Origin of the sequence: Paenibacillus sp. IHB B 3415 (genome assembly GCF_000802655.2) — a bacterium.
Lineage (GTDB): Bacteria > Bacillota > Bacilli > Paenibacillales > Paenibacillaceae > Paenibacillus_AQ > Paenibacillus_AQ phytohabitans.
This window is the reverse complement of sequence record NZ_JUEI01000005.1, coordinates 1-115,343: the sequence shown is the minus strand read 5'-3', so window position 1 is coordinate 115,343 and position 115,343 is coordinate 1. Positions and strand designations below refer to the sequence as shown.

The following is a 115,343-nucleotide window of genomic DNA, read 5'->3' as shown; positions in this document are numbered from 1 at the left end:
CTGAAAGGAAATAACATTAAATACGTTTGCTTCGATTTTCACGCTTTTCACTGGAGGGATTACCTTGGATCAAACCGATTGGCTTATTCTGTCCGAATTATCTAAAAATAGCCGTATCACAATGAGGGAGTTAGGGGAGAAAGTGCATATGACCGGGCAAGCAGCCGCAAGCCGTGTTGCGAAACTGGAGGATAATGGAGTGCTTGAAGGGTATACGATAAAAGTTAATCATTCCAAATTAGGGTGTTTTATTCACGCTTTTATTACACTCTATACAAATACGCATAATCACCAACCGCTGTTGGCCTTTATTAAAATGAAAGAGCCCTTTGTGTTGACTAATTATAAAATTGGCGGGGATGGATGTTATCTTCTGGAGTGCAGATTTCCATCCAATAAACATGTAGATGAATTCTTGGAAGGGGTGAGTGAATATGCGAGCTACAAAGTGTCGATGGTTATTAAAAAGTCATGAGGACTTATGTAGTTGACCAAAAGTTGCCAGAGCATTCATGAAGCGCACCCCTATAGACATTGGAAAAACCCATGGTTATTCCGATAGTGCTAGGGGGTGTGTTTTTGTATGAATAGTAGAGAAAATAAGGGCAGCGCGGACAACAGCCGCATCGACAACTGGCCGGAGGTATTGGCCGTTTTTTGCGATCAAAACATCCATGTCCACGGCAGGCTTTGACGTGCCGACGATGGATCGCAGGCGGGTCGAGATGCTGCAAACGGTCTATTGGGATATGAATCAGCTCCATTCGTATGTGGAGACGCCGGAACATACGAAAATGGTGCCAAGGCCGTGGAGCATTTTGTCATTATAACGGGGTATGATGATTTCGAATACGCCCGACAGGCACTTCGCCTGCAGATTGATGATTATCTGCTCAAGCCTGTGGACCAGAAGGAGCAGTCCGTTCTGCTGCAACGGATTGCAACACAGATCATTGAAGAGAAGGCGAAGAATGTGGCAGAACCCGCAATCTTCCCCGAAGGCGAAAGTGACTCCACCTCCAGCATTAGCCAGTTTGAACAATTTATCAGCAGCAACTATGTTCGGGATCTGTCGCTGGAAGAGGTAGCAGAACACCTCAAATTGCATCCCAACTATCTATGCACGTTACTCAAACGCAAGACTGGTTTAACCTTCGTACATTATTTACGGATGGTGCGCATTGAGAACGCCAAGCTTCTATTGAGTCAAAGTAACGCATATCTCGATGGAACAAATCGCACATAGTGTGGGTTATGAGAATCCGCGTCATTTCTACAAAGTATTCAAGCAGTATGTAGGGGTAACCCCTGGCAGCTACAGGGAGCAAACGGCCGGACAGTCAGCCAAATTTATTAGATCATAGTTAAGGGTTGGTATTTATGTCTATTTCCAATAACAAAGTGTTTTTGTTTCAAGGTGACTCTATCACTGATGGCAATCGCGCACACAATGATGATCCCAATCATATTCTAGGACACAGCTATGCCTATATCCTCGTAGGCAAGCTGGTGAATGAGCTGGCTGAACAGCAGCCGAAGTTCTACAACCGCGGTGTCAGCGGAGACCGGATTTCTGATCTATATGCCCGTTGGAACGAGGATGCCATCTATTTCAGCCGGATGTGCTAAGGATTCTGATCGGAGTCAATGATATCTGGCGAATGATGAAAGGCGAACCCAGCGGCTTAACCGACCGTTTCGAACGGGCCTACCGTCATGTGCTTGAGGAAACCCGTGAGGTACTGCCGCAAGCACAGCTGATCCTGTGCGTGCCGTTTATCCTGAATACAGGAGCTCCGGCGGAAGCAGTTTGGTTCTAACTCATAAATTTGTTTTGACAATCAATTGCTGCAAGTGTTAATATAAATGCATGGAAAGGGTAATCGTTTACCCAATCCTCAACAAAACTCTTTGCCTGACAACTTCCGCTGTTAGAAGTAATAAGAATTGGACTAAGAGGTGATACTTCTGAAAATAACAGTATGAAAATTCTTCTTCCGGTAAGCCTTTACTGTGCTAATTCAGTTGACCAAGAAACTATTATTGTGTTAAGCTTAGCACGTAAGAGTAAACGATTACCCATGGTTAGGAAGATGATAATGAAAAGTACCCAAATCTCTATAAAAGAAATCGCTCGATTAAGCGGAGTTTCGGTAGCTACTGTATCTCGTGTTATTAATAATAACGGCCGCTTCTCGGAAGAGACCAGAGAAAAGGTCATCAAAGTTATCGAAGAAAACCAATATGAGATCAACAGCATTGCGAAGAGCTTGCGTATGAATAAGTCACAGACCATCGGCGTGCTTGTACCGGATATAAGTAATGAGTTTTTTGCAGCTGTAGTCCTGGAAATCGAACGTTTCTTTTTCGAAGAGGGTTACTCAACTATTATATGTAATACCGCAAAAAACGCCGATAAAGAAAAAGAATACTTGAAAACGCTGGACGGAAAAATGGTTGATGGACTTGTATGCATCTCAGGTCAGGAGGAAGTACTAACTAATATCTTGAAGCGTAAAGTGCCTATCGTCTGTATTGACCGCCGCCCCAAGGTCCATAGCAATGTTGCGTTTGTAGAGTCAAATCATTATGAGGGCGGAAGGATGGCAACAGAAGAGCTTATTCGTAAAGGCTGCCGGGATATTCTGGTATTAACGAAGAAAAATAATCTGTCCTCCGTTAATGAACGACTTAGCGGTTATATGGATGCGCTTAAAGAAGCCGGACTACCCGTCCATGAGTACCAGATTGTCTATATTGATACGAAGAAGGATAATCTTGAAGCAGCCAAGCTGGCGATACAGAACCAATTGGATCAAAGAATATCTTTTGACGGAATATTTGCAACTAATGACTGGATGGGCTTGGGGGCGCTGCTTGTTCTCCAGGAGAATGGATATAAGATACCCGAACAGGTCAAGATTGTTGGTTTTGATAATATTCTGATTTCCAAATACTGCAATCCGCCAATGACAACCATTGATCAGGATAGAGTAGTCCTGGCTAATAAAGCTTGCCGGTTTTTGCTAGACATGATCGAAGGAAATGCCTTAGCGAGCGAGCTTCATCAGGTTGTTCCGGTTACTCTAATACAGAGGCATACTACTTAGGAGTTTGCCCAAAATTGAGGTGTACTATAAAGCTGCTTGTATGGGGAAATTGCAAACAGTTTTATAAATTTGAACTTTGAGTAATCGATTACTCAAGAAGGAAAGGTGACCACAATGAGTATATTACTGTGCCCGTCCATGATGTGTGCAAACTTTGAATCTTTAGGGAATGAAGTGGCTTCATTGGACGAAGCGAATATAGATGTATACCATATCGATATTATGGATGGAAGATTTGTACCCAACTTTGGAATGGGGCTCCAAGATCTGGAATTTATCCGCAGTCATACAAGTAAGCTTGTCGATGTCCATTTGATGATTGACAATCCGTCATCCTATATTGATTTATTTTGTGAAAAAGGTGCCGACATCATTTATTTTCACCCCGAAGCGGACACACATCCTACCCGCACGATTGACCGTATCCACGCCCATAATGTAAATGCGGGAATTGCGCTTAATCCGGGGACTTCCATAGCTCATGTAGAACCCCTTCTGGGGCTGGTAGAATATGTGCTGGTGATGACTGTAAATCCCGGATTTGCAGGCCAGAAGTATCTTGCTTATGTGAATGATAAGATCAAAACGTTGAACGAATTTAAGCAGCGTCATCAGCTGGAGTTCATGATTGTTGTCGATGGAGCTATCTCCGAAGATAAAATTGCCGAGTTAATTCCTTTCGGTGTAGAGGGCTATGTGCTGGGCACCTCAACTTTGTTTGGTAAGGAAGAGTCATACAGTTCAATTATTAAGAGATTAAAGTATTAGACTAGGGGGAAACTAAATGAGAATTGCTATTGCCAGTGATCATGTTGGGTTAGAGCTCAAGCCGCTCATATCTGCATACGTGGAGGAATTGGGCCATGAGGTTAGCGATTATGGACCACAGAGCACAGAAAGAACAGATTATCCGAAATACGGCAAGGTGGTTGCCGAGGCTGTAGTCCAAGGAGAAGCTGATGCCGGAATCCTGATTTGCGGTACAGGAGTGGGCATATCCATTTCTGCAAACAAAGTCAAAGGAATTCGTGCGGTAGTATGCAGCGAGCCTTATACTGCACAGTTATCCAAACAGCATAACAATACTAATGTTCTTGCATTCGGCTCTCGGGTCATCGGAAGCGAGCTGGCCAAGATGATCGTCAAATCTTGGCTGGAGGCTGAATTTGAGGGTGGACGGCATGGGGATCGGGTAGCGATGATTGCTGATATTGAAGCACATTATCTTTGCTGAAATTCATATAACTACAACTGAAACGGGAGGAATTATTTATGGTTATGCGTCTGATTGCAAGCACCAAAAGTGAAATTTTGAAAATGAATGCTGCCCAACTAAAAGAATCCATTTTGGCTTCAGAAGGCAGAGTAATTATGGGGCAACACCACGTGATGCTTAATTCCGGTTTGGTAGACGGTACGACAAATACGGAGATACAAGCCGCTTACGGTGCAGATATGGTGATGCTGAACGGTTTTGATGTGGTGAACGAGAAGGCAAATATCGGACTGACAGAAATGAAGCATGGCAAAATGGCTGATAAACCGTACACACTTCAACAAGTAAAGGAGTGGTCTGGTGTTCCGCTTGGTATCTACTTTGAATGCCCGAGCGCGGATGCAGCTGTTGCCGGGGAACGATATGTGGAAGCCAAAGCGGGAAGAGTAGCCTCCAAGGAGAACTTCCTTCGTGCGCTTGAGATCGGAGCTGACTTCATCGTCCTGGGCGGGAACCCATCAGCAGGTACCACATTCGAAAGAATTATCGCAGCAACACAACTGGCGAAAAAAACGCTGGGAAGTGACATGATGATATGCGCAGGCAAATGGGAAGACGGTACCATTGAAAAGGTGCTGGGTGATCCGTTAAGCGAAAGACCCTCCAATGATATTATCAAAGATTTAATCGATGCGGGAGCTGATGTAATTACACTTCCGGCACCAGGGTCGAGACATGGGATTACGATTGAGCATGTAAGACAATGTGTGCAGTTTGTTCATTCCTATAAGCCTGGAACGCTAGCGCTTTCCTTCCTGAACAGCTCGGTTGAAGGAGCGGATACTCACACAATAGCTATGATCGCGCTAATGATGAAGCAGACAGGTGCAGATATCCATGCCATCGGTGATGGTGGATATGCTGGAACCCCGCTGCCAGAGAATGTATATCAATTGGCACTGTCCATTAAGGGAAGAAGACATACGATCAAACGAATGACAGGAAGAAGCCGATAAACACAAGCGGTAAAGGAGCAGACATTATATTCTTACGGGAAGAAGTCTCTCCTTTGTTAATGATGAAAACGCTTCCTAGTATTGTGTTTTCCTTGAGATTATTATTAAGGGGTGTTTATAATGGCAAATGAACAAATGGCGAAGGATATTCTTGCATCGGTAGGTGGGGAAGAGAATGTCGCCAGTCTTATGCATTGTGCAACTCGGCTGCGGTTCAAATTAAAAAACAAAGAACTGGCGAACAAAAACCAGACTCAGAATATCCTCGGTGTTATAACTGTTGTAGAGAGTGGAGGACAGTATCAGGTTGTAATCGGTAATACTGTCGGTGATGTCTACAAAGATATTGTGAAGAACAGCAAGCTTGGGGAAGGCTCCGATAGTGCTTCCCCGGCTCCGGACGGTAACTGGTTTAATAAAGCGGTGGATATAATCTCGGGAATATTCACACCGTTTCTGGGAGCACTTGCTGCCTCCGGGATTTTGAAAGGGCTTTTATTAATGTTCATTGCCCTGGGGTGGATGACCAAGACAGATGGCAATTATTCTATTTTATACGCTGCCGCTGACAGTATATTCTATTTCTTGCCAATTGCTATAGCCGTGACCTCGGCCCGGAAGTTTGGGGCAAATACATTTGTGTCGCTTGCGGTTGGCGGAGCATTAATTTATCCAAATCTTATTACGATGTATAACGACAAGGTCGACGTTTCCTTCTTTGGAATTCCCGTCATCCTGATGAGCTACACGTCATCTGTTATACCAGTTATTATCGCAGTATGGTTAATGTCTTACCTGGAGAAGTTCCTGAACAGATTCATTCACACTAGTGTAAGGAACTTTTTGACTCCTTTAATCTGCCTTGTTGTCATTGTACCCTTAACCCTAATTGCAGTCGGACCGGTTGGAATTAACCTCAGCCTGGCTTTGGCGGATGGATACAAATACTTGTATGAACTTAGTCCAATATTGTCCGGCATTATTGTAGGTACCGGCTGGCAAATCCTAATTATATTTGGTTTGCATTGGGCGTTTGTACCTATCATGTACAATAATATAACGGTTACCGGTTCCGATACCTTGAAGCCTTTGTTCGCACCCTCCAACTTCGCACAGGCTGGAGCCGCTCTGGGAGTTTTCCTCAAGACTAAAAATATGCGGGTCAAGTCGATTGCCGGCCCTGCGGCGGTTACCGGGTTATTCGGAATTACTGAGCCGATTATTTACGGAATTACACTACGTTATCGTAAGCCATTTCTGTGGGCGGCTATAGGGGGAGCCATAGGGGGGGCGATAAGCGGAATTGCTGGTTCAGCTGCTATTGCACCCGGAATTCCAGGGCTTGCCAGCTTGCCACTTTTCTTTGGCCCGGGATTTGCAGGTTTTATCATTGCTATCACTGTGGCTTATATTTTCTCTGCAATCACAACCTATCTGTTTGGATATAACGACAGCATGGAGAAGGAAATGATTACTGTCCCTGAAGAGACTAAAGCATCCCCACCAGACGTATCTACCGGAGAAACCATCGCGAGTCCGATGACTGGCCAAATTAGAGCATTATCCGAGGTCGCCGATGAAGCATTTTCTTCGGAAGCCATGGGTAAGGGGGTAGCAATAGTACCTGCTGAAGGCAAACTATTCTCTCCTGTAAACGGCGTAGTTGCTAATGCGCTGCGCAGCGGTCACGCCATCGGAATCGTATCCGATAACGGAACTGAGCTTCTGATGCATATTGGGATGGATACAGTAAAACTGAAGGGGAAGCACTTTAAGCTGCACATCGCTGAAGGTGACCGGGTTGTTAAGGGGCAATTATTGGTTGAATTTGAGCTGTCGCAAATCAGAGAGCTAGGTTATGATCTCACCACTCCGATTATTGTCACCAATACACCACTATATTCGGAGATAAAAGTTCAACCCAATAAGGAAATACAAACAGGTGCAACTCTCCTCACGGTAATCGCTTAGGGAGTATGCTTCAATCCAAGTTGAGGAGTGGAAGAAATGATTATTGAGCAACTAAGGGAGAAAAATAAAGAACTCGACATTCAGGACGTGTCCAGTAGCGAATTCGCCAATTACGGGAATCTGCTGACAGGAATTAATGTAAATGCAATTACGATTTATGCCAGAGATAAATTCACCATTCCAGCCGAGGGTAACCAGTATGTTGCTTCGGTCGCAGAGCTGGAGGGTTCCGGAACCGTGCGTCGTATCCGTGATGAGGTGTTTGGGGAGCTTCCTGTCCAGATCGGCTTCTGCGCAGGACGGAATACAAAATTGACAGGGGTTGAATATCACCAAGGTAGCGAGGTCGTAATTGCGGTAACGGATTGCATCCATCTTTTGGGCAGAAGACAGGACATACGCGCTAACACGTATGACAGTGGACAGATAAAAGCATTCTACCAGCCTAAAAATACCGCCATCGAGTTGTATTCTACTACACTTCATTATGCGCCGTGTAAGGTTACGGATGAAGGATATCTGACTCTGGTTGTACTTCCCGCTGGAACCAACGCTCCTCTTGACTCCGATGCCAAAGAGAGAAGTAATATATTATTGACTAAAAAGAATAAATTTCTGATGGTGCACGCAACGCAAAAGGAGAAAATAGCTGCCGGAGTCTATCCGGGACTGCTTGGGCATATGGTGCATTTTGAATCTCTGTAAGCTATTTCTATAACAAGAACAGCTGTGGAATAATCCACAGCTGTTCAGGCTGTCGAGACTTTCTCGACAGCCTGAGACCCTTGAAGGGTCTCTTTTATTAGATAAGAATTTATATATTTTGGGGTAAGCGGAGCCTTACACTTTAGAAAAGCTTTATTCGCATGGCAGCACGATTATGAGTACATTTCAACAAATTGCAGGTGCGTTGGGCACAGCGATTGCTGTTAGCAGCATCATAGGGATGCAAAATTATATGAGTAGTGATGGCGCAAACGAACCGCTTGCCTTGATAGCGGGTGTTCAGGGTAGCTTCCTGTTCTCAATGGTGATTGTCGCTATCGGTTTTGTATTATCCTTCTTTATCAAGTCGTCCAGCCCTTGCAAGTAGAAGTTGGGGGTACAAGGGCGGCATGTCGGTTACCATTCCAAGATGAAGGAGAGCAAGAAGAAAATGACCATTCATCATTTAACGTATGCTATTTTTAATTTAGGATTTGTTAAACATTAATGTTGTTATTTGAAAATTACGAACTAATGTTCTATAATAGAAGTAACAATTTGGTTCGGAGATGATTTGAAATGGATTTATAGGAGCTAAAAAAGCTTGCTGATACATTAGACGATAGTGGTAAGCAGGATCTTATCTTCTTTTTGCAATCCCGAACTAAGGGGGCTCGGCTCCCGTTCGAGCAATAGACGAAATTCAAGAGCAGAAACACAAAGATGGGCTTGTTTGTCCGCATTGCAAAACCCATACTGTCGTTCGTTTTGGAAAGTACGCTGTAAAAACACGCGTTGGTGAGGTTCAACGTCAGCGTTACCGCTGTAAATCCTGTCGCCGAACCTTTAATGACCTTACAACCCCCCTCTTCAAAGAACGAGAAGACCTCATATGTGGGTTCGTTCTATTGATTACATGATTGAAGGTTTTTCCCTGAGAAAATGTCGAATCATTTCAAGGTATCGTCGAAATGGAAGAGACCTACTTTCTGTATTCTGAGAAGGGCAAGAGGAATATCACCGAATGCAAGCCACGTAAAGGAGGTGGAAAAGCAAAATATCGTGGCATAAGCAAGGACCAAATGTGTGTCCTCGTTGCCCGTGACCGTCAAAAAATGACTTACTCTGGCGTTCTTGGGCGTGGTCGTATTCAGACAACGAAATTAGATGAGGCGATTGGCGGTCATTTATCGGACTTAAACGTGTTTTGCACGGATTCCTGGCGGGCACTCAGCTCCTATGCGAATGCAAATGGCTTGGCTCATTACCGCTTCAAGTCCGATGGGAAACAGCGTGTAAAGGGCGTGTACCATATTCAAAACGTCAACAGTTACCATAGTCGCTTGAAGAAATGGATGGACCGCTTCAACGGAGTAGCAACTAAGTACCTTACTCATTATTTAGCCTGGTTTCGTTACTTGGACAGTAAGAGTATGAGAGCACAACGTCGAACAAGAAAAATATGTTAGTAAAATCTTGTCTGTTTTCCACAACAATTACAAATTCAAAACTGCGGCAAATAACTTCAGATTTAGCTTAATGGAAGTTAATGTAGCATTAAATTAGGGGGATATGATGATTGAACGAGAACGGGTAATAGAAAACTATTTCGAGTCTTGGATTAACAAAAACAATGTAATTTTAAGAAATACCTTCAACCCAAACATTGTCTATAGTGAATGTTATGGACCTGAATATCACGGAATAGACACAATAGAAAGTTGGTTTGACGATTGGAACAAGCGTGGAACAGTTTTGGTTTGGAATATAAAGCAGTTTATTCATCAAGGCAATTTAACTGCTGTTGAATGGTACTTTAAATGTGATTATGATGCAGAAGTTGTGGAATTTGATGGTGTATCATTAATTGAATTTAATAACGATAACTTGGTTGTGAATTTAAAAGAATTCCAATCTAAAATACCACACTATTATCCATACAAGTAAAAGGTGCATTAGTTTTGAATAAAGGAAACCTAATAAAAAACAGGTTTCCTTTAATTTTGTGTAGTTATCAACATAAAAAATTAACAGAGCCTTCAGTCGTCTCGATTTGCGCGTGCCCCATGATGCTCTTGAGCGTGAAGACATCGCCGCCATTAATAAGTATTTCATGGAAACGTATGTCGAAAGGTATGGCAGGAGTATTGAATGCCTATAATTTTGGCCGATTGGCAATAGCGGGCAATCATCGTGCGAATGCACCAAGTAAATTGTCGACGCTCGCTTCCGATGACGGAAGCAGAGCGGCGATTATTTATATAGGATGACGGTAGGAAGAGGATATTGGGTTTTTACCTAGTTACAAATAGGACAGCCCTTTCGTCTATAATTGTACGAATTTCTGCTAAGTCTACCCTTTGATGCCGGTAAAAGCTACGCCTTTTACAATTTTCTTTTGGCAGATCAGAAACAGCAGCATCGCCGGCAAGGAAGACAGCATGCTGACGGCCATCGGAGTCACATAGTCCACCGTAAAGGAACTCAGCAGGGTAGGGATGCCTACCGGCAAAGTGAATTTGTTCATATCCGTAATAACCAGAAACGGCCAGAGAAAGCTGTTCCAGGATTGCAGGAAGGCCAGAATGCCCAGCGCAAACATGGAGGAGGCACTGATCGGCAGAATGAGCTTGCGGAAGATCATGAACTTGCCCGCTCCCTCAATCTCGGCACTTTCGAGCAATTCATCCGGAATCGCATCCATAAACGTCTTGAGTACAATGACGGTAAACGGCGCCGCCGCTCCGGGAACGATCAGCACAGTCAATGAATTGAGCAGATGCAGATTCTTGGCAACCTGAAACTGGGAGACGGCAATGACCTCTAGAGGAATCAGCAATCCGGCCAGGATAAGAAGATAGATCCATTTGCCGCCGGGCACATTCAGCTTGGACAACGCATAAGCCGTAAGTGAGCAGAGCGTCAGCACCAGTAGCGTATGCAGGCTCGCTACAATCAAGCTGTTGCCCAACCATCGCAGGAGCAGCGTATCTGACAAGATTCCTGACAGAGTGTCCCATGAATAAGGAGGGGCAAACCAGTCGCTGAACGAGAGGATTTGGCTTGCATCCTGTTTGAGGGCGATAATACACATCCAGGCAATCGGCAGCAGAAACAGAAGTGTAGCCAGTATCGCCAGTATAACGGTCCATACCGTTGTTTTCATTGGACTCCTCCTTCGCTTCTTCCCCGCAGCCGAAGCTGGATAAGTGCTAGGGCTAGCAGAATGATGAACAGTGGAATCGACATCGAAACGGCGTAGCCCAGCCGGTCATTCATGAATCCCTGTTCGTAGATATACTGGATAATCGGTTTGGTTGTATTGTTCGGTCCGCCTTTGGTCATGTAGTAGATCTGTGGGAAAATCTTGTAGGACGCAATGATCTGCAGCATAATAATGACGCCCATAATCGGGCGGAGCTGGGGAAGTGTAACGTATATAAACCGCTGAAGGGGGGAAGCACCGTCCAACGCAGCAGCTTCATACAGGCTGTCCGGAATATCCTGCAGCGCAGCGAGAAACAACAGCATATTGGTTCCCACCGTCCACCACAGCGTCACCAGGGTAATGGCTAACCAGGCGGTGGCCGTATTGCCCAGCCAATCTATATTGCTGCCCTGCGGCAGTATATGCACATAGCGGAGCAGTGTATTTACCAAGCCGATGGATGGATTGAAGATATAGGTTCCCAGATAGGAGACTACTGTGACGGACAGCACCGTCGGGAGGAAGAATCCTGTCCGGAAAAATGCTTTCCAGCGCGTGTTCAGATTACAGAGCAGTGCTGTCCCCAGCGCCAGCACTACCATCAACGGTGTAGAAATGATCACAAACAGACTAGAGTGCCCGAGAGAAGACCAAAACATTTCATCTTTCAGCAGATATTGATAATTATGCAGCCCAACGAACGAGATTGGACCGGTAATTCCCCATTTATGCATGCTCATATAGAAGCCGTAGAGAATCGGCCAGAGTGTGAATACCAGATAGACCAGCATAAAAGGCAGGATGTAGATCAAATAGCCGTACCGCCGTTTGGGTTTCAGACTGTTATGCGGCATGTTCCCGTCTCCTTCTTCAATAGCTTAGCTGAAAGTTAAGATCAGCGGTCAATTCTTCATAACCCTGTTCCGGTGTATACTTACCCCTCCAGACCGACTCCATAAGCGGAGATAGTATATTCTCATATACTCCGAAAATATCTTTCTGCGGCTCCACGTATTGAATTTGTTGAGCCACCCTGGTGTATAGGTCACGAAAAGGCATATCCAGATAGGCTTTTGAGGTCCAGATTTTGGTATCGACGGGAACATGTCCTGCTTTGGCCCATTCAAGACCATTTTCATTAAAAAATTTAATAAACTGTGCTGCTCCCGCCTGTTTGCTTGATTCCTTAACATTGGAGGGCACGATCAACACATGAGACCCGCCATAATACAACTCGCGTTCATTCCAGAGATTGGGAATAACCGTGACGCCCAGCGATGGAACCTGATCCATAAATTTGCTCGTCGCCCAGACTCCTGTGATGATGATTGCTGCTCGTCCGCTGACAAAGGTTTGGGTGAAATCTGTATCATCCGGCAGAATATATGGATGGCTGAACAGCTTGCTTTCCATTCCTGCGCTTGTGAAGTAAGCGTCGCGGTTAATTTCGGCGGCGCTGAAATCAGCGTTTAGCAGGCCGGTACCGCCGTTTTGCGCATACCAGGTGTTCCACAAATACCACTGCTCGGCGCTTTTGGAATAGGTGGGCAGCGCCAGCGGATAATGTCCCTTGGGTTGTATCGACGCGATTTTATTCAGAAACGCCAGAAACCCGGCTTCCGAACGCTCAAACACAGGCTGTCCCTCAGGATCTAGTACTCCGGCACGGCCAAGCAGATCCTTGTTGTAGAACATCATTACAGGATGAGTATCAATCGGGCTGCCGTAATAACGTTCGCCTTCCTTCACTAGGGACAGCGCCAAGGGGTTATAGTCCTGCCACGGAATACCCGCTTTTTGGGCGGCGTCGGTCAAATCAAGGGTCAGGTCCTTCGCTCTCAGAAAAGAATAAAAGGAGTTGCGGGCAACTGCCAGCTCGGGACCGGCGCCCGAAGCGATGCCGTTGGCCAGCTTGGCGTTGTAATCATCCCACTTGAACACGGATACCTTCACATGATAGTCCTGGCTCGCGGCATTGAACCGGTCCACGATCTCATTAAAATAGTCTCCGTCGCCCCCGGTGAGCGGATGCCATAGATGTATCACTTCTTTCCCTTTAGCCGCTGGAGTCCCGCTGCCGGCACAGCCAGCCAGCAATGCGATCAGGAACACACCTGCCGCCATAAGCCTAAGCTTTCGTTTCATCCTAACACCCCTTGGCTGTATTATTTAATCCGGTAACGTAGCATATTCCATGACAATGGTTCTAGAGATAATTGCCCAGCTTCTTTTGCCCGTTCCTTCTCGGTAGGCAATACACACCTAGGATCTGCCAGTGTATTCACTGCATAAATATCACTGTTCTCCAGCGCAATATGCTGGATCATATCGAGCTGGCCGAAGGAGCGGAAGTCGCACTGAATATCGAGACGCTCTTTGAGCGACTTGTTGATTGCAAATACAGTTAGCTCGGTTTCATCCTCGTTCAGCACAGCGACGGCATCCAGCAGAGGTACGTCTGTGAAATCCTTGCTGTCATACTTTGGCGACTCTATAACACCCTGGATGGCCGTGCCCCGCCCATATTTTGAAGTATAATAGATCGGATAAAAAATGGTGTTCTTCCACAGCTGCCCATTCTTATCCGTCATAATCGGAGCCAGCACATTAACCAGTTGGGCATATGCCGCAATTTTTACACGGTCGCTGTTGCGCAGCAGCGCAATTAGCATAGCTCCGGCCACAAGCGCATCCTCAAAGTTATAAGGTTCCTCCAGAAGCTTAGGCGCAATCGGCCAGTCCTCACCACGGTCGCGGATGGAGGCCATATCATCCTTTCGGGTATGGTACCAGACATTCCACTCATCCAGAGAGATGTGAATGTCATTCTTGGATTTGTTCTTCACCTTCATATAATCTATTAAACTGCCAATCGATTTGATATAATCATCAAAGGCAAGGGTCTTTGCAAGGAAATTCGCCGTATCCTTCTCCACGTTAAGGTAATACTGGTGCAAGGATAAATAGTCGATAAAGGGATGCGCTTCCTGGATCAGAGTCTGTTCCCACTCGCCAAAAGTTGGATACTCCTGACCCGCGCTGCCGGCGGCAACCACTTTAATGCTGCCATCCTGACGTTTCATCGCTTTGGCCGTTTCCCTTGCAACACGCGCATACTCGAATGGTGTCTGCTGACCTACCTGCCATACCCCATCCAGCTCATTACCTATTGCCCAGGTTTTGATGCGGTGGGGTTTTTTGTAGCCGTGTGAGACACGTAGATCACTGTAATAGGTTCCGGATTCACGGTTGCAATAATCCAGCAAATTAAGTGCATCCAGAATGCCTCTTGTACCTACATTAACTGTCATCATCGCTTCGGCACCGACCTTGTTTAACCAATCCATATATTCATTAGTTCCGATTTGGTTGGTTTCAATACATTTCCAGGCCAGATCCGGCTTGCGTGGGCGCTGATCTCTTGGACCCACTCCATCCTCCCACACATAGGTAGCAACGAAGTTGCCTCCGGGCAGGCGAATCATCGGAACATTAAGCTCATTAACCGCATCGATAACATCCTGACGGAAGCCGTCGCTATCTGCTGTAGGATCTTCCGGATCATAAAGCCCCCCGTAAACACAACGTCCCAGATTCTCCACGAAAGAGCCATAAATCCGGTTGTCAATTTTGGAAATAACATAATCCTTGTCAAATACAAATCTCGCCTTGTTGCTCATTATTCATCCACTCCGTTTCTCTTATTGGGTCTTCAGTCCGTTCTTCAGTTGAATCTCTTGCTGTGCCGTCTTCAGCTTGGGGCTTCTTAGCGTTGCCAGCAGCAGACCAGCCATCAGTTGTACCCCGACAATGAAGAATAGTCCCATTTGAGTGCTGCCGGTGAGGTCAATCAGATATCCGAACAGATAAGGACCAACGAAGCCGCCCAAATTGCCGACACCGTTAATGAGTCCTGTCGCTGCCCCTATCGCCGCCGAGCTGATCACTATAGAGGGAATTGTCCAGAATACGGGACTGAATCCGCCCCAGATCCCTTGGGCAATCAGGATAAAGGCAATGGAAACAAAGGGAGCTCCCCCGGTCAGGGCGGAGATAGCAAGGGCAATACCACAAATAATCAGAATCGAAGCAGCATGCCATTTCCGCTCACCTGTACGGTCCGAGTGGCCGGAGACAAGAAACATAACAAGCAGTCCGAGCAGTGGAGCAATCGTGGACAGGATGCCGACAATGGTGTAGCTGGACCCGGTCACCGAGCTGGCAATGGTTGGCCACCAGATGCTTAGGCCATAGTTAAACATGTTGTTGAGCAGGAACACGGCGGTCAGCAGCCAGACGAACTTGTTCTTGAGCACCAGGCCCATGCCGCCCTTGCTGCCACTCTGATCTGCACTTGCTGCATCGCTGGCAAATTCGGCCTCCAGATATGCTTTCTCCTTCTCACTGAGAAATTTCGCCTGTGCAGGCGTCTCGGCGATGAGCACGATCCAGAAGAATACGCCGATCAATACCGGGATGCCCTGGAATACAAACAGCATCTTCCAGGAGAATGTGTCCACCAGAAAGCCTGAAAGCGGCCCGACAATGAAGTTGGACACGGTAGCACCAATGGACCAGTAGCCGATGGCGCGTGCGCGCTCACGCTGCGGAAACCATTTGCCAATCAGGATCAACGCCGTCGGATACAGCATGCTCTGGCTCAGTCCCAGCAGGAAGCGCATGGTCAGTAGCTGTCCTCCGCTCTGGATGAAGCCCATCGAGATGCATACAAGCCCCCAAGCTACCATAGAGATGGTAATGATCTTCTTGGCACTGACCTTTTGGGCAAGGTGGCCGCCAGGAATCTGGAGTAGAAGATATCCAATGAAGAATATACCTCCTACCAGACCGGAAATCGTCGCCGACAAGTTGAAAGATTGGCTCATCCCGTCGAAAGCGTAGCCAATGTTGTTGCGGCAGATCAGGGCCAGCAGATACATCACGGCCAGCATTGGGATAATTCGGGTAAAGCGTTTGCGGTCGGCCCAGCTTTGGGCAACGGCCTGACCTTGAGTTGAGTTCATTATTTCATCCCTTTCTTTTTGTTTTGTATTTTATATATATCTAAAGTAGTTTAACTATAAATAAAATACAAACGAATTATAAAACAAATCTGTAAGCGGTGTCAACAAGATTTGCTAAATTGACAACGGACAAACAAAAAAAAGCCTGCGTCAGAAAAGCCGCAGACTTGGTATATAATCTTCCATAGCAAAATAATAAATTTTATGGTTCAGTTATCACACGGGCCACAATTCCTTGATCGTAGCGTCCGAAATTCTGGCCATATAGTGTGAGTCCACGCGGATTTTCACCTGTGGGATCAACGCTGAAGCGGAGAACAAACGGCTCCTCCTCGCGGTTGTCTTGAATCTGGTCAATGGTGAGTGCAGAAATTTTGCGCCCATCAATAAAAGAGCCCTCCCGATTAATCCGTAGCAGCTTTAAGAAACCGTACTGGTTTAGATGGGGAGGCCACCAGATCGGATTGCCGCTGTACTTGATGCCGCCAATATCTCCAGGGCTCTGCCAATCGCCTATATCCATTCCATTGAGGGAAAAATGAATATCTGAAGGCCAATCGTTGTTATGATAAGGCGCTTCGGAGCCAATTTCAAATGAAATCTGGATCTCACTTACCGTACGACCTGCAGTATAATTAGGAATCCGGTACTCAAGAAAACCGGTGGTAAACCAAATAATTCCGGCATCAATATGCTTCGGATCGGCAAATACCTGAGGGTTGTCAAATTCCCCTATGATCATTTCCTTGGTTGCCATGCCGCAAGTTGGTGTCACCTGAAAATTGCTGTATTGACCAATTTTAAGATCAGACTCGTACACGTAGTTGTTGCTCTTGTTACCGAATTCAATCAGAACTTTATTCTCAACCAGGAAGCAATTCTTTTGAATTCCATTCTTAGCGTAATTGGAGAAGGTTTGCACCAAGCCAGCCTCTTCCAGTTTCTTGATATGCATGGTGACCGCACCATTACTCAGATTCAAGTATTTGGCCAATTCATTCATATTCATACCATTTCGCTCTGTAAGAACTTCAATAATGCTGATTCTGACCGGAGAATCAAGCGCTTTAAATATTGAAGCTCCTGCAGACAGCTTGTCTATATATACCATCCTTGGCTACTCCTTTCAGTATGGATTGTGATTTTCTATTATAACACTATTTTATATTTATATAAACCACTCAGTCAGGCGGATATGCATACGTTACAAGCAGTGGAGAGGGTTATATGGCGTGGATTAGCAGTATTGCCTATGGCTTATTAGACTCAGGTGGACTTTCGCTCAATCAATTCAAATTCTAAAAGGTGAGGTTTAGGAGCAGGCTGACCCAGCATATCCAGAATGATCAAAAAGGCATTCTCTGCCTGGTCATTTGCGGGATAGTGGATAGTTGTCAGGTCTAACAGATGAGCAAGCTCGGAATTGTCGAATCCCAATATGCCGACGTCAACCGGAGCGGAGAAGCCGGCACGCCGAAGCTCGGTGAGAAGTCCGGCAGCCACATTGTCGTTCGAACAGGCGATAGCATCCGGTCTGTTCGTCTGTTCTATCCACCATCTTGCAACCTCTTCTCCATCAAAAATGCTGAGTTTATAGTGGAAGTCTGGAAAGTCATTGGATTTTATTTGATACTTAGCTGCAAAATCATTATAGGCTCTGATCCGTTCCGGAGTGTTTAATCCTTTTGATGAAAATACGTTCGCGATTCTGCGGTATCCTTTGGCGTAAAGGTACTCAAGTCCTAGCATATAACCCTGATATTGATCCATGAAGACTGAGGGAATCGTATCGCTTACAAGCCGCTGCCAAGTCACAATCGGACCGTACTTGGCATAAGATTCGATTACATTCCATTCGTTGGTTCGAAATAGACAAACCAAGGCATCCAACTGCTTGCTGCGTAGCATTTCAAGCGCTATGAGTTCTTGCTGACGATCTCCGTTTGTAATAAACAACATCACATTGAACCCATGCTTTTGCGCGATGGTGTTAAAAGCTTGGATGAATGATGTGGATAAGGTCGTATACGTCCCAGTCAAAACACCAATAATCCGTGTCATTCCTTTTTTAAGGGACTTGGCACTGGAGTTGGGTACATAATCCAGATGTTCAATGATCTCAAGAATTTTTTGACGTTTGGTTTCACTTACATAAGGATGTTGATTGATGACACGAGAGACGGTTGTTGTGGACACGCCAGCAAGACGCGCGATTTCTTGAATATTGGTCATGGATTCTCACCTCTTCATCAAAGGATAGCATATTCAGTTGATAAGAATCGAATTTTGCTGTCGCTTCAATATGTAGGGAAAGTGGGCTTGACCTGTAATTCATTCCATAAATTATGGTGGAGGAGTAGTAAAAATAACACATACAGGGTAGGGCTGCTGGATGCACGTATTAAAGACGAGATGATTCCCCTTAAGCATGGCATGATCGGACAGGAGACAAACGGAGCGGGCGGCATGTGAAGGCGTTCCGTACCATCCCGGTCGTTCTTGAGATCGTCGAAGACATGAAAGAGCTGTGTCCACAGGCATGGTTACGGAAGCTGTGCTTCGGTACGGGCAGTGGGAGAAAGTCATCGGGTTATGCTCTCCATTGGCACAAAGTTTATGGCCGAAACAAACTGTGCTTCGGTACGGGCAGTGGGAGAAAGTCATCGGGTTATGCTCTCCATTGGCACAAAGTTTATGGCCGAAACGGGGGAGAGCTTACGGCCGAGATTATCGATAAATTGTATGGGCCAGACGCTTAAGAAATAATGATTAGCGATTATGATGGGCATGTAAATCTGGTGCACCTGCTTCTATAGATTTGTTGTGTTTATGGTGTTCAGACTCAACCTGTAGAGTAGAATGATTAGATATCTTTATTTAAATAAAAAGCCTATAGTATGATATTAGATAAGAAAAGGGAGTGATCTAAAATGGAAAACCTTACGCAATATACTGCTCAAAAGCCTAATCACGATTCATGCAGCACCGATGAGCGGAAAAGTCATCATTCTGAAAAGACAAAAAATAATTTAATAAGCCGGCTCAACCGAATTGAAGGTCAAATTCGTGGGCTTAAAGGTCTAATTGATAAAGATGCCTACTGTGACGATGTGCTGAACCAAATTTCTTCGGTCCAATCTGCCTTGAACGGTGTAGGTAAGCTGCTTTTAGAGCACCATATGAAAAGTTGCGTAATCGAACGCATTCAGGATGGAGAAACTGAGGTAATTGACGAACTTCTTGTCACTATTAATAAGCTGATGAAATAAAATGGATTTAGGGATTCGGAAGAATCTCTTTTTATTTTGATTAAATTATAGGGGTGGGGGGTATATTAAAATATATTGACTAATATAGGGTAGGGGGGTATAGTATATTTGCGAAGGGGTCATAGCGATGAACATTTTGGAAGTGTCGGCTTCAGAAGATTGTTGTTTATCCAATGAGGCCCGTAAAAGTCACCACTCACATCCTGTAAAATCAGATCTGGTCATTCGCTTAAATCGCATTGAAGGACAAGTCAGAGGAGTAAAAGACCTCATTAATAAAGATACTTATTGTGATCAGGTTTTAAATCAAATTGCCGCTATTCAGGCTTCACTTAACGGAGTACGAAAAGTTCTTCTGACTGGGCATCTTAAAGAATGTGTGGTGGAACGTATCCAGCAAGGAGATTCCAATGTCGTAGATGAACTGCTGGTGACCATTCAAAAATTGATGAAATAACTAATCATTAAAGGAGAAATGAATCCATGAAAAATGTAACTTTACATGTTGAAGGTATGTCTTGCGGACACTGTGTCAATTCAATTGAAGGAGCATTAAAAACGATTGGAGCTAATGGCAAAGTCGACCTCTCAGGAGGGACGATCACAGTCCTTTATGACGAGAACGAACTGACGGTTGATGCTATTAAAGAAGCTATTGAAGAACAAGGATACGACGTTGTGTGAAAAACATCAGGAGAAAAGAGGTGCCTGAGAATGGAAGCAGGCAAACAGGAAATAGAGCAAACTTCTCTGCAGTTAACCGGTATGACTTGCGCTGCTTGCGCAAACCGGATTGAAAAGGGCTTGGGTAAACTCGAAGGAGTTACAGAAGCGAACGTTAACTTTGCGCTTGAACGGGCGACGGTTACGTACGATCCGAAAAGAGTAAATGTTGCGCAAATGGAACAAAGCATTCAGAAACTAGGATATGATACCGCCAAAGAAATCGTTGATTTCAAGCTGGAGGGAATGACCTGCGCGGCTTGTGCGAACAGAATTGAGAAGGGGCTTGGCAAAATGCCTGGCGTTACCAATGCCTCCGTGAATTTCGCGATGGAAACCGCCCGGGTCGAATATAATGCAGCTGATGTTTCGATCAATGATATGAAGCAGAAAGTTGAAAAACTAGGATATAAAGCAATACCTAAACAAGAAGAGGCCAATCCTTCGGAGTATCGGGAGAAGGCTATTACACAACAAAAGCGAAAGCTGGTAATCTCCGCTATTCTGTCGCTTCCGCTGCTGTGGTCTATGGTGGGTCACTTTTCATTTTTATCATGGATCTGGATGCCGGAGCTTTTCATGAATCCATGGTTCCAATTGGCATTAGCTACACCCGTTCAGTTTTATATTGGCAGACAGTTCTATGTAGGTGCGTTCAAAGCATTGCGAAATAAAAGTGCAAATATGGATGTACTCGTCTCGTTGGGAACTTCTGCTGCATACTTTTATAGCTTGTATCTAACTGTTGAATGGGCATCCATGGGGAGCATGGCTCATCATGGACCATCCATGTACTACGAAACAAGTGCGGTGCTCATAACGCTGGTTCTATTAGGAAAATTGTTTGAATCGCTGGCTAAAGGCCGTACATCTGAAGCGATTAAAACGCTTATGAGCCTCCAAGCCAAAACAGCGCTAGTCATTCGGGATGGACAGGAAATGACGATTCCGGTTCAGAATTTGCTGGTTGGCGATGTTGTAGTGGTGAAACCAGGAGAGAAAATTCCGGTAGATGGAGAAGTAGTGGAGGGAAATTCATCAGTTGATGAGTCCATGCTGACCGGAGAAAGCATCCCAGTTGAGAAAAAAGCCGGAGATAGTGTAATCGGTGCTACTGTCAACAAGAACGGCAGGCTGAAACTAAAAGCGACCAAAGTAGGCAAGGAAACTGCACTTGCTCAAATCATTAAAGTCGTAGAGGAAGCACAAGGCTCAAAAGCCCCTATTCAACGGGTAGCGGATGTCATTTCCGGAATCTTCGTACCGATCGTTGTAGGAATTGCAATTGTTGCGTTTCTCGTCTGGTACTTCTGGGTGACACCCGGTGATTTTGCGAATGCGCTGGAGAAAGGGATTGCGATCTTGGTCATCGCCTGTCCATGTGCATTAGGGCTCGCTACACCGACATCAATTATGGCGGGTTCCGGACGTGCCGCAGAGTTTGGCGTTCTGTTCAAAGGCGGCGAACATTTGGAATCGACTCATAAGATCGATGCGATTATTCTCGACAAAACAGGCACAGTAACAAAGGGTAAACCCGAACTTACGGATGTTATGGTAGAACATATGGACAAGCAAGCCTTTCTTCGCTTGGTAGGTGCTGCTGAGAAAGACTCCGAGCATCCGCTTGCAGAAGCGATCGTTGCCGGAATCAGGGCGAAAGGAATTGAACTTCCACAAACAGAACAATTTGAGGCGATCCCGGGGTTTGGAATCCGGGCTGTCGTAGAGGGCAAAGAAGTTTTGGCGGGTACACGCAAACTGATGGCTAAATATAATGTTTCGTTTGATCAGATGACTGATCCGATGGCACGGCTTGAAGAGGAAGGGAAAACAGCCATGCTGATTGCGGTTGACGGAGTGTATGCAGGTCTTGTAGCTGTAGCTGACACAATTAAAGAAACGTCAAAAGAGGCTGTGATGCGGCTGAAGAAAATGGGTATTGAGGTCATCATGATTACGGGTGACAACGAACGAACCGCACGTGCGATTGCGGGGCAAGTCGGCATTGATCATGTTCGCGCTGAAGTCCTTCCGGAAGGCAAGGCAGAAGAAGTGAAGAAGCTGCAGGCACAGGGTAAGAAAGTGGCGATGGTCGGTGACGGTATCAATGATGCTCCCGCACTGGCGATGGCGGACATAGGCATGGCTATCGGTACCGGTACGGACGTGGCCATGGAGGCTGCCGACGTCACTCTGATGCGCGGCGATCTGATGAGTATTCCGGATGCGATCTACATGAGCCGCAAAACGATGGGGAATATCCGCCAAAACCTATTCTGGGCGTTAGGATACAACACGCTTGGTATTCCAATTGCAGCGATAGGACTGTTGGCTCCATGGGTGGCAGGTGCAGCAATGGCGCTCAGTTCAGTGTCTGTTGTCCTTAACGCTTTGAGGTTACAGCGTGTGAAGTTGAAGCATTGACATTTGGCAAGGAGAGGATTTTTATGGGGGATATTGTGAAGATTGCTGTTAATCCACCTATTCAAGTGGGTGGTTCTCTATTCACGCCATCACAGCTTGCGGCAATCGGCAATTTGACAGGTAAGGAAGCAAAAATTGAATTAACACCCTTCAAACAATTATATATAGAAGTGCCGCTTGAGCAGCGGGAACAGATTACAGAAGAACTGAGACAAGCTGGACTTGAAGTTTATCAGCCAGGCTTTGTGGTAAAAGGATTAATTGCCTGCAATTTCTGTAAGGGAGCAGAAGAGGCGGGATTAGACATGGCGAGAAAAGTAAATGCGGCTATTGCAGGAATCGAAACGCCTACACCTTTGAAGATAGGCTTTGCAGGTTGCGCACTCGGCACCAGTGAACCATTGCTGAAAGATATCGGTATTGTCAAAATGAGGGAAGCATTCGACATATATGTAGGTGGGGAACCAAAGGGGCTTAAATCTTTGGTTGCCAAACGCTTGGTATCCGGAATAACAGAAGATCGGCTTGTACCAGTGATTGAGGCGATTATCGGCTACTATAAGTCGAATGCTAAGGGAAAAGAAAAATTCAGTAAGTTCGTCGATCGAGTTACGCTTGAGAAAATGCAACAAGTTGCCTGTTAAGACAAAAATGTGGCGAAATAGATGAATCGTTATATCACTAATGCTTCATAATAACAAAAATGACCTGGAGAGGATGTTCAACAATGAATAATAATCATATGCATCACCATCATATGCATCACTCGAGTTCTGGTGAATTGCCTAATGGAATAAAAGAAGCCCTAAATCCAAAATTCAAGATCGGAAGTACAGCTACTATGAAAACCGATCATATGGAAGGAATGAATGGGGCCAAAGCAACTATTGTAGGTGCATTCGATACTACCGTTTATATAATTTCATACACACCTACAACTGGCGGAGAAAAAGTATCAAAGCACAAATGGATTGTACACGAAGAAATTAAAGATGCTGGCACCAGACCATATCAGTCCGGAAATGAAGTTGTTGTGGATACGGACCACATGGAAGGTATGCTTGGAGCAAAAGCTGTAATAGATTCAGCTGAACAAAGTACTGTTTATATGGTCGATTTCATTTCGACAACCGATGGCGAACAAGTGAAGAACCATAAATGGGTTACTGAAGGTGAATTACAAAAAATACTGTAAGGTTATATACAAATGGGGGAGAGAGCATGTCAACATATGCACAGACAATAGACCAGGCTGATCCTAAGCGATGGAAAGCACTTGCCTTGTTATGCTTTGCGAATTTCCTTGTAATGATGGATTCCGCTATTATTCAAGTTGCCCTGCCAGCCATTAAAGATTCACTCGGCTACACGGAGGCGAATTTGCAATGGGTAATGAATGCTTTCCTTATCATGTTCGGAGGGCTTTTGCTCCTTGGAGGAAGGCTGGCCGACTTGTTAGGACACCGGCGCATATTTATGTGGGGAGTTTCTATATTAACTATTGCCTCCTTATTTGCCGGTTTGGCCTGGAATGAAATGTCACTCAATTTAGGACGTGCCATTCAAGGTGCAGCTTCAGCCCTAATTGCACCGGCAGCACTTTCCATTATTATGATTTTATTCAGCACTAACAAGAAGGAAATGGGGAAGGCGCTCGCGTTTTGGGGGCTTTCCGGGGCGGCCGGGGGCTCTATTGGTATCGTCCTTGGAGGTGTTCTAACACAATTATTCAGCTGGAGATGGACCCTTTTGTTCTACGTTCCTGTAAGTATTATTATTTTAGTGTTAGCGCCAAAGCTCCTTCAGCATGGTAAGCGTAAAACTGGCCGTATTGATTACGCAGGTGCCATCCTCGTTACAGCAGCATTAGTGTTAATTGTTTATGGTATCGTCACCGCAGAACAAAATGGCTGGCAAGCATCCTCAACTATACTGCCACTGGTATTCGGAGCCGTTTTGTTTATCGGCTTTATCCTTATTCAGGTGTTTAGAAAAGAACCGCTCGTTCCACTGGGCATCTTTAAGACACCAAATTTGGCAGCTGGGAACATTTCGCTTATTTTATTAGCGGCATCTTGGTTTCCTATGATTTATTTTCTAATTCTGTATTTGCAGCAAGTGATGAAATTTGAACCCTTCATGGCCGCGATGGGTATGCTGCCAGCGCCAGTACTGATGGCGATATTTATGATTTTATTGGCTGAAAAGGTAATGGACAAATTGGGTATGAAGTTTACAATGTTCATCGGGTTTATCTTACTCGGAGGTTCTGCTCTCCTGTTATCCCGAAATACTGTGGATGGGAACTATTGGAGCGATGTGTTTATCCCTCTTTTGCTGGCTGCTCTCGGCAATGCGCTTGCTTATCTCCCGGCAACTACAGCGGCTGTGTCAGAGGCTGAAACGGAATCATCCGGTCTTGCATCTGGTTTATACAATACGACGTATCAGGTAGGATCAGCAGTTGGTTTAGCTATCTTGGTTTCTATTGCAGCAGCAACGTCTTCCGGTGCAGGAGGATACACTGTAGCGGCTCTCAATGATGGTTATCAAGAAGCTTTTTTATGGGGCGGAATAGTTGCATTTATAGGTGCCATATTGGCGCTTATGTTTGTTCATTCGGCACCCCATCAAAGGAAACAGTGAGCTATAAGGTCCGAAAATGAGCTTCGTGTCAGCAGTTGACACGAAGCTTTATTTTTTAGCAATTATCTATTTTTTAGAAGCATAGTGCAGCCAACGAAAACGAAGGTTGGCATTCCGAAAGGATTTGAATATAGTTTATGCATAAAAATGGGCTTGACCTGTAATCCATTTCATAAATTAAGGTGAAAGTGTAGATAAAATAACACATACAGGAGGCGTTCTCATTGAATAAAAAATTGAAGATTGTGACCATCGGCGGCGGTTCCAGCTACACACCGGAATTGATCGAAGGGTTTATCAAACGGCATCATGAACTCCCGGTCAGCGAACTATGGCTGGTGGACATAGAGGCTGGTAAAGAAAAGCTTGAAATTGTAGGTGCCATGGCGAAACGGATGATAAAGGCTGCGGGGATCGAATGCGACATTCACCTGACCCTTGATCGAAGACTGGCGCTTGAGAATGCCGACTTCGTGACAACCCAATTCCGGGTAGGGCTGCTGGAAGCGCGAATTAAAGATGAGATGATTCCTCTTAAGCACGGCATGATCGGACAGGAAACGAACGGAGCAGGTGGCATGCTGAAGGCGTTCCGTACCATTCCGGTCGTTCTTGAGATCGTCGAAGATATGAAAGAGCTGTGCCCAGAGGCCTGGCTAATCAACTTCACTAATCCGGCAGGTATGGTTACGGAAGCTGTGCTTCGGTACGGGCAGTGGGAGAAAGTCATCGGGTTATGCAACGTTCCGATCATGGCGGTCAAGAACGAGGCAGCTGTAATCGAGAACCTGGCTAATCAACTTCACTAATCCGGCAGGTATGGTTACGGAAGCTGTGCTTCGGTACGGGCAGTGGGAGAAAGTCATCGGGTTATGCAACGTTCCGATCATGGCGGTCAAGAACGAGGCAGCTGTAATCGAGAAGGAGGAAGAGGACCTCTTCTTCAAATTTGCCGGCATCAACCATCTTCATTGGCATAAAGTTTATGGCCGAAACGGCGAAGAGCTTACGGCCGAAGTTATAGATAAATTGTACGGACCGGACGCCAAGCCGGAGAAATTGGTTGAGAACATTAAAGAAATGCGGTTCTTGCCTGAACAAATCGCCCATTTGGCAATGCTGCCTTGTCCTTATCACCGTTATTACTACATGACCGACAGTATGCTGAAAGAGGAACTGGAAGAGGCAAACGGAGAAGGAACCCGCGGACAGGTCGTCAAGCGCTTGGAAGAGAGTTTGTTTGAACTGTACAAAGATCCAAACCTCGACTATAAGCCCAAGGAACTGGAGAAACGCGGAGGGGCTTATTACAGCGATGCGGCCTGTGAAATCATCAATTCGATTTACAACAATAAAGGCACAAGAATGGTGGTCAATACCCGGAATCGAGGCACGATCAGCGACCTTCCTTACGAGAGTGCCATCGAAGTAACGAGTATTATCACGGCGCATGGGGCGGAGCCGGTCCACTTCGGAGCGTTCCCGCCAGCCCAGCGGGGGCTGCTGCAGTTAATGAAGTCGATGGAAGAGCTCACAGTCGAAGCCGCGGTTACGGGAGATTATGCGACCGCCCTGCAGGCTTTCACATTGAATCCTCTTGTAACGAGCGGAGATGCCGCAAAAATTGTTCTGGATGAGATGCTGGAGGCCCATCGCGAATACCTTCCTCAATTCTATAAGTAAGAATGTTTTAAATATATATTCATTACGAAGGGGCTGTCCCATAAGTTATGAAATGGCTGGGACGGCCCATATTTTTGGAGTTAGATAGCCGGTTGTGCTATCGCCAAAGCGGTACGGCTGAGCATTCCCTTTATGTGGATTTTACAAGAACGAGCCCGGGCAGTTGACTCTCTGGCTCGTTTTGTATTCTGTTCGAAAGTGTATATACGAATTATCTGCAGCGTTCAGATGGAACCACTTTGCCTAAGTGAAAACATTTGTTGGTTCCGGCCGGTCAGATACTGGATGATTAATAAAGGGAATATCGGAAATAATGATGAGTGTATCAACCGTATGGAAATATTCACTCAATAAAAAATATTGAATAATTAACTAATGATAGATATAATTAAAGTGCGAGTTAAGGATAGTGATTGTTTAATTACAAGCTAGACCTGCTTGCACATTTTGATTAACGTTTCTTCGGAACGTTAATTTCATTATGTGCGGGCGGGTCTTTATTTGTATAAAGGAGGGCAGAACATGATTATACGTAAAATTCTTAACAATAACGTGGCAGTAATACGGGATAAATTCGACCAAGAAGTTATTGTGATGGGCAAAGGAATAGCATATCAAAAAAAAAATGGGGATTTGATTGATGAGCAAGTCGTAGAAAAGATTTACTCATTGTCAACTAAGGAATCATTTATTAAACTTCAGGATCTTTTAACAGAGATTCCGATTGAATATTTTAATGTAAGCGACCAAATAATAAATTACGCAAAGTTAACTTTAGGAAAAAAATTGAATGATAGTATGTACATCTCTTTAAGTGATCATATATTTACAGCCGTGAATCGGTTTCGGGATGGCGTTATTTTGAAAAATGCTCTACTTTGGGATATCAAGCGCTTTTACCCTGAAGAATATGAGGTTGGTGTTAAGGCTCTACAATTTATCAGTCAAGATCTAGATATTCAATTCCCTGACGATGAGGCTGGGTTCCTTGCTCTGCATATAGTGAATGCTGAAGATAGAGAAGAGAGCCAAGATATCTACCGTGTAACTAAAATTATTCAAGAAATAAGCAATATTATAAGGCTTTATTTTCAGATTAATTTCGATGAAAAATCAGTTTACTTTTATCGCTTTATTTCACATCTGAAATTTTTTGCCCAAAGATTAGTTAGCGGGAACATGCATGGAAATGAAAGTGATCAGGATCTGCTGGATGTAATTAAGTCAAAGTATAAGAACGCTTTCTTATGCGTTGAAAAAATAGAAAAGTATATCGAAGCTAATTATAATTACAATCTTACAAATGAAGAGAAACTGTATCTGACAGTCCATATCCAAAGAGTAGTTTACAAAACTAATTCATGAAAAAATTCCTTTAAGGGGGTGAGATGTTACACGCAACACAGGATGGTGACATTTAGTTGGCCAGACCCTTCAGGATCTATTTATATAATAGTTATGGAGGAGAAAAAACAATGGGTAAATATCAAAAGTTAGCTGAAGAGATCGTGAACCATGTAGGGGGATCAGAAAACATTAGTGATCTGACACATTGCGTTACGCGATTAAGATTTCATCTGAAAGATGACTCACTGCCAAATGATGAAGTTTTGAAAAAAATAGAGGGTGTAGTTACTGTCATACGCTCCGGTGGTCAGTATCAAGTCGTTATTGGTAATCATGTCTCAGAGGTGTATTCCGAGGTTACACTGTTCACTAAAATTAATCATGGTCAATCGGATCCTTTGGTAGAGACGGTAGTCAAAAAGAAAAAGCCGCTAGATACCCTCATTGATATCATATCAGGTTTGTTTCAGCCAATTCTTGGCATTTTATTAGCGGCCGGAATGCTTAAAGGCCTCAATACGTTGTTAAACGTTTTAGGCGTATACTCTTTAGATAGTGGAACTTATACGCTCATCAATGCTATGGGAGACGCTTTATTTATGTTTCTTCCTGTATTTTTGGGCTATACTTCCGCCAATAAATTTAAAGTTCAGCCCTTCATTGGCATATTGATTGGCTTAGCCATATGTTATCCTGCAATCCAGTTGGATGCTTTGGCTGGCTCCAAAGAGCCACTTTATACCTTGTTCAGTGGTACAGCGTTAAGCTCCCCTGTATATCTGGATCTGTTTGGTATACCGCTAATCAGCATGAACTATACGTCCACCGTGCTTCCAGTCATCATCGTTGTCTACTTTGCTTCTAAAGTACAACGTGTGCTTGATAAAATTGTTCCGGATGTAGTCAAGTTTTTTATGGTACCGATGGTTACGGTATTGGTATCTTTATCTCTGGGATTTTTAATAATAGGCCCTGTAGCAAGCTATGCCTCTGAATTGATTGCGCAAGGAATACTTGTTGCACGGGACGCAAGTCCATTACTTGCAGGTTTTCTGTTAGGGTTTCTATGGCAAGTCATTCTTGTTTTCGGACTCCACTGGGGACTAATTCCTCTTTATATAAACAATATTACGACGCTAGGTTATGACACCATTATGGCCTCTGTCTTTGCGACCTCTTTTTCCCAAATGGCCATTGTGCTTGCAATTATCATCAAAACCAAGGATAAAAATTTGAAAGCATTAGGGATACCTGCGGCTATTTCAGCACTATTTGGCATAACCGAGCCGGTAGTTTACGGAATTACGCTTCCGCGAAAAAAACTCTTTATCATGAGCTGTATTGTTTCCGGGGTTGCAGGAGGATTTTACGGGCTATACAACTTGAGGGAGTTTACTTTCGGAGGATTAGGAATGTTTGAATTTTTTACAATGATTGATCCTAATGATCCTGGAACAGCCAACATTATAATTGCCATTATTGGGGTTGTTTTTGCCATGATCGTTTCATTTATTCTAACATTTGTAATGTTCAAAGATGAAACAGCGGAAGTCGAGACTCCAAAATCCGAACTGAACAAAAGACATGTCATGTCCAGTCCGATGAGCGGTGAGGTTATTTCTATTAAAGAAGTAAAAGATGAAGCATTCTCACAAGAAGTTTTAGGCAGAGGGATTGGAATTCGTCCTTCAACAGGTGAACTGGTTGCCCCATTTGACGGCAAGGTTGTCACACTCTTTCCTACGAAGCATGCTGTTGGACTGGTATCCGATGAGGGAATGGAAGTACTGATTCATATTGGGTTTAACACTGTACGATTAAAAGGAAAACATTTTGAAGCGTTTGTACAGGAAGGTGATACAGTTCAAAAAGGTCAGAGACTGGTTACTTTCAACATTGAAGAAATCGAAAAAGCAGGTTTTTCGGTTGAGACACCAATGATTGTTACGAATACGGATAGTTACCTGGAAATTATCGAGACAAAAGAATCCAAGGTGAATGCAGGTGAAGTTCTGCTGACAGGCCTGCTCTAAGAGCCGATTTACAATTACGCGTGTTTGAAGGAGACGATTTATATGGGTTTTAAAGAAGGTTTTTTATGGGGCGGTGCTACCTCGGCCAATCAGTCTGAAGGTGCTTATAATGTGGATGGCAGAGGACTTGCAAACGTGGATTTGAGCCCTACAGGCGAAGATCGGGAGCGCGTTCTGATGGGGAAACTAAAAATGTTTGATTATGACCAAAACTACTATTATCCGGCTAAAGAAGGCATTGATATGTACCATCACTTTAAAGAAGATATTGCACTGTTTGCCGAAATGGGCTTCAAGGTCTATCGGTTATCGATTGCATGGAGCAGAATTTTCCCTAAAGGTGATGAAACTGAACCGAATGAAGCGGGACTTCAATTCTACGAGGAGTTGTTTAAGGAATGCCGCAAGTTTGACATAGAGCCTCTCGTAACGATTACGCACTTTGATGTTCCCATGCACCTGGTTAAAGAGTATGGTTCTTGGAGAAATAGAAAGCTAGTCTCTTTTTACGAAAGATTATGCACAGTCATTTTTAATCGTTATAAAGGTTTGGTTAAATACTGGATTACCTTCAATGAGATTAATATGGTTCTGGAAGCTCCATTTTTGGCAGCTGGACTATTTATTGAGGAAAATGAGGATGCAGAAGCTGTGAAATATGCAGCAAGTCATCATGAACTGGTGGCCAGTGCTCTGGCGACCAAGATTGCGCATGAAGTAGATCCAGAGAATAAAGTGGGGTGTATGCTGGCAGCCAACGCTCCATATCCGAGAACATGTGATCCGAAAGATATCTGGAGAGCCAAGCAGGTAGAGAACCAGAGTTATTTCTTCATTGATGTTCAAGTAAGAGGCGAGTACCCGGCTTATACCCTCAAAGACCTGGAACGCAAAAATATTGCCCTTCCGTTCGAAGAAGGCGACAGTGAGTTATTGAAACAGCATACTGTAGATTTTATCGGTTTCTCGTATTATTCATCAAGCGTCGTAAGTGCAGATCCTGAATTAACAGACACGATTGGAGGAAATCTGTTTCCAAGCTTGCCTAACCCATATCTGAAAGCTAGTGATTGGGGCTGGCAGATCGATCCGCTTGGACTACGAATTACGCTGAACAACATCTATGATCGCTATCAAAAGCCATTGTTTATTGTGGAAAATGGCCTAGGTGCAGTGGATATTCCTGACGAGAATGGTTATGTTGAAGATGACTATCGAATATCCTACTTAAGCGAGCATATTCGCGCGATGAGGGATGCGGTAGAATACGACGGCGTAGATCTACTGGGTTATACAGTTTGGGGACCTATTGATATTGTAAGTGCAAGTACAGGTGAGATGAAAAAAAGATATGGGTTTATCTATGTTGATCGGGATGACCTTGGTCAAGGTTTATTTAGACGAACCAAAAAGAAATCATTTGAATGGTATAAAAAGGTTATTGCTACTAACGGCAAAGATCTGGATTTTTGATTGGCACTTTAAAGTACTGTTGAAATTGGGTGCCTTAGCTGAATCTGTTCCCTCATGAATGGGTGATTATCAGAGCGATCTGATTCATTCGATGTTAAGTAGTATTTAAACGGCCTCAGTCCTTATATATGGGACCTGAGGCCGTTACCATCTTTTTCGAGTTAATATAAATGTTAGATGAGCATTTTCTGTGAAATTTTGTTATCAGGCTTTTTATTTCTCCATTTCTCTTAGGACGCTTACCAAGTGATCATTTATCACCCATTATTTCTAACGCTAACACAAATCATTTATAAACTTTCGTGTTATTGTATGGGCAAGATGCGCACCGAGACAAACTTGCTACGGCCTATGATTCTTTTGGATCATTTGCGATATGGTTCAAGCCCCAATTTTCCATCTGATAAAGTATGGAATGAAGGCTCTTCCCGGTCTCTGACAAAGAATACTCTACCTTGGGTGGAATTTCAGAATACACCTGTCGGTTAATCAGCCCATCGTTTTCGAGCTCACGCAGCTGGCGAGTGAGTGTGCCTAACACAAATCATTTATAAACTTTCGTGTTATTGTATGGGCAAGATGCGCACCGAGACAAACTTGCTACGGCCTATGATTCTTTTGGATCATTTGCGATATGGTTCAAGCCCCAATTTTCCATCTGATAAAGTATGGAATGAAGGCTCTTCCCGGTCTCTGACAAAGAATACTCTACCTTGGGTGGAATTTCAGAATACACCTGTCGGTTAATCAGCCCATCGTTTTCGAGCTCACGCAGCTGGCGAGTGAGTGTGCGCTGCGTAATATTGGGAAATTCTTTTCTTAATTCATTAAATATCAGGTAGTAACTGGATCGGAATGGTTGATATGTTGATAGTGTTAATCGTGGACACCCGTTAAGAGAATAGGGATAATAAGATTAACGAGGGGGTGCCCACATGAGTGGAACACGGAGGAGCTACAATGAAGAATATAAAAAACAGACCGTAAAGTATATTCAGGAGCAGACCAAGACGGTGGCGGAACTCGCCCTGGAACTGGACATCCCCGCCAAAACCCTGCACCAATGGTTAGGAAGTACCGGTCGTTTCAGAGTGAGCCCATAGCCACCCCAGACAAAGTCAGAGAGCTGGAACGTCAGTTGAAGGAACGCGTGCAAAGGTGAAGCTCGTCGGTTGCTGGGCACATGCAAGGCGGAAATTCGACGAGGCGCTGCGCGCTGCACCGCCGGAAAACCTTGAGCAACCCGGAGTCGGTGGCGGTGCAGGAACGGGCCTTTTGCAATAAACTGTTTGCGCTCTTGAGCGCGGCTGGACCGAAGCTACGCCGAAGAGCGCAAAGCAGCACGTCAAGCCCACAGCCAGCCGGTGGTAGAGGCTTACGGGAAGTGGCTCAAGCAACAACGATTCCGGACGACACCCAAGAGCAAGGCGGGTGAGGCGATCACCTTTAGCTTGAATCAGTGGGAGAAGCTGACGGCGTTTCTGGAAGACGGCCGACTTGAGTTGGACAACAACCGCAGCGAGCGGTCGATCAAGCCGTTTGTGATCGGACGCAAGAACTGGTTGTTCGCCAACACACCACGCGGTGCCAAAGCCAGCGCGACGATCTATAGTTTGATCGAGACTGCGGAGGGAAACGGACTCATTCCGTTCAACTAACTGCAACCTTTTCGAGCAGCTCCCGCAGCTCCCCAGTCCGCTCGATGACGAAGCGCTCGAACCGTTCTTGCCCTGGTCTGATTCGCTTCCAGCCGATTGTCGGATGATCAAGATATAAATTGCATACTCAATGCTCGCTCCCGCCGATAGGAGAAGGCTATTTGACGCTTATATTACTATATTTCCTGAGGTTATTTCCATTTCAACGTATCTCCTATCATTGTTTCCGTTGTAACATTAACTAACAATTTTGTAGTATGCTCGTGCCGTAACCATGTAAATAAGCACGTATACGATGGCAAACACCGTATAAGAAGCAGCCATGCAATACAGGAACCATTGCGTACTGTCCAGCATAACTACGACCATCAATTTCTTCATTAGAGGGAAAGTAAATGCGGCATGAACCCCCGTGGCTATCAACGGCAGAAAAAATACTGTCAAGATTTGAGAACGAATAACCCCTTTAATTTCTTTTAGGCTCAACCCTACCTTACGCATGATGGAATAGCGGTCTTTATCATCGTATGCTTCCGAAATTTGCTTATAGTAGATAATCAGTACGGTCGCCATAAGAAGCAGAATACCCAAATTCATTCCAACGAAAAGGACACCGCTTCGCAGGGCGCGGAATTTCTCGCCGGCAGATACTCTTGTGTCTACCACGGAAACATCTATACCCGCAGCTTCTAATTTGCCAGATAAGATATTTCCAAAGTTCCTTTCTTGCTCATTTCCTGTCTCCTTATCCAAATCAATCCGTGCAGACACGTGGATAGCACCGGCTGATTTACCAATAATGGCTCTCTGCTGCTGTTCGATTTTTTGTAGCATCTCAACATCATTCACTATGATATAATAGATGTCCACAATGGTTGAAACAGTGGATTGGCCTGTTACAAACCCTTTCATATCTTTCATCACTGTGGCTTGATATTGCTCGCCCATGAGAGATAAACTTGTTCCTTCGTATTCCTTTCCAGTTCCGTGAAGATATACCTCATTTGCGTTCAGGCTCACATTTCCCCCGAACAGGCTGTTGTAATTGTTCTGGTCGATAAAATACAGGGAAGATATTTTTGTAGTTTGATTAGAATATATATCCTCTGGTACGTCAAAGCCCCCTTGGACTAATACGGCCGGAAAAGACAGAGAGGTATATGAGGATATACTGTCTATTTCAACCTGAGTTTCAGCGGCGGTTCTTTCTGCCGCCTGCTGTAATTCAGATTTCACTTGCTTCTCCGCCTCCGGAATATCTCCGCTTAACTTTATCTCGGCTATGACATTACTCGGATATTGAGCATGAATGGACTCATCTGATGTTACATACAAAGAAACTGCTATGGAAAGCAGGAGTATGACACCGACGGACATAACACAGATGTTTGCAAGGCCCACAGCGTTCTTTTTCATGCGGTAAATCATCCCTGAAACAGGAATAAAGTGCTTGATCTGATAGTAGTACGTGCTGTTTTTCCGAAGTAATTTCAAAGCGACAATACTCCCTGCGGTAAACAGGAGGTAAGTACCCGCAATAACCAGCAAAACAGCCAGGAAAACCAGTGGCATCCCTGTCATGGGCGACTGTATGGTAAGAGCAAGATAGTAACCGGCACCTAAAAATCCACTACCCAAGACAGCCATGATCCATTTTGTTTTCGGCTCTTTTTCGCCTACATTACCTCCCCTCAAAAGCTCTATGGGGTTTGCCAGGTGTACCTGATAGGTATTGTATCCTAAGAGCAGTAAAAAGAACGTTGCAAAGAGGAGTGACGACCCAATCATGGAAGCAGGAGACAGCTCAAACCCAAGGGAAACGGTTGCGTCCATCATACGGCGAATAACGAGTACACAAACCTTGTTTAATATGATACCCGTGAGCAAACCAACAACAATACTGATGGAGGCAATATACATGGTTTCGTACATGATTAGTTTCTGAATGTGTTTTTTATCCATACCCAGAATATTGTAAACACCGAACTCTTTTTTTCTCCGTTTCATCAGAAAGCTATTCGTATAAAAGAGAAATATAGCAAAGAATATACTTATTACTACATTTCCCAAAGTCAAAATCAGTTGCATATTGTTTCCGCCGGGAATCTGCCCGAGTCCACGGCTCATAGAAAGGGCAAGCATGATATAAGATACCATTACGGAACAAATACAGGAAATGAGAAAGGGCAGATACACCTTGCCGTTTTTTCTGATATTGTCGGCTGCCATTTTTAGATAAAATCTATTGCTCATAGGATATACCTCCTGTCGCAATAACAGACAGTGTATCAGATATTTTTTGGAACATGGCTTCCGAATGTAGATTTCCTCTGTGAAGCTCATGGAACACACAGCCGTCCTTGATAAAGAGGACGCGGTTAGCATGGCTGGCGGCTTTAATGCTGTGCGTTACCATTAAAATTGTTTGTCCTTCCGCATTGATAGCCCCAAAAAGCTCCAAGAGACTGTCTGCCGTCTTAGAATCCAAAGCCCCTGTTGGCTCATCCGCCATAATTAACTGCGGGTTATTAATCAATGCTCTCGCAACTGCCGCCCTTTGTTTCTGACCTCCTGATACTTCGTATGGGTACTTGTTCAGTAGGTTTTGAATACCGAGTTTTTGAGTAATTGGTAGCAACCGGCTTTTCATTTCTGCGGGTTTTCCACCCGACATTACCAGCGGAAGCAAAATATTGTCTTGGAGTGAAAAGGTATCTAACAAATTAAAATCCTGAAAAACAAAGCCAAGGTTTTTACGGCGAAAAGCGGAAATTTCACTTTCAGGAATAGAGACTATGTTTTTACCGTTTAGCAGCACATCACCACCTGTAGGTTTATCCAAAGCAGCAAGGATATTAAGCAACGTACTTTTCCCAGAACCAGATTCCCCCATGATTGCCACGTATTCTCCTTGCTCAACAGAAAAAGATACATTGGACAATGCCTGTACCAGATTTCCTCCAAAACGTGTCGTATAAATCTTTTTTAAGTTATACACTTCTAAAATAGTCATATAGCGCTCTCCTTTGTTCTCTTCTTAACCCTTTGGTTCAACTCAATCAACTTGAATTTTTACCTCTCCTTTGAATTTGTCTCCTTCCACACGGAGCGATTCCCATCCTCCTTTTAGTTCTATGGTGTCGGAGTATTCACCGGTTTTTTGAAGTAACAGAGTAGGTTCCTCATCCCCGGAGTGCCAGGACACTTTTGCCGTCCCACTCTCTATTTTCAGGCTGTAAGTAACTTGAAGGCTATTTCCTTCCTCTCTTTCCAGAGCAGCCCCGCCAAACAAAAGCTCCGAGCCAGAAAAGTTGTTGTATTCTGCCTGATAAGTTCCCACATAATTATCTTTTCCAAACTCACGGTCGCCTTTTATTCTTCGGTCACTGGTAAGTGCATTCTCCCCCGCAGCCCCGGAGAAAAAATTACCCATCCCGTACACGAATTTTTGCATAGGACTATACTCCTCTGTATCTGAAGAGGCGACAGCGCAACCAGACAGCAAACCCAAAATCACCATAAGCGAAAGCATCGCCCCAATCCATTTTGTTTTCTGTTTTATCATAAAAACATTCTCCTTTCTTGTAGCCAATATGAATTACGGTTACAGCATAGCAAAAGAGAGAAATGTCGTTCCACCGATTGGTCTGACATTTCTCTCCTGTTTCTAACAATTTTGTTAGACTGCTATTCAGCTTCTAAGGGAACGCTGTTAAGTCCAATGATCACTTTGGTTCCCTTGCCGGGTTCCGATTCAATCGAAAGACTATGCCCCAGCTTGGATAATATTGTTTTGCAGAGGTAAAGTCCCAGGCCAGTGGCATTCCTGTCCTGTCGCCCCATGTACCCCGTAAAACTTCTTTCACCGACTCTCGGCAAATCCTCCGGGTTGATTCCAATTCCCGTGTCTTCAACTACCAGTGTTTTACTGTTTTCTAAATAAATTGAGATGGAGCCTTCCTTCGTATATTTCAGGGCGTTGGATAAAACCTGTTCCAGTACAAAGCCCAACCATTTGGAATCGGTGAGAACCCGGCAATGAACAGTTTCATAGTACAGGGGCAGCCGCTTCCTGATGAACAGCGGGGCATATTTTTTCACCGCCTCACAAATAATTTCGTTCAACTCCGTTTCTTGAAAACGGTAATCTGTGGATGGGCTCTCCAATCGCAGATATTGCAGTACCAGTTCTACATATTGTTCAATCTTAAATAACTGTACGTTCATTTCTTCGGCTGCTTCACATTCTTCATCTTGAAGAATTAAACGGAGTGCCGCGATGGGAATCTTAATCTGATGAACCCATAGGGTATAGTAGTCAAGGACATTCTGTTCGTTCTGCTGGGCGGAATTCTCCATTTCCTTTAGATTAAAACTCATTTGTTTCAGAAGATTATAATAATCCCTTTCCAGCAGACTCTCCGGGCGTGGCAGCTTCTCCACGTCTAAATGAATTTGCTTTTGGAAAAGAGCCATTTCCGTATGTCGGCTGTGGTATTTGAAAAAATCATAACCGCCCGCAATTCCCCCGAAAATGCAGCATAAAGCCACCCAAAGCCATGTCCTTTCCGTAGGAATTCGATAGAGGAAACCCAGAAAGAAGTTCAATGCTCCAAAAATAATCCAAAGCAGTATACTTTTTTTGTTGTCGTATAAATAAGAAACAAATATCTTCATTGTTCAACCCTCAATTAGATACCCTTCACCTTTTTTGGTAGAAATATAATCCGCAAGCCCAAGCTGTTCCAGCTTTTTTCTCAACCGGTTTATATTCGTATACAAGGCGCTGTCATCTACGAAATTTTCCGTTTCCCATAGGCTCATCATCAATTTGTCCCGTTTTACAATTTTCCCTCTATTCTCCATAAGTTTTTGAAGAATCCGGGCTTCATTCTTTGTTAACTCCTGTTTTTGCCCATCATAGGTTATGGTTGTATTGCTCAGATTGAAGATTAGTCCGTTGTGTTCCATCAGGCTGCCGCTGTCCCCAAAATCATAAGTTCGGCGTAGCATGGCCTGTACCTTTGCCATAAGCACCTGAAAGTCAAAGGGCTTTGTAATATAATCATCACCGCCCATATCGACAGCCCGGACAATATTCATATTATCCGATGCAGAAGATACAAAGATGATAGGGACCTTTGACATTTTCCGTATTTCCCCGCACCAGTAATATCCACTAAAGCAAGGAAGCGAAACGTCCATAAGTATTAGTTGCGGGTCAAAGGCGATAAATTCAGGAAGCACTTTCCGAAAATCCTGAACGATAGCTGCCTCATATCCCCAATTCTCTAAATGCTGCTTGATTTTTTCGGCAATTACCGAATCGTCCTCTATTATAAATATCTTTATCACAATTATTTTCCTTTCTTAATCCTCTCTTCATTAGCGTTCGCTTTTTTTCTACCGTCTATCGACTTTTCTGCATTTTTGGGTATCAGCCACATATGGCTAAACCATATCAGGTGCGGTTTTACTCGCAAAGTTTTTGTACGTGCCGTTCTGAAATTCCCCACTTTTTCGCTGCTTCCGGGGCAGAAGTGTAATCCTTAATTCACCTGTCCTTTATTTTTCGTTCCACTTTATATTATATACGGCAGCCCGAATAATAAGGATATTTATGATTTTATGATTTATTCCGAATGCATTTTACGTTGCACTAGCGACAACCCGTCCAACAGCCAGCGTAACTCGCGGCGTGAGACGGTGACGGTTCTCTCGCGGCCGGTCGGCCATTGATACTTTGGGACTCATTGTCTGGGGAATATTACGGTCCGCTACAACTACAACGGTGACAGTTTGTTGTGGAGCAACGGAAGCGTGAACACCACAAGATACTACGGCGTTAGTGACCAAATCATCGCTGAACTCCAGGTAGTGAATTACACTCTGCAGATGATGTCCAGTTACCTGCTACTCCCTTGCAAGATTTTTCGACAGCTTCGGGATTATTCTTATTCTTACCCTTCAACAACGGAATAGTCCTAAATCACATATCTCGTTTACGGTATACAGTCGCAGCGATTATAATTGCAGCAAAGAGCCAAGCGGATAAAAAGATAGCGCCTTGTATAGGCGTGAGCACACTCATGTCATCGGGCTGGGGAAACCACATAACAAGTCCTGCGGTGTCGGGAAGATACTTCGCCAAAACAGTCTGATCTCGCAGGAGCGGGCCAGCGATGAAGTAATAACCGAGTACGGCAGCAACCGAAGGCAGCGAACGGCGCAGAATGATTCCGACTGCCGCGCTGATCAGTGCAGTCAGGGTGAGGTAGGTGGACACTCCGATCATGACCGGCACAAGATTACCCAGAGCGACAGGTGCGGCGGTACTACCAATAAGGCTTGCGGTCAGCAGAAGCCCAGCAGATGAAACAATTATCGCGGTGGGAATAAGCACGATTGTTAAAGCCAAAAGCGCCGCGACAAGCTGGATACCTCGACGAGGCATTGCAGTCAGGGTCGTGCGGATCTGCCCACCGGTGTATTCAGAACAAGCAGCCAGTATACCGAAAATCATAAACCCGCCCTGGGCGTAGCTAACAGAGGCCAACCCGATATCAAGTATACTTTGTGTGCCCGTTAAGCCCTGCAGTTCTGCGCTGGTGAAGGCGATAGACAAAATGATATTGACAATGAATGTACCAGCAAGGGTAAGCCATGTGAAAGGCAATGACCATAGTTTCGATAGTTCAGCAGATAATACTCGGGTGAATTCCCGGCTACGTGGCCGGATACTCGGCGCACTCATACGTCCCTCCGGCAAAACGCAATGACCGCAGCAGTGAGAAATGCTGCTACCCAAGCAGTCATAATCACGCCAGCCCAAAGTGGGTCGATTCCAACACCTGTATCTTTGATTTTAACAAACATGCGAATTCCGGCCATATCCGGCAGATAGTTCGCTAAAGGTGTGATTTTTGTCAGTAGGTAGGTCACGGTAACAACGGAGGTATTCATAATCAAAATCGCGAGCGGGATGACACCGTTTCGTGTTAGGACGGTGACTCCAAATGCCAATAGTGCGGTGAGTATCCAATAGCATACAACGCCGATCAGTCGAGGAATAGCAGGAATTCCCAGTGCAGGCGCATGTTCGCCAAGAATTATTTGAATCACAGTCATTGTGGCAGCGGTAGTGACTATGGCGAGAAGGGCGCTAGCACTTGCAACGACGGTCGCTTTCGACAACAGAAAACGAAGGCGACTTGGGACTGCAGTTAAGCTGGTAGTGATTTGGCGTCCTCCGGCGGATTCTTCACTCTCAGTGAAATACTCGCTGCTGATCGCGACCACGCCAAGAATAATCGCACCCATGACGCCAAACGCCAACTCCTGATAGCCAATGTCAGCCTCGACCGCAGTCTCAATTCCTCGCGAAATTGAGGAGAGCGCTGAAAAGGAGTTAATTGCGGCAACTACGGGTGAGACAAGTATGCCGACTGCCAAAGCGACCCAGATGGTTGGCAGGGAGATGAGTTTGGAAAGTTCTGCGGAAAATGTCTTCATCGCATGTCCCTTCCATTTCCGGTAGTGAGATTGAAAAACGAATCTTCCAATGTTCTGTGAGAGCCAACGACCTCCGTAAGGGTGCCGTCGGCAACAATCTGCCCTTTATTGATAATGATAACGTCATCTACTGTCTCGGCAGTCTCTCCCATAAGATGGCTCGAAAGCAGCACAGTTCGGCCTGACGCCGCACGTTCACGAAGAAATTTCCTGAGCCAACGGATCCCTTCTGGATCAAGGCCATTGGTAGGTTCGTCCAGAATTAGAATCTCCGGATCTCCAAGCAGTGCGGCTGCAAGCGCAAGTCGGCGCCCCATACCGAGAGAATAGGACCCCACCCGTTTTGAAGCGGCGCTTGTAAGGCCTACAATTTCTAATACCTCGTCCACCCTGAAGCGAGAGAGTCCAGCAGATTGAGCCACCCAGTTCAGGTGAGCCCGTCCTGTTCGCGACCGATGAGCGCCTGAACCCTCGAATACAGCCCCAACAGTTGCGAGAGGAACGAGGAGCTTAGCATAAGGCACTCCGTTGATTAACGCAGTTCCTGATGTAGCTCGATCAAGTCCAAGCAGGATGCGAAGGGTAGAGCTTTTTCCCGCACCGTTTGGTCCCAAAAACCCGGTCACTCGACCAGATTTGGCTTGAAAACTGATGCTATTCAGGATGTTGAGAGAACCACGGCTTTTTGTTAATTGATTGATAGTGAGCAAGCATAACACCCTTTCTTGTTTTGTTATGCTTCTCATCATATCTGGTTCAGTCTAAAATCTGGGATGGCTTTGTCTAAGTTTGGTCTAATTTTTCTATCCACACGCTTGTTCCGTCCGTATCTGATACAAAGCGTGCCTGCAGCTTCATTTCGCTTAGCATATACATTGAAATTCCCAGTCCGATACCGGCACCGCGGTTTGCGGAGGATTGATCCATCCCGGGGCCATGGTCTTTAATCATTAACCTATCCAGTGTGGCGTCCACGGCAATAGCGATATATCGTCCATCTCCAGCATGACGAAGGACATTTTGAAATAAATTGTCCAACACACGGGTCATCCATTGCGGGTCTATCTCCCACGAAAAGGTTGCTTCTTTAGGCATGTCTACGTGAATATGGAAACCGGCATCCTCGAATGCTGGATACCAGGACGCAATAGATGACCTTACAAATCGGACCATATTCGTGCGGGCAGGGTGGTACGGATATTTACCTGATGTAAGCAGTGTGTACGCTAAAAGATCGTCCATTAATTTACCAACATGTGTGATAGTATGGTCAATTGCTTCCAGTGAATCAAAACCTTCCCGGCCAAGGGCTTCTTTGCGCAGTTTTGAGGCGTGTCCACGCAGGGCAGTTAAGGGTGTCCGCAGGTCATGTGATAAATCCGCAATCAATTGTTGTCTGAGTACCCCTTCTTCCTTTTCGCGCAAACGGCTCTCTTCAAGCTGCCTAACCATTTGATTGAATGAAGCCTCCAACTGAGCTATTTCATCCATCCCTGCGGTTCGGGTAGGAACTGGATGTGGGAGATTAACACCTTCTGTGGAGAGAGACATGGCCTTTTGTAGGCGGATGAGCCGTTGACGAAGACGGTGGAAGAATACCCCTGAAATGAAAATAAATACGACAATGATGAGTACGATAAGGATTACTATATCTCGATATTGATTTAATGTATCAATATTCTTTGGATCAGGGGATGGATATACCCCGAAAACCATGACAAGGATCATGAGCGGAAGCAGAACGAGGATTAAAAAATGAACCAGCATGTATTGCCTGAAGAATATTCTCTGTTTCATTGTTTTACCCTGTAGCCGATACCCCGTACTGTCTGGACAATCTCGGGCGCATTAGGATCCTGTTCCAGTTTTACGCTGAGGTGGCGAATATGAACCGAAAGTGTTTTATCTCCATCAATATATGTTTGGCCCCAAACGGCTTCAAAAATCTGTTCTTTTGTAAGAAGCTGGTTTGGATTGCGCAGGAAATACATTAGAATTTGATACTCTTTTCCTGTCAGTATAATTTCTTCCTCGGTGCGCTCGTCTGTCACTGTATGTCGAGACAGGTCTACAATGACATGTTGTCCGAGCTTTATTTGATCTGAGATTTCCAATCCATTGCGGCGAAGCAGAACCTCTACTCGCGCTGCTAGTTCATCGAGGTGAAATGGTTTGGTGACATAATCATCAGCAAACTGAAGCCCCAGCAGTTTGTCATCGACTGCCGCCCGAGCAGACAGCAATAAAATCGGCACTGAGGGTATTATTTTTTTCAAACGCTGGCCAATTGTGAAGCCGTCGAGCCCCGGTAGCATGATGTCAAGGATTACCACATCACACCCATAGATTATTCGTTCTACGTCTTCGCCAGACTGCAACCAGCGAACCTCATAGCCTCGCTGTTCCAACTCACCCTTAACCCATTGGCCAATGTCCTGATTATCTTCAATATATAAAATTTTCTTCGTTTTCATAAACGCACTCCTCGTACAATTCGGTTTATATCGCCCATCACCAAGCTCTTCCACATTTTTTGAGATAGCCGATAAGCGACCAGCTCCAAGGATAACGTAATACAATTATATACGATTATCCGGTTGAGCAAACAGAGAGTACAAAAAGTCAACTCTTAAGTCCACACGTATTGAAATGAGGAGGACTGAACTGGTAATTGAACCGCGTTAAAGACGGAGAGTTAAACACTTTTTATGAATTTATCTTTAACTGGGGCTGGTGCCAAATAATTGGAGTTTATTTGATTCTTTACGAGTGTTTCCGAATATAGCTTTTAACTGAAGCTACATAACTTATTAGAAGCAATACAATTGATAAAATCATACCAGTCGATAATACGATTGTTGGATTAAGACTCATTACGCTGACGAAAACCACTTGCCAATCTACGTTCATTTTCGTTAATACATATCCACCAACTATAGACAGCATGATAGACGCAAATAACAATAATCCACCTTTGGTGCCAAAAGTAATACAAGAATAATGATATAGAGCCAGCAAAGCCAGAGATATAATGATACTTAACAGTACGAATTGAATTCCAAGTATTAGCGGGAAAGTTTGATAAAGTAAAGCATAGACTAACATGATTAAGAAAAGAAAAATCATGTTTACGGCACAGAAAGCCAAACCCAAAAAATACTTTGATAAAACAATTTCTTTTTTTGTGACTGGAAAAGTCAATTGTATTTTATCGAAGTTATACTTTTCATCAAGTTCAACTGTGGCTTGTAATATAAGCGAAACTGACATGAGAATAAGTATAAGGGAGCTGACCACAAATCCGAATCCATTCTTGAAAAAAATCAAGCTTAACAGTATCAGGAAATAATGGAAAAGCAAATTGTTTCTGTTTTTTTTGATGTGAATCATTTCGTAAATATCTTTTAGAATAATCCCCTTCATTGTACTTTGTCTCCTTTCACCATAAATAACATCACATCTTCTAAAGAAGCATTTTCAACCACTAAATCCTGGAATCTTTCCCGTATGGAGTGCTTGTTATTCACTAGAATATTGTATACATAAGATTCTTTTCTATAAGATACAATATCCCCTTCATGCAATGCATCCATCATATTCTTTCCACATTTTACAATTCCGTAATTCTCCCTAATATCCTCATAGCTTTTAACAAATAATAGCTTTCCTTGATGAATAAAACCGATATAATCCGCTATCTTATCCAGATCACTGGTAATATGACTTGACATCAGAATGGTATGCTCTTCCGCTTCGCTGTACTTTCGCAATATATCCAGAATTTCATCTCTGAATATCGGATCCAGTCCGCTTGTTGCTTCATCGAGGATGATGAACTTTGTATGGTGACTGAACGCAATGGCAAACTCTAATTTCATTTTCATTCCTCGTGAGAAAGCTTTGAGTTTTTTATGCTCGGGTAAATTGAATTGTTGAAGATATTCACTAAACTTGAGCATGTCCCAGCGTTTATACATTTTTCTCATGATCTTTCCTATAATCGTCGGTGTAAACTCCAAATCATAGTGTGTCTGATCAAAAATAACTGCGATTTCTTCTTTGATGCTCTTTTCATTCGATTGAAAATCTCTTCCAAAATATTTTAATTCATCATAATCTGAATTCGTGATTCCTAAGATCGATTTTATAAAGGTGGATTTGCCGGCACCATTTTCGCCAATCAGGCCAAATACACTTCCTTGGGGAATTTCCAGCGTCAGTTCACCCAGTTTAAAATCCTTATACGTTTTTGAGATGTTCTTTACCTCAATGGCATTCATTATTCTTTATCCTCCTTATACATTACCCTTATAACTTTAATAATTTCGTCTAAAGAAATACCATTTTCTCTAGCAAGAACACTTGCTTCTTCAAGCATTTCTTCAATTCTCCGCCGATTCTCCTCAACAATAAAATCTTTGTTCTGACTGGAGACAAAGGTTCCTTTTGCAGGAATCGTCTCAATGAAGCCATCACGTTGCAAATTTTCGTAGGCCTTTTGGGTCGTTATAACGCTCACATGCAGATCCTTTGCCAGTTTACGCATGGAAGGAAGAATATCCTCCGGTTTCAATTCTCCTTTCATAATCATCTCTTTAATTTGAGATGTAATTTGTTCATAAATTGGCCTATTACTCGCACTGCTTAAGATAATCTCCATGCTTATCCTCCAACCATTTGAAAATAAACTGTACTTAACTTATAAGTACAGGATATACAGATAGCGTAATTCTGTCAATCCGTGTTTATGAAATTTTAATGGAATTGCTAGTATCTGTTTATTTTTTCAAGAGTGGAATTTTATTTTTCGAGCAGATAATGAGGATAACGACGGTGAAAATATATTAAGAAAGTATAAGGGGGAAAGTTGATTGTTTCCGTATATAGTTATGGGACTTGTACTTGGAACGCTTTATGGAAAATCACGATACAATCTGCTTCTCCCTATTATCTTTCATGTGTTCAATTTCTCCTCTACATAATCCTCTACCATTTGAGCCAAATAACGGTTTTCTTGCAGCAGATCCTGCACCAACTCACCTACAACTATTTTCACCTCCGGCGGCAGCAGCTTGTACGCGAGTCTTCCGGTTTTCGGCATCTGACTGCGCAGCTCAAACAGCCTGTGGGCTAGCCTCTTCACCGCAGCGGGTTCTGGCAAATGATGTTTTGGAAAACGTAGCAGGGAGTCTTCATCCTCATTCTTGAAACGTGCCTGGAATGCTCGAAATGTTTTCGGATTCAGTTGCTTCAGGTAGGCTTCAAATTCTTCAACCATCCGATCGGTCACTTCGGTTATGCCTGTCTTGAATTGATCCCGAGAAGCGCAAAATTCCTTGATCTTATAGGCGAAGGGGTCTTTGATGAGCTGCTTGCGGATACGGTTGGGGACTTCAGGATGGGTGAAATTTTTCATGATCGCCTGATGAGGATGATCTTTCTCGTTGTGGAATGCAGCAGCCCAGCACAGATTTTCTGTCTTAATTCGGTTATGGGTAGCGAGAATGGCGATGTGCTGCTCAATGTATTGCTGCCACTCGGCAAAATCGGTCAGGCCTAATTCCAGTGCCGTTTCGGTGCGGAAAGAGATCACGCTGCGGTACATGTTTTTGCCTTCCTTGGAAATTTTTCGGGCGATACGAGCGACTTCCTGCCAGGATTGAAATACTTGTAATTCGCCGGGCTTAAGCTTGCCGAATAGGCCATGGGACAGGTTTTCGTGGCGCACTGCGCTGGGAGGGGTAGCGATGTGTAAAGCGTATAGGACTTTTTTTGAATTTAAAAGAAGGCTGGAAGAAAGTAAGGAAGATCCATTCATATTTTACCAATGAAGAAGACATTTCGTATCTTTATGTGAGCAGAGTCGAAGTCACTTGTTTGCGGTTGTTTTGATCTTAATCGAGGATGTTTTGTGCCGGAAGTTGTGCTTCCGGCATTTTGGATTTTTAACACATGAATTTAAGCAAGTAAGATTAAATAAACAGATTAAGACTAGATTGATCTGCCTGACCGAGATAGTAGCCAACACCACTAATTTTCACGCCGTCTATAAGTTCTTCTTCAGTTATTCCCATCACATCCATTGACATTGAACAAGCAACCACTTCAACACCCTGTTGAATCGCAGATTGGATTAATTCTTCTAAAGACGAAATATTTTTATCTTTCATGACACTTCGGATCATTTTCGTGCCCAGACCCAGCATGTTCATCTTTGATATAGTCAACTTTTGACTGCCGCGGGGCATCATGGCTCCAAACATGCGCCCAACAAAGCTTTTGGATACAGGGACTTTCTCCGGCTTTCTGATAACGTTTAATCCCCAGAAGGTGAAGAACATGGTCACTTTTTTTCCGCTTGATGCAGCTCCATTAGCAATAATAAAGGACGCTATGGCTTTGTCGAGATCACCACTGAACACAACCATAGAGCTGCCATCCAGGCGGGAAGGTGTCGCTTCCGTTGCAGCCGGACGATTAGTATCAGAGGTTCCTTTTCTTAAAAAAGCTTCAGTTGTTCCCCTATGTGTCTTACCTACTTTAATTAATTGATTGCCTGACATTTGTGCCCAAGCCAGAATATCTTCATAAAAACCGGGATCGGATGCTGTTACGTGCAGCACTTGGCCGTTTTTCAGCTTATCCATCTGTTGCTTGACTTGAATGAGTGGACCGGGGCAGGATAATCCACAAGCATCCAGTTCGAAATCTGCATGTAATGCGTCTTCTTGTTGCTCAACTATTACAGCTGTTTCTTGTCTAACGTCTGCAGGTGTTGGCACCGGCGATGGCGTTGAATTGCTGGAGGGCGTATAATTGGCCATTTTATATGTCTTGTAGCCACCTGTTAAATTCCGAGCATTATACCCCTTTTGCTGTAAAATTCGTGAGGCAGTATAACCTCTTAAACCAACTTGGCAATACACCCAAATCTCCTTACTGGGATCCAATTCACTTAGTCGCGAGCGGAGCTCGTCCACAGGAATAAGTATAGAACCGGGAATGTGGCCATTGTTGTGCTCGATCTCAGAGCGAACATCCACCAGAATGGTATGTTGAGAATCACGGGTTTTTAAGTCTTGGGATACAAACACTTTAGTTCTCCCTGCAAGTATATTCTCCGCAGTATAGCCGGCCATATTAACAGGATCTTTTGCAGACGAAAAGGGTGGAGCGTAGGAAAGCTCAAGCTCGGTCATATCGCTAACTGTTCCACGGAAGTGAATAACGGTTGCTATATCATCAATTCTCTTATCCACTCCGTCAGATCCTACAGCTTGAGCGCCCAGTACAGTACCTGTAGTGTCAAAAAGCAGCTTAATGGTAAGAGGGGTAGCACCTGGATAATATGATGCATGAGAACTTGGATGAACATAAGCTACTTGATAGGGAATCCCCAACCTCTGAAGAGTTTTCTCATTGTTTCCAGTAGTTGCTCCTGTCAAGCCGAACACTTTAATAATAGATGTTCCCTGTGAACCTTTATAAGTCACTCCCAAACCGCATACATTATCTGCAGCAATACGTCCTTGTTTATTGGCAGGGCCAGCTAACGGTATGGCGGTCTTGTTCCCATTAATGAAATCAACGACTTGTATCGCATCACCGACTGCAAATACGCCATCCACATTAGTCTCTAATTTATCATTTACTATGATATGACCCCTGGAAGTAAGTTCTATTCCGCTATCTTTTAAAAAGGAAGTGTCAGGTGTAACCCCGATAGCTAAAATAACCATATCAGTAACTAACGTTGTTCCGCTAGCTAACTCAACCTGTATGCTTTCATTAATTTCGTTAAATGCCTTCGCACTTTCGGAGAAGAGTAGATTGATGCCGTGTTGTTCTAATTCTTGGGTCAACACCTGGGACATTTCGATATCGAAAGGCGCCAGAATCTGAGAATCGGCTTGAACGAGGGTAACATTCAGCCCTATTTCTCTAAGATTTTCCGCCATTTCCACTCCGATGAAACCGCCGCCTATAACAATAGCGGACTTAGAATTCGCTTCGCTTACGCGTTGCTTTATACGATCCGTGTCTGCTATGTTACGTAAAGTGTAGATTTTGGAGCTATCAATGCCGGGTAAAGCAGGACGTATAGGTTTTGCTCCTGGCGCTAAAATAAGGTAATCATAACTTTCGTCGTAAACACCGCGATCATTGCTGTTAACGCGGACTGTTTTGGAAACAGGGTCGATACGGGTCACTTCACTTTTTGTACGAATGTCAAGATTAAAACGCTCGTACATGGCTTCTGGTGTCTGCACAATCAGTTTGGAACGGTCTTTAATTGAACCGCCGATATAGTAGGGTAACCCGCAGTTGGCAAAAGAAATATGTTCATCGCGCTCAAACATCACAATATGTGCTTCCTCATCCAAACGGCGCAGGCGTGCGGCGGCTGAAGCTCCTCCAGCAACTCCTCCGATAATTAGAACCTTTTTACTCATGATTGATCATCCTTCCCGAAGAAAACTTGAATTAATTGTTTCACTCTGACATCAGCAATGGTGTAGTTGACTTCGAGTCCATTACGTTCAGTTTTGACAATGCCGAAGCTCCGAAGTTTTTGTAAATGCTGAGATACTGTGGATTGCGGAAGATCTAAACATTCCTTCATAAATCCAACGTTGCAAGCCCCTTTTTTCAGAAGGCCTTTAACGATACATAATCGAACCGGATGAGCTAAGGCCTTTAGAATGTCAGAAGCCTCATTAAATTGTTCGAAATCATTATCCATACTGAAATTCCCCCTTTGCTTTATATATCGCTATATCGTAATATTACAATATATCAATATATAAGGCAAGTTGAAAAATAATTTATGCTAAATCGGGGTGATTTTTAGACGAATTGATTCAACACAAAGAGTTAGACTTGGAATTGAAAGGATGGATCAGGATTCTCTTAGTGAGAGCCGCTGCTTTAATTCAAAGAAGTGCTTTTTTGTTGCCTTCATGCAAAGCAGCATTAGCAGGCTTCGTAGACGGACTATATTGCAAAACATTAGCCGGGCATCCGTACCAAGAAAGAGTGCCAAACAAACAGCTTAATTGCGTTAACGAACTCGAGTATGTTCATAGATTAGATATATTTTGATTTGGGATCATTATATTCATAGCTCCATTGAGCCATGTTGAGTATTTAAAAAACACGTATGCTTAATTTTAGATATAAAGGAGGCTAGGAAGGAGGAGTAGCGCAAATGGAGAATGTAAATTCAAACTATAATATACTCATCGTGGATGGTGACAGGCAAGTCCGTAAGTTGCTGCGTGTTTATTTTGAACTTGAGAAATATAATATAGAGGAAGCCGAGCAGGGAGCAGAGGCGTTATATAAAGCGCTGAGAACTCGCTATATTATGGTTATATTAAACTGGCAGTTATCCGATACCAGCGGGGAAGAGCTATGCAGGCATTTCAAGCTGATAGGAACCGCCCCGCTAATCATGTTTATAGGCAAAGCGGATGAGAACGAACGGATACAGGGATTTATGGCCGGTGCAGATGATTTTATTGACAGGCCGTTCAGTCCTAGGGAGGTTGTCGGACGAGCCAAGGCAATGATTGGCCGGGTTGCAGGAGTTGTGGTGCCCCAGGGAGCTCAGTCGCATGAAGAGATAACGATATCCTCCATTACTATTAATCCCAGAGCAAGAAGAGTCACCGTGAAAGGGAAAGAAATTCACTTCACTCTAAAGGAATATGAGCTTTTCTATTTTCTGGTCAAGCATGAGGGTGAGGTCTTTTCCAGAGAGAATTTACTGTTAAAGGTATGGGGCGGAGATCATAAGAGATTCGCGGATCATCGTACAGTAGACACTCATATTAAACGGGTAAGACATAAGCTATCGGGCGCATTCTCTGAACGAAACGGAATCATTCAAACCGTATGGGGTTACGGATACATGCTGAGCTTTAAATCGATGTGAACATATCATTAAGGAGGGGAATATGCAAATGACCTATAAACAGATTAAATGGATGATTCTTTTAATTCCTACGTTTACGGTCGGGGTATGGGAATATATCAGGCATCAATTTTTATTACCTTATATTTCTATGGAATTAGGAAACTGCTCACACCGTTGATAGTTTATCTGGTAAGTATGACCCTGCTTAATAAGATGTTTCGTATGCTGGAGCACATTCAAAAGGAGCTTGAGGTGGAACGTAACGCAACGACCGTCCTCGAAGCCAGAGAACAGCTGGCCAAGGAACTACATGACGGAATTGCGCAATCGTTATTTCTGCTCTCCGTCAAAGTAGACCGTCTGGAAGAACATGTGGTGGATAAAGATCGGCACCTCCAGGACGTGCAACAGATCCGTAAAACAGTCCACGAGGTAAACCGGTATGTGCGCCAGGCCATAGCTGATTTAAAGTATGAGCCTATGGAAGATAAATCGATTTTATCTCATGAATCTATGGAGTCTAAGTTGAAAAAAATGGTAGTGGACACTCCTGTGCAATTTAGTGTGAATTGGTCGATACAGGAAAGTATGTTGTCCCCGAAAGAAAAAGTTGAACTGCTTGCCTGTGTTCGGGAGGCTGTCGTCAATATAGAGAAGCATTCAGGGGCTACACACGGCTGGATTGTGGGAGAAGGAGACCCGCACCGGTTCAAGGTTATGATTAAAGATGATGGACGGGGATTTGTAGACAACCTGTTTAAGGACCGTTTCGGATTAAATATCATGAAGGAAAGGGCGGAGGAGATGAATTGGAAAATGGAATTTCGTCGGGATCATTTGTACACTGCAGTAGAATTAACGAAAGAGGGTGAGGGCAAATGAGGCACACGCGTGTACTGGTTGTCGATGATCACATACATGCAAGGGAGGCTATCTGTGATATTTTGTCCCTTGACCCAAGCTTTGAAGTAGTTGGGGTGGTGAGTAATGGACAGGAAGCCATAGAATTCACCGCAGAGTGGCTGCCGGATTTGATCCTGATGGATATCCAGATGCCCGGAATGAACGGGCTTGAGGCTACACAGAAAATCAAACTGATGTTCCCCTATGTGAAAATTGTAATGATAACAGTGTCAGATGACCTGATTCATTTGCTGGAAGCTTTAAAGCGGGGTGCCCAAGGATATCTCTTGAAGAATCTTGCACCTTCAACCTGGATTGAATATTTGCACTCTATAGTCCATGAAGAAGCGCCTTTAAGCCGGGAGGTCGCGTATCAAATTCTGAAGGATGTCTCCTTATCTGCTGTCAAGGAACCGCAGGTAAACTTAACGGCCAGAGAGCAGGATATTTTGAATGGGGTAGCCACGGGCTGGACGAACAAAGAAATAGCTGAGAATTATGGAATTTCGGAATATACGGTGAAGAATCACCTTAAGAATATTCTGCAAAAGCTGCAGGTACAGAATCGCGTTCAGCTTACACGCTATGCACTGGAAAAAGGGCTTATTTCGGACGATTACAATCGTCTGTAGTAAGTCCTTTTTTATGGGTTTAAACAGAAACTCCGATAAGCGTGAAATATTTTTGAAGTGACATATGTCACAATTCATTCATAAAATAGCGTGTTTTCACAAAAAAGACGCACTATAGAAGAAAGTTAGACACATTGCCCCCCTCGTTTGGGCCATACAGAGTTTCGCTAAACTCTTTATACTTGTGAATTAAAGCACAGCAGAGTGAAGGAATAACAAAGCGCTTCTAGAATTTGCTGGGCTTCATTCGCAAAATTGAGGGGGGATGTATTCGTGATGATTGATACAGTGATGTGGAGTAAATGGCTAACAGGAATGACGTTAGCATTTCACACCATTTTTTCTACGATTGGTGTCGGTGTCCCATTGATGATAGCCATTGCCGAATTCGTCGGGATACGGAAGAAAGACCATCATTACACTCTGATGGCCAAAAGATGGTCACGCGGATTTATTATTTCAGTAGCTGTTGGCGTAGTGACCGGAACGGCGATTGCCTTGCAGCTTGCGCTTGTCTGGCCGAAGTTCATGCAGATCGGCGGGAACGTAATCGCCCTTCCCTTATTTATGGAGGTTTTCGCCTTCTTTTTTGAAGCCATTTTCTTGGGGATTTATTTGTACACCTGGGGGCGGTTTCGCAACCCGTATATTCACTTGCTGCTGACGATTCCCATTGTCGCCGGGGCAGGCATGTCCGCAGTATTCATCACGACGGTGAACGGATTTATGAATCAGCCCGGAGGCTTTGTAATGGAAGCCGGACAATTCACGGCAGTTAATCCGCTGGAGGTAATGCTCAATACGGCAACGCCTTCGAAGGTATTCCATGTCTTAACCTCTGCCTACTTGACTGGCGCTGCTTTGCTTGCGGGAATTGCGGCTTACACTATCCTGAGAAGGGGAGTCTCAGCCTACTCCAAGAAAGCCTTGAAGCTGATGATGACCGTTGTTGTGGCGTTCAGTCTGCTGACAAGCCTGGCCGGAGACATGTCAGCCAAGTTTCTGGCGGAGCATCAGCCGGAGAAGCTGGCGGCAGCAGAATGGCACTTCGAAACCGAACGCGGCGCAGACTTGATTCTGCTGGGCTGGCTTAATGCAGAGAACGAGATTCTGGGGGCGATTCACCTTCCGAAAGCGCTAAGCTTCCTGGCGTTTGGAGACTTTAGCGCTGAGGTCACGGGTCTTGAAGAGTTCCCGCCTGACGAACACCCGCCGCTTATTGTCCACTATTTGTTTGATTTTATGGTTCTAAGCGGAATGGTTATATTGGGGATTGGACTGCTGTACTTCCTCTTCCTGTTCTGGAAGAAACGAAATGAACTTAACAAGTGGCTGCTCAGATCCATTGTCTTTAGCACATTTCTGGCCTTCCTGGGCATTGAATTCGGCTGGTTCTATGCAGAGCTTGGCAGGCAGCCTTGGATTGTCCGTGGATATATGCGTGTAGAGGAAGCAGCCACAACATCGCCGAATGTGAGGATTCTCTTTTTCCTCTTCCTCCTTCTTTATGTTGTAATGGGGACTATGTGTGTCATTGTACTTAGACGGCTGTTCCACAATAATCCTCCAGAGGTCGAGCTGAACAAGCTGGCACAAGCATCTATAGAAAAAGGTGAGCAACTATGATCAGCTATGAGCTGGCAGGTATTTCAGTGCTTTGGATCTTTCTGTACGGATACTTAATTGTAGCGTCTATTGATTTCGGGGCCGGATTCTTTGCCTTATATGCCCGCTTGACGAAACAGGATCACCTGATTAACCGGCTGATCTCCCGCTACCTATCGCCAGTCTGGGAGATTACTAATGTATTCTTTGTCTTCTTCTTTGTGGGCATCATCGGATTTTTTCCCGACACGGCTTACTATTATGGCTCTGCGCTGCTTGTTCCCGGAAGCATCGCCGTGATTCTGCTGGCTGTACGCGGCTCCTTCTATGCTTTTCAGAACTATGGCTCGAAGCAGAACATTATATATCTGTTTTTATACGGGGCCACAGGTTTACTGATTCCGGCTTCTTTATCGGTGGCACTGACGCTGTCTGAGGGCGGTTTTATTATAGAGAATAGCGGAACGGTCACATTAGCCTATTGGACGCTTTTGACAAGTCCGTTGTCATGGAGCATTGTAGCACTCGCCATCGTGTCGGTGCTGTTTATCAGCAGCTCGTTCTTGGCCTACTACGCTTCAAGGGCGGAGGATCAGTCCGCGCTCAAGCTGATGCGTACCTACGCCCTGTTTTGGAGCATACCAACGATCATTGCTGCATTTACGGCATTTGTTTTTCTTTCCCAACACAATGAGCGTCATTTTCATAACATGATGGATTTGTGGTGGCTGCTGGGTTCGTCTGTTGCCTTTTTCATGATTGCTACATGGCTGCTGTACTACGGCCGCCTCTACGGATTGGCCTTTATCTTTGTCATGCTCCAGTTTCTCTGTGCCTTTTTTGCATACGGGATAGGGCAGTATCCTTATATCTTGGACCCCTATATTACCATTCAAAGCGGTGCCACGAACGAATCCATGGGGATTGCGCTGGTGGTAGCCTTTATCGGCGGTCTGTGTCTGCTGGTCCCGTCTCTCATTCTGGTCTTCAGATTATTCCTGTTTGATGCGGAGTATGTAAAAGGCAAAAAATAAAGGAGGGGAGTTATCATGAAGAGGAGAACCGGTCTGATCTCAGAGTATATGTCTACACAAAGGAAACGCCGTGCTCTATTAGCAGGCTTCTCGCTTGCACTCGGTGTAGCCATAACATGCCAGGCCGTTCTGCTCGCGGAAGCCGTTGATAAGATTTTTGTAGAACGGGTATCTGTGTCATCGGTGGCTGTTATCCTTGGCCTGTTACTGGCTGTCATGGCTGCGCGTACGCTGCTATCTTATGGCAACGGATTAATCGGCTTGCACATGGCTGCTGATGCCAAGACAACGATGAGGGCCAGAGTGCTGCGGAAGATGACCCAAGCTTCAGTACCCTCGTCACTTCGCGGGCAAACGGGCGGCAAGGTAAGTGTAGCACTGGATGCGGTGGATGAGGCGGACAGTTATTTCAGCCAGTACATGCCAAGAATGATGGAAGCTGCGATCATACCCGTGCTGATATTAATCGTAATCTTTACCCAGCACAGCAATTCCGGATGGATCCTGCTGTGTACCGCACCCTTTATTCCGGTATTCATGATTCTTGTCGGGCTGCAGACCAAGAACAAGGCAGAGGAGAAATTCGCACAGCTCGCCGGGTTCTCCGGGACCTTCCTCGACTCTCTTCAGGGGCTGGTCTCGTTGAAGCTGTTCGGCCTTGCCCGCCGCCAGCAGCAGGAGATCGAACGCAGCAGTCTGGGGTACCGGGATGCGACCATGGGGATTCTGCGGGTTGCCTTTACCAATACGTTCATGCTGGAGTCGATCGTTATGCTGGGCCTTGGCATTATTGCGCTTGAGCTGGCGCTTCAGCTTCTTGTCTTTAAATCTCTTTCCTTTCATACTGCGTTTCTGATCCTGCTGCTGGTGCCTGAGTTCTTCAATCTGCTGAAGAACACGGGCACTGCTTTTCACAGCGGCCGCACCAGCATGGGAGCCCTTCGTAAAGTGGAAGAGATGCTTGCAGAAGCAAAAGAAGAGAGCGCGGCAGCGGATCAGCCGGAAGCATACGAAGGGGGCTTGCACCGGATGCCACCTACTATTGAGCTGAGGAATATCCGGTTTCAATATGCCCCGGGTATGTTCGGGCTGTCAGTGGGTTCACTATCCATACAGCCGGGTGAGCAAATCGCCATTGCCGGCAAAAGCGGGTCCGGCAAAACCACGCTGCTGCATCTCATTGCAGGACTGCTTAAGCCGGCGGTGGGAGAAGTACTGGTGAACGGACGACTGCTGACACAAATAGAGGAGACTTCTTGGTTTGAACATGTCAGTTACATTACTCAGCACCCGTATATTTTTGCCGGTACGTTGGCTGATAATATTGCGCTGGGCGCTGGCAGGAACGTCTCCAGGGCCCAAGTCGTTCAGGCGGCGGAAGCCGCGGGACTTGCTTCTGTGGTGGCTAAGCTGGAACAGGGCTACGATACCCTGGTAGGTGAAGGAGGGCGGGGATTGTCAGGCGGCGAGAAGCAAAGGCTTGCTCTGGCACGTGCCTTCCTGAAGCATCCGTCGGTGATTCTATTTGATGAGCCCACGGTGGGATTGGATCTGCATACCGAACGCGTATTGCAGCGGTCTATAGCTGAACTTGCCGGTCAAGCTACGATGATTACCGTGGCTCACCGCCTGTATACGATCCGCCAAGCCGACCGCATATTGTTTATGGACAAGGGAGAAATACTGGACTGCGGAAGCCATGATGAGCTTCTTGAGCGACTGCCCCAGTATGCTGAAATGGTGAAGGCGGGAAAGGGGAAGCAGCATGAATGAGCTGGCTATTTTGACCAAGGCCATGCTACAGGAACGGAAAGATATTGTTATGGCCATCATTGGAGGATTCATTGCCGGAATAGCGGGGGTATGCCTCTTTGCAACTAGCGGATATCTGATCTCCCAGACAGTATTTGCCCCTCCGCTATATACCTTGATTGTGCTGACGTCTCTCGTGAAAATACTTGGTCTGGTGCGGGCGGCCGCGCGATATGCTGAACGCTTGTATACCCATCGGGCGACGTTTTCGATGCTCAGCCGTTTGCGGACCGCTTTTTTTGCCAAGCTGGTTCCGTTGACTCCGGGAGTACTAAACCAAAAACGAAGCGGAGATCTCCTCTCACGTATCGTAGGCGATATAGAAAGCTTGCAGCACTACTTTCTGCGAGTCGCCTATCCTCCGGTCATTGTCGTTATGGTGTTTTTGGCCACGGTTCTGTTTACTTCTGCCTTCTCCGTCTGGATTGCCTGTTTGTTTGTAATGGGGATGCTGGCAGCGGCATTTGTGGTTCCGGCCATTGTTATGCTTGGACAGAGGAAGAACCAGGGGCGTGTTCGAGAGCAACGCTCGGCGCTTTCCACGGAAGTGACGGAATTACTTTACGGTTTCCGCGATTTAAAGGTGTACGGGCAATTGGAACAACGCGGAAAGCAGCTTGAGTCTGCCTCTGCGGCATTGACGGCTGAACAGCAGGCAGCAGCACGGCATTTGCTGCGCGGGCAATCGCTGCATGTATTTGTAACTTTTCTGATCTCATGGAGCGTGCTGACCCTTGGCGCCCTGCTGATTGTGGAGGGCTCGCTTGCCGGTGTGTTCCTTGCCATGCTGGTCATGATATCTCAGACTGTGTTCGAAGAAGCTGCGGCAATGGCGACACTGCCTGCATATAAGCAGGATAGTGAGCATGCCGCCAAGCGGCTTGAGGAGACCGTTAGGGCAGCTGATCTACTGGCAGAGCAGCCAAGCGGAAAAGTTCCTGCCGATCAGGCCGTGTCCATTGAGCTGAGCGGTGTATCTTTTCAATATGAAGATGAATGGCGTCCGGCACTCAAGGACGTATCTCTCCATATTCCGTCTGGATCTAAGACTGCCATTGTCGGGCCGAGCGGTTCAGGCAAAACAACCATTCTCGAATTGCTGCTTAAGCTGCGTACACCGGCGGAAGGACAGATTCGGTTAAATACAACTTCGATTCAAGATCTGGATGAAGCAGGCCTATGGCAAGCTGCCAATGTGGTACTCCAGAACAGCCATTTCTTCCGGGGAACCCTGCGTGATAATCTGCTGCTGAAGGAGGAAGCTCATTCCGATGAAGCGTTATCGGCAATGCTGAATAAAGTGCAGTTGCCGGATAAGCTTCTGGATGACATGGTTTATGAGAAAGGAGAGAACCTGTCGGAGGGGGAAAAGCAACGCCTGGCCCTGGCCCGTGTAATGCTAAGGACAGGAAGGTTATGGCTTCTGGACGAACCAACCTCTTCACTGGATTACATTACCGAGCAGCAGGTACTCAGGCACTTGCTGGCCCAGGCGGCAGACGATACGCTTATTCTAATCAGCCACCGGCTGACCGGCCTGGAAGCGATGGACCAGATCTTGGTCATGGACCATGGACAAGTTATTGAAGCAGGCAGTTATTCAGATTTAATGAAGCAAAAGGGCTATTTCTATGAAATGAAACAAATTGAGCTGCAAATGATAGAGGGAAGCTGAGGATGCTGAAATGCGCAAATGAAACTTCTGATCAGCGGCGTTTGAGTATGACATAAATCACAAATAAGACACAAATATTTTCGTGGATAGCTACATTGAGCTATAGGCAATGATCTACCTTTTATTTACACTAAAAGCGTATTCATAAAGGGCTCGCGATGGTAGATCCTGCTGGACCTAATGTATGTTATGCTATAGAAATTTCGCGGTACAGTGGGGGGGTGAATAATGTTTATAAACAAAAGGAATCATCTTTTAAGTGTAATTAAAGTTCTACTTTTAATGATGGCGGGCTTGTTATTCATAAGCTTGTACCATTGCAGTACTATCAGTGCAGAGACAACTGCAGATGCGATTCCGCTGCAGCCTATTATCGATGCGGCTCGCAGTGGAGAGGTTATCATGCTGGCTCCGGGAACTTACTCAGGACCGGTTCACATTGACAAGAGGCTTACAATTAACGGAAACAACAACAGGGCCACTCTGCTGAACACGTCTGCGGAGGGACAGATTGCAGTGCTGATCCGTGCAGATGGTATACAGTTGACGAATATGAATATTCAGCAAAATAATGACGGAGAATCGGCTGCTGTGCAAGTTGAGGCCGACAGGGTTACTTTATCGGGTCTGGCGGTTCATACTGCTGGCTTTGGCATTGTACTCCGAGAAGCGAACAGTGGAGTGATTACGAAGAATAAGATCCGCTGGTTTATTCCGAAAGGAGCTGCACCAGGGACAAGAGGCAATGGTATTGATCTCTACAACTCTCATGGCACTGAGATTAAAGAGAACGAAATCGCTTATCTGCGGGATGGCATCTATCTAGAGAACAGCCGCAATACGGTAGTAGATCAGAATAAGCTCTCCTATTTGCGGTATGGTGTACACTGCATGTATATCAATGGATCTAAGATCATCAACAATGTGGGGGAATATAACATCACCGGCGCAATGGTGATGGGCGTGACCGATGTTGTGGTTTCTGGCAACTCTTTTCGCAAGCAGAGCCAGAATGTCCATTCTCAAGGAATCTTACTCTATGATGTGCGTACCTCAAGTATTGTCAACAATGCTGTAGAGGGAAACCGAGTGGGAATCTACGTGCAGCAATCCTCAGACAACATTCTTCAGAACAACCTTGTGCTCAGGAATTATATCGGAATTCAGTTTGAGGATGCGGAAGGCAACCGTTTTCAGCGGAACGGGTTTGTAGCCAATGTCATTGAGGCACAGGCGACCGGAAGCAGAGACAACGAGATGAACGGGAACTATTGGGACTCATTTGAGGGGCTCGATCTTACAGGCGACGGTGTAAGTGATCTTCCATATGCCATAAATCCGTTCTATCAGCAATTGATTTCCAATAATGCAGCCTATCAGCTTTTTTTTCAGTCACCGGGTATGACATTTTTAAGCGATATGTACACAACCGGCAAAAGCCAGTGGTCGACTGATCCGGCGCCGTTAATGCAATTGGCGGCAGGTGCGGCTACGGTGGGGCAAACAGAAGGCGGGCAGGGTACGGTTATGGTAGTGGGCTGGCTGCTGCTGTTTTTATCAGTAATTTCAATCATTTACTTGGGGGTATTGAGGATATGAAAAAATGGAGTGCGATTTTAATAGTGATGCTGGGTTTGCTGGTCCTTTCAGCTTGTGGTGGTGGGAAGAAATATGAACCTTTGGCAATAGACGAAGCCGTTGATATTTGCGTCATTTGCAACATGCAGGTTAAGGACGATGCGTTTGCCACACAATTAACTACAAAAGACGGGAAAAATTATAAGTTTGACGATATCGGCTGCATGAACGAATGGAAGGAAAAGAATGGAACCGAAGATATCGGAATGGATTACGTCCGAGACTACAACGACAAGGAATGGGTTGAATTCAGCAAAGCGAGATATGTATATGATGAGTCTCTGCGCACACCTATGGCCTATGGGGTTATCAGCTTTAAGGACGAGACGGCTGCCGAAGCCTTTGTAAAAGAACAAGGTGTGGGAACGGTTTTGACTGCCTCAGATTTAGCTTCCCATGAATGGAAGCAAAATACGGATATGATGAATATGGATATGAACGGCGGGGAGGGTCATATGGACGAGCATATGTCTGAGGATCAGGAAGGCATGAATACAGACAAAGAGACGGATATGTAATGATAGCAGACATGCTGCAAGTAGCCCGCCGAGAACTAAAAATAGGATTTCGTAATCCCTGGTCTTATTCGTTTTTGGGTCTGTTCTGCACATTCAGCTTAAGCTTACTGCTGATTAATTCACAGAATGTGGTTGAAGGCTATACGGCTGTTACTGGCTCCATGCTTAGCCTTATTCTGTACCTGCTACCGCTCATGACCTTGTTCCTGGGTTCATTCTCGCTAACCTCGGAAAAAGAAGAGGGTAGCTGGCAGCTGTTATCAACCTATCCTATCGGGACGATGTCATTTGTTCTGGGCAAATATATGGGACTTGCCGCGGTGCTGCTCATCATAGTTGCTTTTGGGTATGGGCTCATGGGATTGATCAGCGGGCTTCTCGGCATGGCTTTTGATTCCGCTACCTATTTTCTGTTTTTGGCATTTTCCGTGGGACTTGTATTATTGTTTCTGACGATTGCCTTATTTATCGGATCATTGTCCCGCAACCGTTGGCAAGCCCTGACGATCTCCGTCGCCATATGGTTTTTTGCAGTTATCGGCTGGCCGAGCTTTCTGATCGCCGGTCTGGGCTTGGTGCCCTATCTCTGGGTCAAGCCTTTGCTTGTGGCTTTCACCATTCTTAACCCGGCAGAGCTTGTCCGTCTATTCGTTGTCATTAAGCTGGGCGGAGGTTCAGTACTGGGGCCTGAGTATTATCAGTGGATAGAATGGATTGGGAAATCGGGCGGCTCTCTGCTGTTTATAGGGGTATGTCTCATTTGGATACTTATCTCTATTCTGTTAGTTTATTGGATATGGGAAAGGGGGCGTTCCCGTGGATAACGCTTTAGTAAACGTCAGCGGAATATCCAAGGTCATCAAGAAACAGACCTTAGTGGAGGAGATCAGCTTTCAAATCCCTTCTGGCAGCATCCTTGCCCTATGTGGCGGCAACGGGGCAGGAAAAAGCACGGTTCTGCGCATGATTGCTGGTATTCTACAACCGACAACAGGTGAGATTTCCGTCAATGGTCTTCACTGGAGGGAGTCTCGTAAGAAATTCTCCACACAAATTGGATATATGCCGGACGACTATCAATTCACACAAGGTTTGTCCGCAGAAGAAACACTGACGTTCTGGGCAGCGCTTCGCAAGGTTCCTAAACGGAGAGCCAGAGTCGAAGAAGTCCTTGCCTTGGTGGGCCTTGAGGACAAACGCAACCGTCTGGTAAGCACGTTCTCTAAAGGCATGCGGCAGCGAGTCTTATTTGCCCAAGCGCTGCTGGCTAAGCCGCCGCTCCTGATTATGGATGAGCCGACGAATGGTCTTGACCCTTTCTGGATGAATGAATTTGTAAACCTGCTCCAAAAAATCCGGGAAGAAGGGCACACCGTGATTTTCTCAACACATCAGCTGGAAATTGCAGATAAGGCTGCCGATCAGATTGTTTTTCTGAACGGAGGAAGAAATGCTGGTTCGGGCAAAGCCGAAGCATTCCGCGCAGAGTATGGTTCTTTGTATGCTGCCTTTAAGCATAGTCTGGGGCTGTCATGAGACTGCGCAGAATTGTTGCTTTGCTGCTTGTTGGCGTCATTGCCGCGGCAATCGTCTGGGTATTCATTAATCATTCCAATCAGGCTAGGGTTGAGGGGATTGAAGAAGGAGCTTCCGCTCCAGATTTTAAGGTTATGACGTTGTCTGGCGAGGAGGTCAGCTTGACAGAACACCGTGGGAAAGTAGTGCTGCTCAACTTCTGGGCTTCCTGGTGCAAGCCGTGCATGCAGGAAATGCCGTTGCTGAATGAAATACATCAGTCCTCCAATTCCCAAATAGAAACCTTGTTTATAAATGTTGGAGAATCTAAGGGTACGGTATCTGAATATATGAAAGAACGCCAGTTTTCGTTCCCTGTCGCTATTGACGTTACCGGTAAAATCTCGACGGCCTTTGGAGTTACTGCACTTCCCTCTACCTTCATTATTAATGAAGAGGGAGAGATTGCAAAGATTAGGCTGGGCGAAATCGACGATTTCACCTTGCTGCAGCAATGGCTGGCGGATGCGAAGGGTACACAATAATGCAGTTGCTTCAAAGAGCGCTGTAACAAATATGAAGAGTTTAAAACAGACTATGCCGCTCTTAGGACCAATTTTTAAGGAATATGGAGTTGAAGTTAATAAGATTGAAGATGCTTTGAGTAACATAGCTGAAATGGATAGGCAAACTAATGAGCTTGTTACGATTCCAGACAGATTTAATACTTTTTTTGCTGAGCATGGTTGGATAACATACAGAATGATGGATTTTGATGTTGCGAAGGAGGCTGTGTCAGAAGCTGAGGCAGGGAATTTTAAAGGTGCGTTAGAACTCATACTACAATATTATAACGTTGATACAATACGATTCCAGTTAAAACGTCTAAATTCAATTATAGCATTTAGACCACGAATGGAACTAGCACTTAAAGCATTAATCGACTATGAAGAGAAACGGTATCATGCATGTGTTCCGGTTATACTGGCTTTAACAGACGGCCTCGTAAATGAACTTCATGAAGATCATAAAGGAATTTCGGCAGAATCAACTAAATTAGAAGCTTGGGATTCCATCGCAGCTCATAGCCAGGGCTTAGGGAAGTTGGTAAGAATTACACGTAAAGGCCGTCGCAAAACTACAAAAGAAAAAATTACACTACCGTATCGAAATGGAATTCTGCATGGAACTGACCTGGGTTATGATAATGAAATTGTAGCTGCAAAAACCTGGGCCCTCCTCTTTGCTGTTGGCGAATGGGCTGCAAAGGTTGAAAAAGGCGAGATAATCTCCCCTAAAGACAAGCCGGAGGAGTCACTATTAGATATAATTGAAAAAATACAAGAACTAGATAATTCTAAGAGAGAACTTGAAAGTTGGCAACCTCGCGAGGCAATCTCCCTTAATCCCGATTTATTTAAGGAACATACTCCTGAGTATGTACTAAATAAATTTCTTAATTACTGGATGCAAAAGAATTACGGGAAGATGACTACAATACTACCATATAGGGTTTTTGATTCAAAAACGGCACCTTTAAGGGTACGTGAGCACTTTAAAAGTCAGCTACTGATTTCATACAAATTTATTTCAATTCAAGATATTGCTCTTTCTAACACGACTATCTCTATTAAATTACAAATTGATGAGTTTGGGTGCCAAAAAGAGAAGATTCATGAATTTATAATGATCTGTGAAGATGATCAGAGTCATTCTGTTAGTCCTAAAAAATCCGGAAGTAAGTGGGGAAGTTATACATGGCATGTCTGAATTTCATAGGGGATCTAAAAATTGGTTTACAATTTAGTGGGTTAAACATAAATGAATTATAACGATAGATGTATTCATTGAATTAATATACTTAGTTATGAATAAATACGCAATGGTATGAATATTGTGAATAATATACAAAAAGCATGCATGATTCATAATTGCTCTTTTTATCAGTATAAGTGAAGAATCCTTTAGTAGTATAAAGCGTTTGGTATGCTTCTGTCACTTTTTCTGAAACGTTGATTGTTGAAATAACAAGCATTTCATGTTGAATTTTCTCACTTATTTTGCAATATCACACTGACTGTGAAATTCCATAATTAAATGGAATTGTACCATAATTCGTTGGACAAGAATTCCATAATTAAATGGAAAATGAATATTTATGCATCATATATTTTCACCATATTCATACATCAATAAGCCCAAACCTTTGGGGTTTGGGCGAAGCCTTATTATGTTAAAAAAAGAATTTTTCTGTTGCATTACAATAAAGTTTTGTTCTAAAAAAGCAAGAAACAAACTACGCAAACAGTCCCGATGAGATGTTTAGAGACAATACTGTTATGAAGTAGACATTATAGTTGTGAAGCGGTCTGTAAGAAAAAGTTGGCACAACAACCCAGACATCATGAGCTGTCCTGAGATTTCAGGACGGCTCATTTTTATTTAAGAAAACATCTTCTGCCCCGATCTTCACAATATCTTCAAACCCATCACTTACACTTGGAATTGAGGTGACGAATTTGGCCTTTGAGGAGGATGATCGAAGATAAGGTTCCTCAATGCTCACTTTGAAGGAATCACATGCATGGCTAACACCTCACAATGATTTCAAGAATACTAAGTTATAGTGAGGTTATGAAATGGTAAGGCTGAACTTCAAATTAAAAAATACAATGAATTCAAAAAACAATTTGCATCTGCGCATTAATATTTTTTTCTTTGGCTCTTTTCTTATGTTCTCGGTATTACTTATCCGGTTGGCTACTCTGCAGTTTGTGGATGGTCCGTTATTAGCACAGCAAGAAAGCACCAATGTTGAAAAAAATACGCCCTTGCTTCCTGTACGTGGTACCATTTACGATTCAACCGGGATAACGAAACTCGCTTACTCTGTGCCTGCATATTCTTTATATATTACTTTGTATAAGAACTATAGTGAACCGAACGGAAGTACAGCAAATCCTAACCGAGAAGAGATTGTAGAATTAGCAGAGAAACTGAGTATAGCCTTCGAAAAATATAAGGCTCCAGGGACTGAAGCATTGACTGCTGATGAAATAATCGAGGTCATGGATCTGGAGTATAAACAAGCACTTGGCTATACCCCTAGACTCATCAAGAGTGGTCTATCTAATCAAGAAATTGCCTATTTCATGGAGAATGCAAAGGAATATCCTGGCCTAACTGTAGTGGAGGAAACGGTCAGGAAATACGATTCGGACACCGTGGCCGTCCAAGCTATCGGATACCTGAAGTCTTTCAAGACATCAAAGACCCTAGCTAAATACGAAGAAATAAGTCAATCCAATGCAACCCAGGCAGACCCTGGTCTCATCTATTCAGAACTGGAAGAGGTAGGTGTAGCAGGTCTGGAAATGCAGTATCAGGAGTACCTCCGGGGGAAAAATGGTTATCTGCAAATTCCAATTAACGCCATCAATCTACCAGAAGAGGGTTCTATGGCTACCACACAACCGCCCGTTAAGGGATACGACCTTATTTCAACTCTTAGCAAATCTGTTCAAGTAAAAACCGAACAAGCAATTCTTGATCAACTTGACTGGCTGCAACGTACACCAGTATCGGGGAAACTTCATCCCAACGCCAAGACAGGTTTTGCGGTAGCTATGGAAGTGGACACGGGTAACATTGTGGCGATGGCAAGTATGCCGGATTACGATTCGAATGATGCATGGGACTATGAAAAGATAAAGTATATTTACCGTAATGGAACCGTTGAGTCGTTTCCGCAGAACGATACCGGGCAAAATCCAGAGTCAACGGTGTTATTAGGTTCAACAATCAAGCCGCTAAGTGTTTTAATTGGTCTAAATGAAAAACTGATTACTCCTAATACATCATATATGGATCAAGGTTATGCCGAGTTTGGAGGAGATAATACAAGAGTCCGAAACTCAGGTAGTAAAGCTCTAGGGCTCTTGAAACCTGAAACAGCGATTAAGAACTCCTCCAACGCTTTTATGGTTGATCTAATCGGTGAAAAGTTATGGAAGAAGTATGGGGACGATGCGGTCGACGTGTGGGATAGGTATATGAAGGAATTTGGTTTAGGTGTGGAGACAGGTGTAGATTTGCCTAGAGAATTTAGAGGCTTAATTGAATATAATCAAAAAAATCAGGCTGCGCTTACGAGTCTGGCATTCGCATCTTTTGGACAACAAGGGAAATATACGGCTATGCAGTTGGCTCAATATACAGTGATGCTGGCCAATAAAGGAAAACGAATGGAGCCTCATTTGATAAAGGAGATCCGGGATTCTAATGGGAATATCATTGAGACTACCAAACCCGTAGTATTAAATGAAGTATCGTTTAGTGATAATATATGGAATTTAGTTCATAGGGGAATGTCAACAAATGTAGATGCAGCTTTCCAAGGCTTCACTTATGATTTTGCCAGAAAGACAGGGACATCCCAGCAAACCATTTATAAGGATGGCCAAGCCATTAATGTTGAGAATGGAGTATTCATTGCATTTGCGCCTAGAGAAAATCCAAAACTTGCCGTAGCAGTTGTAGTACCAGAAGGAGGTTATGGTTCGTCAAGTGCAGCACCCATCGCGCGTAAAATTTTTGATGCTTATGATGAAGCGTTCGGACTGACCGGTAAGTAACATAACATGCTCTCATGAAAACCGCGTTTATCGCGGTTTTTTTTTAAGAAAAGATGTTGTAATCATTCCTTCACAATATCTACAAAATGAGGAGTTACCCTTAAAGGGTGCAATTACTAAAAAAACAAAGATGGGTGGGTTCATTTGTCAAAACGGAAAAAGAATCATAACGCTTCGCTTCATTTGATACTGTTGCTTATTGTTATCCTCTCAGTTATCACCATTAATCGTCTCCTTCAGGATCAAAGGCCCCAATTACCACAAAGTGAAGCTTCGCCTATGATTAAAGAAGAGAATTTTGCTGTATACAGCGGATCTACCGTCACGGGCAGCTATACTACGCTAAGTGAAGCTATTTCCAGTGCCGAATTGCTCCAGTTAGCTTCTGTTCGGGAATCCGAAACGGATACATTGCTATGGGATAATTATGAGACCTTTTTGGTGTACCAGAATGAAATCTTAGTTGCTGATTTTATGGAATATCCAGAGGCCGTACAATACGCCAGGAATAATCAGGGGACGAGTGTTTCCCTATCAAGTAGTGAAAAAATAATATGGAATGCGGATAAGCTGCCCAATCAGGTATCTCCGATAGATGCAGTGTTAATCAAGCAAATGCCGGAGTTACCGCGCGGGTGTGAGGTGACCAGTCTTGCCATGCTCCTTAGTCACGCAGGAATTGAAGCGGATAAAATGACCTTAGCCCAGCAAATTCGCAAGGACCCGACAGTGTATAAGCGGGTCAATGGAGTGACTACCTTCGGTAATCCGTATGATGGTTTTGTCGGTGATATGTACTCCTATGACCGTCCGGGATACGGTGTTTACCACGGCCCTGTCAGAGAACTGGCCGAGAATTATCTGCCCGAGCGTATCATTGATATGACGGGCAGCAATTTTGAAGACATGCTGTATGCTCTGGTGCTGGGAAAACCCGTATGGGTTATTGCCAATACCTACTTCACCTCATTACCGGATACGATGTTCGAGCAGTGGGAGACACCAAGCGGCTCTTTGAAGATCACCTATAAAGAACACTCCGTGCTCCTGACGGGCTATGACGAAGAGTATATCTATTTTAATGATCCGCTCGCAGAAGTGAAGGACCGCAAGGTGAAGATAGCCTCGTTCCGTGAAGCCTGGGAACAAATGGGCAGACAAGCAATTACGTATTCATAATGAACAATAAGGGAGTGCATCCGGGTGTTAACCAAAATGATTTGTCAGAATGTATTTAAAGTTTTCCTGTTTTTCAGCTTATGGACGTTGCTTTTTACAGGAATGGCGGCTGTAGTTTCAGCAGCATCGGATTCAGTCGCTGTAAGGGCACCAACGATTTCTCTTCAAGCCAAGTCGGCTATTCTGCTTGATGTGGAGACCGGACAAATCTTATATCAATCCGATGCAGATATCGCTTATCCGCCTGCCAGCATGTCTAAAATGATGACAGAGTATATTGTGCTCACTGAAATCAAGAGCGGCCGGTTAAGCTGGGAGGATCAGGTGACCGTTTCAAAAAGAGCCCAAGATACGGTGGGTTCCAAAGTTTTTCTTGCCGAAGGCGATACGCATACAGTTAGAGAGCTGTTTACGGCAATGGCGGTAGGCTCGGCGAATGATGCTTCGATTGCCCTGGCTGAACATATCGCCGGGAGCGAAGAGGCTTTTGCCATGCGAATGAATGTTACCGCCAAAGAGCTTCAATTAACGAAAGCCCAATTCATTAATGCCACTGGTTTAGGGCGGATGGACATGAGTGAAGAATACCGTCCAGGTGGCGTCGAAGGAGAAACTATCATGTCCGCTCGGGATGCCGCATTTCTGGCGCTCGCCATTCAACGTGAACATCCCGATTTTTTTGAATTCTCCAGTCTTCCATCCTACCAGTTCCGGGCACGGGATACGCAGCCGATCATAAATTATAACTGGATGCTTGAAGGGAACTCCTCAGTGACTTCGCTCCGCAGCTATGCTTATGAGGGACTGGACGGTATGAAAACAGGCTATACCGACCAAGCCGGTTACTGTTTTACGGGTACGGCGGAGCGAGATGGTACAAGGCTTATTAGTGTAGTTATGGGAACGTCATCGGAGTCTATGCGCTTTACTCAAACACGAAAGCTGCTCGATTTCGGATTTAACCAATTTGAACGTAAGGTCGTTCTAACAGAGAAAGCAGAGCTGGAAGGCTTTGAGAGCGCAGAAGTTTACAAAGCCAGAGATCAGGCCGTAAGTCTGGAAACTGCAAAAAGTATCACGCTAATGACTGTTAAAGGAGCAACACCTGAGCCTACGGTTTCAGTGAAATTCCTGGACGAGAACGGTAGAACAGCACCTATTGCGAAGGGAGATGTTCTTGGGACGGCTACCATTACATATAGCAATGGGACGGGACAAGACATTGAAGCTGTAGTGGATCTGCAGGCCACTGATGACGTGGAAAAGGCTGGTTGGTTTACCTTAATGCTGCGGGCAATTGGTCGTTTTTTTAATGATCTAAAAGATTCAGTTATGAATTTATTCTAAAGCAATTGCAGGTTGTGCAAGAGGATTTCTGCTCTCATTTGTGTGAGAAGGGATCCTCTTTTATTTGTGCTGTCCGTGAAGAAATTGTGGAGAATAGGAAGTCAAATTGTAATTTAAACATCACGTTTTACCCACACGCGCTCCCTAAAATAAAGTAGAGAAAACAAGTTTAAGGAGCGTTTATCATGTGCGGGATTACTGCTGTTTATAATCGGAATCAAGTTTCTGTACAAGCCCAAATGCTGAAACAGATGACAGAAATCATTACTCACCGTGGACCCAATGATTCCGGCATGCATTTGGATGGACATGTGGGCCTCGGTTTTAGAAGACTGAGCATCATTGACCTGGAGCACGGAGCTCAGCCGATGCAGAATGAGTCGGGTGAGGTAGCACTTATTTTTAACGGGGAAATTTATAACTATCGGGAGCTGCGGGATTCCTTACAGAACGAAGGGTACCGGTTTCGTACCGAGAGTGATACAGAAGTCATCCTCCGTTTATATGAGGCGGAAGGTGAAAGATTCATCAAACGGCTGCGTGGGATGTTCGGACTGGTCATCTGGGATAAAAAACAGGATTTGTTGTTGGCGGCACGAGATCCGTTCGGAATAAAACCGGTTTATTATTGTGAAACGCCCAGCGGAATTATGATTTCCTCGGAGATCAAAGCTCTCCTTGCTTCGGGTAAAATAGATCGGGAAGTGGATGGACAAGCATACTCTCACTATTTAACCTTCCAATACGTGCCGGAGCCAGCCACCATGTTTAAAGGCATTAACAAATTGATGGCTGGGCATATGCTAACGATTAAACAAGGACAGCTCTCAATCAAGCCCTACTACAAAGCTTCATTTTATTCAGAAGATATCCTTTCCTTTTCGGAGCTAGTGGAAGAAACGCGAGCAGTGCTTATGGAATCTGTCCAAATTCACCGGAATAGTGATGTGCCAAGAGGTGCTTTTCTTTCAGGAGGAATTGATTCTAGTAGCCTCGTAGGAATGCTGCAGCGTTTGGAGCCTACCCGAACATTCTCTGTTGGTTTTGATGTTCCCGGATACAGCGAACTGGATTTAGCCCGTAAAACTGCTGCACACCTGGGTACAGAACACTTTGAAGTATCGGTAAGCGCGCAAAGTTATCTAGAGGCGCTGCCCCGGATGCTTTGGCATATGGACGAACCCGTAGCAGATCCTTCTGCGGCAGGCATTTATTTTGTATCCGAGCTGGCTAGCCAATATGTCAAGGTTGTTTTTTCCGGAGAGGGGGCCGATGAGTTTTTTGGTGGCTACAACATTTACCGCGAGCCCTCATCCCTGAAGATGTTTGACTATATGCCAAGAGGGATGCGAAAGGCTGCCGGAGCGATCTCTAAAGTGATGCCACCTGGTATGAAAGGGAAGAGCTTTCTGGAGAGAGGAAGTCTTCAGCTGCAGGAGCGCTTTTATGGAAACGCGAAGATTTTCCTCGATTCGGAGAAAACGGATATCCTGCCGGAGCTCCTGGGGGAGGCCTTTCTGCCGGCACAAGAGGTTACCCTGCCATTCTATGAAACAGCTGCACATTATGACGATATCACAAAGATGCAGCATATTGACATTCACACCTGGCTGCGTGGAAATATTCTGATGAAAGCGGACAAAATGTCGATGGCACACTCTCTGGAGCTTCGCGTTCCTTTTGTGGATCTCAAGGTGTTCGAGCTGGCTTCCCGTATCCCGAGCAAGTACAAAGTGAATAAATCGTCTACCAAGCTGCTTCTACGGGAAGCGATGAAAGAATTTGTACCGCCAGATGTGCAAAATCGCAAAAAACTGGGTTTTCCGGTACCCATCCGGATTTGGCTTAAAAATGAATGGTATCCGTGGGCAAAAGAGGTCATCGGTTCTGCAGACAATATCCCGTGGCTGAACACCAAGAAAGCGCTAGGCATGCTGGAAGATCATCGTGCCGGCAAAGTGGATGCCAGCCGCAAGTTATGGACCCTGCTGGTATTCATCTTGTGGCACCAAATGTACATTGCCTCTCCAGCACCAGCAATAGCGCTACACTAAACCGGCAAATGATTATAGAAAAAGCGGGATATGTACCGAGAAGGTTGCCCCGGCTCCTTCGATGCTCTCCACGGTGATGTCTCCTTGATGCAAAGTGATAATTTCTTTAGAAATGGCTAGGCCCAGCCCCGTACCACCGGTAGCTCTGGATCTCGATTTCTCGACACGATAGAGCCGTTCCCAAATATGGGGAAGTTCACTGGCAGGAATTCCGATTCCGGTATCTTTAACAATAATAACTGCCTGATTATTCTGAATAATGTCTGTAGATATCGTGATTTCACCTCCTGATGGAGTATACTTTCTAGCATTTTCAAGCAAGTTAATCACGACTTGCTGCAGACGCCGTTCGTCTCCACGCACATAGATTGGTGATGGGGAGGGGTGATAGCTGAGTTGAACTCCATGCTGCTCTATGGAATCTGACATGAGCTCTAAAGCATTTTGCATCACCTTATCCAAGGATGTCCGTTCGATTACTAATTTGAAGGACCCTTGCTCCATATTCGCCAGTTCAAACAAGTCCTGCACGAGCCTCTGCAATTGGGTGCTCTGATTGTACAGCAGTTGTAAATATCGTTCCTGATCGGCCGGATTGTGGACCATGCCGTTCTTCAGCACTTCGGAATAGCCCTTCATGTACGTCAGCGGAGTACGGAGCTCATGGGAGATGTCGGCCAGGAACTGTCTGCGCTGCTGCTCGTACTGCTGGATATTGGAGGACATCCGGTTAATCGCATGAGACAACTGTGCGATTTCGTCAGAACCCCGGGGCTCAAGTTTCCAGTCATAGATGCCTTCAGCAATGCGTTTGGTTATTTTGATCATCCGCAGCAGCGGTTGTACAAGCTTACGGGAGACCAGAAGAATAATAAGTGCTGACAGCACAAGCACGACCGCAGCTACGCCTATAAAGGTACCGTTCAATGTTTTAATTGCGGATTGAATGGGGGCGGTAGGGCTGAACATAAATACTCTGCCTATGGTTCGACCTTCAGAGACAATGTCTGCTTCAGTTACGAAATTAGGTTCGTTTTTCCAATCCGAATTCAATACTGGTCCATGAAAATCACTGCTGGTTCCATGTGCAATGAGTCCTTCTACGTAATCGGCGGAGAACAAGGCAAGTCCTTCCGAAGCGCCGAGGACTGCGTTATCCTGGCCCAGAATCAGTAAATGTTTTTCGGTTTTACTTTCCGTAAGGAGAACATGGTTAATCGTAGTCATATCGAAATGCTCGCTTAGAACAGCAGCATAACTCTGATTGCGGTGGATTTGTTCATTCAGCACATCATCCGTATAGAAACGGATAAATAACATATAAAGTACACTTTCAATGCAGAATAGGAGCACCATAAATAAAAGCACCAGGACAGAACCGAGCTTGAGCGGAATACTGTTCAATTTAATTTTTTTCATTACAAATATATCCTGTTCCCCATATCGTTTTGATTACATCGTGTCCAGCTAAGCCGGCCTGAGAGAGTTTCTCGCGTAAGTTCTTGATATGAGTATCGACGGTCCGGTCATCATTTATGGATCTGGTCTTCCATAGCAACTCGAGGATATCTTCTCTCTGAAAGATTCGTTCTTTATGGCTTAAAAACAGCTTTAATATAGAGTATTCCTTTGGAGTCAGGGCTATCTCTGCCTCTTTATATAGAACTTGATGTGTTTTCAGATTCATCTTTAACTCACGAAAGGTTAGCTCTGATTTGACGGGCAAGACGGAATTTGAAGGGACTGGTTGTAGCGTATGATTCTGCACATAATTCTGTCTGCGAAAGATGGATTCCATGCGGGCGATTAGCTCTTGATGCTCAAAAGGCTTGGTTAAATAGTCATCTGCTCCGATTTTGAGTCCAACGACTTTATCCACCGTTTCCTCACGAGCAGTTAACATAATGATGGGAACGGTTGAAATTTGACGGATCGCCTTGCAAACATCAAAACCATCCATTAGCGGCATCATAAGATCAAGGATAACAAGATCAAAATCTGTAGCAGGAATACGGGATAATGCTTCTTTTCCCCCGGCTACAGCTTCGGTCAGATAGCCTTCGGCGTGCAAATAAAGCTGTAGTAATTCACGCATAGGAGCTTCATCATCAACAATCAATATTTTTTTATGAGTTTTGCGGATAAATACGGACACGTGTGTAAACCTCCTTTTTATTGTATTGTACCCTTCAATTTCGAAGGATTTGTGAAGATGTTTTATGAGAATAACATAATTAATTTGAAAAAGTGAAAGAAATCAAGGAATTGTAATCACATCCCGTTTTCGGACTTCTCTTGACAATAACCCCCCCGGGGGGTTAGTTTCTTAATATGTCTATAATCCAGAGAGCTTAGAAGGGAACGATTGATGTGGCTAAGGCAATAGAAATAGTGGATACCATGCCAAAAGAAAAAATAAAAATCATATTGGCACTCGGTGTACCCGCAATGATTGAAAATCTTCTTCAAACGGTAGTCGGGTTTGTGGATACTTTGTTTGTATCCAAAATAGGACTCACTGAGGTTACGGCAGTGGGTGTTTCTAACACCATTTTGAACGTTTATATCGCCATCTTCCTGGCCATTGGTGTCGGAACATCGTCAATGATTGCTAAGCGGGTGGGTGCCGGGAATATGGCAGAGGCAAAACAAATCGCCCGGCAGTCCACTTGGCTCGCTGTAATCGCCGGTGTTTTATTCGGAATCATTACCCTGTTTTTTGCCGAGCCGTTGCTTCGTATTATGGGAGCCGAACCGGAAGTACTCAGCAGCGGAGTTATCTACTTCCGTATTGTTGCCGTGCCTTCGATTTTTATATCCTTGATGACTGTGCTTGGCAGTATCTTACGTTCGGCCGGGGATACAAAGACTCCGATGAAAGTTGGGATATGGATCAATGTTATCCATATTGCACTTGATTATATTTTAATCTTTGGACTTGCGGGTATTCCGGGTATAGGCATTGCCGGAGCAGCGTTAGCTACAGTTATCGTTCGGATCATTGGCTCCATTGCACTATTCCGGTACATCCGAAAATCGCCATTGTCCTTTTCACTTTTTAAGAAGGACCCCAGCGAATTTACCAAACCGCTTCTCCAATTGTCAGGTCCTGCTGCTGCAGAACGGCTCATCATGCGTCTTGGGCAGGTTTTATACATGGGTCTGATCGTCAGAATTGGAACTGAAGTGTACGCTGCACACACTATTGCCGGTAATATTGAAGTGTTCTCGTATATGCCGGGTTATGGTTTAGCCATTGCAGCCACCACTTTAGTTGGACAATACCTGGGAGCGAACCGGCACCGGGACGCATACCTGTTTGGAATATATACTTCTGCCGTTGCAGTTGTCTTCATGAGCTTGGTTGGTGTTCTGTTGTTTGTATTTGCCCCAGTTGCCGCAGCCTGGTTTACCGGAGAACAATCCGTAATCGATATGGTAACTACTGCCCTGAGAATTGATGCCTTTGCCCAGCCCTTCCTGGCTGTAGGACTCGTCCTAGCTGGTGCCTTACAGGGGGCTGGCGACACTAAAAGCCCAATGTACAGCACCGCCATCGGCATGTGGCTGATCCGGGTCATTGGCGTGTACATCTTAGGAATTCAGTTGAACCTAGGTATTGCCGGTGTTTGGCTTTCAATCGCCATTGACTTAGCCATCCGGGCAGTGTTTTTATTCTATCGGTTCCGGAAAAAGGTGGGTGCTGCCCAAGAGGCTGCAGCCAAATAACATAAGGGGAGGAACAAAAGGAAGATATGCTTATCCGAAAGCTGGCAGCCGGTATGTTCTATTTGGTCTTGCTCAGTCTGATTTTGATCTGGCGGGACGAGCTGATCCCTTGGATGGAGAAACAGGATTCTAGCAACTGGTCTATTATTCTGCTTATTTCTGTAATGCTTGGCATGGTTCCCATCATTCCCTTTGCTTTCGTATCAGGCCTCCTGGGCATTAAGTACGGGCTGTGGGGAGGAAGTGGCATGAGTGTGGCTGCTTCCTCCCTGGCCGCAATCCTCACGTATTGGATCTTTGAGAAGGGAGGCGGGGGGAAACGCAATCAAAGCTCTGCAACCAGATTAGATACTTGGAATGAGCGTATTCGCAATCGTGCTTTTCTGTTTGTCCTGATCGGGAGAATGTTGCCTTTCATCCCTGCTGCACTTATTAACGGGTATGCAGGCTTGCTTAAACTTCCGTTCATCCCATTTGTGACCGCTACGTTAATTGGCAAGATACCCACAATGCTTGTATTTGCCTATGTTGGCGCTTCCGCAGTATCCGGTTCGCAATATTGGCTACCTGTGCTTCTGATCTACGGCAGTTTCTTAGGTGGAATTTACATGATCTACACACGATTATTCCCACAGACTAAAGCAATGAAAAGCTTGGGGAAATAGAAATAGGGCATTTGGATTTCAAGTGGAATTCCAATTTCAAATTTGATAGGAGGAATAAGAAATGAAAACTACGCTCTCCAAAGGGAAATTAAGCCGGTTGCTCAAACTCTCCAATACCAATGGGTATATTGCTGCCACAGCAATTGATCAAAGGGGCTCCTTATCCAAATCATTAAGCAAAGCTCTGGGAAAAGAAGCATCGCACGAACAGGTTACAGAATTCAAGCAATTGGTTTCGGAAGAGCTGACACCGTATTCAACGGCAATCTTGCTGGACCCTGAGTTTGGCTGGCCGGCTGCGGAAGCACGGGATCGAAATTGCGGACTGCTTCTCGCTTATGAGGAAACCGGATATGATGCGATGCAAATGGGCCGCCTGCCCGATTTATTGCCGCAATCCTCTGCATTGCGTTATGTCGAGCAGGGGGTGGATGCGGTCAAAATATTGATGTATTACGACCCGGACGATTTGGAGGAGATTAACGACATAAAGCATGCATTTATTGAACGTGTAGGTGCGGAGTGTGATTCCGTGGATATTCCATTCTTTTTTGAAGCCGTCACGTACAGCGACAAACTTCCAGATGCCGGCAGCGCGGAGTTTGCCAGAGTCAAACCGAATAAAGTAAAGAAGTACATGCAAGAATTTTCTAAACCGCGCTACAAAATTGATGTGCTTAAAGTCGAAGTGCCGGTCAATATGAAGTATGTGGCCGGGACAGCAGCTAACACCGGGTATGAACAAGAGGCGGTATATACTCGAGAAGAAGCGCTGCAGCACTTTCGAGATACAGGTGCAATCTCTCCTATTCCATTCATTTATTTAAGTGCAGGAGTCACAAATGAAGTGTTTTTGGAAACATTGCAGTTTGCCGGAGAGGCAAAGGTTCCCTTCTCAGGAGTCCTCTGCGGCCGAGCTACCTGGCAGGATGGAATTGATATCTACGGAAAGCTTGGGGCGAAAGAGCTTCGCAAATGGCTTCAAGAAGAAGGCAAACAGCGTATGGTTAAACTAGACAGCATATTGCAGCAAGTAACTACGCCGTGGTGGCAATATTACGGAAACCAGAATGCGATGAACTGATCTATTCCGGACATTCAGTTTCGCGAAACAAAGGAAATGGAGTATCAAACCATGCAGACAGCAAATTTCACAACGGTAAAATTTGTGAATTCGAATACCCTGAAGATTATTGCTATATTATCCATGTTCATCGACCATCTTTCCGTGTGGCTGGTTCCATCAGGAACGCCGCTGGATATCTTTTTTCATACCATTGGCAGACTTGCTGCACCCATCATGTGCTATTTAATTGCCGAGGGGTTTTCTCATACCTCTAATCTAAACAAGTATATGAACCGACTCTTCTTGTTCGCTTTGCTGTCTCATTTTCCTTTCGTGCTTTTCTTTGGCTTATCCTGGTGGCAAGGAACCAGTGTAATATGGGATTTGCTCATGGGATTAATCGCACTATCCATTTGTCAAAATTCTAAGTTGCCTTTATGGTCACAGGTGCTTGCAGTTGCGGCATGTTGTCTTTTGGCTTGGACGGCAGATTGGAATTATATTGGAGTGCTATGGGTGGTTTGTTTCGGCATACTCAGGAAACATCTCAGCTTGCAGATGCTTGGCTTTGCGCTGATTGGCACCGTGTTTTATATCCTCCCGGGACTTGCGAATTCAGGTATAAATGCCATTTTTCGTTTTGGGATTTTGCTGGCCATTCCTCTATTCTTACTCTATAACGGAAGCCGGGGTAGAAAGTCGAATGTGATCAAGTGGGGGTTCTATATCTTTTATCCGTTACATTTAGTGGTGCTGTATTTGTTCCGGTATGTTTTATTTGAATAAGTTGTCAAGGAGCGCGCGGATGAACTGGCTTTGGATAAATTATCATAAATCTCTTATGTCTGCTATATTTCTGACAATGGTTGCTTTATTACTAACCTCCTGCACCGGCGGCGGAGGGAATTCAAAGATCGAGGCAGTGAGTAATCAACTTCCAACACCGTCTAATTTTGAGACCCCTCCTGCATCTCCGCAAATTTCCCGTACGGAAGAACCATCGGCCGGGATTCTATATGTTGGCGATTTGGAGCTGCCCGTTGGTGGAGCTACTGGATATGCTTCTATACAGCTGGAGTTGAAAGAGTCTGCCTCTAATGCCTCGCCAACGATCAAAGTAATTGAACCGGGCAGCGCATTTCAGATTCTTAAGGAGAATGGGGCATGGTGGCTGGTGCAGCACGAGGATGCCTCCGGCTGGTTGCCGCATAATTACTGTTTCATCAACCTTCCGGATGTAATCCCGTCCATTATTTATGACAACACGAATACGTATAATTCACAGTTCAAGTCTTCCGGTAAATCTATTCCGGGAATCACCAATCAAGGGCTGTATCCTGGAAAGAGTTATAACAAGCGGCTGGGAAAGGAAGAGTACATCGTCCCTGTGCTGTATGCAATGTCCAAGAAAATATACGCTGCTCAGCGCATGGCATTGGCCGATGGGAACTCGCTGAAAATCTATGAGGGCTTCCGGCCATATACTGTGCAAAAAGAAGTCGCCACCGCGTTAAAAGCCCTTGCTAAGTCCGATCCGACGGTGTTGAAGGGGATTAATACACCTCCTTGGGGCATAACCTGGTTTATTGTCGATGGAGTATCCAATCATCAAATGGGGTATGGCATGGATGTTAGTCTGGTATTGGTCAATTCAGAACAGCAAATAAGCATCGGAGAATACTCTTCCTTACAAATTACCGATTATGTTGAATATGAAATGCCCACACCCATTCATGAACTCAGTGGAGGTTCTGCGATATTTACGTCCGCTGTGACTTCAAAAATCCCGGACGCCTGGCGGAGAGCAACTTATGCCAAGACGATGACCGATGCTGCACTACAGTTGCAATACTATTGCACATTCGCAGACTTAACGCCGCTGGCTTCGGAATGGTGGCATTTTAACGATTTGGAGGCCAGAGATAATTTGTTGGATCAAGGCGGTGATGGGGCATTCATACTTACAGAAAACTATAGCATTGCACCATTTGCCGATTAATTTCATGTTGCTTCTCTGAACAATTGGACAGTCTGGGAAGACAGCGGTACTATTTAGGTATGCCCTGTATCCAGGAGGGAGTGTCCGTAAAGGATTTAATTAAGGAGGCACGTAAATATGTCTGAAGAACATCAGCATGAGCATGGCCATGATCATAAATACCGGAAAGATATTATTAATCGCTTGGCAAAGATTGAGGGGCATATACGATCAGTAAAAGAGATGACCATCAATGGACGCCAATGTCCTGATGTACTACTGCAAATTGCAGCGGTGCAAAAAGCGTTGGACGGAGCTGCGAAGCTTTTGTTAAAAGACCATTTGGAGAACTGTGTAGTAGATGCTGTGCATCATGGCGATGAAGCTCAGGTGATAGCAGAACTAAATGCAGCTATAAATAGTTACATCCGGTGAAGGTTGAAGATGCTCCTTGCTCTGCTTGCAAAGAAGGAGCTTTTTTTATTTATTGACAAGGGGGCAGGCTTTTTTTATACTCAAAATAACCCCCCCGGGGGGATATAAAGAGGAATATGCAATGCCTATGAACATCAAGGAAATTAATTAAACTCAGGAAGAGGCATTTTTTTTGATCGAAATAACCCCCCGGGGGGGATGTGAAAATGAAATGAGGAGGTATTTACAATGCACGAAGGACATCATGGAATATTGGATGAAACTAGAAAAACTTGAAAAAGGGGGATCGCAAAAGCCGCATGCAGGACACGGCCATGATTTCTTGAGGATATGACTCTGGATCGCACCCGCAATGCTGTGAGAGAGCTGATTTGCTTATCGCCTGATGTTGCCTGGGTTAAAAAGAATGGAGGACAAGACAGGAACGTTAACGCCGGGACAGCCGCATGTGGTGGAAATCCGCAGCTTTGGTTCCATTAGCGAGCAGGACGTCTTAAGTATAATGCTCAAATATTAACCAATAAATCAATGGAGTGTGTGATGAGGAGCTTCTCTAAAGACATTGCCGAAAGAATATTAACGAATCAGATTGAAGTGAACATATTATTGCAGCAATACCCTGAATATCAAGCTGAAGTGCTAAAAGAAATAGGGGTACTTAAAAACGAACATGAGTCTCGGTTGATTCATGCGATTATAGGTAAGTATACAGCATCTGCTAAAATGGCCGGGAGCAAAATTCAGAAGAGCAATTTTAATGAAAAAACGATAAATGCATTCTTACCAAATTTAATCAAGGCGCGGATGGCTATATATTTGCTTGAACAATTAAACATTGCGATATCTTCCAAAACAATAAGTAGTAAAGTGCGGTTTAATGTTTGGGATGGTATCATTCTACAGCGCCTTTTATTTAGAAAGGGCTTTGATAGAAAAGAGGTTTCACTGAGATGGTTCCATTTATTTTGGAGATTTATCACGGATAAAAAAATCCTGATGCCACTGGTCAACAAAAAAGGGATTTACTGTTTTTATTCCAAGCCATTGATTGAGGAGCTTGTTAAGCTGACTGATAATAAGCGCTGTCTTGAGATCGGGGCAGGAGACGGGACGCTAACCAAGTTCCTCAATAAGAAAAATGTTCAATGCGTCGCAACGGATGATTACAGCTGGGAGCATTACATTCATTATCCCGACTTTGTCGAGCGATTGGATGCCAGAGCAGCCCTTTTTAAATATTCTCCTGAAGTAGTATTGTGTTCATGGCCAGTGCCTAAAAACTCGTATGAAAAACACGTTTTTAAGAAGGCCTCTGTAGGGGTGTATATCGTCATTGGTACGAGGAGCTCGGCGTACACTGGAGATTTCGAGGCCTATGTAAACAACGGCATGTTCACAATGGAACTGGATGAGCATTTATCTTCGCTGGTACTTCCTTCATCTGCGGAGAATGCGGTTTATGTTTTCAGGCGGATTCTCAGGTAGTTCTAGCCTGTATTTTTACTGCCATTATGATGAAAAATTTAAGCAGGCGGGATATTTTTTTTGTTTACAATAACCCCCCCGGGGGGAAGTAATTCGATATAACTTTCAATCTTGTCTTGCCTTTTAAGAAGGAGGAATATGTATGGGGCTCGGTCATGGTCATGCACACGGAGAACACGGTCATTCACATGTTGGTGTAGATTCAGGGATTGTAAAGAATAAAGAAGCCACTAGAGTACTGATGATATCGCTGATCGCGATGTTTATTACTGCGGTTTTTCAAGCTATTATTGTGGCATTTTCCGGGAGTGTTGCACTGCTCGCAGATACAATTCATAATTTTGGGGATGCGTTAACTTCAATTCCTTTGTGGATTGCATTCGTTCTAAGCCGTCGCCTGCCGACCAAGCGCTTTACCTACGGACTGAATAGAACAGAAGATTTAGCGGGCCTTATCATTATCCTTCTGATTGCAGTCAGCGCGGTCGTAGCCGGGTATGAATCAATTCAGCGTTTGTATAATGGCACTCCAGTTACTAATCTTTGGGCGGTTGGGAGCGCAGCAATCATTGGGTTCATTGGGAATGAATTAGTTGCCGTCTATCGAATTCGGATGGGCAAAAAGATCGGAAGTGCAGCATTGGTTGCCGATGGGCATCATGCAAGAATCGATGGTATTACCTCATTGGCAGTTTTATTAGGTGTTCTTGGCAGCTGGTTGGGTTATCCGATTGTTGACCCTATTGTAGGACTGGGGATTACTATAACGATTATATTTATCGTAAAAGATTCGGTAAAGACCATTTTCTCCAGATTGCTTGATGGAATGGAACCTGCAACGATTGATTTAATTACCGCATCAACCAGAGATGTCAAAGGTGTTATTGAAGTCAATGAAGTAAAGGCACGCTGGTTTGGGCATGAGATTAAAGCGGACCTAAGCATCACGGTCGATCCGGATTTGTCCCTCATGAAAGCACAAGAGATTGTGAAAGATGTGATTCACCGTTTACATCATGATATCGAACACTTGGGAAATGTCCTTGTGCACGTCGACCCCGAAGGAGAGACAGGAGGGCTTCATCACTCCCATGAGGCTCTTCACGGTTCAAATAAATTCGAGTATGAAGGCGAAGAAAGGTATCCGTTTGAGTGGGCTGGAGTTTACAAATTGACGATGGGTGATTATCGGATTGCCTTAAATGATGGACCTGATCCGGCAATGCTGATATCGCTATTCGCGGTGAATTCAGACAGCCAGGATGCGCTTGAAGCCGCAAAACGGGAAGCGGTGAAGATATTCCAAGGGCCAGCTGATCCCTTGGCAAGCGGGGGAATCCTTCAGCCAAAACGTAAACAAACGAATTTACTGCTCAATGGTGATGTTTTCTTTACCCTGCGTATCGTAGAACCAGGATATTATGTGCTATTTACCGAGCATCACCCCGAAGAGTTTGCGACCACGGTAACCGGTAACGAGGTTGAAGTTATAGCTTCACCTCAGCAAGCTTTTGCTTCAGCCCACCATCATGATGGATATGAGCATGGGCATAATCATGCGAAGCATTAAGTGAGTTAGAGGTATAGGTGGAATTCAATTAAAAGAGGATTTCTTCGTCACTAACGGTGACTCGGAAATCCTCTATTTTATTAATCCTGAATAGGGCTTACATGAAGTTGGATTTTTTAAAAAATAAGTGTTTATCATCTCAGCTTTGAGCCACAGCCATAACCTTTCAATCGGATTGATCTTAAGAGCTGTACGGCCTTAAAAAAGGCGAGTCGCATATGTGGAGGGCCTTTAAAAAGAGTTGTAACTCCGTGGCGTGATGAATGAACTTGCCCTGCGTCAAAGCTCTATAACTGCCATTAAATGATTTTCACGGAATGCCAAGCCTAGGTATGAAAGGCATTTATATGTGCATAGGAGCAGTGCGGTTGATTCGTACATCCCTACATGATTCTGAATATGAGTTCGACAAAATGATTATTATTCATTACAATGAGAATGATTATCACAGAATCAGGAAGCATGGAGTGCTTAATTATGAACAACTCGATTCAATATAATTTTAATCATTTCTTTGAAAAGTTTGAGGGAGGTCATCGAGCCGGAAGTTCAAGCTATATGCTTCATCCTACGACAGGAATAGGACAGATTTCCCGGTTTTACCCACGGTCTGAGTTGGAGATGGTTATGTCAGACTATAAGCTGTACCAGAACCATGATATACGCCTAGATTCACTCGCACCAATGGTAGAGTTTGGGTATTGTTATGAGGGTAGTAGGGAAATAAGTGTACCTGGCGCTCGTCAGGAGTTCATGCCTGCTAACTGGAGTTTGCAACTGATTAATACCCCGGAAGCGAGATTGGAGCTAGGCAAAGCACAACCCTTTCGAATGTTCGGCATCGGGATGTCTGTCGGCGTATTTCATCATTTTATGACCTCAATCGGGGGAGTGCAAAGGGCTGACTTTAACAGCCTTCTTGAAGGAAAGTCGTATCGGTTGCTTCAGGAGAAGCCGCCAGCTTCCGCCAGCTTCCGCCAGCGCTTCGCTTCACCACATTACAGCCAGCCTAAGGAATGGAACAATGAATAATATTGAGCTGGAGTACACAGTGTTAGAACTTCTAGAACTGGCACTCCGCACTCTTCTCGAAGGAAAAGAGGAGCGGACAGGGCTTAGCCAAGAGACCCAGTTGCGTGTTGGCGAAGCGCGCCGAATCATACTGGAGCAGATGGATAATCCTCCATCATTGTTGCAACTGTCGCGTATGGTCGGTTTGAATGATTACAAGCTCAAGGTGAGTTTCAAGGAGATGTATGGTAACACAATCTTTGGATACCTGCGAGAGAAGAGGATGGAGCAGGCTTTAAAGCTACTACAAGCCGGGAAGTCGAACGTCATTGAAGTGTCTTGCGCAGTGGGCTACTCGAATCCAAGCCATTTTGCCGAGGCGTTCCGCAAGAAATTCGGAGTAAATCCCAGCGCATTACTACGTGAAAATTCTTCCCGGATGTAACATGGCAACTGAACCTGCCAGACACTGACAAGCCCTTCAAGGAGCGATACCCTTGAAGGGCTTTTCATGTATCGGATGCTTTACTTTCAGAGAATGTCAAGAATTCCGTGAACCGGGGGTTTTAATCCACCTTGGGGTAGAGGGTATCTTCAGAAAAAAACATAATAAAGGAACAGTTTATTTAAAAATATACCACAGAAGGGAAAGTGCACAGGTGCGCTCGAAAATCAGTTCTGATTCCAACTTTAATTCAGTCTCTCTCCCATCTTTCTGGCCGTTTGTACTGACCGGGATGTTGATGATTGTGACCACGACAGGGTTTGCGCGAATGGCCTACGGGCTAGTTTTGCCTTATATGCAGACCGGACTCGGATTGTCAATTTCACAGGGAGGGATGCTTGGCACGATCATGTTTCTGGGTTACCTGGTTTCGGTCGGGCTGTCGGGTATACTGGCTGTCCGCTGGGGTGGCAAAGCTGTTCTTATGGCTGGAGGTAGTGCAGTCGTCATCAGTATGTTTGGCCTTTCCGGATCACCCTCGTTCATTTGGGTGGCCCTGTTCATGTTCCTGGCCGGAGGGGGCAGTGCACTGGTGTTCACTCCACTCATGTCCCTCATGCTGGGTCAGTTCCCGGACAAGAAGGGAATCGTCCTGGGGATGTTGCTAAGTGGTGCAGGTATCGGGATGTTGTTAAGCGGATTTTTAGTACCATTACTAATCAGTCAATTCCCCGTTCTAGGCTGGCGTGCGGTCTGGTTAGGGTTCGGTATCATCTCATTAGTTGTGCTAATCGCAGCTTTATTAATCCTGAGAAATCCCGAGGTTGTAGGGAGTGCGAAGGAGGCAGAAAAACCGAAGTGGCTAAAAAATAAAGCGTTGATGCAGGTGGCTGTACTCTATTTTCTAGTGGGTATAGCGTATCTTGTTCCCAATCTCTATCAATCTGGCTACATGCTGGCTGAAGGGATATCAGACCGCGCTGCCGGTCTGGTGTACGCGGTAGCTGGCATCTTCAGCATTGCAGGCGGCCCTGTCTGGGGCAGTCTGTCCGACCGTTTTGGTGTAAACCGGATGTTTGTACTGGTTTGGGCTTGCGCGGCGGCAGGGGATATCATCCCGCTTCTGAATCACAGCATCCCGGGGTTCGTCTTATCATCAGTACTTTGGGGCTCCAGTATCGGTGGTCTGGTTACATTAATTCAACTGAAGGCCGCAAGACAAGTTAATCCCCGATACGTTCCAACTGCCATCGGATTTATCTCAGTATTCTATGCGGTAGGACAAATGCTGGGGCCGGGAGTGACAGGGTGGATGATAGACTATCTCGGCGGCTACGGAGTGGCTTATGGATTCGGAGCGGTAGTTTACGGTTTGGGGTTAGTCGCCAGCCTGATTTCTGGGCGCAAACGAAATAACCCAGGTATTAAATAATTACCTGGACAGTCAAAAGTTCTACAGCGCTAAGAAACCAGCGAATCGCGCTCCACATCCGCGCTTTCCTGCTGAGATTTAATTATTTTCGTTATAGCTAAGTGAGGATTTTGAGCAAACTGGCGAAAAATAGACTTACGTAAATAAGCGGCAACGCTTGCCTCGGAGACTACCGCATAGGAAGGTGTTCTCAGATAGCGGAAAAATAGCCCCGAGGTCCTGCCTGAAAACTGCAAGGCGACGAGTTGTAGCAGTCCCATTGCAATACACACTGGCACATCACAAATCCCTCGATCGCCTGGATCGTTTTCTGGATGCGCTGACGGTCTTGTTCGTTCGTTACCGATGGAGGGGATGCGTTTCCTCTTTTCTCAAATACCGATTCAGTTTCGGCATGGACTTGCTCCAGAAGCGGTAACCGAAGGCGTGGGTTACCTGCTTCATTTCCCGAAACGTAATTCCTGATACCACCCCTGGCCCCAAAGCAGATCCAGGCACAGAAACTGAACCGTCTCTTCTTTGCCGTACAGCGGAAGGGTCGTGGTTTGAAAATCGGCAGCGCAAGTCGTGAATAACTCCTTCAGTTTGACTGCTTGACCTTTTTTCAGCGGTCGGCCCCGTCCCGGCTTTTTGGCAGGGGGACGTTCGTAAGCAACCGCGTTCGATTTGGCTTTCGTCACCAGGTGTAGCGCTTGACCGAACTCTTTGGCCGCCTCCAAGCCTTGTTCAATCATCTGTACGACATGGGAAGCCGTCTCTGCTTCGCCCTTGGACTTCTTCCAGCCCAGAATGGTTTGTATACCGTCTTGAAGATTCATGAACAAGGGCAAGCAGAACCACTTCCGGGAATCGCCGACCAGAATGCCGATGGTGCCGAACAAATGACCAAAAATATAGTCTTTTTTGGAGATATTTTCTGATTCTTGGTAGAGCTTCTTGACCCCTGGCATCCGGCGGCCTTCCTTGGTCTGCTTCTTGCCGTCGCCGACGAGGACCACGCGATGGTCGATCACTAGCAAAGGCGCATGCTGGCGCACCACCTGAAGCCACTTCTGCCGTAGCGCCGGGGTGGACCAGCCGGACGAACTGAAAAAGTGAAGGAGTGTCTCATAGCAGTGGCTATTCAGCGAAAGATCCCGAATCACCGAAGTGACGCCCAGATGGTCGGAGCGCAACATGAAGCCGATGACCAGGACAACGAACCACTCAAAGGTGGCTTGTCTGGAAAAGCAGGAACGGAAGGGAAGCAAAAGTTCATTCAGGTATTTTAGCATAGGTATGGTCAATCGCTTAGAAATAGGGTACACTTTTTTCGTAACCCATTCAGCGATTCTATCCTTTTAGTGTGAGATCTTAAGGATACCGTAGATTCGCCGAAATGGGTTATTTTTCTATGTTATGATTTTTGAAAAGAACTTTTGACTGTCCAGTAGAATAAGTAGTTTAATTGTTTTATTGTAATAGCAGACTAGAATAAAATGATGAAATGGGGCGTTCAAGTGGGCGGGAAAGAAGGGGCCTGGGGCTATCTAGCTCAAGCTGTTGTTTGTGTTATCAATTCCCTTGTTTCTGAAGAATGGGAATATGTCCAAATTGAACCTGATACAGTAAATGAGAAAGTGGATATTGCATGGTATTACAAGGAGCAAGAACCCAAAGTAGTCCAAGTTAAAACATCGAAAAATAACTTTTCCATGCCAAATATCCGTAAATGGTTAGAATACCTAATACATGATTATTCAGAAGCCAATTGTTATGAGTTGATTTTAATTGGAACATGCAATGAGGAAACAAAACATATTTTGAATCGCATAAATGGAAAAACAGCCTCTGATAAAGACTTTGGAAATAATATAATCTTAATTTCAAATAAAGAAAAAATTAGTATCAAACAACGAGACATTGATCAGGATGCCCTTGATGCTTTGGTTTACAGAAACTTAGGTAAGTTTTTATCACAAAAAGGGAAGCATGCAAACGATACAGATCTTGAATTAATGTCAAAAGCTTTAAGTTATACGTACATGCAGTTTTCAACCCAAGGAACAAAAGAAGCTAAGATAGATTTCGAAAATCGCTTAATTGATTGGGTTAATCATTTTTTAGGATTCAAAACACACAAAATGAGTAATTTGATTGTTCAATTTTATTTGAAAGATCATTTTGAGTTTTCTGATGTTATGAATTCAAAAACAATTAATTTATTTAAATCCAAATTTTATCAGGAACAACAAAATCCTTTGCTTGAAATGATAAAAAACATCAACTCATTCGAGGTATCGGGTATAACAGAAATTCAATCAGAGTCTGATAAATGGATATTCAATGACTTACTGTCATCGCAGTATGGTGACGAAGAGTATTGTGAATTTACAGGACCCCGACGAGGACACTTATTAGAATTAGCTTTGAAATTGCTTCATGTTAAGTTGGATGACGAATTTTTTCAGTTGGGTAACTTGAAAGAAGCTAAAGTTAAAAGTAACAATTTGTTATTTGGTCTTCAAAATAGAAGAAATGGATCAGAAGAAGAAATCAAAAAATACGATGCCTTATTACTATTTGAAAAGGAATTAAAAAAGTACTTTTCGTATTACAAGCTATTTGATTTTTTGGCTTCATATAATATTATTCCGTTAGTTCTGAGAAATATTGGGAATAAGCAAGATCAAACTATAAAAGTGAAATTATCATTTGAAAAGAAAATTAATCTTTTGAAAAGCGATGATTTTATGAAGCCTGATGTAAAAATCATCGAAGATTTTACAGGCTATGGTGGATACCTCCAGATGCTATTAAGCCATGAGTCGGATAGCAAAATTAACAAGTACGATTATGCACACCTGGTAGAAGAACACATTTTATCTCTCTACCATGAGCCAAATACAAAAACAAAGAAAAAGGACTTTGATAATTATATTGAAGCGTTATTTGATTATAGTTACTTTGAGGAGAAAGAAGATAGCATTTTAGTATTTGAATTTGATCAGTTAAGTCCTAAGGAAAATCAAGCTTTTCCTTGCTTTCTGATGGTGAAAGCTGAAGAGGATTTTGAAATGTATTATGAAATAACTTCAGTTAATTTATCTGAAGTTTCAAAAGGGAAATTAACATATAAGATATCTGAGGAATAATTTCATTTATAAAAAATCCAACACACATATGCGTTGGATTTTTTAATATCTAACAGGATATATTTTTGGAACTTCAGCATATGCAATATTATTTTCAAATGTATTGCTGTTTCTTCTATAACATAATATCAGATGAAATAGTTAAATGGAACTGTGAGGCTGTCAAGGCCGCAAATCTTTCCTTTAATAATTTTCGGGACTTTCCGTAGCTTCCTATTTCTTTTATTTAATATTAGGAATTCATTATTCTTTATGGTTGTTCATATATGTTCCAATGGTCTCTCAGGAGTATTTTTTGTCAGGAAAATTCTATCGGATTAAAATATTTTTTAATTATTACTCTCTTTATTTCTTCTGCGGTTAATGCTATAAGATTTACTAAATTGCAAATTCCTTATATATTTTGACCACTGATCCTTTTTTGCCCCTTTATACATTTTTATGCGTGGTAGTATGCATTATTTCAGTAATAATAATGTGGTATTTTATTGTAACCAAAATAAAAATGATCCAAGTGAAATATTTTAAACAGTAATATTAGAAATCAAACTCATTGGAGAAGCACCTCGATTATATAGATTAATTAATATCACGCGTCGAGGAGATTACATTACCAACACATTGAAGGGGAAGAACAATACAGAAAGAGAAGTACTGCTTATCGAAGAAATATATTGATAACTTACATAACTGAGAAAGAAAATGAAAACGTCAAACTGTAATTATTAAGAAGTATTTTGAAGATAAAATAATTTAAAGAAGAGCTCATGAGAATTGTGAGCTCTTCTTTAAATTTAATGTTAGATAATTTGCTGTCCCTGTAACCAATATGAAACAGCAGTTTCTAATTTTTTGTAATGCATCTCAACTAATATTGAGAATAGTGGCCTGGTTTCTTCAAGTAACTTAAGAATTGATTCTTGTTTATTCTTATTATGAGAAACGACATTACACAGTGTGTCGGTAATTATTTGTCTCTGAAATGTAGGCAAATTTTCTAACCAAATCTCTTTTAAAATTTGAGCGCTAACACCTAAAACATATTCATGTTTTATATCATCCTTCTTTAGATAATTTATTAATTGTAGGGTTTTATCATTTAATAGATAAGAGCTTTTTTTTAGTTGATGCAAAATAATGTGTTCGTTAATAGGGAATAAAGAGTATCCCATGTAAATTAACTCGCCTAAATAATCATAATATTGTTCTTTTGTGATTTTGTTTGTAATCCGTAGAATTTCTACCCACTCTAATGTATTGAATGTTTCAACATTGTGAAGTTCCTTAGCCAAACTGCGAACTAGGTGACTGTCTATCATCATGTTTAAACTTTTTTCACTACAAATGGCAAGTGGTTGAAAAAGAAAATCCATCTTATCGTCTGTTTCGTCATTTGTGATTTTATTTCCAATTTTGATGCAACTTGTATTAATCCAAGAAATAAATTCTTCTTGTCCCTTTAGATATTGTTGTACTTCATCAGCAGTGTTTTCCATAAGATTTATTTGACCATCAGAATATGAGAGAGTGGAGAGTCCCTGGGTACTTACAGCCTTTTTATTTGAGTATTCATTGAAAAGTTCATTATACTCATTTTGATGGATATATAATTCATACATTCCTGCCAATTCATTAAGTAAACCAAGATGTCTTACAGTCAATAGATTATATAAATCACATAAAACCGATGTAGAAGTTTTAGAAATCTGTATACCATGAGATATAAATTCACTTATATTATAGCCGTAATATATCCAAAACTCTAAATCAGGTGAGAAACAATGATGTATCCAAGTCTCATAGGGACCTTTATTTAGCATACTGGCCATAAAACTTGGAGGGAAATAATTGTCTTTAATCATTTGCCTAGTGCGTTGTTGAGAATCGTGATTGTCCTTTAATACCTTTATAAGTTGGTCTGAAAGAGTATCATCATCATTTAAAGCGGTTATAGTTTGATAAAGTGGTTCTTCTGCTGGGAAATTTATATTAAAATTTTCCCAGATAAATTGAAAGGTCTCAATCCATTCTGGCAGGAGCTCAATTTGTCGGGCAATATGCTGAAAATGAAAGAAATAAAAGCTCCACACATCAGGATCAAGCTTTCCTATATTAAATAGTTTAAATGCAAATTCCATTGATTTATGGTGATATTTGGCTTCCAGATAGCTGATGCTTAGCAATTGAAGATGTTCTATAGTTGGTTTTTCTTTTATTCTTTGCTCTATTGAATGAAGAACATCCAAACATTCTTTAGTTGAGCCTAAGCGGAATAAACAGCTTGCATATCTTGTTAAAAAAATTATATTATTAGTTTTTTGGTACAAAGCCATATAATTTTCTTTTGCAGTTTCGTACCATTCAAAGTTGAAATAAATAGTGTTAACAATCGCCAACAAATCAAGATTAGTGGAAGGTAATTCTTTAAAAAGCTTAATTGTCTTTTCATATTCTTTTAGTTCATAGAGCCCTGTAGCATAAGTATTAATCATTTGCTCATGTTGTTTCCAATTAGGGATATTTTCAATTAATTTGACCATTTGTTCATAATCGTATTTAGTTCCTCTATTCAAATATGCTTGGGATAAATACATCGCAGCGTCTATATACAAATCTTTTGAAAGGCTATCGATGCAAGACTCCCAGTGAAAGATTGCGGTTTCCCAATCGTGAAGAAGTGTATAAGAATATGCTTTAAGGGCTTTGGTTCCCATTTGATCATTTTGCTTGACTTCAAGGGAAGCGATGAAAGAATTAATGTCAGGAAAATTTAGCGTATTGTATAAGCTACGGATATAAACAAAATAGTATTTAATGGAGGAAGAATTTTGGTCATCAACATGCATCATGTTCATTTCTAGTAAATTCTTAGCAAGCAGGGGTTCACCAGAATCCAAATAAACTATTCCCAAAATAATAATATTTTCAATATCATTGTCATTATTTTTTATTTGGTCTTCAAGCAAATGAATGGATCTATCATAATCTTCATCGCATAAACAACAATAAAGCAGATTTTTGTAATAAAATTCATTCTGAGTTTGTGTGTATAGCTCTTCATATATAAGCTTTGCTTCTGTAAAACGTTTACTCCAATAGGATATAGCTGCCTTTAATTCATTTATTCGTGCATGAATTCGTTTGCTTTGTTTTTTTTGGTTTTCTAACTTTTTTATTGTTAACATTATTGATTGATATATTTCTTCTATATCAAATATGTTTCCAGAAGAGATTTGTTCTTGAAGTTCTGAAATTTTAGTTTCAAGCCAAATAAGCTGCCAGGTGAAATTTTCAGGTTCGCTCACAAGCATTTTTTGGACCAAAGATATTGCAGTAGCATATTGCTGTTTGCCTATAAGTGTATAAGCGCGTAATTCTTCTAATTCGAAGTCAGGATATTTATCTAAAAGTTCCAGTGCCAAATCAAGTTGACCTTGTCTTCTATAAATGTTTACTATTTTTTCTATATTATTTTGTGTATAACCTTCTAATTCAATTGCACGGTTCATGTATTCTAACGCTTCTTCATAATGATCTTCAAAAAATTTAACCAAGGAAAGCATGCGATACTTTCTTGGTTCATCTTTACAATGATAAACTGCGGTTTGCAAGTAGATGATTGATTCTTTTTCCTCTCCATTCATAATGAAGCTGGAACCAATGACAGCATTCAATTCCATCAATTCATAATCAGTGTACACCTTCTTACCGCGAAGTCGTTCAAATGCTCTTTCTCGTGCACTTATTACATCTCCTGCGATTATGAGTTCATTTAAATCGGTAAAAGAGACGGGCTCAAATAAATTATTCAGTAGAGTATTTTGTTCATTCAGTGTTTGACTGAACTGCCCTTGAGCAGTCTCCATTCTGTCAAAGCCTTGTTTTATTTCTTCTTTTAGTTCAAGGTTCATGGAACGAATATGTGATAAGATTTGCAGAAATTCAGGATTCCAGTGATGTTCTTGAAAGTCATCTACTTTGTCCAGGATTGTTACAAAAAATGCTTCAAGGTAGTCCTCGTATTGAGGATATCTCTCTATATACGGAAGTAGGTTTAGCTTTGATGATTCAAAATCTTCCATGGTTACCCCTTCAAGAATCCAGCGAAAGATTTCATCACGGTTTATTTTATCTTCTAACAGTTCATTTATTAACTCATCGGGAATGTCGAATACCGCTTTAGAGTCAGCAATTGCAGCTTTAAACATATTTTTAACTTGAGTTGAATAATTATCTTTGGACCATTTTGCTTGTATATCACGATAAACTTTACTATTTTTTATTCGTGGCAATACATAGGCGAAAAATTTCGCTCCGATACGTGCAAGAACAACTGGCTCCAATATATATCCCCTCAATCTCTACATAAAGTGAATTGATATAATTAGTGTATCACTTTTATTACGGAGTAAACCAGAAATACCGTCATGGAAAAAGATTGTCCCAGACTGAAAATTTATGCTTATAGTAATTTCTCTACAGCAGCTATTTGCTAATAAGAAATTGAATTAGTTAATATATAGAGTGAACTTAAGAATCTAACTTGCTGCATTGGCGAAAACCCTTGATCCACTAGGATTTCGCCAATCAGCTGTCCGTCATTCTTAAGTTCAGCTTATATAGTTGGAAATCTATTTTTCTGAGGTGTAAATATGTATTACAGAACATTCGTAACTCGATTTCTAAATTTAATGATGAAGATTTGAACTTTTTCTAAAGAAGCTTAGAAATATTCTGCGTTTTCAATATGGAAAAGAATTTATAAAACCCTCTCAACTTAGACAGCATGTGGATGAGTTTGTACAAGGTAAAGAAGCCAACAGCGATTATCTCGAAGCATACATGCTTACCTTCGATGAGATTAATGACAAAGGGGCAATAAATACGCTTCTAAACGGTAAGGTGGAGTCTACTCAGAACTTGCGGGAACTGCTTCGATACGTAACGGAAAACTATATATTTTCTAAGAGGTTGTCAAAACATAAGAAGAGTGCACTGAAGATAACGAAGATGAAAACGAGGTCTCTGAAGATCACGTGGAAGTTCTACATGCGGCCTTAGCGGCACTCGACGCCATGGTCGGGCTGGTCCACTCATGGCAGAGATCCAAAGTTTTATCAAGCAGATGCAAGGGCATTTGATCACCCAGCGGTTGGGTAAGATTATTTCGACGAAGCCGACGCTTCATATGGTCTTCACAGGCCCCCCAGGCACAGGCAAGACCGAGGTCGCGCGCATTATGTCCAATCTTCTGTACGGGCTGGAGCTTACCGATCAGCGTGTGCTGGCTGAGGTCGATCACGACTTGGTCTTCTCGCAACGGCCATGTGATGGAAACGGACCGTGCGGGGATTGTAGGCCGCTATGTGGGTCACACTTCGGCCAACATGTAAGAACTGATTGCGAAAGCCAAAGGCGCTGGTTACGGAGGCCCGTTCCCTGGAGTCCACGCGGATTATCCGCCAGGCCGCCGCTTATATCGATAGCCATCTGGATACGGGGCTGTCGCTGGAGCAGGTGGCGAAGCAGATTAACCTCAGCCAGGGGTATTTCTCCAACCTGTTCAAGAAGGTGCAGGGGATTTCGTTTCAGCAGTATGTGATGTATGAGAAGATGGAGAAGGCCAAGGCGATGCTAATCGGCGGCCGGCAGGTTCAGGAGATCGCCCTGGATCTCGGGTATGAGCACAGGCGATATCTTGGAAAAGAATAAGAATGCGCAGGGGAGGCATGTCCGCAGGGCGGAGGTGGCCTCCCTTCTCTGTATAAAGCTGCTGCAGAAATCTGCCCTTAATGTGGGCTTACCCGCCTTATCCGGATGCGCCAATCCGTCTATAATCAGGTTGTAAGCGAATACAAAATGGATATATAAGGGGGAACTGAGGTTACCGATGTTCTGGAACACTTCGAGGTGCTCAGCCTGTCTACACCGGACCTGCACAATAGGGTACTGTTTCCCGAGTTGATCGGCGGCAAGTTCAGTAGTAGCGACCAACTGATGACAGAGTATTTTCTAAAAAATATGAAAGAGGTGTTTAGTTATGCTAAAAAAGTTAAAATTATTAAGTTTAATTGTTTGTATGCTCGCCAGTCTTTTAGCTGTCGTTCCTTTGACAGCAAGAGCGGCGGGTACAATTGTAAGCTATCCATTACCGTCGATCTATACCACGACCAGTCAATATACGGTAACAGCAGACTCTACGAATATACCGGTAATCGACACTTCGGAAGTATTTGTAAACTATAATTATTGTAATTTCTCTTTTTCAGGTACTACTACAATCACAATAACAGCAAGCGAGACAATCAATACCTATAATATTTCTCCCAAAGCTTTGGGAATCACTGCTACAAAGAGCGGAAATACACTTACCTTTACACTTTCATCACCAACCTATCTTATCGTTAAAATCAATAACCTGAAGGATCTGGTTATTGCGGCAGATGCTCTTGAAACCAATGTTCCGGCTTCATCCGGTACAGGGATATACAATGTTAAAACCGGGTACGGTGCCGACAGTACCGGGTCCGCTTTGGCTACAACTGCAATACAAAATGCCATCAATGCGGCTAACGCAGCAGGTGGCGGTATCGTATATGTTCCAGCCGGAGTGTACAAGAGTGGAAACCTTGTTCTAAAAAGCAATGTTTCGGTTTATCTGGAGGGTGGTTCTGTAATAAGGGGTTCAGGAAATCCAAGCGATTACACTACCCATTTCCATAAGAATTCTCTGAATAAGGATGGGACATGGTTTATTTATACCGAAACCAATGCAAACAATATTAAGATATACGGCAGGGGGACTATTGACGGCAATGGCCATTATATGAGAAATACAAACAATTATTTGAACAATATTCTTGTACCCTTGCAGTGCAGCAACTTCACGGTTGACGGCATAACCATAAGAGACAGCGGTGGCTGGGCTACAATCGTTACAAGATCTAATAACGTAACATTCCAGAATACAAAGCACTTCAACAACAATGAACTTGATTATGAAAATGATGCAATAGATATTCAAGAGAGCCAGAATGTACTCATAAAGCACACTGTAGCAGTATCGGAGGATGACACCTACTCATTTAAGACATGGGATGTAGCAACTACGGATATAGCTGCAAACTGGCCGGGAAGTCCTGAAAACCAGTCAAATGTAGTTGTGGATGATGCTTTGGCTTGGAGCAGATGTGGAGCATTCAAGGTCGGAGATGGAGTAAAACAGCTTCAGGATGGCATCGTTGTTAAAAACTCTTATGTATACCGGTGCTGGCGCGCTTTAGCGGTAGGTCATCTTTATGGGACTCCAGCAGCACAGAACATCGTATTCGACAATATAGATGTAGAAGGCTTCTGGCCAAGATCCGGTGTTCACTCCAGATGGTTTGATCTTTCTGCAAAAACCGGTCCGATACAAAATGTGGTCTATAATAATATCAATTTACGCGCTTTAGGTGAAGTTTCAATAATGAAGGGTTGGAGTGACACATCTACTGTCTCCGGAGTTACATTAAACAATGTTCGCGTCGGTGGAGTTGCGGCAACTACACTCTCAGAATTGAAAATAACAGATACTAACAGCTATGCTGCAGCTCCAAAATTCAACACATTGAAATTTGAAGCGGAAGGCTATAACCTTAGTTCAGGTGTTATATCCTATGAGGCAAGCACTGATGGCGGGCTGGATGTTGGTGGAGGGAGTAATGGCGACTATATAGCATTTAAAAATGTAGACTTTGGCAGTACAGCTAAAACAAGTATTGATTTGAAGGTTGCATCCGCTAACTCCGGCGGAAGGATAGAATTCCACTTGGACAGTCCTACAGGCACTATGCTGGGTTATTGGACGGCAGAAAGCACAGGCGGATGGCAGACATGGTCAGTCAAGAATATCCCGCTTAATGCCGGGACAGCTGTAGGAACTCATACTGTATATGTTACTTTTGTTAAATCAGATTCAACCACAGTTGCCAATTTAACTTGGTTCCAGTTCAAATAGAATGGAAACGGTTTGATTTAATTGCAATAAGATGGATAAAGGGGTATATCAAATGATATGCCTCTTCATTCAGCTAAAGTTAAAGCTATGAATTGGAGCTGGGATTCGTCCGCCACGATTAACGAAGTTCGCGCAGTTGAAGCCGTTTACTGCTATAACTGGTGCATATCCGAGCAGGCCGCCAAATTCGACCAAAGGTCATAGCTTCCAGCTTCTCTAGTGTAAGGGTACCCCGCTGAACCGCTTGAATCATGCCGTGATCTTCGTGACCGGAATAAAGGCTCTACTATTAAGCCCACCTAAATAGCAGGAGGCCATTACGCCACTTTTTTTAACATTGTCATTTAGGGCGTGTCTGAAAACTATCATTGAGTCAATTGAAAAAGCATTCAACCAAGTGGCGTTCTTTGTACCGATACCAATCGACCTTCCATGGATGTTGACTATTCGTTTTAGGCGGAGTGGTGTAAGTGGCCTGTTTAGTCGTAATCCAGTTCCGAATCGCTTCTGAGCCATAGGCTTTGTCGCCAAGAATGTGGCTTCCCGTAATATTCAACTCCTGAAGCAATTCGATCGCTACAAAAAAAACGCAGATGGACACGAAGTAAACCAATACATCGGCGTCACTATTTCACATGACTCAATAAAATGAGTGCTTTCGCATCGGATTCTGCCAAGTGCTTTAAATAGTAGATATATTTAATAATTCCCGGTGAGGTAATTCCCTCTCCCGGGAATTTTTGCGTAGAGCAGCTCTCAGGAAATGCTAATAGTGTTTGTGAGTTGCTTTAGTCTCACATCAAAAAGCACCGCTTCTTTTGGAAACGATGCTTGCACCTGCTAGATTTTATTCTTTGAATCATTTCCTGATTTTGCTGATTTTCTTGGCGGTTACTTGTGCCGGATAAGAATCATCGCTCGCGGTATAGGTTATTTCAATTTTATCACCCTGTTTGAATCTAGAGGGAGAAACTTTACTTACCCAAATGACCTTAGCATACTCATTAGAATTGAGAAGTTCTTTGGAACTCTTATTGAAATCCGCTTCTTTTAAGCCGGAGACAACCAGGATTCTTTTATTTTCTGCATCTATGGTGTGCACCGTTCCAATAAATATTTCAGCATCCTTATTGCAAGAAGTAAGTAAGAACAAACAAATGAAAATTAAGATAGGAATCTTTTTAAGGATAGTATTTTTAAAAATAGTGTTTTTTTGGACCATTGATTTCTCCTTTTAATTTATGACATTTGAAGAGGGATATATATTGAATTTCTGTTAACATCAGAATGTTCAGAAGCAAATGCTGCAAATAAATGAAGAATTAGAAATAGCGCAATGATTCTAGTAACTGATCGTTGAAGACTCCTAACCTTTGGTATATAATGAGTAAAATAGCAATTATATAATTTCTTTTCTAATATGTTGATTATAACAAGTTTGGGCATTTATTCATCGGAAGGTCCGCCTGTCTCTAATCTTTTACTATTGGGGGATATTATGAGCTGGTACGTATTATTCGTTCGAAATGGCTGCGAAGACCGTGTGAAGTCATCTCTGCAGCGGCTATTTTCCGGAGAGTTGCTACGCTGCGTCGTTCCCAAGAAGCAAATTTCGGAAAGAAGAGCCGGTCAATATGATTTAATTGAAAGACTGTTATTTCCGGGCTATGTGTTCATCCAGACTCAAATGAATTACTCTACCTATTATATCCTTCAGAAGAACCCCCATGTCTACCGGTTATTAAACTACTGCAGCCGCAAGGATCTTATCTATAAGCACCAAGCTATGAATGAATTAGAGACCTCTGAAGAGCAGTATTTTAAGCAAATACCGGAAGAAGAGATTAGTCCTATATTGGGGCTGCTCGATCATGACGATGTGGCGGAGAATTCTAGGGTGTATTTTGAGAACTCCCGTATGAACGTCGTGTCGGGCCCCTTAACTGGAAAAGAGGAGCTCGTCACCAAAGTTGACAAACGCAAAAGGCGCGCGAAGGTCAGTCTTCAGTTGTTGGGCGGTGGGAGAACGATCGATTTAGGAATTATCCTTTTGGAGCCGGAAACGAATCTTGTACAGGAATAACTTTAGCTTATGAAACCGGAAGCTGTATAACCGATGTTTCGGCACGTTATATGGCAACCGATGGATATATGATAGAAATGGTAGTGCCTTCCGGAAGGAAGCATGAAAGGGCGAAGCTGTCGACATTATGAGTTCCAAATTTCAATACATATATGTAAAGACTAGACACACCCGTGTCCGGTCTTTTTATTTTGTCCGGGAAAGGGGAATGCGGCAGTATCGTCCGGCATTGAACCCTAAGGGGGCCCTGCCAAAGGAAAGGAGGCGAGCAGCTTTGTCACCATAAGTATGATATGGAAGCGTAAGGCGTTACGGATGGGGGCTCGCCATATGCGCTGCTGCCCGCCCGGGCTTCAGCGGAATGAATACGGCTATATGTCTTAGCAGATATGAAGAAACTTAAAGCAGAGAGGGCGAGGAATAGAATGCCTGTCGGAATTGAAGCGTTGAATATCTATGGAGGGTCCGCCTTTCTGGACGTGCTGCAGCTGGCCAAGCATCGCGGATTGGATACAACCCGGTTCGACAATTTGATGATGAAAGAAAAGGCTGTCGCGCTGCCGTTCGAAGATCCGGTCACATTCGGCGTGAATGCGGCAAAGCCGCTAGTTGATGCGTTGCCGCCGGAAGAAAAGGAACGGATTGAGCTGCTTATCACCTGTACGGAATCAGGCATCGACTTTGGCAAGTCGATTAGCACCTATATACATCATTATTTGGGTCTGAACCGGAACTGCCGGTTATTCGAGATCAAGCAGGCCTGTTACTCGGGCATCGCGGGCCTGCAGACGGCCATCAGCTTCGTGCTGTCTCAAGCATCACCGGGTGCGAAGGCGCTCGTCGTCGCGACGGATATTTCCCGCTTCATGACTGTGGAGCCGGGGGAGGTGCTGACGGCTGATTGGTCGTTCGCCGAACCGAGCGCCGGGGCCGGCGCTGTTGCTGTGCTGGTCAGCTCCCGTCCGTATGTATTCCAGATCGACGTAGGGGCGAGCGGATATTACGGCTATGAAGTGATGGACAGCTGCCGCCCGGTTCCCGACAGCGAAGCAGGCGATGCCGACTTATCCTTAATGTCATATCTGGACTGCTGCGAGCAGACATTCCGGGAGTACAAAAAAAGGGTGCCGGAAGCCGATTACAGGGAGACATTTCAATATCTCGCTTTCCATACCCCTTTCGGGGGAATGGTGAAGGGCGCCCACCGTTCGATGATGCGGAAGCTGGTCCAGGCGAAGCCGCCTGAAATTGAAGCGGACTTCCAAAGGCGGGTTAGGCCCGGTATGGTGTATTGCCAGCGGGTAGGCAATATTATGGGCGCGACGGCACTGCTCTCGCTGGCGAGTACGATCGATCATGCAAGTCTCGATACGCCGGGCCGAATCGGCTGCTTCTCTTACGGCTCCGGCTGCTGCTCCGAATTTTTTAGCGGAGTTGCTTCAGCTAAGGGACAGGAGCTTCAGCGCAGTTTCATGATCGGCCAACAGCTCGATGAGCGTTATCCGCTATCGATTGACGAATATGAATCGTTGTTCCAGCCTGCGAACGCGCTTCGGTTCGGCACACGCAATCTGAAGATTGATCCGGAAGTACTGCCCGGCGCACTGAAGTCTGTAAGCGGGAGTGCACGCCTTGTTCTGGAGGAAATCCGTGAATATCACCGGGAATACAGGTGGACCTCATGAACTATGACACGATTAAGGTCCGGGTTGAGGGGCAGGTCTGTTATCTTCAGCTGTACCGTCCGGAAGCCGGCAATACGATAAACGACCGGTTGGTCGAAGAATGCTCACACGCGCTGGCGCAATGTGAGGAAAGTGCGTCGGTCATTGTACTGGAAGGCATGGACGGTATTTTCTGCACAGGTGCTGACTTCAAGGGTATACATGCGAAGCTGACGGCGGGGGAGCCGCTGGAGAATCGTCCGGAACCTTTGTATGCCCTGTGGCAGAAGCTGGCGACAGGTCCATTCATTACGATTGCCCATGTCAGAGGCAAAGCGAACGCCGGAGGGGTAGGCTTCGCAGCCGCTTGCGATATCGTGCTGGCAGACGAGAAGGCGGAGTTCAGCTTGTCCGAGCTTCTGTTCGGGCTTTTTCCTGCTTGCGTATTACCGTTTCTCATTCGGCGGACGGGCTTTCAGAAGGCTCATTACATGACCCTCACAACGAAGCCGATTCCGGTACAGGAAGCGCATGCGTGGGGGATTGTGGACGGGTACGGCCCGGACAGCGAAATGCTGCTCCGCAGGCATTTACTCCGGCTCAAGAAGCTGCCGAAACCCGCGATTGCGCATTACAAAACCTATATGAACGAGCTGCGCGGGATATTGACGACATCCAAACCGTTAGCTTTGGCGGCTAACGAGAAGATTTTCGCGGACCCCCGGAATCTGGAGAAGATTTACCGCTATGTGGAGAAGGGACAATTTCCTTGGGAGGACGAATAATCTATGCTGACGATATTGAACGATTATAGTAATGGCTATATAGCCATTCCCGTCATTGCAGCATGCAGCAAGCAGGGACTTTTCGCGGAGCTGTCCTTGACGGACCCGGTTTCATTTCAGGAGCTTTGCGGGAAACTGAACGCCAACAAGGGTTTTTTACGCATCGCGCTGAACATGCTTGAATCGATGCATTGGGTGGAGAGAAGCGAAGGGGATGCTTATATCCGCACGGCTTCGGCCGATGTTCATGAACAGATGCGGGAGGAAGGCGTGCCGCTGTTGTCTTTTCCGATGAAATCATATTTAAAAAGAAACCCATCCAAGCTCACACTGGAGCATTGGATCGAACGGTCGGAGCGGCAGTGGGATATGCAGGACCCGGTCATGGCCCGGTTTATGGACGGCTTGCTGGTGATTCCGCTCCTCCTGGCACTGAAAGAAAACGGCCAGCTAAGCTACGGGCAAGACGGAAGCAACACGCTGCTGCTGAAGAACATGGGGGCGCGCACCCGTAAGGAGATTAAGCGTTACTTTTCACATCACGGCTGGCTGGCGCAAGTTAAGGACGAGGATTGCCTGACTGATACGGGCCGCTTTATGGTGGACCGTATTTTCATTACCGCGGCGATGGCCGCCTACCGGCCGATGCTCCTGAGTATGGACGAGATTCTGTTCGGGGATTCCAGGGCGGTCTTCGGACATGACGGGGAAGGGCATGAGCTGCATATCGACCGGACGTTGAATGTCGTGGGCAGCGGATTTCAGCATGAGAAATATTTCTCCGATATGGAGGAAATCGTCCTGGCGATATTCAACCGTGAGCCGCTCGCGGAGCAGCCGAAATATATTGCCGACATGGGATGCGGGGACGGCTCCCTGCTGAAGAAGATGCATGCCATCATCCGGGATAAAACGGTCCGGGGCCGGCATTTGCAGGAATATCCGCTTAAGCTGATCGGCATCGATTATAACGGGAAGGCGCTGGACGCGACAAGCCTGACCCTGCAGGGGACGGAGCATCTGGTGCTCAAGGGCAATATTGGAGATCCGGCCCAGGTGATCCGGGATTTGAGGGAGCTAGGGATCGGGGACCCGGAGCATATTCTGCATGTCCGTTCGTTTCTCGATCATGACCGCCCCTACCTGCCGCCGGCAGATCAGGTGTCGGCCGCTGCCCGCTCGCGGGTCCGTTTCGACCAGCCGTATACCGATTCGGAAGGGAATGAGATTCCGGGAACCGACGTGTTTCAAAGCCTGGTGGAGCATCTGGAACGCTGGGCATCCGTCATGGGTAAGGACGGTATAATCATCCTGGAGGTACACGGCCTGGAGACGCGGACTGTACGCGATTATATAAGCAAATGCGAAAGCTTGCATTTCGATGCCTACCACGCTTTCTCCCAGCAGCTTCTTGTAAGTGCAGAGCAGTTTCTAATGGCCGCATCCGAGGCGGGCTTGTTTCCGGATTCTAATTATTTCCGCAAATACCCAAAGACGATGCCCTTCGGCCGTATTACCTTGAACCGGTTCGAACGGAGAGACTATAGAATCCGGTATGCCCGTCTGGACGATATGCCGGCTCTAGAGGAGCTGGAGGAGGCATGCTGGGAGCCGGATCTTCGAACACCGCCCTCCTCCATCCGGAGCAGATGGGAGCAGGACCCGGCGGGTCAGCTTGTCCTTGAAGTGGATGGAAGAATAGCCGGAGCGGTGTACTCCCAGAGAATTGGAGCATCCGGGCAGCTGAGGCAGGCTTCCTTCGGCCGGTTGGAAGAGCTGCAAGAGGAGAATGGACCGGTAGTCCAGCTGCTTGGACTGAACATTCTGCCCGGGATGCAGCACCGGAATTTGGGGGACCAGCTGCTGGAATTTATGCTGCTGCGATGCAGCCTGATTAGCGGAGTACATACCGTAGCAGGCATTACCCGGTGCAAGAATTACTCGCGGAATTCCGGGGTCCCGCTGGAGGATTATATCCGGCTGCGCAACGAGCATGGCAGCCCGGCGGACCCGAATTTAAGATTTCACGAATGGCATGGGGCGGAGATTAAGCAATTGATACCGGGCTACCGGCCGCTCGATACCGCGAACGAGGGTCAAGGCGTCTGGATCGAATACGATTTGCAGCACCGGCATCAGAAGCTTAAGCATGCAGCATCGCCTTCGCCTGAAGAAGTGAAAGCGTTACCCGCGGCGAAGATGCCGCTGCCGGCCAGAAATGTTCCATCCCGAAACGGCTTGATCCGCGACTACGTGACGAAGGTTATCGGTCTCGTCCTGGGGGGCGGTCAAGAATTCTCCATGGACCAGCCTTTGATGGAGATGGGACTGGATTCGGCGGATCTGCTGGAGCTGAACGAACGGATCAGCCACGAGTTTTCTGTCCGATTGGAGCCGGCCTTTTTCTTTCAATATAATACGCCGCAGCTCATCGTTGCTTACTTGGAGGATCAGGCTGCCCCTCAGGAGCCGCAAGCCGAAGAGGAGGTTGCCGCTGTGAAGCCCGTTGATGCTCCGGATTGCACGGATAGCGGGAACCTGCGTCAAGCTGCTGCCAGGATTGGCGAAGCGGCACCGGATAACGGTATCGCTATCGTTGCCGCCGCCTGCCGGTTTCCCGGAGGCGTGTCCAATCTGGATGAACTGTGGGAGCTGCTGCAGGAAGGAAGAAACGCCGTCGGGCGTATGCCGGACGGCAGATGGGAGTGGCCGGATTCCGTCGATACGGCTCAATCCCATAGGGGGATCGATAGGGGCGGTTTTTTGGACGATATTTCGGGCTTCGATCCTTCGTTTTTCCGGATCTCCCCGAAGGAAGCCGAATGGATTGACCCGCAGCAGCGTCTGCTGCTTGAGCTTGCCTGGGAATGCTTCGAGCACGCAGGTTATCCGGCCAAGGAGCTGGCCGGTAGCGATACGGGTGTGTTTATCGGGGCCAGCGGCTCTGATTATCAGAGGCTGCTGGATAAGCACGAGGTTTACTACGGCCCTGGCGCTTCTATGGCGGCCCTGCCGAACCGCCTTTCGTATTATTTTAATCTGCATGGCCCGAGTCTGTTGATCGATACGGCCTGCTCCAGCTCGCTTGTAGCCATTCATGAGGCCGTACGTTCCATGACCGATGGGGAATGCGGGCAGGCGCTTGTGGGCGGCATCCATCTGATGTGCCACCCGGCCAACAGCATCACCTATTACCAGGCGGGGATGCTGTCGAAGGACGGTGCCTGCCGCACGTTCGATGCCGAAGCGAACGGATACGTGCGCGGGGAAGGAGCCGGCATGGTGCTGCTGAAGCCGCTTGATCAAGCGCTGCGGGATCAGGATACCATCCTTGCCGTTATCAAAGGCACGGCTGTTAACCATGGAGGCCAGGCCGGCGGACTTACGGTTCCGAATCCGGCCAAGCAGGCCGATCTGGTAGCCGCCGCTCTTCGTAAGGCTGGCTTTGCTCCCGAAACGGTTGGCTATATCGAAGCGCACGGAACGGGCACTTCGCTCGGTGATCCGGTGGAGATCGGCGGCTTGAAGGAGGCGTTCACCAGGCTGTCCGGCGGTAAAACGGAGGATTCCCCGCAGCCTTACTGCGGCCTAGGCTCGATTAAGACGAATATCGGACATCTCGAGGGAGCTGCGGGGATCGCCGGGCTGCTTAAGCTTGTGGTCAGCATGCGGAACCGGAGTATTCCGGCTTCACTGCATTTTCATGAGCTGAATCCGCATTGCTCGCTGGACCAGTCCCCCTTCTTCGTTGCCTCGGAGCAGCAGTCCTGGCCTTTGCCGGAAGGTCATCCGCTGCGCAGGGGAGGCGTCAGCAGCTTCGGGTCCGGAGGCACGAATGCCCATGTGCTGGTGGAAGAAGCGCCGGAGCGGAAGATTCTGTCCCCGCTGGACCGTTCACACGAACTGCTGTGCATATCCGCTAAATCGGAGCAAGCGTTACAGAACCGGGCGAGAGATTTACTGCTATGGCTCGAACGGAATGGAGGATCGTACCGGATCGCCGAAGTATGCGCCGCATTGCTGAACGGCAGGGAGCATTTCGCAGGGGCACGGGCCGCCTTCGTCGTTCAAAGCCGGGAGGATATGAAGGATAAGCTTGAGGCGCTGCTTGAAGGACGCGATACGGGCGGGTATTTCAGTGCCGGGCACCTTGGCGTGAATGGAAAATTCCGCCGTCAACCGCTCTTCGAAGAGCTGGGACAGGGCATTATCAGGGAAATAGAATCGGTACGGGGCGCGGCCCTGGAGAACGGACTGCACGCGTTGGCGGAGCTGTACGCCGCAGGCTACGATCTCGATTGGAAGGCGATGTACGCCGGCGTTCCCGTTCCCCGGATTGGACTGCCAACCTATCCGTTCCAGCGGGAGAGGTATTGGATTGGTGACAGAAGGGGCAAAGGGGCCTCGGAGCAGCAGCCGAAAGCGCCGGACACTGCGCCGGTAGGGTACGAGTCCGGTTCATACCCGGCGGTCTCAGCTCCGGCCGCGGCAAAGCCGCATGTAGAGCCGCAGACGGCTTCAACGGCTGACGCCCGCACGCAGGAAGTTTCGGAGCTGCAGGGGATAACAGCGTTGCGGCCGGTAACCGAATACGGGTCCAAGAGCACCGTACAAGCGGCAGACCGTTCCAGACCTTTCATCTCGCTCAAGCCTTCCTCCGAATTGCTACCCCATACCGCCGGAGCGTCCAGCGGCAGGGAACCGCAGCGCAGGCCGGACCTGTGCGAAGCCGGTAACGAGCACGCGTTACAGGAAGAACTGGCACTTAGCTTGGCTGAGGCGCTCTACATGAAGCGCAGCGAGATCGACCCGGGCGGGAAGTTTGTTGATTTCGGGCTGGATTCCATTATCGGGGTCGAATGGATTCAGACCCTTAACAAACGGTACGGCACGAAAATTCCGGCAACGAAAGTGTACGAGTATCCGACACTACGAGATTTTTCCGGGTATTTGGTTCAGCTGATATCCCCATCATCCGAGGGGCATATTGCTGATCTGCCGAAGGAGGAAGCCGTCCTTCACCCGCCGGTGTCCGCTCCATCCGCAGGGCCGTCAGATCTGCTGAAGCAGCTGGCTTTAAGCTTGGCGGAAGCTTTGTATTTGAAGCCTGAAGAGATTGATCCTTCCCGGAAATTTGTTGATTTGGGGCTGGATTCGGTCATCGGTGTGGAATGGATTCAGACGGTTAACCGCCTATTCGGTACAGCAATAACGGCAACCCAAATCTACGCCTATCCGACACTGTATGATTTTGCGGAATACGTACAGGAAACGCAGACAGAAAAGGAGGGTCCGCCTAACGCGGGCACGGCTGAGGCCGAGCTGTCGGTCGACGAGATATTGGAAAAGGTATACACGGGGACGCTGGACAGCGGCCAAGCCGGTCATTACTTGCAGCAGCTTCGCTATACGGGAGCTTCAAAATAAACGATGGGAGTGCGATACGATGGTCTCGGTTGGAATCGAAGCGATGAATGTGTATGGCGGGTCGGCCAGATTGGATGTTCTCGAGCTGGCCAAATTCCGCAGCCTGGACACCTCCCGGTTCGAGAATTTGCTGGTGAAGGAAAAAACGGTGGCGATGCCCTACGAGGATGCCGTTACGTTCGGTGTCAACGCCGCCAAACCGCTCCTCGATGATATGACACCGGAGGAGATCGGGCGGATAGAGCTGCTTGTGACTTGCACGGAATCGGGCATCGATTTCGGCAAATCGCTCAGCACCTACATCCATCATTATTTGGGCTTAAGCCGGAACTGCCGGCTATTCGAAATCAAACAGGCCTGTTATTCCGGTACAGCAGGATTCCAGATGGCCGTCAATTTCGTATTGTCGCAAACCTCGCCCGGAGCCAAGGCGTTGGTGATCGCGACGGACATCTCCCGGTTCTCGGCAGCTGACGCCGCCGAGGCCGAAGGGGCGGACTGGTCGTTCGCTGAACCGAGCGGTGGCTCGGGTGCAGCAGCGGTGCTGGTCGGCGAGAATCCGGCTGTATTCGAAGCCGATATCGGAGCGAACGGTTATTACGGATATGAAGTGATGGATACCTGCCGCCCCGTTCCGGATACGGAGGCGGGCGATGTGGATCTATCCTTGCTCTCCTACCTGGATTGCTGCCAGCAAACGTTCCAGGAATACAAAAAGCGGGTAATCGGCGCGGATTACCGGAGCACGTTCCAATATCTGGCCAGCCATACGCCATTCGGCGGAATGGTCAAAGGTGCCCACCGCACCATGATGCGAAAGGAAGCAAAGGCGGGTCAGGCTGAAATCGAGGAGGATTTCCTCCGGCGTGTTATGCCGGGAATCAGTTATTGCCAGCGGGTAGGCAACATTATGGGTGCGACCCTGTTTCTGTCTCTCGCCGGCACCATCGACCAGGGCAGCTTCGAGACGCCGGGGCGAATCGGCTGTTTCTCTTACGGCTCGGGATGCTGCTCCGAGTTTTATAGTGGTGTCGTGACGGCGGAAGGCCAGCGGCGGCAGCGGCGTTTCGGCATCGAACGGGCGCTGGGCGAACGTTATCCGCTGTCAATGGCGGAATACGATGAGCTATTGCGGGATACGCAGGCGATCAAATTCGGAACCCGTAATGCGAAGCCCCATTCGCAGCTGATCCCGGAGGCTTGGCAGGCGCTGCGGGGTAAAGGCCGGCTGGAGCTTGTACAGGTCCGGGATTATCACCGTGAATACAGCTGGGGGGGCTGATGGCAATGTTCTCTTCGGTCGTTCGGCTGGATGAAGCGGAAGCAGGCATTTTCCAAATTACGATGGAGGACCGTGCTAACCGGAATATGTTCTCCGGAGAGCTGATCGCCGGGCTGCGGTCTGCCTTTGCGGAGATCGATGCCAATCCGGACGGCAAAGCGGTCATTCTGACCGGATACGACAGCTACTTTGCCTCCGGCGGTACCCGTGAGTCACTGCTAAGCCTTCATGAAGGCCGTGCCCGGTTCACCGATCTCGATGTGTACAGCCTGGCCTTAAATTGCAAAATTCCGGTGATATCCGCCATGCAGGGTCACGGAATTGGCGGCGGATTCGTGCTCGGGTTATTTTCAGATATAGTCATTCTTAGTTTGGAAAGCGTATACAATACGAATTTTATGAAATACGGCTTTACGCCCGGCTTCGGCTCCACGCTGATCGTACCCCGTAAGCTGGGCATGAGCCTGGCACAGGAAATGCTCCTCAGCGCAGGCAGCTATCGGGGCGCGGAGCTGCAGAAAAGAGGTATTCCGTTCCCTGTACTTCCAAGGAATGAAGTGTTGGAGCATGCGTACGGCGTAGCCAGACAGTTAGCGGAGAAACCAAGAATATCCTTAATAACGCTCAAAGACCATTTGACCGCTTCTTTGCGCAGGGAGCTTCCGGAAGTTGTGCAGCAGGAGCTTGATATGCACACCAAGACGTTCTTTCAGGATGAAGTGCGGGACCGGATTATGAACTTGTTCGGGAATTGAATTTATGGCAAAAGAGGGAATGCCGATGAATGCGGAACAAATATTGCAGGCGCTGATGCGAAAGGAAATCCGGCCGGATGAAGCCAAGGCGCTGCTGGCATCCGGCAAAGGACAGACAGCCGCAGCCGAATCGTATACGAACATAGACGGGCGGCGGAATAAGCCTGCGGACCGGACGGTTGCCGGCCGGGAAGCCATCGCGATTGTCGGAATGTCCGGCAAATATCCGGAGGCTGACGATTTGCCGCAGTATTGGGACAATTTGTCGGCGGGAAGGAATTCCGTCAAGGAGATTCCCCCGTCGCGCTGGAATACCGGCAACTACTACAATCCGCATCCTCAAAAAGGAAAAGTTTATGCCAAATGGCTGGGAATGCTCGAAGACTTTGCGGATTTCGATCCGCTCTTTTTTCATATATCGCCGACGGAAGCGGAATGGATGGATCCGCAGCACCGGTTGTTTTTGCAGGAAGGATACAAGGCGTTTGAGGACGCCGGGTATAGCCCTCAGCGGCTGGACGGCATGAAGTGCGGTCTATATCTCGGCATCATGAGCAGCGAATACGGGGCGCTGTGCAGAGAGAGAGGAAAGGCGGACATGTCTTCCGGCTTTGGCTTTGCCCATACGACGGGAAGCAGCCATGCCATAGCGGCCGCCCGCTTGGCTTATTACCTGAACCTGAAGGGGCCGGCGATCCCGATTGATACGGCTTGCTCCTCCTCGCTTGTTGCTGTTCATCTGGCCTGCCAGGCGTTATTGAACCGGGAAACCGATATGGCACTGGCCGGCGGCGTGAGCTTATATTTGACCCCGGAAACGTACGTTTCGATGTGCGATGCGGGCATGCTCTCACCTGACGGGCAGTGCAAAGCCTTCGATAACAGCGCCAACGGGTTCGTACCCGGCGAAGGAGTCGGCGCTATCGTCCTGAAACGGCTGGGAGACGCAGAGGCGGACGGTGACTCCATTCATGGTGTCATTCTCGGATCGGGCATCAATCAGGACGGGAGAACGAACGGCATCACCGCGCCGAGCTTGAGCAGCCAGATGGAGCTTGTGCGGGATATCTATGAGAAGTACGGCATTGATCCGGAGAGCATCGGTTATGTGGAGATGCACGGAACCGGCACCAAGCTGGGCGATCCGATCGAGCTTGAGGCAATATCGGCCGTATTTAAGGAACGAACGAGCCGTAAAGGCTATTGCGCTATCGGTTCCGTGAAAAGCAATATTGGCCATACATCCGGGGCAGCCGGCATCGCCGGCATCCAGAAGGCCGTGCTGCTTATGCGTCATAAGAAGCTCGTCCCGACGCTGCACTACCGGGTGCCGAATGAGCATTATTCCTGCGAAGATTCGCCGTTCTATGTGAATACGGAGACGAAGAACTGGGAGAGCCGAAATGGTGCGCCGCGCCGCACTGCGGTCAGTTCGTTTGGCTTCAGCGGAACCAATGCCCATCTTGTCCTTGAGGAATATACCGACAAGAGACCTTCCGCCGGGCGGGGCGTTCAGCCGTTGTTCGTGCTATCAGCCAAAAGCGGTGAGCAGCTGGCGGAGTACGCCCGAAGCTTGGCAATTGTGATCGCTACCCGGGAGCAGATCGATTTGGCCGATGTTGCCTATACGCTGCAGACTGGCCGTGATGCAATGGACGTACGGCTTGCTTTTCAGGCGGATTCCAGAAAAGCGGTTATTGATGCATTGAACAGTTACCTGTCTGCTGGCGGGGGAGACGGTATGGTTACAGGCCGTGCACTCACCGACCGGCGCCTGCTGGAGCAGGAGCTGACTCCCCTGATGAACCGCTGTATCCGGCAAAAGAAGGCGAAACCGGCGCTTGAGCTGTGGGTACAAGGGGCGGCGGCGGACTGGGACGCATGGTATGGGGACCGCAAGCCCCGGCGGATCAGCCTGCCGACGTATCCGTTCCTGAAGGAACGGTATTGGCTGCCGCCTGAACAAGATGCCGGGGACATCTCGGCGGCGGAACAGCACCGGCAGGAGGCGCAGCGTAATGGCGAAGATGCGCATGCCGGGCGCAGCCTGCGGATACTGCGGAAGGAATGGGAGCCTTGCCCTCTCCGGGCAGAGCCGGGCAGCAACCGCGGAACGGTCGCCATTCTGGCGTCGGAGGAGACGAAGCCGTTAGCGCTGCTGCTGTCGCATAAGCTTGCTCCGGCCCAGATCATGGGCCCGGAGCAGCTGCGCGGTGAGCTGGACAAGCCCGCACCGGAGCAAGCGGCCTATTCGGGTCTCATCGACTTAATCGGCTGCGGGAAGCAGCGGAGCGATGAGGTGGAAGACTGGATAACCTGGCTTCAGCGGCTGGTCGAATTCGGGAGCCGGGACGTTATGAAGCTGATCGGCGTAACCCGGGGGCTGGAGGCGGAGAATGGCCCGGGCAATCTGTCGGGTGCTGTGCGGGCCGGCTTGTACCGGATGCTGCAGAGCGAATACAGTCATCTTCGTTCAAGGCATGTGGACTTCGGACCGGATTGCGGCGAGCCTATTATGGCGGAGACGATTGCGGCAGAGCTGCTGACGGATAGTGAGGAGGCCGAGGTGCGCTACCTAAGCGGGACGCGGTACCGCGCCTGCTTGGGTGAGCTGCCTATGGATAGCGGAGAAGCGACGCCCGTCTCGTTTCCGGAAGGGCAAACGCTGTGGATTACCGGGGGCACCCGCGGCATAGGGGCGCTCTGCGCGAAGCACTTCGTCAACCGCCGGGGTGTTAGGCGGCTGGTGCTGACGGGGCGGGAAGCATTTCCGCCCCGGGCGCAGTGGGAGGCATACGAGGCGGACGCAGACAGCGCGATCGGGCGGAAAATCCGGGCCGTAAGAGAGCTCGAGGCACTGGGGGCCGAGGTGAAAGTGCTGTCCCTTGATCTGACCGATGAGGAGGCGGTGCGCCGCTGCTTCGATGAAGTCAGAGCCGCCTGGGGCCGGATCGGCGGCGTGCTTCATTGCGCCGGGATCGTCGATCAGGAGACGCCGGCGTTTATCCGTAAATCAGGCAGCGGCATCCGGGAGGTGCTGGCTCCAAAAACAGCGGGGCTGGATGTATTGCTCCGCTGCATGAAAAGCGAGCCTCTGCAGTTCTTCGTGCTGTTCTCGTCCGTGTCGTCCATTGTGCCGGCGCTTGCATCCGGACAGAGTGATTATGCAATGGCGAATGCTTATATGGATTACGCGGCACAGGCATGGCGCGGGGAAATCCCGGTTGTCAGCGTCCAGTGGCCCAATTGGAAGGAAACGGGCATAGGCGAAGTGAAGAGCCGGATCTATCGGCAAAGTGGTCTGCTGTCGCATACGAATGACGAAGGCTTAAGGCTGCTGGATCGTATTCTAGCCCGGGGTCTTGGACCGGTCGTGCTGCCGGCCGTCGTCGATCCGCAGCACTGGAAGCCGGAACAGCTGCTGCTGCGCAGACTGGGGAGCGGGCAGGGGGAATCGCAGTCTCAGCCTTTGCGGCAGGGGACGGCCCATAATACCGGACAAGACGGGAGAGAAGGCCTTCTGTATTCCGTGTCGGCACTCTTGACCGGCGTCTTTGCGAATGAACTGAAGCTTGCCCAGTCGCGGCTTGATCCCGATACGCCGTTCACCGAATACGGCGTCGATTCCATAATGCTTGCCCAGGTGCTGCGGACCGTACGGCAGTCGGCCGGCATTGATCTGGACCCGTCGGTATTATATGAATATCCGACTATCCGCCTGCTGTCGGAGTGGCTGGCGGATAAACACGGCGCATCGTTCTCCCTGGGGGCCGCAACGAATCCGGAAGAAGGAGCTTCGGATAAGGACAAGGGGATTCTCGGAGCGATGCTAAACGGCCGGGAGAAGCAGCCGGTTCAACCGATCCCCGCACCAAAGGCAGACCCCGTTCCTGCCACGGCAGTGAGGACAGGAACGGGGCCGGCCGATATCGCGGTCATCGGCCTGTCCTGCCGTTTCCCGGGAGCGGAGACACCGGACGGCTACTGGCGGCTATTGTCAGAGGGAAGGTCGGCGATCCGAACGGTAACCCGGGATAACTGGACGGGTGGAGCAGCTGATTATGCAGGGCTGCTTGACTGTTCGCGCACGATGCCTGCCTCACATTTCCGCCTGTCGGAGGAAGACGCGAACGCGATGGACCCTCAAGCGCTGCTGCTGCTCGAGGAGAGCCTGAAGGCATGGCATCATGCAGGCTATGTGTCGGAGGAGATCAAGGAGCGCAGCATCGGAGTCTATATCGGCGCGCGGAGCCGGCACGAGCCGGACGAAGCCAGCCTGCTCCAGGCCCGGAATCCGATTCTGGCGGTCGGAACGAACTATTTGGCGGCTAACATTTCGCAATATTTTGACCTTCGGGGTCCGAGTGTGGTCTTGGATACGGCCTGCTCGTCGGCGCTCGTCGGCTTGAACGTGGCGGTACAGGCACTGCTTGCCGGCGAGATCGAATGCGCGCTTGTCGGCGGTGTCAGTCTGCTCGTATCCGACAAATCGCACCGGCTGTTCCGGCAGCGCGGCATCCTGAGTCCTGAGCCGCAATTCCATATCTTCGACGGGAAAGCGAGTGGCGTGGTGCTGTCGGAAGGAGCAGGAATCGTACTGCTTAAGCCTGTAGCGCAAGCGCTGAAAGACGGAGACCGGATTTATGCGGTCATTAAGGGAGTTGCCGTTAACAATGACGGACGGACAGCGGGACCGGCCGCGCCGAATTATACGGCGCAGACAGAAGTGATGCGCCAGGCACTGGCCCGGAGCGGCAAGCAGCCGGAGGAGATCGGCTACATCGAAGCGAACGGGTCAGGATCGGAGGTGAACGATCTGCTGGAGCTGAAGGCGACCCAAGCCGTGTACCGCAAGGCAGGCGGACCGCCTCTTTGCATCGGGTCTGCCAAGCCCAACATTGGACATCCGCTGTGTGCAGAAGGTATCGCCGGCTTGATTAAGCTTGTCTTGATGCTGGATCGCCGGGGGTATGTTCCGTTCCTGTCCGGCCATACGCCGATGAAACATTTCGATATCGGCGCTTCGCCTTTTTATTTCAGCAGGGAGCATCAGGAGTGGGCGGGTCCCCGTACCGCAGCGCTGAACTGTTTTGCGGACGGAGGCACGAACGCGCATATCATCCTCGAAGGCTGGGAGGAGCTTCGCGTACCGGATGTGCTCCGCCGTCCGCTGCCGCTGCCGGCTATGGAGCCGTATGGAGGGCCGGGCGTCACCACCGGGCTTGAGGGGACTGACGATTCGCAGCCGGGTGAAGCGGAGAGCGAACCGATCATCTGGGAATCGTACGCCTAAAGGAGGATCACGAATGAAGCAGCAGCTGGTCTTTAATCAAAATAATCCGATGATTCGGCATCATCAGGTCTGCGGACAATCGCTTCTGCCAGGCCAGGCCTATATCGATATACTTTATCAAATCTTCCGGAAGTACAAATACCGGTTCAACGAGCTTGAACTGCGCAATCTGTCCATCCATCAGCCATTGACCGCCCGGCCCGGCGAGGATATTGTGCTCACCATCCAGGTGACGGAAACTGCGGAAGGCCGCTGGGCGGTGCGCTTCGGGGGCCGGAGCCGGCGCAGCGGAATATGCTCCGGTGAGGAAATCTTGTATGCAGTGGCAGAAATGCACCGGATCGGGCCCGTACTGTTCGACGATAAGCTATATCCGGACGAATACAAGTCGGCCCCGGCGCGTTCCCGGGATCTGGGCAGGATGTACGAGGAGTGGACGCAGCGCGGCGTCTTGCATACCGGTTTCATGAAAGCTGCGGGAACGTTATGGGAAACAGACAAAGCCTACATCATGGAAACGGCTGTCAGCGAGGAGGCGCTCCTGACGGCGGACAAATTTATGTTCCATCCCGTACTCCTGGACGGAAGCGGGGCCGGGATTCTCGGGGGCTTGTTCAAGGGTGGATTACAGACCGGGAAAGGTCTGCTGCTGCCGTTATTTTACGAATCGTTCCGCGCTTCGGGACTGCTGCAGACCGGCTGTTCCGCCGAGGTACTCTCCTCTTCCGTCCAACAAAGGGGAGAGCTGCTATCGATGACGATCAGTTATTACGATAATCAAGGGAGTAAAGTAGCTGAGCTGACGAACTTCACAATGAAGCTGATTCGCCAAGACAATACGGGAGCGGAAATTATTATCGGTGAGTCTCGCCCGGACGGACAACAGCAGCAGAGCCATGCGGCGGGGGCTGCGGCAGCGCTGAAGCTCGTGCGGAAGCTTCTGGCGGAACAGCTGCAGAAGACGGAAGAAGAGCTGAATCCCCATGCCGGCTATTACGAGCTGGGTCTCGATTCGGCAGGCCTGCTTGCCATTGCGAATGCCATCGAAAATGAGATCGGAGACGCTGTGCCGCCAACGCTGCTGTTCGAGCATACGACGGCCCTGCAGCTGGCCGACTATTTGGCATCGGCCTATTCTGGTCGTTTTGGCAGGAAGGATACGTACGGAAACATCCCGTCCTTCAGGTCCGCCGACCAGCCGCAAGGCCGGGAACAAGCGGCAGCGAACGCCCTGCCATCGCCAGATGCCGGTGCGGACGGTGACATTGCTATTATCGGGATGGCCGGAAGGTATCCCGATGCGGACGGGCTAGCCGCCTTTTGGGACAATTTGAAGGCGGGCAAGGATAGTATCCGCCAGGTTCCGTCCACCCGCTGGCAATGGGAAAGCTATAAGGATATTGTTTCGCCTTCGGGCAAGCCGGTGTCCCGCTGGGGAGGCTTCATCGACGATCCGGATTGCTTTGACCCGCAATTTTTCCGGATCTCCCCAAGGGAAGCGGAGACGATGGATCCTCAGGAACGGTTGTTTTTAACGGTCTGCTGGGAAACGATTGAGGATGCGGGATATACACCGGGTACGCTTGTTCAACCCCGGGGCTGCCATAAGCGGCAGCCGG

90 protein-coding genes and 10 pseudogenes are annotated in these 115,343 nt (G+C 45.9%); 68 read left to right on the top strand and 32 right to left on the bottom strand.

Annotation, left to right across the window (positions count from 1 at the left end; all coding sequences use genetic code 11):
- Positions 1 to 64 precede the first annotated feature (64 nt).
- The 13 genes and pseudogenes from QW71_RS03160 to QW71_RS03105 all read left to right on the top strand — a co-directional run bounded on the left by QW71_RS03160 (position 65) and on the right by QW71_RS03105 (position 9,965).
- Positions 65 to 475, top strand: coding sequence for an Lrp/AsnC family transcriptional regulator (locus QW71_RS03160; protein ID WP_039293128.1), 411 nt, complete (start codon positions 65 to 67; stop codon positions 473 to 475).
- Positions 476 to 808: 333 nt separating this feature from the next.
- On the top strand, positions 809 to 1,246 hold the full coding sequence (locus tag QW71_RS36850) for an AraC family transcriptional regulator (RefSeq protein ID WP_052769858.1): 438 nt from the start codon (positions 809 to 811) through the stop codon (positions 1,244 to 1,246).
- Positions 1,227 to 1,364, top strand: a complete 138-nt coding sequence (locus QW71_RS42140; protein WP_083442390.1) for a helix-turn-helix domain-containing protein — start codon at positions 1,227 to 1,229, stop codon at positions 1,362 to 1,364. The genes QW71_RS36850 and QW71_RS42140 overlap by 20 nt, the downstream gene beginning before the upstream one ends.
- Positions 1,365 to 1,380: 16 nt before the next feature.
- A pseudogene (locus QW71_RS36845) lies at positions 1,381 to 1,814 on the top strand (GDSL-type esterase/lipase family protein); the annotation flags it as partial.
- A 285-nt stretch (positions 1,815 to 2,099) separates the two neighbouring features.
- A complete protein-coding gene (locus QW71_RS03145; protein WP_039293125.1) occupies positions 2,100 to 3,110 on the top strand; it encodes a LacI family DNA-binding transcriptional regulator in 1,011 nt (336 codons plus the stop codon).
- Positions 3,111 to 3,224: 114 nt separating this feature from the next.
- On the top strand, positions 3,225 to 3,878 hold the full coding sequence (locus QW71_RS03140; protein ID WP_039293123.1) for a ribulose-phosphate 3-epimerase: 654 nt from the start codon (positions 3,225 to 3,227) through the stop codon (positions 3,876 to 3,878).
- Positions 3,879 to 3,894: 16 nt separating this feature from the next.
- On the top strand, positions 3,895 to 4,344 hold the full coding sequence (rpiB, locus tag QW71_RS03135) for a ribose 5-phosphate isomerase B (RefSeq protein WP_039293120.1): 450 nt from the start codon (positions 3,895 to 3,897) through the stop codon (positions 4,342 to 4,344).
- A 38-nt stretch (positions 4,345 to 4,382) separates the two neighbouring features.
- On the top strand, positions 4,383 to 5,342 hold the full coding sequence (locus QW71_RS03130; protein WP_039293118.1) for a hypothetical protein: 960 nt from the start codon (positions 4,383 to 4,385) through the stop codon (positions 5,340 to 5,342).
- A 120-nt stretch (positions 5,343 to 5,462) separates the two neighbouring features.
- Positions 5,463 to 7,313: a beta-glucoside-specific PTS transporter subunit IIABC gene (locus QW71_RS03125; protein ID WP_039293115.1), complete on the top strand. Its 1,851-nt coding sequence runs from the start codon at positions 5,463 to 5,465 to the stop codon at positions 7,311 to 7,313.
- A gap of 36 nt (positions 7,314 to 7,349) precedes the next feature.
- Complete coding sequence (locus QW71_RS03120; RefSeq protein WP_039293113.1) at positions 7,350 to 8,018, top strand: DUF4867 family protein; 669 nt, start codon at positions 7,350 to 7,352, stop codon at positions 8,016 to 8,018.
- A gap of 175 nt (positions 8,019 to 8,193) precedes the next feature.
- A complete protein-coding gene (locus QW71_RS03115; protein WP_039293111.1) occupies positions 8,194 to 8,406 on the top strand; it encodes a hypothetical protein in 213 nt (70 codons plus the stop codon).
- A gap of 286 nt (positions 8,407 to 8,692) precedes the next feature.
- Positions 8,693 to 9,558, top strand: a pseudogene (locus QW71_RS38750) (IS1595 family transposase); the annotation flags it as partial.
- A 32-nt stretch (positions 9,559 to 9,590) separates the two neighbouring features.
- The gene (locus QW71_RS03105) at positions 9,591 to 9,965 is read left to right on the top strand and encodes a nuclear transport factor 2 family protein (RefSeq protein ID WP_200905878.1); all 375 of its coding nucleotides are present in this window, start codon (positions 9,591 to 9,593) and stop codon (positions 9,963 to 9,965) included.
- Positions 9,966 to 10,371: 406 nt separating this feature from the next.
- On the opposite strand, the gene QW71_RS03100 is transcribed toward QW71_RS03105, so the two are convergent.
- The 7 genes from QW71_RS03100 to QW71_RS03070 all read right to left on the bottom strand — a co-directional run bounded on the left by QW71_RS03100 (position 10,372) and on the right by QW71_RS03070 (position 18,482).
- Positions 10,372 to 11,184 carry a carbohydrate ABC transporter permease gene (locus tag QW71_RS03100; protein ID WP_039293106.1) on the bottom strand — a complete coding sequence of 271 codons (813 nt, stop codon included), beginning with the start codon at positions 11,182 to 11,184 and terminating at the stop codon, positions 10,372 to 10,374.
- Positions 11,181 to 12,080 carry a carbohydrate ABC transporter permease gene (locus QW71_RS03095; protein WP_047013584.1) on the bottom strand — a complete coding sequence of 300 codons (900 nt, stop codon included), beginning with the start codon at positions 12,078 to 12,080 and terminating at the stop codon, positions 11,181 to 11,183. The genes QW71_RS03100 and QW71_RS03095 overlap by 4 nt, the downstream gene beginning before the upstream one ends.
- A gap of 16 nt (positions 12,081 to 12,096) precedes the next feature.
- A complete protein-coding gene (locus tag QW71_RS03090; RefSeq protein ID WP_083442389.1) occupies positions 12,097 to 13,371 on the bottom strand; it encodes an extracellular solute-binding protein in 1,275 nt (424 codons plus the stop codon).
- Positions 13,372 to 13,391: 20 nt separating this feature from the next.
- The gene (locus QW71_RS03085; RefSeq protein ID WP_039293101.1) at positions 13,392 to 14,906 is read right to left on the bottom strand and encodes an alpha-N-arabinofuranosidase; all 1,515 of its coding nucleotides are present in this window, start codon (positions 14,904 to 14,906) and stop codon (positions 13,392 to 13,394) included.
- A gap of 21 nt (positions 14,907 to 14,927) precedes the next feature.
- Entirely contained in the window at positions 14,928 to 16,250 is a 1,323-nt protein-coding gene (locus QW71_RS03080) for an MFS transporter (RefSeq protein ID WP_047013583.1), read from the bottom strand.
- A gap of 202 nt (positions 16,251 to 16,452) precedes the next feature.
- Positions 16,453 to 17,361: a transcriptional regulator gene (locus QW71_RS03075; RefSeq protein WP_039293098.1), complete on the bottom strand. Its 909-nt coding sequence runs from the start codon at positions 17,359 to 17,361 to the stop codon at positions 16,453 to 16,455.
- A gap of 155 nt (positions 17,362 to 17,516) precedes the next feature.
- Positions 17,517 to 18,482, bottom strand: a complete 966-nt coding sequence (locus tag QW71_RS03070; protein ID WP_039293095.1) for a LacI family DNA-binding transcriptional regulator — start codon at positions 18,480 to 18,482, stop codon at positions 17,517 to 17,519.
- A 141-nt stretch (positions 18,483 to 18,623) separates the two neighbouring features.
- Here QW71_RS03070 and QW71_RS41945 point away from each other — a divergent pair.
- The 13 genes and pseudogenes from QW71_RS41945 to QW71_RS03005 form a co-directional block, all read left to right on the top strand.
- Positions 18,624 to 19,006 (top strand): annotated as a pseudogene (locus tag QW71_RS41945) (6-phospho-beta-glucosidase); the annotation flags it as partial.
- Positions 19,007 to 19,180: 174 nt separating this feature from the next.
- Positions 19,181 to 19,519: a metal-sensitive transcriptional regulator gene (locus tag QW71_RS03060; RefSeq protein WP_039293089.1), complete on the top strand. Its 339-nt coding sequence runs from the start codon at positions 19,181 to 19,183 to the stop codon at positions 19,517 to 19,519.
- Between the two features lie 127 nt (positions 19,520 to 19,646).
- Positions 19,647 to 19,976: a metal-sensitive transcriptional regulator gene (locus tag QW71_RS03055; RefSeq protein ID WP_039293088.1), complete on the top strand. Its 330-nt coding sequence runs from the start codon at positions 19,647 to 19,649 to the stop codon at positions 19,974 to 19,976.
- Positions 19,977 to 20,002: 26 nt separating this feature from the next.
- Positions 20,003 to 20,203, top strand: coding sequence for a cation transporter (locus QW71_RS03050; protein WP_039293085.1), 201 nt, complete (start codon positions 20,003 to 20,005; stop codon positions 20,201 to 20,203).
- Positions 20,204 to 20,233: 30 nt separating this feature from the next.
- The gene (locus QW71_RS03045) at positions 20,234 to 22,669 is read left to right on the top strand and encodes a heavy metal translocating P-type ATPase (RefSeq protein ID WP_039293083.1); all 2,436 of its coding nucleotides are present in this window, start codon (positions 20,234 to 20,236) and stop codon (positions 22,667 to 22,669) included.
- A gap of 23 nt (positions 22,670 to 22,692) precedes the next feature.
- The gene (locus QW71_RS03040; RefSeq protein WP_039293080.1) at positions 22,693 to 23,313 is read left to right on the top strand and encodes a nitrite reductase; all 621 of its coding nucleotides are present in this window, start codon (positions 22,693 to 22,695) and stop codon (positions 23,311 to 23,313) included.
- 59 nt (positions 23,314 to 23,372) lie between these two features.
- Positions 23,373 to 23,864 (top strand): YdhK family protein, encoded by a 492-nt coding sequence (locus QW71_RS03035; protein WP_047013582.1) that lies wholly within the window; start codon positions 23,373 to 23,375, stop codon positions 23,862 to 23,864.
- 26 nt (positions 23,865 to 23,890) lie between these two features.
- Positions 23,891 to 25,315: an MFS transporter gene (locus QW71_RS03030; protein WP_039293074.1), complete on the top strand. Its 1,425-nt coding sequence runs from the start codon at positions 23,891 to 23,893 to the stop codon at positions 25,313 to 25,315.
- A 224-nt stretch (positions 25,316 to 25,539) separates the two neighbouring features.
- Positions 25,540 to 26,094: pseudogene (locus QW71_RS03025) on the top strand (6-phospho-beta-glucosidase); the annotation flags it as partial.
- Between the two features lie 10 nt (positions 26,095 to 26,104).
- Positions 26,105 to 26,998: pseudogene (locus QW71_RS36835) on the top strand (6-phospho-beta-glucosidase); the annotation flags it as partial.
- Positions 26,999 to 27,520: 522 nt separating this feature from the next.
- Positions 27,521 to 28,363 (top strand): BglG family transcription antiterminator LicT, encoded by an 843-nt coding sequence (licT, locus tag QW71_RS03015; protein ID WP_039293068.1) that lies wholly within the window; start codon positions 27,521 to 27,523, stop codon positions 28,361 to 28,363.
- A 110-nt stretch (positions 28,364 to 28,473) separates the two neighbouring features.
- Positions 28,474 to 30,378, top strand: coding sequence for a beta-glucoside-specific PTS transporter subunit IIABC (locus QW71_RS03010; RefSeq protein WP_039293065.1), 1,905 nt, complete (start codon positions 28,474 to 28,476; stop codon positions 30,376 to 30,378).
- Between the two features lie 42 nt (positions 30,379 to 30,420).
- On the top strand, positions 30,421 to 31,851 hold the full coding sequence (locus QW71_RS03005) for a 6-phospho-beta-glucosidase (RefSeq protein WP_039293062.1): 1,431 nt from the start codon (positions 30,421 to 30,423) through the stop codon (positions 31,849 to 31,851).
- Positions 31,852 to 32,200: 349 nt separating this feature from the next.
- Here QW71_RS03005 and QW71_RS38740 read toward each other — a convergent pair.
- Together QW71_RS38740 and QW71_RS38735 are read right to left on the bottom strand one after the other, a co-directional pair.
- Positions 32,201 to 32,380, bottom strand: a pseudogene (locus QW71_RS38740) (winged helix-turn-helix transcriptional regulator); the annotation flags it as partial.
- 78 nt (positions 32,381 to 32,458) lie between these two features.
- Positions 32,459 to 32,683: pseudogene (locus QW71_RS38735) on the bottom strand (winged helix-turn-helix transcriptional regulator); the annotation flags it as partial.
- Positions 32,684 to 32,786: 103 nt separating this feature from the next.
- Here QW71_RS38735 and QW71_RS38730 point away from each other — a divergent pair.
- Complete coding sequence (locus QW71_RS38730; protein WP_083442384.1) at positions 32,787 to 32,954, top strand: transposase; 168 nt, start codon at positions 32,787 to 32,789, stop codon at positions 32,952 to 32,954.
- Between the two features lie 55 nt (positions 32,955 to 33,009).
- Positions 33,010 to 33,627: pseudogene (locus QW71_RS41145) on the top strand (transposase); the annotation flags it as partial.
- Between the two features lie 119 nt (positions 33,628 to 33,746).
- Here the strand turns inward: QW71_RS41145 and QW71_RS02990 are convergent.
- The 16 genes from QW71_RS02990 to QW71_RS02915 all read right to left on the bottom strand — a co-directional run bounded on the left by QW71_RS02990 (position 33,747) and on the right by QW71_RS02915 (position 49,764).
- Positions 33,747 to 35,762, bottom strand: a complete 2,016-nt coding sequence (locus QW71_RS02990) for an ABC transporter permease (RefSeq protein WP_039293060.1) — start codon at positions 35,760 to 35,762, stop codon at positions 33,747 to 33,749.
- A complete protein-coding gene (locus QW71_RS02985) occupies positions 35,752 to 36,522 on the bottom strand; it encodes an ABC transporter ATP-binding protein (protein WP_039293058.1) in 771 nt (256 codons plus the stop codon). The genes QW71_RS02990 and QW71_RS02985 overlap by 11 nt, the downstream gene beginning before the upstream one ends.
- Before the next feature lie 42 nt (positions 36,523 to 36,564).
- Positions 36,565 to 37,074, bottom strand: a complete 510-nt coding sequence (locus tag QW71_RS02980) for a hypothetical protein (RefSeq protein WP_052769855.1) — start codon at positions 37,072 to 37,074, stop codon at positions 36,565 to 36,567.
- A 122-nt stretch (positions 37,075 to 37,196) separates the two neighbouring features.
- Complete coding sequence (locus QW71_RS02975; RefSeq protein WP_039293056.1) at positions 37,197 to 38,186, bottom strand: sensor histidine kinase; 990 nt, start codon at positions 38,184 to 38,186, stop codon at positions 37,197 to 37,199.
- Positions 38,187 to 38,189: 3 nt separating this feature from the next.
- Positions 38,190 to 38,864: a response regulator transcription factor gene (locus QW71_RS02970; protein WP_039293051.1), complete on the bottom strand. Its 675-nt coding sequence runs from the start codon at positions 38,862 to 38,864 to the stop codon at positions 38,190 to 38,192.
- 634 nt (positions 38,865 to 39,498) lie between these two features.
- Positions 39,499 to 40,263: an ABC transporter permease gene (locus tag QW71_RS02965; protein WP_039293049.1), complete on the bottom strand. Its 765-nt coding sequence runs from the start codon at positions 40,261 to 40,263 to the stop codon at positions 39,499 to 39,501.
- Positions 40,260 to 41,021, bottom strand: coding sequence for an ABC transporter permease (locus tag QW71_RS02960; RefSeq protein WP_039293047.1), 762 nt, complete (start codon positions 41,019 to 41,021; stop codon positions 40,260 to 40,262). The genes QW71_RS02965 and QW71_RS02960 overlap by 4 nt, the downstream gene beginning before the upstream one ends.
- Complete coding sequence (locus QW71_RS02955) at positions 41,018 to 41,731, bottom strand: ABC transporter ATP-binding protein (protein WP_039293044.1); 714 nt, start codon at positions 41,729 to 41,731, stop codon at positions 41,018 to 41,020. The genes QW71_RS02960 and QW71_RS02955 overlap by 4 nt, the downstream gene beginning before the upstream one ends.
- Positions 41,732 to 41,804: 73 nt before the next feature.
- Positions 41,805 to 42,818 (bottom strand): HAMP domain-containing sensor histidine kinase, encoded by a 1,014-nt coding sequence (locus tag QW71_RS02950; RefSeq protein ID WP_039293041.1) that lies wholly within the window; start codon positions 42,816 to 42,818, stop codon positions 41,805 to 41,807.
- On the bottom strand, positions 42,815 to 43,495 hold the full coding sequence (locus tag QW71_RS02945) for a response regulator transcription factor (protein ID WP_039293039.1): 681 nt from the start codon (positions 43,493 to 43,495) through the stop codon (positions 42,815 to 42,817). The genes QW71_RS02950 and QW71_RS02945 overlap by 4 nt, the downstream gene beginning before the upstream one ends.
- A 289-nt stretch (positions 43,496 to 43,784) precedes the next feature.
- On the bottom strand, positions 43,785 to 44,444 hold the full coding sequence (locus QW71_RS02940) for an ABC-2 transporter permease (RefSeq protein ID WP_039293037.1): 660 nt from the start codon (positions 44,442 to 44,444) through the stop codon (positions 43,785 to 43,787).
- A complete protein-coding gene (locus QW71_RS02935) occupies positions 44,441 to 45,301 on the bottom strand; it encodes an ABC transporter ATP-binding protein (RefSeq protein ID WP_039293035.1) in 861 nt (286 codons plus the stop codon). The genes QW71_RS02940 and QW71_RS02935 overlap by 4 nt, the downstream gene beginning before the upstream one ends.
- Positions 45,301 to 45,681, bottom strand: a complete 381-nt coding sequence (locus QW71_RS02930; protein WP_039293031.1) for a GntR family transcriptional regulator — start codon at positions 45,679 to 45,681, stop codon at positions 45,301 to 45,303. The genes QW71_RS02935 and QW71_RS02930 overlap by 1 nt, the downstream gene beginning before the upstream one ends.
- A 294-nt stretch (positions 45,682 to 45,975) precedes the next feature.
- Positions 45,976 to 46,839, bottom strand: a complete 864-nt coding sequence (gene mobP3 / locus QW71_RS02925) for a MobP3 family relaxase (RefSeq protein WP_306766019.1) — start codon at positions 46,837 to 46,839, stop codon at positions 45,976 to 45,978.
- Positions 46,840 to 46,993: 154 nt separating this feature from the next.
- Positions 46,994 to 49,474 (bottom strand): FAD-dependent oxidoreductase, encoded by a 2,481-nt coding sequence (locus QW71_RS02920; RefSeq protein WP_039293030.1) that lies wholly within the window; start codon positions 49,472 to 49,474, stop codon positions 46,994 to 46,996.
- The gene (locus QW71_RS02915) at positions 49,471 to 49,764 is read right to left on the bottom strand and encodes a helix-turn-helix transcriptional regulator (protein ID WP_039293027.1); all 294 of its coding nucleotides are present in this window, start codon (positions 49,762 to 49,764) and stop codon (positions 49,471 to 49,473) included. The genes QW71_RS02920 and QW71_RS02915 overlap by 4 nt, the downstream gene beginning before the upstream one ends.
- A gap of 465 nt (positions 49,765 to 50,229) precedes the next feature.
- Between QW71_RS02915 and QW71_RS02910 the strand changes: the two genes are divergently transcribed.
- The 17 genes from QW71_RS02910 to asnB all read left to right on the top strand — a co-directional run bounded on the left by QW71_RS02910 (position 50,230) and on the right by asnB (position 71,486).
- Positions 50,230 to 50,958 (top strand): response regulator transcription factor, encoded by a 729-nt coding sequence (locus QW71_RS02910; protein WP_039293024.1) that lies wholly within the window; start codon positions 50,230 to 50,232, stop codon positions 50,956 to 50,958.
- Between the two features lie 204 nt (positions 50,959 to 51,162).
- Positions 51,163 to 51,822 (top strand): sensor histidine kinase, encoded by a 660-nt coding sequence (locus QW71_RS36820; protein ID WP_235441367.1) that lies wholly within the window; start codon positions 51,163 to 51,165, stop codon positions 51,820 to 51,822.
- Positions 51,819 to 52,475, top strand: coding sequence for a response regulator transcription factor (locus QW71_RS02900; protein WP_039293022.1), 657 nt, complete (start codon positions 51,819 to 51,821; stop codon positions 52,473 to 52,475). Before QW71_RS36820 ends, QW71_RS02900 begins: the two co-directional genes overlap by 4 nt.
- Before the next feature lie 273 nt (positions 52,476 to 52,748).
- Positions 52,749 to 54,101, top strand: coding sequence for a cytochrome ubiquinol oxidase subunit I (locus QW71_RS02895; RefSeq protein WP_039293019.1), 1,353 nt, complete (start codon positions 52,749 to 52,751; stop codon positions 54,099 to 54,101).
- The gene (locus QW71_RS02890; protein ID WP_039293017.1) at positions 54,098 to 55,114 is read left to right on the top strand and encodes a cytochrome d ubiquinol oxidase subunit II; all 1,017 of its coding nucleotides are present in this window, start codon (positions 54,098 to 54,100) and stop codon (positions 55,112 to 55,114) included. The genes QW71_RS02895 and QW71_RS02890 overlap by 4 nt, the downstream gene beginning before the upstream one ends.
- Positions 55,115 to 55,129: 15 nt before the next feature.
- Positions 55,130 to 56,887 carry a thiol reductant ABC exporter subunit CydD gene (gene cydD / locus QW71_RS02885; RefSeq protein ID WP_039293014.1) on the top strand — a complete coding sequence of 586 codons (1,758 nt, stop codon included), beginning with the start codon at positions 55,130 to 55,132 and terminating at the stop codon, positions 56,885 to 56,887.
- A complete protein-coding gene (gene cydC / locus QW71_RS02880; RefSeq protein WP_039293011.1) occupies positions 56,880 to 58,601 on the top strand; it encodes a thiol reductant ABC exporter subunit CydC in 1,722 nt (573 codons plus the stop codon). Before cydD ends, cydC begins: the two co-directional genes overlap by 8 nt.
- Before the next feature lie 228 nt (positions 58,602 to 58,829).
- Entirely contained in the window at positions 58,830 to 60,200 is a 1,371-nt protein-coding gene (locus tag QW71_RS02875; RefSeq protein WP_039293009.1) for a nitrous oxide reductase family maturation protein NosD, read from the top strand.
- Positions 60,197 to 60,757, top strand: a complete 561-nt coding sequence (locus QW71_RS02870) for a nitrous oxide reductase accessory protein NosL (RefSeq protein WP_039293005.1) — start codon at positions 60,197 to 60,199, stop codon at positions 60,755 to 60,757. The genes QW71_RS02875 and QW71_RS02870 overlap by 4 nt, the downstream gene beginning before the upstream one ends.
- 2 nt (positions 60,758 to 60,759) lie before the next feature.
- Positions 60,760 to 61,581 (top strand): ABC transporter permease, encoded by an 822-nt coding sequence (locus QW71_RS02865; RefSeq protein ID WP_200905879.1) that lies wholly within the window; start codon positions 60,760 to 60,762, stop codon positions 61,579 to 61,581.
- Positions 61,574 to 62,293, top strand: a complete 720-nt coding sequence (locus tag QW71_RS02860; protein ID WP_039293000.1) for an ABC transporter ATP-binding protein — start codon at positions 61,574 to 61,576, stop codon at positions 62,291 to 62,293. The genes QW71_RS02865 and QW71_RS02860 overlap by 8 nt, the downstream gene beginning before the upstream one ends.
- A complete protein-coding gene (locus tag QW71_RS02855) occupies positions 62,290 to 62,817 on the top strand; it encodes a redoxin domain-containing protein (RefSeq protein WP_039292997.1) in 528 nt (175 codons plus the stop codon). Before QW71_RS02860 ends, QW71_RS02855 begins: the two co-directional genes overlap by 4 nt.
- Before the next feature lie 31 nt (positions 62,818 to 62,848).
- The gene (locus tag QW71_RS02850; RefSeq protein WP_052769853.1) at positions 62,849 to 64,042 is read left to right on the top strand and encodes a hypothetical protein; all 1,194 of its coding nucleotides are present in this window, start codon (positions 62,849 to 62,851) and stop codon (positions 64,040 to 64,042) included.
- Positions 64,043 to 64,911: 869 nt separating this feature from the next.
- Positions 64,912 to 66,906: a penicillin-binding protein 2 gene (locus tag QW71_RS02845; RefSeq protein ID WP_047013581.1), complete on the top strand. Its 1,995-nt coding sequence runs from the start codon at positions 64,912 to 64,914 to the stop codon at positions 66,904 to 66,906.
- Positions 66,907 to 67,185: 279 nt separating this feature from the next.
- The gene (locus QW71_RS36815; protein WP_052769852.1) at positions 67,186 to 68,085 is read left to right on the top strand and encodes a C39 family peptidase; all 900 of its coding nucleotides are present in this window, start codon (positions 67,186 to 67,188) and stop codon (positions 68,083 to 68,085) included.
- A 24-nt stretch (positions 68,086 to 68,109) separates the two neighbouring features.
- Complete coding sequence (locus QW71_RS02835; RefSeq protein WP_235441366.1) at positions 68,110 to 69,432, top strand: D-alanyl-D-alanine carboxypeptidase family protein; 1,323 nt, start codon at positions 68,110 to 68,112, stop codon at positions 69,430 to 69,432.
- Positions 69,433 to 69,617: 185 nt separating this feature from the next.
- Complete coding sequence (asnB, locus tag QW71_RS02830; protein WP_039292995.1) at positions 69,618 to 71,486, top strand: asparagine synthase (glutamine-hydrolyzing); 1,869 nt, start codon at positions 69,618 to 69,620, stop codon at positions 71,484 to 71,486.
- A 12-nt stretch (positions 71,487 to 71,498) separates the two neighbouring features.
- Here asnB and QW71_RS02825 read toward each other — a convergent pair whose 3' ends face one another.
- Together QW71_RS02825 and QW71_RS02820 are read right to left on the bottom strand one after the other, a co-directional pair.
- On the bottom strand, positions 71,499 to 72,905 hold the full coding sequence (locus QW71_RS02825) for a cell wall metabolism sensor histidine kinase WalK (RefSeq protein WP_039292993.1): 1,407 nt from the start codon (positions 72,903 to 72,905) through the stop codon (positions 71,499 to 71,501).
- On the bottom strand, positions 72,892 to 73,641 hold the full coding sequence (locus QW71_RS02820) for a response regulator transcription factor (RefSeq protein ID WP_235441365.1): 750 nt from the start codon (positions 73,639 to 73,641) through the stop codon (positions 72,892 to 72,894). Before QW71_RS02820 ends, QW71_RS02825 begins: the two co-directional genes overlap by 14 nt.
- Positions 73,642 to 73,856: 215 nt before the next feature.
- Between QW71_RS02820 and QW71_RS02815 the strand changes: the two genes are divergently transcribed.
- The 11 genes from QW71_RS02815 to QW71_RS02770 all read left to right on the top strand — a co-directional run bounded on the left by QW71_RS02815 (position 73,857) and on the right by QW71_RS02770 (position 85,302).
- Complete coding sequence (locus QW71_RS02815) at positions 73,857 to 75,215, top strand: MATE family efflux transporter (RefSeq protein WP_306766018.1); 1,359 nt, start codon at positions 73,857 to 73,859, stop codon at positions 75,213 to 75,215.
- Positions 75,216 to 75,241: 26 nt separating this feature from the next.
- Positions 75,242 to 75,880: a TVP38/TMEM64 family protein gene (locus tag QW71_RS02810; protein WP_039292990.1), complete on the top strand. Its 639-nt coding sequence runs from the start codon at positions 75,242 to 75,244 to the stop codon at positions 75,878 to 75,880.
- 61 nt (positions 75,881 to 75,941) lie between these two features.
- Positions 75,942 to 76,964: a tagatose 1,6-diphosphate aldolase gene (locus tag QW71_RS02805; RefSeq protein ID WP_039292987.1), complete on the top strand. Its 1,023-nt coding sequence runs from the start codon at positions 75,942 to 75,944 to the stop codon at positions 76,962 to 76,964.
- Between the two features lie 51 nt (positions 76,965 to 77,015).
- Positions 77,016 to 77,732, top strand: coding sequence for a TraX family protein (locus QW71_RS02800; protein WP_039292982.1), 717 nt, complete (start codon positions 77,016 to 77,018; stop codon positions 77,730 to 77,732).
- A 19-nt stretch (positions 77,733 to 77,751) separates the two neighbouring features.
- Positions 77,752 to 78,945 carry a hypothetical protein gene (locus QW71_RS02795; RefSeq protein WP_152679676.1) on the top strand — a complete coding sequence of 398 codons (1,194 nt, stop codon included), beginning with the start codon at positions 77,752 to 77,754 and terminating at the stop codon, positions 78,943 to 78,945.
- Positions 78,946 to 79,062: 117 nt separating this feature from the next.
- Positions 79,063 to 79,359 carry a metal-sensing transcriptional repressor gene (locus tag QW71_RS02790; RefSeq protein ID WP_039292978.1) on the top strand — a complete coding sequence of 99 codons (297 nt, stop codon included), beginning with the start codon at positions 79,063 to 79,065 and terminating at the stop codon, positions 79,357 to 79,359.
- Between the two features lie 540 nt (positions 79,360 to 79,899).
- Positions 79,900 to 80,844 (top strand): SAM-dependent methyltransferase, encoded by a 945-nt coding sequence (locus QW71_RS02785; RefSeq protein WP_039292975.1) that lies wholly within the window; start codon positions 79,900 to 79,902, stop codon positions 80,842 to 80,844.
- Positions 80,845 to 80,986: 142 nt separating this feature from the next.
- On the top strand, positions 80,987 to 82,414 hold the full coding sequence (locus QW71_RS02780; RefSeq protein WP_063776426.1) for a cation diffusion facilitator family transporter: 1,428 nt from the start codon (positions 80,987 to 80,989) through the stop codon (positions 82,412 to 82,414).
- A gap of 477 nt (positions 82,415 to 82,891) precedes the next feature.
- Positions 82,892 to 83,446, top strand: a complete 555-nt coding sequence (locus QW71_RS38715; RefSeq protein ID WP_052769851.1) for a hypothetical protein — start codon at positions 82,892 to 82,894, stop codon at positions 83,444 to 83,446.
- Positions 83,439 to 83,870: an AraC family transcriptional regulator gene (locus QW71_RS38710; RefSeq protein WP_052769850.1), complete on the top strand. Its 432-nt coding sequence runs from the start codon at positions 83,439 to 83,441 to the stop codon at positions 83,868 to 83,870. The genes QW71_RS38715 and QW71_RS38710 overlap by 8 nt, the downstream gene beginning before the upstream one ends.
- A 52-nt stretch (positions 83,871 to 83,922) precedes the next feature.
- Positions 83,923 to 85,302 (top strand): YbfB/YjiJ family MFS transporter, encoded by a 1,380-nt coding sequence (locus QW71_RS02770; RefSeq protein ID WP_235441364.1) that lies wholly within the window; start codon positions 83,923 to 83,925, stop codon positions 85,300 to 85,302.
- Positions 85,303 to 85,742: 440 nt separating this feature from the next.
- On the opposite strand, the gene QW71_RS38460 is transcribed toward QW71_RS02770, so the two are convergent.
- Positions 85,743 to 86,576 carry a transposase gene (locus QW71_RS38460; RefSeq protein ID WP_200905877.1) on the bottom strand — a complete coding sequence of 278 codons (834 nt, stop codon included), beginning with the start codon at positions 86,574 to 86,576 and terminating at the stop codon, positions 85,743 to 85,745.
- A gap of 204 nt (positions 86,577 to 86,780) precedes the next feature.
- Here QW71_RS38460 and QW71_RS02760 point away from each other — a divergent pair, with 204 nt between their 5' ends.
- Positions 86,781 to 88,436, top strand: a complete 1,656-nt coding sequence (locus tag QW71_RS02760; RefSeq protein WP_039292973.1) for a hypothetical protein — start codon at positions 86,781 to 86,783, stop codon at positions 88,434 to 88,436.
- An 800-nt stretch (positions 88,437 to 89,236) separates the two neighbouring features.
- Here the strand turns inward: QW71_RS02760 and QW71_RS02755 are convergent.
- Positions 89,237 to 92,779 carry a hypothetical protein gene (locus QW71_RS02755; protein WP_039292971.1) on the bottom strand — a complete coding sequence of 1,181 codons (3,543 nt, stop codon included), beginning with the start codon at positions 92,777 to 92,779 and terminating at the stop codon, positions 89,237 to 89,239.
- Positions 92,780 to 93,836: 1,057 nt separating this feature from the next.
- Here QW71_RS02755 and QW71_RS02745 point away from each other — a divergent pair.
- Together QW71_RS02745 and QW71_RS02740 are read left to right on the top strand one after the other, a co-directional pair.
- On the top strand, positions 93,837 to 94,148 hold the full coding sequence (locus QW71_RS02745) for a helix-turn-helix transcriptional regulator (RefSeq protein ID WP_039292968.1): 312 nt from the start codon (positions 93,837 to 93,839) through the stop codon (positions 94,146 to 94,148).
- A gap of 328 nt (positions 94,149 to 94,476) precedes the next feature.
- Positions 94,477 to 96,435 (top strand): carbohydrate-binding protein, encoded by a 1,959-nt coding sequence (locus tag QW71_RS02740; RefSeq protein ID WP_063776425.1) that lies wholly within the window; start codon positions 94,477 to 94,479, stop codon positions 96,433 to 96,435.
- A gap of 69 nt (positions 96,436 to 96,504) precedes the next feature.
- On the opposite strand, the pseudogene QW71_RS41140 reads toward QW71_RS02740, so the two are convergent.
- The 3 genes and pseudogenes from QW71_RS41140 to QW71_RS02735 form a co-directional block, all read right to left on the bottom strand.
- Positions 96,505 to 96,783, bottom strand: a pseudogene (locus tag QW71_RS41140) (DUF711 family protein); the annotation flags it as partial.
- Positions 96,784 to 96,808: 25 nt separating this feature from the next.
- On the bottom strand, positions 96,809 to 97,036 hold the full coding sequence (locus tag QW71_RS42135) for a transposase (protein WP_373604758.1): 228 nt from the start codon (positions 97,034 to 97,036) through the stop codon (positions 96,809 to 96,811).
- 258 nt (positions 97,037 to 97,294) lie between these two features.
- A complete protein-coding gene (locus tag QW71_RS02735) occupies positions 97,295 to 97,657 on the bottom strand; it encodes a DUF3221 domain-containing protein (protein WP_039292965.1) in 363 nt (120 codons plus the stop codon).
- A gap of 276 nt (positions 97,658 to 97,933) precedes the next feature.
- Between QW71_RS02735 and loaP the strand changes: the two genes are divergently transcribed.
- The 9 genes and pseudogenes from loaP to QW71_RS02695 all read left to right on the top strand — a co-directional run.
- The gene (loaP, locus tag QW71_RS02730) at positions 97,934 to 98,518 is read left to right on the top strand and encodes an antiterminator LoaP (protein ID WP_039292963.1); all 585 of its coding nucleotides are present in this window, start codon (positions 97,934 to 97,936) and stop codon (positions 98,516 to 98,518) included.
- Positions 98,519 to 98,943: 425 nt separating this feature from the next.
- Positions 98,944 to 100,203 (top strand): hydroxymethylglutaryl-CoA synthase family protein, encoded by a 1,260-nt coding sequence (locus tag QW71_RS02725; protein ID WP_039292961.1) that lies wholly within the window; start codon positions 98,944 to 98,946, stop codon positions 100,201 to 100,203.
- Positions 100,200 to 100,967, top strand: coding sequence for an enoyl-CoA hydratase/isomerase (locus tag QW71_RS02720; RefSeq protein ID WP_039292958.1), 768 nt, complete (start codon positions 100,200 to 100,202; stop codon positions 100,965 to 100,967). Before QW71_RS02725 ends, QW71_RS02720 begins: the two co-directional genes overlap by 4 nt.
- A gap of 3 nt (positions 100,968 to 100,970) precedes the next feature.
- Positions 100,971 to 106,394 (top strand): beta-ketoacyl synthase N-terminal-like domain-containing protein, encoded by a 5,424-nt coding sequence (locus tag QW71_RS02715; RefSeq protein WP_052769848.1) that lies wholly within the window; start codon positions 100,971 to 100,973, stop codon positions 106,392 to 106,394.
- 19 nt (positions 106,395 to 106,413) lie between these two features.
- The gene (locus QW71_RS02710; RefSeq protein WP_039292955.1) at positions 106,414 to 107,676 is read left to right on the top strand and encodes a hydroxymethylglutaryl-CoA synthase family protein; all 1,263 of its coding nucleotides are present in this window, start codon (positions 106,414 to 106,416) and stop codon (positions 107,674 to 107,676) included.
- Between the two features lie 5 nt (positions 107,677 to 107,681).
- On the top strand, positions 107,682 to 108,431 hold the full coding sequence (locus QW71_RS02705; protein WP_039293177.1) for a polyketide synthase: 750 nt from the start codon (positions 107,682 to 107,684) through the stop codon (positions 108,429 to 108,431).
- A 190-nt stretch (positions 108,432 to 108,621) separates the two neighbouring features.
- Positions 108,622 to 110,565: pseudogene (locus tag QW71_RS42130) on the top strand (beta-ketoacyl synthase N-terminal-like domain-containing protein); the annotation flags it as partial.
- 57 nt (positions 110,566 to 110,622) lie between these two features.
- The gene (locus QW71_RS42125; RefSeq protein WP_373604757.1) at positions 110,623 to 113,724 is read left to right on the top strand and encodes a type I polyketide synthase; all 3,102 of its coding nucleotides are present in this window, start codon (positions 110,623 to 110,625) and stop codon (positions 113,722 to 113,724) included.
- A gap of 13 nt (positions 113,725 to 113,737) precedes the next feature.
- Positions 113,738 to 115,343: beta-ketoacyl synthase N-terminal-like domain-containing protein (locus QW71_RS02695; protein WP_039292952.1), on the top strand; the 1,606-nt coding region annotated here is incomplete at its 3' end.

Bases quoted from the DNA above. Each gene is read 5' to 3' on its own strand.
- QW71_RS42140 (WP_083442390.1), top strand. From the start codon at position 1,227: ATGGAACAAATCGCACATAGTGTGGGTTATGAGAATCCGCGTCATTTC.
- QW71_RS03145 (WP_039293125.1), top strand. From the start codon at position 2,100: ATGAAAAGTACCCAAATCTCTATAAAAGAAATCGCTCGATTAAGCGGA.
- QW71_RS03140 (WP_039293123.1), top strand. From the start codon at position 3,225: ATGAGTATATTACTGTGCCCGTCCATGATGTGTGCAAACTTTGAATCT.
- rpiB (WP_039293120.1), top strand. From the start codon at position 3,895: ATGAGAATTGCTATTGCCAGTGATCATGTTGGGTTAGAGCTCAAGCCG.
- QW71_RS03130 (WP_039293118.1), top strand. From the start codon at position 4,383: ATGGTTATGCGTCTGATTGCAAGCACCAAAAGTGAAATTTTGAAAATG.
- QW71_RS03125 (WP_039293115.1), top strand. From the start codon at position 5,463: ATGGCAAATGAACAAATGGCGAAGGATATTCTTGCATCGGTAGGTGGG.
- QW71_RS03120 (WP_039293113.1), top strand. From the start codon at position 7,350: ATGATTATTGAGCAACTAAGGGAGAAAAATAAAGAACTCGACATTCAG.
- QW71_RS03115 (WP_039293111.1), top strand. From the start codon at position 8,194: ATGAGTACATTTCAACAAATTGCAGGTGCGTTGGGCACAGCGATTGCT.
- QW71_RS03105 (WP_200905878.1), top strand. From the start codon at position 9,591: ATGATGATTGAACGAGAACGGGTAATAGAAAACTATTTCGAGTCTTGG.
- QW71_RS03100 (WP_039293106.1), bottom strand. From the start codon at position 11,184: ATGAAAACAACGGTATGGACCGTTATACTGGCGATACTGGCTACACTT.
- QW71_RS03095 (WP_047013584.1), bottom strand. From the start codon at position 12,080: ATGCCGCATAACAGTCTGAAACCCAAACGGCGGTACGGCTATTTGATC.
- QW71_RS03090 (WP_083442389.1), bottom strand. From the start codon at position 13,371: ATGAAACGAAAGCTTAGGCTTATGGCGGCAGGTGTGTTCCTGATCGCA.
- QW71_RS03085 (WP_039293101.1), bottom strand. From the start codon at position 14,906: ATGAGCAACAAGGCGAGATTTGTATTTGACAAGGATTATGTTATTTCC.
- QW71_RS03080 (WP_047013583.1), bottom strand. From the start codon at position 16,250: ATGAACTCAACTCAAGGTCAGGCCGTTGCCCAAAGCTGGGCCGACCGC.
- QW71_RS03075 (WP_039293098.1), bottom strand. From the start codon at position 17,361: ATGGTATATATAGACAAGCTGTCTGCAGGAGCTTCAATATTTAAAGCG.
- QW71_RS03070 (WP_039293095.1), bottom strand. From the start codon at position 18,482: ATGACCAATATTCAAGAAATCGCGCGTCTTGCTGGCGTGTCCACAACA.
- QW71_RS03060 (WP_039293089.1), top strand. From the start codon at position 19,181: ATGGAAAACCTTACGCAATATACTGCTCAAAAGCCTAATCACGATTCA.
- QW71_RS03055 (WP_039293088.1), top strand. From the start codon at position 19,647: ATGAACATTTTGGAAGTGTCGGCTTCAGAAGATTGTTGTTTATCCAAT.
- QW71_RS03050 (WP_039293085.1), top strand. From the start codon at position 20,003: ATGAAAAATGTAACTTTACATGTTGAAGGTATGTCTTGCGGACACTGT.
- QW71_RS03045 (WP_039293083.1), top strand. From the start codon at position 20,234: ATGGAAGCAGGCAAACAGGAAATAGAGCAAACTTCTCTGCAGTTAACC.
- QW71_RS03040 (WP_039293080.1), top strand. From the start codon at position 22,693: ATGGGGGATATTGTGAAGATTGCTGTTAATCCACCTATTCAAGTGGGT.
- QW71_RS03035 (WP_047013582.1), top strand. From the start codon at position 23,373: ATGACCTGGAGAGGATGTTCAACAATGAATAATAATCATATGCATCAC.
- QW71_RS03030 (WP_039293074.1), top strand. From the start codon at position 23,891: ATGTCAACATATGCACAGACAATAGACCAGGCTGATCCTAAGCGATGG.
- licT (WP_039293068.1), top strand. From the start codon at position 27,521: ATGATTATACGTAAAATTCTTAACAATAACGTGGCAGTAATACGGGAT.
- QW71_RS03010 (WP_039293065.1), top strand. From the start codon at position 28,474: ATGGGTAAATATCAAAAGTTAGCTGAAGAGATCGTGAACCATGTAGGG.
- QW71_RS03005 (WP_039293062.1), top strand. From the start codon at position 30,421: ATGGGTTTTAAAGAAGGTTTTTTATGGGGCGGTGCTACCTCGGCCAAT.
- QW71_RS38730 (WP_083442384.1), top strand. From the start codon at position 32,787: ATGAGTGGAACACGGAGGAGCTACAATGAAGAATATAAAAAACAGACC.
- QW71_RS02990 (WP_039293060.1), bottom strand. From the start codon at position 35,762: ATGAGCAATAGATTTTATCTAAAAATGGCAGCCGACAATATCAGAAAA.
- QW71_RS02985 (WP_039293058.1), bottom strand. From the start codon at position 36,522: ATGACTATTTTAGAAGTGTATAACTTAAAAAAGATTTATACGACACGT.
- QW71_RS02980 (WP_052769855.1), bottom strand. From the start codon at position 37,074: ATGATAAAACAGAAAACAAAATGGATTGGGGCGATGCTTTCGCTTATG.
- QW71_RS02975 (WP_039293056.1), bottom strand. From the start codon at position 38,186: ATGAAGATATTTGTTTCTTATTTATACGACAACAAAAAAAGTATACTG.
- QW71_RS02965 (WP_039293049.1), bottom strand. From the start codon at position 40,263: ATGAGTGCGCCGAGTATCCGGCCACGTAGCCGGGAATTCACCCGAGTA.
- QW71_RS02960 (WP_039293047.1), bottom strand. From the start codon at position 41,021: ATGAAGACATTTTCCGCAGAACTTTCCAAACTCATCTCCCTGCCAACC.
- QW71_RS02950 (WP_039293041.1), bottom strand. From the start codon at position 42,818: ATGAAACAGAGAATATTCTTCAGGCAATACATGCTGGTTCATTTTTTA.
- QW71_RS02945 (WP_039293039.1), bottom strand. From the start codon at position 43,495: ATGAAAACGAAGAAAATTTTATATATTGAAGATAATCAGGACATTGGC.
- QW71_RS02940 (WP_039293037.1), bottom strand. From the start codon at position 44,444: ATGAAGGGGATTATTCTAAAAGATATTTACGAAATGATTCACATCAAA.
- QW71_RS02935 (WP_039293035.1), bottom strand. From the start codon at position 45,301: ATGAATGCCATTGAGGTAAAGAACATCTCAAAAACGTATAAGGATTTT.
- QW71_RS02930 (WP_039293031.1), bottom strand. From the start codon at position 45,681: ATGGAGATTATCTTAAGCAGTGCGAGTAATAGGCCAATTTATGAACAA.
- mobP3 (WP_306766019.1), bottom strand. From the start codon at position 46,839: ATGAATGGATCTTCCTTACTTTCTTCCAGCCTTCTTTTAAATTCAAAA.
- QW71_RS02920 (WP_039293030.1), bottom strand. From the start codon at position 49,474: ATGAGTAAAAAGGTTCTAATTATCGGAGGAGTTGCTGGAGGAGCTTCA.
- QW71_RS02915 (WP_039293027.1), bottom strand. From the start codon at position 49,764: ATGGATAATGATTTCGAACAATTTAATGAGGCTTCTGACATTCTAAAG.
- QW71_RS02910 (WP_039293024.1), top strand. From the start codon at position 50,230: ATGGAGAATGTAAATTCAAACTATAATATACTCATCGTGGATGGTGAC.
- QW71_RS36820 (WP_235441367.1), top strand. From the start codon at position 51,163: ATGCTGGAGCACATTCAAAAGGAGCTTGAGGTGGAACGTAACGCAACG.
- QW71_RS02900 (WP_039293022.1), top strand. From the start codon at position 51,819: ATGAGGCACACGCGTGTACTGGTTGTCGATGATCACATACATGCAAGG.
- QW71_RS02890 (WP_039293017.1), top strand. From the start codon at position 54,098: ATGATCAGCTATGAGCTGGCAGGTATTTCAGTGCTTTGGATCTTTCTG.
- cydD (WP_039293014.1), top strand. From the start codon at position 55,130: ATGAAGAGGAGAACCGGTCTGATCTCAGAGTATATGTCTACACAAAGG.
- cydC (WP_039293011.1), top strand. From the start codon at position 56,880: ATGAATGAGCTGGCTATTTTGACCAAGGCCATGCTACAGGAACGGAAA.
- QW71_RS02875 (WP_039293009.1), top strand. From the start codon at position 58,830: ATGTTTATAAACAAAAGGAATCATCTTTTAAGTGTAATTAAAGTTCTA.
- QW71_RS02870 (WP_039293005.1), top strand. From the start codon at position 60,197: ATGAAAAAATGGAGTGCGATTTTAATAGTGATGCTGGGTTTGCTGGTC.
- QW71_RS02855 (WP_039292997.1), top strand. From the start codon at position 62,290: ATGAGACTGCGCAGAATTGTTGCTTTGCTGCTTGTTGGCGTCATTGCC.
- QW71_RS02850 (WP_052769853.1), top strand. From the start codon at position 62,849: ATGAAGAGTTTAAAACAGACTATGCCGCTCTTAGGACCAATTTTTAAG.
- QW71_RS02845 (WP_047013581.1), top strand. From the start codon at position 64,912: ATGGTAAGGCTGAACTTCAAATTAAAAAATACAATGAATTCAAAAAAC.
- QW71_RS36815 (WP_052769852.1), top strand. From the start codon at position 67,186: ATGATTAAAGAAGAGAATTTTGCTGTATACAGCGGATCTACCGTCACG.
- asnB (WP_039292995.1), top strand. From the start codon at position 69,618: ATGTGCGGGATTACTGCTGTTTATAATCGGAATCAAGTTTCTGTACAA.
- QW71_RS02825 (WP_039292993.1), bottom strand. From the start codon at position 72,905: ATGAAAAAAATTAAATTGAACAGTATTCCGCTCAAGCTCGGTTCTGTC.
- QW71_RS02810 (WP_039292990.1), top strand. From the start codon at position 75,242: ATGCTTATCCGAAAGCTGGCAGCCGGTATGTTCTATTTGGTCTTGCTC.
- QW71_RS02805 (WP_039292987.1), top strand. From the start codon at position 75,942: ATGAAAACTACGCTCTCCAAAGGGAAATTAAGCCGGTTGCTCAAACTC.
- QW71_RS02800 (WP_039292982.1), top strand. From the start codon at position 77,016: ATGCAGACAGCAAATTTCACAACGGTAAAATTTGTGAATTCGAATACC.
- QW71_RS02795 (WP_152679676.1), top strand. From the start codon at position 77,752: ATGAACTGGCTTTGGATAAATTATCATAAATCTCTTATGTCTGCTATA.
- QW71_RS02790 (WP_039292978.1), top strand. From the start codon at position 79,063: ATGTCTGAAGAACATCAGCATGAGCATGGCCATGATCATAAATACCGG.
- QW71_RS02785 (WP_039292975.1), top strand. From the start codon at position 79,900: ATGAGGAGCTTCTCTAAAGACATTGCCGAAAGAATATTAACGAATCAG.
- QW71_RS02780 (WP_063776426.1), top strand. From the start codon at position 80,987: ATGGGGCTCGGTCATGGTCATGCACACGGAGAACACGGTCATTCACAT.
- QW71_RS38715 (WP_052769851.1), top strand. From the start codon at position 82,892: ATGAACAACTCGATTCAATATAATTTTAATCATTTCTTTGAAAAGTTT.
- QW71_RS38710 (WP_052769850.1), top strand. From the start codon at position 83,439: ATGAATAATATTGAGCTGGAGTACACAGTGTTAGAACTTCTAGAACTG.
- QW71_RS38460 (WP_200905877.1), bottom strand. From the start codon at position 86,576: ATGCTAAAATACCTGAATGAACTTTTGCTTCCCTTCCGTTCCTGCTTT.
- QW71_RS02760 (WP_039292973.1), top strand. From the start codon at position 86,781: ATGATGAAATGGGGCGTTCAAGTGGGCGGGAAAGAAGGGGCCTGGGGC.
- QW71_RS02740 (WP_063776425.1), top strand. From the start codon at position 94,477: ATGCTAAAAAAGTTAAAATTATTAAGTTTAATTGTTTGTATGCTCGCC.
- QW71_RS02735 (WP_039292965.1), bottom strand. From the start codon at position 97,657: ATGGTCCAAAAAAACACTATTTTTAAAAATACTATCCTTAAAAAGATT.
- loaP (WP_039292963.1), top strand. From the start codon at position 97,934: ATGAGCTGGTACGTATTATTCGTTCGAAATGGCTGCGAAGACCGTGTG.
- QW71_RS02725 (WP_039292961.1), top strand. From the start codon at position 98,944: ATGCCTGTCGGAATTGAAGCGTTGAATATCTATGGAGGGTCCGCCTTT.
- QW71_RS02720 (WP_039292958.1), top strand. From the start codon at position 100,200: ATGAACTATGACACGATTAAGGTCCGGGTTGAGGGGCAGGTCTGTTAT.
- QW71_RS02715 (WP_052769848.1), top strand. From the start codon at position 100,971: ATGCTGACGATATTGAACGATTATAGTAATGGCTATATAGCCATTCCC.
- QW71_RS02710 (WP_039292955.1), top strand. From the start codon at position 106,414: ATGGTCTCGGTTGGAATCGAAGCGATGAATGTGTATGGCGGGTCGGCC.
- QW71_RS02705 (WP_039293177.1), top strand. From the start codon at position 107,682: ATGTTCTCTTCGGTCGTTCGGCTGGATGAAGCGGAAGCAGGCATTTTC.
- QW71_RS42125 (WP_373604757.1), top strand. From the start codon at position 110,623: ATGGGCCCGGAGCAGCTGCGCGGTGAGCTGGACAAGCCCGCACCGGAG.